This window comes from Hymenobacter sp. UV11, from assembly GCF_004684095.1.
GTDB lineage: Bacteria > Bacteroidota > Bacteroidia > Cytophagales > Hymenobacteraceae > Hymenobacter.
The window spans coordinates 1-115,343 of sequence record NZ_SRII01000005.1 but is presented as its reverse complement, the minus strand read 5'-3'; the positions used below and the strand labels follow the sequence as shown (position 1 = coordinate 115,343).

Sequence of the window (115,343 nt, the reverse complement as noted above, 5' to 3'; positions counted from 1 at the left end):
ACCCGAAAAATGCTCAAGGCCTGCGTTTTAATGTCCATCTCGCCGCCGGTGTGCGTTTTCTCCACGCTTAGCAGGCGCATCTCGGTGCCCAGCTCCTGCACCGCGTTGTCGAGGTAGGGGGTAATGCCGAAGGTCAGGCCCTCGGTAAAGCAATCGCGCACCAGCTCACGGTAGCGGGGCTCGAAAATGTGCAGGTTTAGTTTCTCACCCGGAAAAGCCACCAGGTTGAGCGGAAACAAGGGAAGTAGGCGCATAGTAGCGCAAGAATAAGCCCGTGGGCCAAATGTTTTGCGATAGGCGCTTTGCCTTGGGCCGCTCAACCGGCTAACTCTTAAATTACCCTTAATTTTGGGGAATTCGCGGCTTCTAAAAAAACCTTCCCTACCCCCCGCCGTTTGGGAAATGAAGATATGAAAGCGGTGGTATCCCTTTTTCTGGCCTGCCTGATGCTGGTCGGCAGCCTCATTCCGCAGAACGACCTGTCGGAAATGGGTAAGCTGCCGCAGCTGCTGGAGCACTACCGCTTCCACCACTCGGTGGCGGGCGGCGGCTTGTCGGTGGGCGAATTTTTGGTTGAGCACTACGGCTCGGGCACCAAAGAGCACTTTGGCTGCACGTTCTCGCCCCGGCATCAGCAAGACCACCAGGGCCTGCCGCTGCACGGCCGCCACGCGTGCAGCAGCCACGTAGCCTTCTTGCTGCTGGCGCCTACCCCCCTGCGCGGGCGGCAAGCCGCCGCCCCGCTGGCCCGCGCCTACCGGCCGGCCACCCACGCCCTTTATCAGGATGAGCTGGCCCCGGCGCTGCTCCAGCCGCCCCGAGCCTAAGTTGCGCGCTGCCCCAGGGGGTGGTGTGCGTGGTTGCTACCATTGGTAGCGCCACCCGCCAGACCAGCCAGGAGTTTGGTTGGCAATAAGTTATCAGTATGGTTTTGAGGAAATTATCCTTGCTTGCGCCTAGGCGTCGGCAAGGGGGTAGGCGAGTTACGCTGCTCCAGTCTTCAGGCCCCATTCTTTTGTGTTATGCTTGAAAAAATTATTGCGGCCAGCGTTCGCAACAAGCTCTTGGTGGGCTTGCTGCTGCTGGCGCTGATAGCCTGGGGCGGCTTTTCGGCGGTGAATATTCCGCTCGACGCCATCCCCGACGTCACCAACAACCAAGTGCAGGTCATTACCCAAAGCGATGCGCTGGCGGCCCAGGAGGTCGAGCAGCTCATCACCATTCCGCTCGAATTGCAGCTGCGCACGGTGCCCGGCGTCACGGAAATCCGGTCTATCTCGCGCTTCGGACTCTCGGTGATTACCGTCGTTTTTCCCGACGACATGACCACCTACCAGACCCGGCAGCTGGTGTCGGAAAAGCTGAAAGCCGCCGGGGCCGACCTGGCCGCCGGGGCCGGCACGCCCAGCATGGCGCCCATTACCACCGGCCTGGGCGAAATTTACCAGTACAGCATTCGGGTGCTGCCGGGCTACGAAAAGCAGTTTTCGCTGGCCAAGCTGCGCGACGTGCAAGACTGGATAGTGAAGCGCCGCCTGGCCGGCGTGGAGGGCATCGTGGACGTGAGCAGCTTTGGCGGCTACCTGCGCCAGTACGAGGTGGCCGTGGACCCCGCCCGCCTGGCCTCCAACGGCGTGACGATGGCCGAGCTCTACCAGGCTCTGCAGGACAACAATGCCAATACCGGCGGCGCCTACATTGAGCGCGGCCCCAACGCCTACTTCATCCGGGGCGAGGGTAGGGCTAGCTCGCTCGACGACCTCGGGGCCACCGTTATCAAGCAAGCCGCTACCGGCGTGCCGCTGCTGGTGCGCGACGTGGCTACCCCCCGCATGGGCCACGCCGTGCGCTACGGCGCCATGACCCGCAACGGGGAAGGCGAAACCGTGGGCGCCGTGGTGCTGATGCTAAAGGGCGCCAGCTCGGAGCAAACCATCAAAAACGTAAAAACGCGGGTGGCTGAAATCCAGAAAACGCTTCCCAAGGGCCTGGTCATTACGCCGTTTCTAGACCGCACCAAGCTCATCGACAAGGCCATTGCCACCGTGGAGCACAACCTCATCGAAGGCGGCGTGATTGTGCTGGCGGTGCTGCTGCTGCTGCTCGGCAACTGGCGCGCCGCCATGGTGGTCGCCTTCATGATACCACTGTGCATGCTCTTTGCGCTGGGCATGATGAGCATCTTCGGCGTGTCGGCTAACCTGATGAGCCTCGGGGCGTTGGACTTTGGATTGATTGTGGACGGGGCCGTGATTATCGTGGAGGCCGTCATCTTCCACATCGTGCATCAGCGCGACCAGGCCGCCCACGAAACCATGGACGACATGACCGAAAGCGCCGCCACGCGCCTCATGTCGTCGGCCCTGTTTGGGCAGCTCATCATCCTCATCGTGTACCTTCCCATCCTGTCGCTGACTGGCATCGAGGGCAAGATGTTCCGGCCCATGGCCCTCACGGTGAGCTTCGCCATCATCGGGGCCATGATTATGTGCCTCACGTTTGTGCCGGCCGCCACGGCCTGGGCGCTCAAGAAGGATATTAAGGAGGAAGGCACTATTGCCTACCGCATCATGAAGTTTCTGCACCGCGGCTACGACCCCATCATTCGGGCGGCGCTCAACCTGCGGTGGGTAGTGGTGGGCACGGCGGTGGCGCTGCTGGTGCTGGCCGGCTTCATATTCTCCAAGATGGGCGGCGAGTTTATTCCGCAGCTCGACGAGGGCGACATTGCCCTGAACGTGACGCTCTCGCCCGGCTCGTCGCTGAGCCAGACCATTGCCACCAACCTGCGCATTCAAAAGATTTTGAAGGCGAAGTTTCCTGAAATCGAGCAGATTGTGGGCAAAAGCGGCACCTCCGAAATCCCGACCGACCCGATGTCGCTGGAAGACAGCGACGAGATGGTCATTCTCAAAGACCACAGTGAGTGGACTTCGGCCGACACCCGCGAGGAGCTGGCCAACAAGATGCAGGCCGCGCTGGCTGGCATTCCGGGCGTGAGCATGGAGTTTCAGCAGCCCATTCAGATGCGGTTTAACGAGCTGATTTCGGGCGTGAAATCGGACGTGAGCATCAAGATTTACGGCGACGACTTGGAGGTGCTCTACGAGAAGGCCAACGACGCCGCCGCGCTTATCCGCCCGCTGGCGGGGGTAGGCGACCTCAAGGTGGAGCAAATCGCGGCCCTGCCGCAGATGCGCGTGACCTACAATCGCCAGAAGCTGGCCCAGTACGGCCTCAAGGTGAGCGACTTGAATACCATTCTGCGTACGTCCTTCGCCGGTGAGGTGGCCGGGCAGGTGTACGAAGGCGAGCGCCGCTACGACCTCGTGATGCGCCTCGACAGCACCCACCGGGCGGGCCTCACCAACCTGCAAGACCTGTACGTGGACACGCCCGGCGGCCAGAAAATTCCGCTCGATGAGGTGGCCACGGTGGCGTATAAAAACGCGCCCATCCAGATTTCCAGGGATGATGCCCGCCGCCGCATCAACATCGGCATCAACGTGCGCGGGCGCGACGTGCAGAGCCTGGTGCAGGAAATTCAGGGCAAGCTCAACAATGGTCTTAAGCTGCCGCCCGGCTACACCATTACGTATGGCGGGCAGTTTGAGAACCTGAACCACGCCATTGAGCGCCTGAAAGTGGCCGTGCCGGTGTCGCTGCTGCTGATTTTCCTGCTGCTCTACCTCTCGTTCCGGTCGGTGAAGCAGGCGCTGCTCATTTTCACGGGCGTGCCGCTGGCTACCATCGGCGGCATTATTGCGCTGTGGGCGCGCGGCATGCCGTTCAGCATTTCGGCGGGGGTAGGGTTTATCGCGCTCTTCGGCGTGGCGGTGCTGAATGGCATCGTGCTGCTGGCCAGCCTCAACGAGCTGGCCGCCGAGGGCGTGAAGTCGGTGCGCGACCGCGTGCTGCGCGCCACGGAGGAGCGTTTCCGGCCGGTTATTCTCACGGCCAGCGTGGCCTCGCTGGGCTTCCTGCCGATGGCTTTGAGCACGTCGGCCGGCGCGGAGGTGCAGAAGCCGCTGGCCACGGTCGTGATTGGTGGCCTGATTTCGGCCACGCTGCTCACGCTGGTGGTGCTGCCGGTGCTCTACCTGCTCTTCACCAAAGACGGTGAGCCCAACCCCCGCGATGCCGCCAAGGCCCAGGAAGATGCCAAGCACGCCGCTGAGAAAGGGGAGCAGCCCGGCCAAAACCAGGACGCTAAGCCGGCCGAAAATGCGGACCAGCCCAAAGACCAGGACCCCGCCAAAAGGCCCGCGCCCGCCGTGGCTACGGCCGTGCTGCTGCTGGCGCTGCTGGGGGGGGTAGGGCGCCCGGCGCTGGCCCAGAACACGCTCAACTCCACGGCCGGCCAATCGATGAATCTAAGCCAGTCACTGCAAGCGGCGGGCCTCCAGAACCAGTCGCTCCAAAATGCCGGCCTGCAAACCCAGCAGCAGCGGGCGCTCATCCGCACCGGCCTGGAGCCGCCGCGCACGGTGGTGGACTTTCAGCTGGGCCAGATATCGAGTAACCTAACCGACCACACGTTCAACATCATTCAGCAAACTGCTTTTCCGGGGGTGTATATCGCGCAGCGCAAGCTATTGCAAGGCCAGAGCGTGACGGCCGAGCAGCAGGCGGCCGTGAGCCGGCGCAATCTGGTGCAGACTATCCGCTCGGGCTACTATGGCCTGCTCGTGACCTACCGCCGGGTGGCGCTGCTGCGCCGACAAGACAGCCTGTATCGCCGCGCCGCCCACGCCGCCCTCATCCGCTACAAAGTGGGCGAAACCAACCGCCTGGAGCAGGTAGCTGCCGAGGCCCGCGCCCGCGAGCTCGAAAACCGCCTGCTCACCACGCTCTCCGACCTGGAGGTGCAGCGCGAGCAGCTGGGCCAGCTGCTGGGCCGCCCTACCCCCGCCGCCATCGACACTACCGACGCGCTCATTGCCCCGCTCGCGGCCGCCGACACGGCCGCCCTCTCGCCCGAGAGCAACCCCACTTTGGGTCTGCTGCGCCAGCAAATTGCCGTGAGCCAGCTGCAAGTGCGCGTGGAGCAGCTGCGCCGCCTGCCCGACCTGCGCGCCGGCTACTTCCAGCAAACGCTGCGGCCCGAGTTTAGCGCCCTGCACGTGGGACAGCTGGGGCTAGCCATTCCGCTACTGGGCCAGGCCGGGCGGGCGCGAGTGACGGCCGCCCGCCTCGGCGAGCAAGTGGCCCAGGGCCAGCTGAGCTACGCTACCAGCCAGCTCAGTACCCAGCTTAGCACGCTGCGCCGCCAGCTGCGGCGGGCGGCGGCCTCGCTTGCTTATTACCAGAAAACGGCCCTGCCCCAGGCCCGCCTCATCCTCGACACGGCCGAAAAAAGCTTCCGCGCCGGCGACATCGACTACGTGACCTACGTGGTGAATACCGACCCGGCCTGGCAAATCCAAAGCAACTACCTCGACCAGGCCCAGCGCTACAACGATTTGGTGGTGAGTATTCAGGCACTTATCGGCACGGATATGCCGCAGGGCCCGGCCAAGTAAACGGCCCGTGCGCGCGGCCCGCGCTGGCCCCTCTTTTCTTTCGATTCGACTTTCTCTTCTAATGTCTTTCAACCTCAATTTATACGCTATTGCGGGCGCCCTGGCCCTACTCACCGCCTGCGGCTCGAAAGGCGGCGATGACGCCAAAAAAGACGATTCTGCCGGTGGCAAGGAAGGCCAGGCCGCCGCGCCTACCCCCCCCGCCAACCCCGACCAGGTGATGGTGAGCCCCGCCCAGGAAAAAGCCGCCGGCATCACCCTCGGCACCTTCGAGCGGCAAAACATGACCACCGAAGTGCAGGCCAACGGCTCGGTGGAGGTGCCGCCCCAAAACCGCGTGTCCGTGACGGCCGTGCTGGGTGGCTACGTGCAAACCGTGCTGGTGCTGCCCGGCGAGCACGTGCGGGCCGGCGCTACGCTGGCTACCCTGCGCTCGCCCGAGTACCTGACCTTGCAGCAGAGCTACCTCCAAAGCAAGGCCAAAGTACGCTTTCTGGCCGAGGACCTGGAGCGCCAGCGCATCCTGGATGTGGAGGACGTGGGCGCCAAGCGCAAGCTACAAATGGCCCGCGCCGACTACGCCACCGAGCAAGCCGCCCTGCGCGCCACCGCCGCCCAGCTGCGGCTGCTCGGCATTTCGGTGGCTCACCTCGACGCCACGGGCCAGATTGTGAGCAGCGTGCCGCTTACTACCCCCATCGCGGGCTACGTGAAGGTCGTCAACATCAATCCCGGCCAGTACGTGAACCCCCAGGACGTGCTGGTGGAAGTGCTCAACCGCGACGATTTGCACCTGGAATTGAAGGTGTTTGAAAAGGACGTGGCCCAGGTGAAGGTGGGCCAGAAAATCCTGTTTAAGATACAAAACGCCGGCCGCGACGAGGAGCTGACGGCCCGCGTATTCTTAGTAGGCAAGGCCTTCGACGACGACGCCCGCACCGTGCGGGTGCACGCCCACCTCGAGCCCGAGCGCACCGACCTGCTACCCGGCCAGTATGTGGCCGCCCGCATCCAGACGGCTGGCGCGCGGGTGCGCACCCTGCCCGAGGCTGCCCTCATTCAGGCAGGCGAGCTCAGCTATATCTTCCAGCGCGTGGGCCAGGATTCGGGCCGCTCCATATTTCGGCGGGTGAAGGTGCACGCCAGCCAGCCCCAGCACGGCGACGTGGCCGTGACCGTGCTCGGCCAGTTGCCCGACACTACCAGGCTGGTGCGCCGGGGCGCCTACTTTCTCGATGCCGAGCTGCGCAAAGGCGAAGGCGGCGACTAGGGCCAAAACGCGGGGGTAGGGCCAGCCTGCACAGCAGCGGCTCGCCCTTATACCCCAGCCGAAGAGCCGCCTTAAGCAAACTTTAAGGCAAAAACCGGGCTCTCATGCAATTACATTGGCCAGTATTCTCGTTTAATTCCTGGCCCCCCAACTAGTCGGCCGCTCCTGCACTGGCTACTGGCCGGCTAAGCAGTAAAAATAGAGATGGCTCGGCGTAGGGGTAACGGCCCCTGTTTGTATCTTCTCACTAGCCGGCCTTGCGCTGGCTGCCTCGCTCCCTTTTCTATGCGTTATCTATTGCTGGCCGGCCTGGCCTTTTCTTCCGCCTCGGTTGCGGCCCAAACTGCCCCTGCCTGGACTAATTCGCTGCCCGCCGCTCTGCAGCAGGCTAAAACCAGCCAAAAGCCGGTACTGGCCGTGTTTTCGGGTTCCGACTGGTGCAAGCCCTGCATGATGCTCAAGCAGGAAGTATTTGACCAGCCCGAGTTTGCGCAGTACGCCAAGGACAAGTTTGTGCTGGCGCGCTTCGACTTTCCGCGCAACAAGAAAAACCGCCTCGACCCCGCCCAGACCAAGCTCAACGAAGATGCCGCCGCCAAGCTCAACCAGGAGGGCGCGTTTCCGGCCGTGGTGTTGCTCTCGCCCGAGGGCAAAATCCTGGCGCGCACCGGCTACCGCCCCGGCGGTGCCACCGCCTACGATACCTATTTGGAGCAATTGCTCGCTAAGAAATAACGCCCATGCCCAGTCTGCCGACGTTGTGGAGTAGGAGGGGGGTAGGGCGGCTGGCCGCCGGCTTGCTGGTGTGCGCCCGCCTGCTGGCCCACGGCCAGGCGCCCACCGTGGCCACGGCCCACAAGGCCCGCGCCTACACCCGCGAGGCCCACCTGATGGGCTCGCACTTCACCTTCACGGCCGTGTCAAGCGATGACTCGCTGGCCTGGCGGGCCGTGCGCGCCGGCCTGCGCGAAACCCAGCGCATCGACCACCTGTTTTCCTACTGGGATTCGACTTCGCAAGTAGTGAAAGTCAACCGCCTGGCGGGCATCCGGCCGGTAGTAGTAGACAAGGAAGTGTACGACCTTATCGAGCGCACGCTTCGGATTTCGCAGCTCAGCGGCGGCGCGTTTGATATCACGTTTGCCAGCAGCGACAAGATTTATCACTTCGATAAAACGGCCCACGCCCGCCTGCCCGACTCGGCCACGGTGCGCAATTCCATCCGGCGCATTGGCTGGCAGAAGGTGAAGCTCGACCCGGCCACGCACTCCGTCTATCTGCCTGAGAAAGGCATGCGCATCAACCTGGCCGGCATTCTGCAAGGCTACGGCGTGCGGCGGGCCCAGGAAATCATGAAAAAGATGGGCATCGCGGGCGGCCTTATTAATGGCTCGGGCGACGTGTATTGCTGGGGCAAGCAGCCCGACGGCGCGGCCTGGCGCATTGCCATCGGCGACCCGGCCCGGCCGCACACCGTGTCGTCGTGGCTGACGGTCAGCGATATGGCCGTGGTCACGGCTGGCAACTACGAGCAGTACTTCACGGTGGCCGGCAAATACTACGGCCACATCATCAACCCGCACACCGGCTACCCGGCCACCGGGCTGCGCTCGGTCACCATCATTTGCCCCGATGTGGAGCTGGCCGATGCCCTCGACGACGCCGTATTCGTGCTGGGCGCCGAGCAGGGCCTGGCCCTGATAAACCGCCTCAAAGGTGTGGATGCCACCGTGATAACTGACGAAGGCCAGACCTTAGTGTCGCGCGGCATGCAGCTCAACGCCTACTACAGCGCCGCGCAAGCGGGCCCTACCCCCGCCGCGGCGACTCAAAACAAAACGTCCTCCCAACCCAAGCCATGAAGAATTTTCCTTTCCGCCCGGCCCTGTTGGGCCTGCTGCTGGCGGGCAGCGCCCTGCTGCCGAGCTGCGTATCGGTGGCCGCCTACCAAAAAGCCTATATCAACGACGAGGATATGAAGCTGGCCGCCCGCAAAGTCGAGACTTCGGAAGTCAACTTCGAGAGCTACCGCGAAGGCGCGGGCGGCGCCAACGGCGGCAAAGTAGGCGGTGGCTGCGGCTGCAATTGAATTGTGTTATCAGTGCGCCGCTTGTCATTGCGAGCGTAACGAAGTGGAGCGCGGCAATCTTTCCTTGGTCGTTCGCATCATTGGATTACTAAACCTACTGCGAAGGAAAGATTGCCGCGCTCCACTTCGTTGCGCTCGCAATGACAAACGATTTTATTTCTTTTTTGTGCTAAAATCTCTCCTCTTTTGCCTGGCCCTCGCGGCACCGCTCGGTGCGCTGGCGCAGGGCACGCCTACCCCCAATCGCCTCGACGGCTCGGGCGTTTCACCCAATGCGGCGCAGCTGCCAGTGCCCAGTCGCTACGGCGAAACGGAGGTGGATATATTGGGTAGCTACTACCAGCAGAATGGCAACCACTCTGCCGTGGAAGGTGGCATCGGCGACCAGCACCTCACCGATGTGGCCCCGACTATCCTGCTCAACGTGCCGCTCGACTCGACCACCCGCCTGGCCGCCAACGTGGGCATCGACTACTACGCCTCGGCCTCGTCGGACAAGATTGACCAGGTGATGTCGTCGCCCTCGGCCTCCGACGTGCGCTACCACGCCGATTTTGGCTTGTCGCACGTGCTGGCCAATAAGCTCTCCACGGTGGGGGTAGGGGCCGGCGTGTCGAAAGAGTATGACTACCTGTCGTTTAACCTGGTGGGCTCCTGGGTGCAGGCCTCGGCCGACGGCAACCGGCAGTTCAGCGCCAGCGAGCAGGTTTTCCTGGACCGCATCACGCTCATCACGCCGGCCGAGCTGCGGCCCGGCGGCACCCGCGACCGCCGGTACGGCTCCGATAACCGCCAGAGCGCCACGCTTTCCCTGGTGTACGCGCAGGTGCTCAGCAAGCGCCTGCAAGCCTCCGTGAGCATCGAGCCGGTGGTGCAGAGCGGGCTGTTGAGCACGCCGTTTCAGCGGGTGTATTTCTACGATTACGCACCCGGGGGGCTGGCGCCCGGCACGCTGGGTACCGCCAAGGCCGAGGTGCTGCCGCGCCTGCGCTACAAGTATCCCGCCAGCCTGCGCCTCACGTACTACGCCACCGACCTGGTGCAGCTGCGCGGCTTCTACCGCTTTTATAACGACAATTTTGGCATTCGGGCGCACACCTTTGAGCTGGAAGCGCCGGTGAAAGTGACGCCCTTTTTCACGCTCTACCCTTTTTACCGCTACCACACCCAGACGGCCGCCGACTACTTCGCGCCCTACCTCGCCCACTCGGTTACGGATGAGTACTATACCTCCGACTATGACCTGTCGGCCTTCTCGGCTAATAAAGTAGGCCTGGGCTTTCGCTACGCGCCGCTCTACGGCCTGGGGCGCTTCAAAACACCGCTAGGCCACGGCATCACCAAGTTTAAATCGCTTGATTTGCGCTACGGCTACTACCGCCAAAGCACCGGCCTCACGGCCAATGTCGTCAGCTTCGCGCTGTCGTTCGTGATGCCGTAGAGTGGGTTGATAACTAAAGTGCTACGTGCAATCGTTGTCATTGCGAGCGTAGCGCGGCAATCGCCCCAGCACGATACCCGAACGACTCGTTCCGGTGCGATTGCCGCGCTGCGCTCGCAATGACAGATATAACTCCTAATTACCCTATAATGAACCCCATTGCCACTGCCCCGGCCGAAAACCACCTCACCAGCTCGGCCATGCTGCAAGATATTGTTATTGGCTTGTCCGACGGCCTCACGGTGCCGTTTGCGCTGGCCGCGGGCCTCAGCGGCGCGGTGCAGTCGTCGGGCCTTGTTATCACGGCGGGCCTGGCCGAAATCGTGGCTGGCTCCATAGCCATGGGCCTGGGCGGCTACCTGGCCGGCCGCACCGAGGTCGACCACTACGCCGCCGAGCTCACCCGCGAGCACGAGGAGGTGCGCACCGTGCCCGACACCGAGCGCCAGGAAGTGCAGGAGCTGTTCGTAGAAATGGGCCTCTCCGAAACCACCGCTACCCAGGCCACCAGCGAGCTGGTGAAGGACCCCGAGCAGTGGGTCAGGTTCATGATGAAGTACGAGCTGGGCCTCGAAGAGCCCGACCCCAAGCAGGCCTTCAAGAGCGCCTTCACCATTGCCGGAGCCTACGCCGTGGGCGGCCTCATTCCGCTCAGCGCCTACTTCCTCACGGCCACGCCGCACGAGGGCCTGCTGTGGTCGGGCGTTATCACGCTGCTATGCCTGCTGGTATTTGGCTACTTCAAAAGCCGCATGACGGGCCAGGCCCCGGTAGCCGGCGCCCTGAAGATGGCCGCCACTGGCGCAGCGGCCGCCGCCGCCGCCTTTTACGTGGCGCGGCTGGTGCAGGGCCACGGCGTGTAGTTTTGTAGGGCGCGGGGCTGGCCCCGCGCCCTACCCCCTTATGAAAATATTACTGGTTGAAGACGAGCCCAAGCTTAGCTCCTTCGTGCGCAAGGGCCTGGAGGGCGAAGGCTACTGGGTCGAGGCGGCCTTCGATGGCCAGCTGGGCCTGAGCATGGGGCTGAACGGCGATTACGACCTGGTAATTCTCGACGTGAACCTACCCCAGCTCAACGGCTTCGAGGTGAGCCGCCGCCTGCGCGCCGAGCGGCCTCAACTTGCCATTCTGCTGCTCACAGCCCTGGGCAGCATCGCCCACAAAACGGAGGGCTACGACGCCGGGGCCGACGACTACCTCGTTAAGCCCTTCGAGTTTCAGGAGCTGCTGCTGCGGGTGCGCGCCCTGTACCGGCGCTACCACGACGCCGGCCCCGGCCGCGTGCTGCGCGTGGCCGACCTCACGCTGCACCTGGCCACCAAAAAAGTGGCGCGCGCCGGCCAGGCCATCACCCTCACTGCCCGCGAGTATGCGCTGCTCGAATACCTGCTGCTCAACCAGGGCCAGGTGGTGTCCAGGGTCGATATTGCGGAAAAAGTATGGGACCTGAACTTCGATACCAATACCAATATTATTGACGTGTATATCAATTACTTGCGGCGCAAGATTGACAAGGATTTCTCACCCAAGCTGATACACACGGTGGTGGGCATGGGCTATGTGTTGAAGGAAAAGTGAGGGAGTGGGTACTGAGGTACGAAAGCACGTCATGCTGAGCTTGCCGAAGCATCTCTATCGCGCCACTAATTCCGAATGTTGAGATTACTCACGTGGTAGAGATGCTTCGGCAAGCTCAGCATGACGTGCTTTCGTACCCCACTATCCCCTTAAGCATGACCATCCGTACCCGCCTCACGCTCTTCTTTGCCGGCCTGATGCTGGCGCTGGTGGTGGCCGTGTCGTGCGGGGTGTATTTTTTTGAGCGCAATACCCAGCGCAGCATTTTTGAGCAGCGCCTGCTGCGCAAGGCCGAGGCTACGGCGCAGGTATACGTGCGCAAGCACGACCGCCTAGAGCCCACCGATGCCATCCTGCTGCTGACCCAGCAAAACCAGTACGAGGCCATTTACAACGAGGCCAATGAGCTGGCCTACACCAGCCGCGCTAACCCCGGCCTCATCATTACCTCGCGCTTTCTGGTGCAGGTGCGCACGGCGGGCCGGGTGTTTTTCAGCCACGGGGCGGCCCAGGGCGTGGCCATCTACGCCCGCGAGGGGCCCGAGCGCTTCGTGATAGTTGTGACGGCGGAAGACCAGTTCAGGCAGGAAAATCTGGCGCGCCTGCGCAACAACCTGCTGGTAACCGATTTGCTTGGTATGGTGCTGGTAGTATTGCTGGCCAACCTCTTTGCCGGGCGCGCCCTGGAGCCGGTGCAGCAGCTGAGCCGCCAGATTCAGGGGCTGTCGTCGCGCACGCTGAGCCAGCGCCTCAGCACCGGCAACGGCCGCGACGAGCTGGCCCGGCTGGCCGCCCAGTTCAACGCCCTGCTGGCCCGCCTGGCCGATACGGTGGCCCAAAACCGCAGCTTCGTGCACCACGCCTCGCACGAGCTGCGCACGCCGCTGGCCAACCTACTGGGCACGCTCGACATTTCGCGCGCCTACGACGAGCGGCCCCAGGAGCTGCGCGCTACCCTCACCTCGGCCACCGAAGAGGTGCGCCGCCTCATCTCCCTCACCAACGACCTGCTGCTGCTGGCCGAGCTCAGCCAGGAAAAGCCCGCCTCCGACCTGCCCCTGGCGCCCGTGCTGCTCATCGAGCCCCTGCTCGACGCCGTGCAGGCCGTGCAGCGCCGCTACCCCGGCACGCCTATCGAGCTGCACCTGCCCGAGGCGGTAGAAGACTGCCAGGCCCGCGCCCACGCCGAGCTGCTGACCCTGGCCTTGGTCAACCTCCTCGATAATGCCTGTAAATACTCGCCCGCGGGCTCGGCCGTGCACGCCAGCCTCACCACCGGGCCGCGGGGCTGCGAGTACAGCGTGCGCGACGCGGGCCGGGGCATTGCGCCCGAGGCCCTACCCCACATTTTTGAGCCCTTGTACCGGGCCGAGGCCGTGCGGGGCCACGTGCCGGGCAACGGCGTAGGCCTGAGCCTGGTGCAGCGCGTGGCCGAGCTGCACGGCGGCGGCGTGGCCGTGCAGTCGGGGGTAGGCGAGGGCACCGAGTTTCGGCTGTGGCTGTGAGCGGCGGGCGGCGGTTTTAGCGCCCCGGTAAACCTGGGGCGAATGGTCTGGTTGTCACTGAATAAACTCATTGGCTGGGAATTTGTCCAGCTGGTCTTCATCCAAAACCCTGGGGTAGGGGCCTACCTTCGTAGCCGATGCGCGGTTGCCTTTAGAGGCGGCCCGCTGCCGACGGCGCTCCCTACCCGGCGTTTAGTAGGTAAAAAGCCGGCCGCGACGCGGGCTGGTGTGGGCAGCGGGCTTTTGCCGGCTACTGCCTGGTAGTGCGGTGGCTGGCGCCGCGCCCCTAGCGTGCTTTTGTATGTCCGATTCCAAACTTACCACCCGATACGAGCAGGCGCTGGCCTGGCTCGACCACTTCCTCATTCGGCCGCTGTATACGGCGCGGGTGCGGCGGCTCATTCTGCAAAGCTTCCCGTTCTGGATTGCCTCGCTGCTAACCGGCGTGATGGCCGTGGGCTACGAAAAGGTGTTTGGCTGGGCCGAGCAGGTCAGCTTTACCTGGCTGAGCCGGATGCCGTTGCAGGCGTTTGGGTTCACGCCGGTGGCGTTTCTGGTGTCTTGGGCGCTGGTGTACTACCTGGCGCCGGCGGCGCGGGGTAGCGGCATTCCGCAGGTGATGGCCGGCATCGACCTCTCCAACCCCAGCCAGCATCGCCACACCGAGTACCTGCTGAGCCTGCGCGTGGCTGCCGTAAAGGTGCTGAGCAGCGTGGTACTGCTGTTGGGCGGCGGCGTCATCGGTCGCGAGGGGCCCACCATTCAGGTATCGGCGGCTATCTTTCGGGCTATCAACCGCTTGCAGCCAGCGGGTTGGCCCCAGCTTTCTCGCCAGATTGCCCTGGTCACGGGCGGCGCGGCCGGCCTGGCCGCCGCCTTCAACACCCCGCTCGGCGGCATCGTGTTCGTGGTGGAGGAGCTGACCCAGATTCACTTGTCGCGCTTTCGCATGGCCGTGTTTGCGGCCGTTATCATTGCCGGGCTCACGGCCCAGCAGTTTCTGGGCCCCTATCTCTATTTGGGTTTTCCGAAGGTGACCTCGCCGGGCGGCTGGTATCAGGTGCTGGCCATGGCCTGCGCGCTGGTATGCGGCCTGGCCGGGGCGCTGTTTGCCAAGGCGCTGCTGGCCATTGGCCAGTACCGCAAGCGGTTCGTGACCCTGCGGGCGCAGGTGGGCTGGGTCATGGGCTGCGGCTTCGCGCTGGCTACTTTGGCGTACTTCGTCGGCATTGAGGGGGTAGGGACGGGCAAGCCGATTATCAACCGCCTGCTGTTTCAAAACAGCGGCGTAACGCCCGGCTACCTCTTTCCGGCGCGCTTCATTGGCATGGTGCTCAGCTACAGCGGCGGCGGGGCCGGGGGCGTGTTTGCCACCTCGCTGAGCGCGGGCGCGCTGCTCGGCGATGGCCTGGCCCGCCTGGCCGGCGTACCCGTCATGGACCGCAACCTGCTGATACTGGTGAGTATGGTGGGCTTCCTCACCGGCGTGGTGCGCTCGCCCTTCACAGCCGCCATCCTGGTTTTGGAGATGACGGACCGCCACTCGGCCATCTTTCAGCTGCTGCTGGGGGCGCTGCTGGCCCAGGCCATCGCGGCGCTCGTCGACCCGCACTCGCTCTACGAACACCTCAAGCAGGGTTTCATCCGCGAGTCGTTAAACCATGAGCCCAGCGCCCACGCCGTCGCCCAGCCCGATAACGACCGCGACCACGAGCAGGAAAACCAAAAACCCAAAAAGCAGCCGCCGACTGAGGAGTAGCGCGAACTTTCCACTTCGTGCGCGAGCGCAGCGAGCAGGGTTGTTCGCGCCGTGTGGTTCCGCCTGCTCGCTGGCGCTCGCACACAAAGTGGAAAGTTCGCGCTACTTGCGCAAAAAGCCGCCCCGACTGCCCTCACCAGGAGGCAGCCGGGGCGGCTTTTTAATCAAAATGCTAGCCGCTTACTTTTTGAGCTGCTTAAGCATTTCTTCGGCGGCGGGCTCCGACGAGGCGGGGTTTTGGCCCGTGATGAGGTTGCCGGTCGTCACCACGTAGGGCTGCCAGTCGGCGCCTTTCGAGTAGGTGCCACCGTTCTCCTTCAGCATGTCCTCCACCAGGAAAGGCACTACGTTGGTGAGCTGCACCGCCTCTTCCTCGGTGTTGGTGAAGCCTGTGACGGGCTTGCCTTTCACCAGCGGCTCGCCGTTGGCGGCCTTCACGTGGCGCAGCACGCCGGGGGCGTGGCACACCACGGCTACCGGCTTGCCGGCAGCGTAGGCTGTTTCGATAAGGGCGATGGAGTGCTTGTCCTCGGCCAAATCCCAGAGCGGGCCGTGGCCGCCGGGGTAGAAAACGGCGTCGAAATCCTCGGACTTAATCGTGTCGAGCTTCACGGTGTGAGCCAGCGCCTGCTGGGCCTCCGGGTCTTGCTTGAAGCGCTTGGTGGCGTCGGTCTGGGCGCCGGGCTCGTCGCTTTTGGGGTCGAGCGGCGGTTGGCCACCCAGCGGCGAGGCCAGCGTGAGGGTAGCGCCGGCATCCTTAAATACGTAGTAGGGCGCGGCAAATTCTTCCAGCCAGAAACCGGTTTTGTGACCTGTATTGCCGAGCTGGTCGTGCGAAGTCAAAATGAGGGCAATTTTCATGATTCTGCGAAATGGGGTAAAAAGGACGAGCTGCCGCGAAAGCGGGCCCGGAAACAGCTGTTGGGCGTTGGCTGGCCTAGCTCATCAGCTGATAAAAGGTGATGGTGCGGTCCGTGAGCAGCGGCACTATCTGCTTCACCACAATGTCTTGGTAGTGAGCCGAGTCGCGGTGTGCTTCGAGGGCTTGCTGGTCGGCGTACTGCTCGTAGAAGAGGAAGTGCGTAGCGTCGGCCGGGTCTTGGTGGCCGATGTAGAGCAGGTTGCCGGGCTCGTGCTGACGCACGGCCGCGGCGGCTTGCAGCATCAGTTGGCGCACGGTTTCTTCCTGGCCGGGCTGCACGCGCCACTCGGCGGCAACGGCAATGATAGCGGAGGGGGTAGGGGACATAATACTATTGGTTTTTTTTAGGGGTTCCTGGCTCCTGGTTCCGAATAGCGCTATGCTTCTAACTTAAAAACTAGAAACTAGGAACCAGGAACCTGAAAGAACCAGGAACGCTAGGCTACTTTCACCACCGCCTTGCCCGTGTTATCGCCCGAAAACAGGCCCAGGAAAGCGGCCGGAATCTGGTCGAAGCCTTCGGTGATGGTTTCCTCGCCTTTCAGTTTGCCGGCGGCGTACCACTCGGTGAGCTGCTGCACGCCCTCGGGCCAGCGGCTGAGGTAGTCGCTCACGATGAATCCTTGCAGCTTGGTGCTGGTTTTGAGGAGCTTGCCTTCAGGGCGCGGGCCCATGGGCGTTTCGGTGGCGTTGTAGGTCGAAATCTGACCGCAGAGCGCGATGCGGGCGTGCTTGTTCAGCAGGTCATACACGGCATCGGTGATGGCGCCGCCCACGTTGTCGAAGTAGCAGTCCACACCGTTGGGCGCGGCGGCGGCCAGCGCCTGGGCGATGTCGGGCGTAGTCTTATAGTTGATGGCCTCATCAAAGCCCAGCTCCTTCAAGTACGCCACCTTCTCATCGGAGCCAGCGGTGCCCACCACGCGGCAGCCCTGAATTTTGGCTAGCTGGCCCACGATGAGGCCTACCGCGCCGGCCGCACCCGACACTACCACCGTTTCGCCGGCCTTAGGCTGGCAGATGTCGAGCAGCCCGAAGTAAGCCGTGAGGCCGGGCATACCCAGCAAACCCAGGAAGTAGCTGGCCGGCGCCCTATCGGCCGGCACGCGGTTCAGGGTCTGGGCATCGGCCACGCTAAACTCCTGCCAGGGCAGGTTGCCGACTACCACACTGCCCACCGGCAGCGCCTCGCTGTGGCTGGCCACCACCTCTGCCACCACGCCGCCCGCAATGGGCTGGCCCACCTCGAAGGGCGCCACGTACGACTTCGCCGCGCTCATGCGGCCCCGCATGTAGGGGTCTACCGAAACGTACCGCGTTTTGAGGAGCACCTGCCCGGCGCCGGGTGCCGGTACCTCGCGGGTTTCGAATTGGAACTGCGCAGCCGTGGGTACGCCCTGGGGGCGGCTGGCCAGCAAGATGGTGTTGGTAGTCATAAGTAGCTAGTTAATAGATTATTGCTGCGGAAGCAGGGAAATAAAAACGCCCAGGCCCAGCCTGAGCGTTTACGTTGCCGAAGCCGGTAGCCTGGCTTTAGGCGTTGGTCGTGGTAGTGAGGCTTACCTCAATGTTGCCCCGCGTGGCGCGCGAGTAGGGGCAGATGCCGTGAGCGGCTTCGACCAGCTTCTCGGCCTGCGCCTGCTCGAAGCCGGGGAGGTTGATGTGCAGGTCGGCCGAGATGCCGTAGCCACCATCTTCGGCCTGGCCGAAGCCGATGAAGGCCTCAATGGTAACCGTGCCCAGCTTCACCTGGGCCTGGCGAGCGGCTACGCCCAGGGCGCCCTCAAAGCAGGAAGCGTAGGCGGCGGCAAACAGCTGCTCGGGGTTGGTAGCGCCGGCTTTGCCGGGGCCGCCCATCTCCTTGGGCGTGCTCAGGGTGAGGTCGAGCACGTTGTTGTCGGAGCTGATGTGGCCGTCGCGGCCACCCACGGCCTTGGCCTGCGCGGTAAATACTTTGTTGATTTTCATCGGGTTATTAAAAAAGCCTGTTTAAGTCAGGCGGGTAAGAATATGCGTAAGCTGCGTGCGCAGGGCATCCAGCTCGGTGAGCGTGAGGCCCACCTTGGCCAGCATCTGGGCCGGAATGTGGCAGGCCTGCGCTTCGAGCGCCCTACCCCCCGGCAGCAGGCTGATAACGACCGAGCGCTCGTCGCGCGGGTCGCGGCGGCGGCTCAGCCACTGCTGCTGCTCCATGCGCTTGAGCAGCGGCGTGAGCGTGCCCGAGTCGAGCAGTAGCCGCTCGCCCAACTCCTTCACTGTCAGCCGCTCGTGCTCCCAGAGCAGCAGCAGCACCAGGTACTGCGGATAGGTGAGGCCCAGTGCTTGCAAGTAGGGCTGGTAGGCCTTGGTGAGCTGCCGCGACACGGCATAGAAGGGAAAGCAAAGCTGGTTGCCCAGCTTCAGCAGGTCGTCCGGCGCAGGGGGGGTAGGGGAGTTTGCCATGGTGTTCGGGTAGTAAACGGGATTCGGTTGTATAATGTTTAATTGTGCGCAATTTATTTTTTAACAACTCTTCCATTAGAAACTTCTAATTTCCTTCCAATCCCACACTAATACCTCTGCCGCACCTTTGGGTCATTCCCTGGCGAATAATCCACTGGTATGGCCCCTTTTCTGCGTTTCTTCGGGTTGCTGGCAACGCCGGCGGTGGCGTGGGCCACTGCTACGGGCCCGACCGCGCCGGCGCGGGTGCTGACCCTACCCGAGGCGCTGGCCCTCAACCAGGCGAGCGACCCGGTTATCAAGGCCCAGCAGGCGCAGCTGCAGGGCATCACGTTTCGCACGGCCGAGGCCAGGCTCACGGCGGTGCCCAAGGTTATTGCCCAGGCCCAAGCCTTTTACGCCACCAGCAACCAGATTCGGGGCGCGTTTTTCCCCAATGGCGGCTCGGTGCCGGCCATCGAGGGCGGCTACCGGCCCAACGGCGCCAACCAGCAGCAGGCCAATGGCAGCCCGCTCACGTGGTCGAGCTTCGGTACGCTGCTGGCCGACGGGCCCATCGCCACCTTTGGCAAAACCCGCGCCGCCGTAGGCGTGGCCCACAGCGCCCAAAACCGCCAGCAGGCGGTGGTCGATAATACTATTTTCCGGCAGCAGGTCGAAACCGCCAGCGCCTACGTGGCCGTGCTCGATGCTGCCGCCGAGGCCCGCGTGTGGGCCGGGCAGGCGCGCCGCCTGGCGGCCCTGCGCCAGGTGGTGCTGGCGCGCACCCGCAGCGGCCTGCGGCCGGGCGCCGACTCGTCCCTGGTCAATGCCGACTATGCCCGCGTGCACCTGCGTGCCCAGCAGGCCCAGCTGCGCGCCCAAACCGAGCGCCTGCGCCTGGCCGAGCGGGTAGGGCTGCCCGCCAGCGAGTTTGTGGTGGATACCGTGGCCTTTGCGCGCGCCGCGCCGGGCCAGCTGCCCGGCGCGCCCGTGGCCGACAGCCTGCTGCTGGCCGCCCACCCCGCCGCCCGCCTGCGCCAGGCCGACCTCGACCTGACCCTGGCCGGGGCCGAGGTGCTGCACCGCGCCCGCTGGCCCAGCCTGCGCGGCATCGCGGCCCTCTGGACGCGCGGCTCGGGCATCGGGCAGGGCGAGTATAATGACCTGACGTACACTACCAATATCTGGGCTGGCCTGCAGCCGCGCGTGTTCAACGGCTTGGTGGGGGTAGTGCTGACCTGGGACTTCACCGAGGCCTGGCACCTGCACCACGCCGAGCAGGAAACCCGCCTCATAGCCAGCGCTCGCCGCTACGACGCCCAGACTACTACCCTGGCCCTGCGCCGCGCCTTCGCTACTGCTGACCTCGACGCCCGCACCAGCCAACATCTTCAGCAGCAAGCTGCTACCCAAACGGTAGCCGCCCGCGCCGCCTACGCCGCCCTGCTGGCCCGCTACGACAACGGCCTCGCCAACGCCGCCGACCTCAACCAGGCCCTCGACGTGCTGCAAACCGCCGAGCTGCGCGGCCAGCAAGCCCGCTACCAGGGCTGGCAAAGCCTGCTCAACCAGGCCGCCGCTGCCGGCCGGCTACCCGATTTTTTAACTGCTTTGCAAGGGTGAAAACGACTGTAGGTGAGTCCTGGACGAAAAAAAGAATTACTGAATTCTATGAAACTGCTTCTAACCTTCCTTCTTACCCTAAGCGTGCCGCTGGCGCTACGGGCCCAGCCCGCGGCCGGGCCGCCGCTGCCCCTGGCGCGGGTGCTGGCCCTCACGGCCGCGCACTACCCCAGCATCAAGGGGCGGCAGGCGGAGCTGGACGCCGCCCGCTACGCCGTGAAGGAGCGCCGCGACGACTATCTGCCCAAAACTGTGTTTCAGGCCCAGGCGCTGTACTCGACCAGCAACCAGGTGCAGGGCACGTTTTACCCTAATGAGGGCTCGGCCATCCCGGTGGTGGGCTCGATTAAGCCGAACACCAACACGTCCGATATGACCTGGACCAGCGGCTCCACGCTGTACACCGACTGGTCGTTTTTCAATTTTGGTCGGGTGAAGGCGGGCGTGCAAGTAGCCCAGGATGAGCTGGCTACCCGCCAGGCGGCGCTCGACAACGAAGTATTTCAGCAGCAGGTGCAGGCGGCCGATGCCTACCTGCTCGTGCTGGTGAATGAGGAGATTGCCCAGCGCCAGGCCGCCAACGTGCGCCGGGCCGAGGTGTTTCGGCGCGTCACGGCGGCGCGGGCGTCGTCGGGCCTGCGGCCGGGCGTCGATTCGTCGTTGGCCGATGCCGAGGTGGCCCGCGCCAAGCTGCTGCTGACCCAGGCGCAGCAGCAGGCCCAGACTCAGCGCCTGCGCCTGGCCGAGCTCACGGGCCTACCCGCCGCCGGCATCGACGTCGATTCGGCGGGCTTCTACCACCAACTCCCTACCCCCGCCGGCACGCCCAATGCCGGCGGCGTGCTCGACGCGCACCCCCTTTTGCGCCAGGCGCTGGCCGAGGTGCGCCGTAGCCAGGATGCCGTGCGCCTGGCCCGGCTCTCGTGGCTGCCGGGTATCCGGCTGTTTGCGGCCGGCTTCAGCCGGGGCTCGGGCATCGATAATGCCAAGGCGGCCGACGGTGGCCTCATTTACCACAAGGGCCTGTGGGACGGCGTGAAATTCCGGGCCTACGACTTCATGGTGGGCCCCATTACCTACTGGAATCTCACCGATAGCTTTCGGGCGCACAACCGCGCGCAGCAGGCCAACTTCCTGAGCCATAGTCTGCAATTTGACCTGGAGGAGCAGCGCCTGGGCCTGGAGCGTGAAAACGAGGTAGCCGACCTCACCATCGCCTACGCCACCGAAAACGTGGCCGCAGCCGACCAGCAGCTCGCCGCCGCCCGCGCCTCCTACGGCCAAAGCCTGGCCCGCTATCAGGCCGGCCTCGCCAACGCCGTGGAGCTGACCCAGGCCGTGACCATCCTTAACCGCGCCGAAATAGACCACGCCGTGGCCGTGGCCGGCACCTGGCAGGGCTTATTGAAAAAAGCAGCTGCTACGGGCGATATCGCGGTGTTTATGAGCAAAGTAGGGGGGTAGGAGCATCGTTAAACGGTGCGCCTCACCCCCCGGCCCCCTCTCCAAAAAGGAGAGGGGGAGCCTAACAAAAGTTTTTTAGAATAAGAAGCTACTAACTATATCGCAAAAGCCGTCTTGGCTCCCCCTCTCCTTTTCGGAGAGGGGGCCGGGGGGTGAGGCGCACGATAGAACGATATGAATAAACTAATCGCCGCGGCCCTTACCCGGCCCGTTACGCTGGTGGTGGCCGTGCTCGGGCTGCTGGTATTCTCGCTGATGGCCGTGCTGAGCATTCCGGTCGATATCTTCCCCAAGCTCAACGCGCCCACCATCTACATCGCGCAGAGCTACGGCGGCATGCTGCCCTCGCAGATGGAGGGCTTCATGGCCACGCGCTACCAGAATCAGATGCTGTATGTGTCTGGCATTAAGAACGTAGAGGTGAAGAACGTGCAGGGGCTGACCCTGGTGAAGTGTTCTTTCTACGAAGATACCAACATGGCCCAGGCGGCCGGCGAGGTAGCCAACCAGGTCACGCGGGTGCAGTCGTACCTGCCGCCGGGGTCGCAGCCGCCGGTGGTGGTGCGCTTCGACGCCTCCACGCTGCCGGTGGGCCAGCTTGTGTTTAGCAGCGCCTCGCGCTCGTTGAGCGAGATTCAGGATTTAGCTTCTACCAAGATTCGGCCGCTGCTGGCCCAGATTCCGGGCGCGTCGTCGCCGCCGCCGTTTGGGGGCAACGAGCGCACGGTGGTCATCAAAGTGGACCCGGCCAAAATGCAGAGCTACGGCTTCACGCCCGACCAGATTGTGCAGGCCATTGTGAAGGAAAACCAGATTTCGCCGGCCGGCGTGGTGCGCTCGGGCGACATTGCCTACCTGGCCCCCAACAACTCGACGGTAGATAAGGTGGCTGATTTCGGCCAGATTCCGCTGCGCCTCGGGGCCGGCCCCACGGTGCTCGTAAACGACCTGGCCACGGTGAGCGACGCCGCCGACCAAACCGTAGGCTACGCCCTCGTGAACGGCAAGCGGGCGGTGTACATTCCCGTCACCAAGGCCGGCGATGCCTCGACTATGTCGGTGGTAAAAGCGCTGAAGGCCAAGCTGCCCGAAATGCAGAGCCTCCTACCCCCCGACGTGCGCCTGAGCTACGAGTTCGACCAGTCGGTGTACGTGTCGAACGCCGTGAGCGGGCTGGTGAGCGAGGGCCTGATTGGCGCCATCCTCACAGGCCTGGTGGTGCTGCTGTTTCTGCGCGACTGGCGCTCGTCGCTCATCGTGGTGCTCACCATTCCGGTGGCGATTCTGGCCTCGGTCATGCTGCTTAATATGACGGGTAGCACTATCAATATCATGACGCTGAGCGGTCTGGCGCTGGCTATCGGTATTCTGGTAGACGAGGCTACGGTCACGATTGAGAACATTCACCAGCACCTCGAAATGGGCAAAACTAAGGCCCGCGCTATCCTCGACGGCTGCCTGGAAGTGGCCTTTCCCGAATTCCTGATTCTGATTTGTATCCTGGCCGTGTTCGCGCCCTCGTTCCTGATGACAGGCATTCCGAAGGCCATGTTCCTACCCCTGTCGCTGGCCATCGGCTTCGCCATGATAGTGGCCTTTTTGATGGCCCTCACGCTGGTGCCGGTGCTCGCCAACTGGTGGATGAAAAACCACGGCGGCGAGCACTACCACGCCGCCGAAGTGCTGGACCAGCGCGAGCTGCAGGAGGTGGACCGCCACCTGCAGTTTGAGCACCGCCAGCAGCAGCAGCACCTTAAAAAGCCGCGCGAGCGCATCTCGGGCTTCGTCAAGCTGAAGCTCACCTACCAGTCCATTTTGCGCCGCTTGATGCCGTACCGCGGCTGGGTGGTGGGCGGCTACCTGCTCGTGACCTTCGGCCTGGCCGGGTTGCTGTTCGTGAATATCGGCCAGGACATGCTGCCCCACAGCAACGTGCACCAGTTTCAGGTGCGCCTGGTGGGGCCCACCGGCCTGCGCATCGAGCGCACCGAGGAGCGCGTGCGGCAGGTGCTGGCCATTATCGACAAGCTGGTGGGCCACCAGAACGTGGAGATTTCTTCCGCTTTCGTGGGCCTCACGCCCAGCAGCTACGGCACCAGCAATTTGTACGTCTTCAACGCCGGCCCGCACGAAGCTACCCTGCAAGTGGCGCTGAATGAGGACCTGAAGGTGAATATGGACGACTTCAAGGACCGGCTGCGGGCGGCCGTGACCAAGGCGATTCCGGGCGAAAGCCTGAGCTTCGAGCCTATTGAGCTGACCGAGAAAATCATGAGCCAGGGCGCCAGCACGCCCATTGAGGTACAGGTAGGGGGTAAGAGCCTGGGCGACGGCAAAGCCTTCGCCGACAAGCTGTTGGCCAAGATGAAAAGCGTGCCCTACCTGCGCGACCTGCGCATCAAGCAGCCGCTCGACTACCCGGCCCTCCACATCAACATCGACCGCCAGAAGGCCGCCCAGTTTGGCCTCACTGCCGAAGACGTGTCGAAGTCGCTGGTGGCGGCTACGTCATCCAGCCGCTTCACGGCCAAGAACTTATGGCTCGATAAGAAATCGGGCTACGCCTACCAGGTGCAGGTGCAGCTGCCGGAGTACGACATGGCCTCCATTGCCGACCTCGAAACCCTACCCCTGGTGCGCGGCCAGCAGCGCCCCACGCTGGGCGATGTGGCCACGGTGACGCGCGAAACCATTGCCGGCGAGTACGACCGCAGCGGCCCGCGCCGCCTGGTCACGGTGTCGGCCAACGTGTCGGGCAAGGACCTGGGCACGGCCTCGCGCGAGGTGCAAAAGCTCCTCGACAGCCTGGGCGCGCCGCCCGCCGGCACCACCGTGGAGCTACAGGGCCAGGCCCAGCTGCTGACCGAAACCCTGAGCAGCCTCCAGACCGGCCTGGGCCTGGCCATCGTGGTTATCTTCCTGGTGCTCACCGCCAACTTTCAGTCGTTCCGCATTTCGGTGGTGGTGCTTTCCACCATTCCGGCGGTGCTGGCCGGCTCGCTGGGCCTGCTCTGGCTCACGGGCTCAACCCTGAATCTGCAGTCCTACATGGGCATTATCATGTCGGTGGGCGTGTCGGTAGCCAACGCCATCCTGATGATTACCAACTCCGAAACCCTGCGCCTGCAGTACCGCGACTCGGCGCGGGCGGCCGTCACGGCCGGCGGCATGCGCCTGCGCCCCATCCTGATGACCTCCATCGCCATGATTGCCGGCATGCTACCAATGGCCTCGGGCCTGGGCGAAACCGGCGACCAGTCGGCCCCGCTGGGCCGGGCCGTTATCGGCGGCCTGTTTTTCTCAGCCATCGCGGCGCTGCTCATCCTACCCCTTGTTTTCGCGCTGGTGATGCGCAAGTCGTCCGTCGATTCGGTATCGCTGAACCCCGATGACACCGACAGCCTGGTGTACGACGCGCCGGAAGTGACGCTGAAGAAGGTGGCGTAGGTGGCGCGTTCAACGAGCGCCTCACCCCCCGGCCCCCTCTCCGAAAAGGAGAGGGGGAGCCAGTCGTCAGTTAAATGGCTAAGTCTTGCCTGCTAAATCTTCGCTTTTAACTTAATCGTCCGGTGTCCCCTCTCCTTTTCGGAGAGGGGGTCAGGGGGTGAGGCGAATGCCAGAACGATTAATCTTTTGCATATAAAATTTCTTCCATAATGACAACCCGCTACCTCCTCCTCGCCGCCTTCGCCGCCAGCCTCTCCGCCTGCTCATCTAATAAAGCTAAAGCCGACTCGGCCCAGGCCACCGAGGCCGCTACCCCCACCGAGCCCACCTACGCCACCACCCAGGTGGCGCGGCACACCAGCCGCCAGGAGTTGCGGCTGCCCGGCGAGCTGCTACCCCACTTCGAGGTGGCGCTCTACGCCAAGGTGACGGGCTTTGTGAAAAGCATTTCGGCCGATGTGGGCGACCGCGTGCGCAAGGGCCAGGTGCTGGCCCGCATGGAAGCCCCCGAGATGGCCGCCGACCTCAGCCGCGCCCAGGCCGAGGTGCAGGCCGCCAGGGGCAAGCTGAAAATCAGCCAGCTAACCTACAAGCGCCTGCGGCAGACGGCCCGCACCGCCGGCGCCGTGGCCCCGCAGGAGCTGGACCTGGCCCACGCCAACGTGCAGGCCGACAGCATCGCGCTGCTCGGCAAGTACCAGCTGGCCACCGGCTCGCGCCAGATGGCTAGCTACCTCACCCTCACCGCGCCTTTCGACGGCATCGTGACCGAGCGCCTGCTGAGCCCCGGCGCGCTCGTGGGCCCCGCCGAAAAGGATGCCCAGCCTATTATCAAGCTCAAGGAAGTGGACCTGCTGCGCCTGCAGGTGGTGGTGCCCGAGGCCTACGCCGGCCAGCTGCACGAGAATGCGCCCATTACGTTCACGGTCAACGCGTTTCCGGGCCAGCAGTTCGCGGGTAAAATCAACCGCGTGTCGCACAACGTGGAGCGGGCCGTGCGCGGCGAGATGGTTGAAATCGAGGTCAAAAACCCCGGCCTCAAGCTGGCGCCCGGCATGTACGCCAGCGTGGAGCTGCCGGTGCACCGCGACGAAAAGTCGCTCTTCGTGCCCAAAACGGCCCTCGTGGTGAGCATGGAAGACAGCTACGTAGTGGCCGTGCGCGCCGGCAAAACCCACCGCGTGCCCGTGCAGGCCGGCGCCGTTGCCGGCAACGAAATCGAAGTGACCGGCGCCGACCTGCAGCCCACCGACCAGGTTATCGCCAAAGCCAGCGACGACATCGCCGACGGCCTCGCCGTGCACACCACGGCCGCCAAGCCGGAGGCGAGCGTAGCGGTGCAGTAACGGACCACGCTGACGCTCATGTTTGTTCGTTCCTAAACGAGGGGAACGGGTGCACACCGTCGAAGTAGGAGAAACTGTTTCTGGCCCGCAAATGCGCCAGTCATATCCCAACTGGCTGATTCTTGGCGCAATACTTCCAGGCCAGCGGGCCACGGCTCGTTATTCAAAAGACAATCGCTCACAAAATCCCCGTTGGGCATTCGGCTTACATAAATCTTTAGCCAATAAAAAGGCAGGTCTTTTACCAATGACTTTAAAAGTGGCTGAAATATTTGAAAAAAATAGTCTGCCTGCAATTCCTCAACTCGGGCTTGTCATGCTCCCTGCACTTGCAGGAGGCCTAAAATAGGGTGCCATTTTTTGCCCGTTTGTGAGTCTTCAAAGTCAAGCTCGGCAGCATGGCTAGCGGAGAGCGCTTGGATGATAGTGAGCAAAACGCCGTCTACATGATTCACCGCACCTTTGGCAATGGCGGTAGCATCATCTTCGCCAATTCCGGCTAAGCAATCGACGATACCGCCTGGAAAATAATGTTCGTTGAAAATGCGAACTTCCAGCCCAAATATTACTGCATGAGGGTGTTGGTTCCGCTCGCCAACCAGGCAGTTAATCTCCAGGTTTAATGAGTTGATGTGTAAGTGATTGTAGCTAGTTTGGATAAGTAGGCTAGGGTAGTGATTTTGGAGGGCTGAAGTGATTTCCTGCGCAAAGGTGTCTTGAATCGTTGAGGGGGTAGGCGGTGGAAGCGTGAGCTTTGGGACAGGTGGTAGCGAGTTGGTAAATAGCTGGCGTAACTGGTGGATGAGTTTCATAGGCGATGTAGGCTGGCTTACAAAGGTTTCTGTTGAATTGGCTAAAACACGTCGCCCAAGTTGAAAAATACGCCCTGCGAACCCTGAATGCCGAAGGCATAATCCACGGCCAGATAAGTACTCGATTTCTTGCTCAAACACAGCCGGATGCCGGTGCCCGCGGCTGGCGCCACGCGCCCGTAGCCGGTGTCGGGGTTACGGGCCGACTGGCCATTCAGAAACACTACCCCCCCCAACACCCGCGAGGGCGTGAGGTTGAAGCGGTACTCGGCCTCGCCATACACGAGGCTGGTGCCCCGGAAGCGCCCCTGGATGTAGCCCCGGCCGGTGACGCTGTAGGTGTCCCAGCCCGTGGAAGGCAGGTCGAGGTAGGGCGCGGCCTGGCCCAGGGCAAAATCGCCGTAGAGCCAGAAGGCCAGTACGTTGCCACGCCGCCCGGCGCGCAGGTAGCGCCGGGTGTCGAACTGCGCGAAGCGGTAGCTGGCATCCGAGCCCAAGGCCTGCATATTGGCCCGCAAAGAGAGCAGCAGGTAGCTTTCGCCGGCGGCGGGGCGCAGTTGGTTGTCGCGGGTGTCGCGCAGGACCGACGCCACCAGGCCCGACGACGTGGAGCGCCCCGCTACCCCCGGCCGGTAGCCCGAAATCTCGTACACCTGCCGGCCGTTGCCATCTACGGTTTCGATGTCCCAGCGCGAATCGAGGAAGTAGCCGCCGCCCACGTAGAGGCTGCCCGTGGGGCCGATGCGGTGGTAGTAGCTCTGGTGCACGCGCAGGAAGTTGTAGTTCATGCCCATCGCGTCCTCCATACTGGAGCTGCTGCCCAGGCCGTAGGTCTGCTGCGGGTAGTGTAGCAGGCGGTAGTCGGCCACCCACAGGCTGCGGTTGTGGGTGGTCCAGAGCGGCCCATTAAAGGCCAGAATCAGCTGCTGATTCTGGGTGTAAGTGAGCGTGGCCGAGAGCGCCGACAGGTTGGCCTCGGGCCGCTGAAAGGTGTAGCTGGTGGTGAGGGTGGCCAGAAACCGGGCCTCCAGGGTGTAGGCCACGGCCGGCAGCGGCACCAGCGAGTGCGTTTTGGGCGGGCGCACGTGGGCCGAATCGGGGGGGGTAGGGCGCGGGTGTCGCCGCGGAAACACCTGGCGCACCAGGTCGCCAAGGTCCTTGGTGGGGTGGGGCAGCGAGTCGGGGCGCGTCGGGCTGAGCGTTTGGGCCCGCGCCGTAAAGGCGGCTAATACCAGTACTATAAAGCGTAATCTTTCAGCAATCATTAGTTCTTAATCCGCCATTCAACCAGCAGACGCGGCTAATGATTTGATATTTTAGCCGAAGTGTTTTCCGGCAGCAGCGGCAGTAGCGCGGACTTTGTAGTCCGCGACCCGGAACGACAAGCTTTGGACCGGCGCAGTAGCGCGAACTACAAAGTTCGCGCTACTGCGCCCTACAGCTCGCCTAGCCGCTGCCCGGCCTGCCGGGCCAGCAGCGGGTGCTTGGCCTGGCCCACCACCTGCGCGCCATAAATGCCGCCGTGGCCCGAAAACAAATACGCCACCACGCAGGCCAGCCCCAGGTAGATACCCGCGTGCACCCCGAACAATTCGAGCCCCATCAGCAGGCAGGCCAGCGGCGTGTTGGCTGCCCCCGCAAACACGCCCACGAAGCCCATGCCCGCCAGTAGCGCCACCGGCAGCGGCAGCACGCCCGCCAGCGCCGAGCCCAGCGCAGCCCCGATGAAAAACAGCGGCGTCACCTCGCCCCCCTTAAAGCTGGCGCCCAGCGTGAGGGCCGTCAGCAGCAGCTTGAGGGCAAAATCCTGCGCCCCCAGCTGGTGCTGAAACGCCTCCACAATGACTGGCACACCCAGCCCGGCGTAGCGCATAGTGCCCAGGCCCCACATGGCCGCCACCACCAGCGCGCCGCCCACCACCGGCCGCAGCGGGGGGTAGGCGATAGTTTTAGCAAAAACCTTCGAAATGGCGTGCGTGAGCGTGGCAAACGCCCGCGCCGCCAGCCCAAACAGCGCCCCCGCCAGCAGCGTGGTGCCCAGCCCACCGGCCGTGAGCGGCAGCGCCGCCAGGGTGGGGTAGGCGGTGTGGCCCACGCCCCAGGCCCGCGTGACAGCATCGGCTACCACGGCGGCCAAAAAGCTGGGCAAAATGGCCTCGTAGCGCACCTGGCCCAGCAAAAACACCTCCAGCCCAAACACTGCGCCCGCCAGCGGCGTCCCGAATACCGAGGCAAAACCGGCGCTCATACCCGCAATGAGCAGCAGCCGGCGCTCGCGGCGCGGCAGCCAGCGCGCCAGCTGGTCGGCCAAGGCCGCGCCCATCTGCACGGCCGTGCCCTCGCGCCCCGCCGAGCCGCCAAATATGTGTGTGAGCAGCGTGCCGCCCAGCACCAGCGGCACCAGCCGCAGCGGAATCGTCGTGCTGGGCGCGTGGATTTCGTCCAGAATCAGGTTGTTGCCCCGCACTACCCGGTCGCCGAAATAGTGGTAGGCCAGGCCCACCACCAGGCCGCCCGCCGGCAGCAGCGCCAGCGCCCAGGGGTGGGCCGTGCGCCAGTTGGTTACCCATTCCAGGCTCACCAGAAAGCCCGCCGAAGCGGTGCCGGCCAGCGCGCCCACCAGCGCCGCCAGCAGCAGCCAGCGCAGCGTAAATACGGTGGTATAAGTAGTAGAAGCCGCCCGAAAGGAGCGCAGCGCAGAAAAGGAAGAAACGGTAGCCACGGCGCGAAGTAACAAGATGATGCAGCCACCGCGGCCTGCGTGGCCAGGCGGCTCACTTCACCGGTTGCAAATACAGCAGGGTGGTTTGGTAGGGCCGGCTGGGCGTGTACTTGTCGTTGATAACGAAATAGCCGCCTTTGTAGGCGGCAATGCCTTCCCAATTGTAGCCCCGGTACTTCTCCGGAAATTCCCACAGCGGCTGCCAGGTCAACTTGTTATCGCTGAGCTCAATAGTAAGCAGCCGGGAATAATTTTTGTAGCCCTGCCCGTCCCGGATGAGCTGCGCATTGGGCAAGTCGCCGGCCGGCGTGCGGTAAATGGCATCCCCGCCCTCGCCCTTGAAGAAAAAATTCAGGGCCGTAAAGCGGTTTTTGCTGGCCGCCGTGATGTCGGTGATGCGGAAAGGCAGCTGGGTGATGGGCAGCTTGCCCGGCGCGCTGGCGCTAGATAAATTCTTGTTATCCAAGTAATAAGTATAGTTTCGGGCCGGAAAGCTGTTGTATTCGAAAAAGGCCAGCAGGTGGTCGTTAGCCTCGGCTAGCGCCTCGAAGCCGGCGTTGTAGATGTGGCTGTCATCGGCTGCCAGGGGCTTGGCTAGGGGTAGCAGAAAGGTGGTGTCGAGCACCACGGCGTCGGCGCGCAGCTGGCCCTTGAGCAGGTAGCAGGTGGACGAGGGGGTATCGGTTTCGACCGACAAATACACCACATCCTGCACGAGCAGCATGGCCTCCAGGCCCTCATAGCGCTGCCCGGCGGCGGCCATTTTGGTGCGTAGCGCGGGCAGGCCCGTGATGGGCAGCTTCTGGTAGGGCAGCACGTAGGTAGTATCGGCTAGCTGGCGGTCGAGGTCGGCGAGGCGCACGGTATAGAGCTTGGCTTCGGCCTGGTCCTGGAGCCGGCTCTCCGACAGCAGGTAGAGCTTGTCGGCGCTGGCGGCGAGCCCGGAGAACTGGTTGTCGTAATAGGCTACTTCCTTCGGTAGCCGCAGGTTGTGCACCGTGAATTGCGGTTGCTGCGCCTGTGCTGGCAGCAGGCTCCCCCACCAAAGCAGGGTTAATAAGTATTTCATTAATAAGAAGTTAAAAAATATAATCCCACCCTCAGCAAATACTCGTGCCGCCTGTAAGTAGCGCGAACTACAAAGTTCGCGCTACAGCCCTTGCACCCGCCCGGCGCGCTCTAAACGGCTGCATCTAACTGGGATTGCGCCCGCTTTTCTTCTTGATTACGGGTACGTCCGGCTCCGCCGCCACCAGCAGGCCCTCGCGGCGCAGCACATCGCGCAGCCCGTGCAGGGTAGGAAACTCCGTGCGCAGCTCCTGGGCCAGGCGCAGCACCGGCTCGGTGAGGCGGGGCGCCGTGCCGCGCATGCTCACCAGCCAGCGGCCAATGCGCTCGTAGAGGAACGCCCCGCGCTTGGCCCCGGCGCGGCCGTTGAGGTAGGCGGGCAGGCGGGTTTCCAGCTCCAGCATCAGGGGCGTGGGGTCTACGGCGGCCAGGCACATCAAGGCAATTTCGGAGTGGTAGGGCGGGCTCACGTGCAGCCACTCCAGGCCCAGCACGAAGGTGCGCAGGCCGGCCACATCGGCGGTGCGGGCCAGCAGCTCGGCGGCAAAGGCCACGCTGCCGCGCCGGGCGGCGGCGGCGGCCACGGCTTCGCGCACCAGGGCGGTGGTTTCGGCCTCGCTCAGCAGCGGGTGCAGGGCGGCGAAGTCGTCGAGGCTGTGGTTGGCCAGGGTGCGGTAGCGCAGGGCGGCGGGGTAGAGGGTAGGGGCCTGGTCCACGGCGAAGCTGCTGAGCACGTAGCCGGCAAACTGGTCGGGCCAGGTGGCGAAGGCGGTGGTAGCGGTGCGCAGCCGAGCGGGCAGGTCGCCCTGGTTGGCGTAGTAGCTGAGCAGCTGCCGGGCCACCTGGGCATCGTCGGCCACCAGGGTTTCGGCGGTGGCGAGCCAGGCCGCGTCGTCGGCCAGGGTGCGGGCCAGGCGCCGGCGCAGGTGGGCCAGGGTGGCGGGCGCCAGTTGAGCCGCGTTCAGCAGCGCCGGAAACAGCGGCGCGGCCGTGGGGTCGGCGGCCAGCGCTTCGAGCAGCGGCTGCCAGGTAGCGTCGAAGTCGGGCCAGCGGGCTGGCGGGTTGGCCAGGTGCTTGGTAAGCCAGGTAATGGCGCTTTTCACTTCGCGGGCGGGCAGCACGGCGGTGGTCAGCAGCAGCGGCCAGTCCTCGGTGGCCAGCACCTCCTGCCACTGGTCCAGCGCTTCCTGGCCGTAGTCGCCAAAGGCGCCGTAGTCGTCGCTGGCCGGCTCTTCCACCTGAAAAATGGCCCCGCAGGCCGTGGCCCAGTAGCGCAGCGCCTCCTTCAGCTGCCCGCCCCGCGCCAGAGCCAGCAGCTCGGCGGCGAAGGGGTGCAGCTCTTCGCGCACTAGCTCATAGGCGCCCTCCACCAGCGCGTCGCCCTCGTCGTAGCCGTAGTCCGGATTGCTCTCAAAAAACTCGTCGCCAAATTCCAGCGCTTCCAGGGTGTCGCGCAGGCGCTCGGCCAGGTGCTTGGTGGGGTCGGGGGCCTTGGCCTTTTTTTCGGGCGCCGCCGGCTCGCCGAAGGCCAGAAACTGCCGGGCCAGGTCGTCGCTCTTGCGCAGGGCCAGTTCCAGAAAGCGCAGGCGCTCGGCCTCGGGGCGGGCGGCCCAGGCGCGGGCCACCTGCGCGGGCAGGTCGGCGGCGTTGGCGTTGGCGGAGGGGGTAGGGGCGGCAGTTTCGGCCGGCAGCTGGCCCAGGCTGTTGCCGTAGGTAGCCAGCACAGCCAGGCCCAGCGCCACGCTGTGCTTGCAGATGCCGTCCCAGTCGTAGGCGCAGTCGCAGCTAAACTCGGCCGCGCCGCTGGCCAGCCACAGCTGCACGCTGTAGCGGTAGGTGCCCTGCACGCGGGCGCTGAAACGGGTAGGGGCCGCGCGGGCCAGCTTGTGCACCGCGCCGGCGTCGTACAGCGCCTGGCCGCGGGCAAATACTTTAGCCTCGGCCAGGCGGCGCAGGGTTTGCTGAGTAATCATGGTAGGCTAAGACAAGTAGGACCGAGGCAAAAATAACGAAGTGCTTCCTACCCCCCTGCCTGCCTGTAATGCCCGCAGCCCTACGGCGATATAGTAGCGCAGCTGGCAAATAATGCTAACTTGCCGCTGTTCAACTCCCTTTCCCTTATCACCTTCTCCGGCGCCCGGCGCTCTTGCCCATGGCATTCTCATTAGTCCTCTTAGGCTTTGTGCTGCTGACCTTGTTTCTGAGCTACGTCATTGTGCCGCAGGGCACGGTGGCGGTGGTCACCGTCTTTGGTAAATACCGGCGCGTCATGATGCCGGGCCTGAATTTCAAGCTGCCTTTTATCGAGAATGTCTTCAAGCGTATCTCCATCCAAAACCGCTCATTAGAGCTAGAATTTCAGGCGATTACTATCGACCAGGCCAACGTAAACTTTAAGGCCATGCTGGTGTACTCGGTACTCAATCAGGCCGACGAAACCATCAAGAACGTGGCCTTCAAGTTCGTGGACGAGCGCAGCCTTATGCAAGCGCTCATCCGCACCGTGGAGGGCAGCATCCGGGCCTTCGTGGCCACCCAGCGGCAGGCGGCGGTGCTGAGCCTGCGCGGCGAAATCGTGCTGCACGTGAAGGACCAGCTCGACGAAACCCTCGAAAGCTGGGGCTACCATTTGATTGATTTGCAGCTCAACGACATCGCCTTCGACGAGGAAATTATGCGCTCGATGGCCAAAGTCGTGGCCAGCAACAACCTCAAGGCCGCCGCCGAAAACGAGGGCCAGGCCCTGCTCATTACCAAAACCAAGGCCGCCGAAGCCGAGGGCAACGCCATCAAGATTTCGGCCGAAGCTGAGAAAATCGCCGCCCAGCTGCGCGGTCAGGGCGTGGCGCTGTTCCGCGAGGAAGTGACCAAGGGTATGGCCCACGCCGTGCAGGAGCTGGCCGACAATAACCTGGACCCCAGCCTGGTGTATTTTTCGATGTGGACCGAGGCCATCAAGCACTTTGCCGAGCAGGGCAAGGGCAACGTCATCTTCCTTGATGCCTCCAACGAAGGCCTCGAAAAAAACCTCAAGCAGATGGCCGCCTTGCAGCACCTCGACCGCCCCGCCACCCTGCGCTAGGCGCGGTTTCGGCCCCGCTACCCCCACCGCTCTCCGTCCACAAGCTTAGCCATGCGTTACCTCTACGTTACGATTTTGGGGCTGGCGGCGCGCGTGGCTCAGGCCCAGCTGCCGGCCGATAGCCTCGCCTCGCGGCCCGATTCGAGCCACTACGAAGTGGCCCTCGACAAGCGCCGCGTTGGCTCCTACACCGACCCGACGGGCGCCTGCACCGAAGAAATGCAGTGGGGCGAGCCCGGCGGCCTGGTGCGCGCGTACTACCCTTCGGGCCATTTGAAAGAGTACGTGCCCTACGCCGACTTGGCGCGGGGCTACCGGTGGGGGGTAGCCACCTCGTGGTACGACAACGGCCAGCTCGGCGCCTGGCAGGCCTACCAAGACGGCCAGCGCCACGGCCCGCTGGTGCTCTACTACGAGTCGGGAATGCTGAAGCGCCGTACCGAGTACGTGGCCGGCAACGAGCTACCTGGTAATTGCTACGATGCAGATGGCCAGGCGATTGCCTATTTTCTCTATGAGCAATTACCGCTCTACCCCGGTGGCCACACCCAGCTCACCAAGGAGATAAATCAGACCCTGCGCCTGCCCCGGCTGCTGCCGGTTTTTTACTACGGCCAGCATTACCTGGTTGAGGTAGCCATTCAGGTAGCCGAGGACGGGAGTATTCAGAATCCGCATGTGGCGGTATCGTCGCGGGTGCCTGAGCTCGACCGGGCGGTTCTGGCAGCGGTGACCAAGCTTTCCAAGCGCTTCAACCCCGGCAAGCGTGATGGCCTGCTGGTGCGGTGCGTATATCATTTGCCTGTCGAGTTTGCCGCGCCCAGCCAGCCAGCCAGGCGAGCCGATAGTCTCTGAGCCTTGCAAAAGCACAACTTAAACTAAGATAAGCCAGTAACTGTGCCCTGTGGCTACCTTTGTGGCGTCACAAGCGTGCCCCTTTGTCCAGTTTGGGTGGGGTAGGCAGGCTAGCTTTGCGGCGCCAATGTGCCCTACGCTCCTCGTTCTCAGTCATCTTTTTTCACCTTTCCCTTTCTTCTTTAATGAAGCACCCACTATTCACCACGGCTCTCCTTGGGCTGGGGATGCTGGCGGCAGTGCCGCGCAGCCACGCGCAGACGGTCGACCGTAAATTCGGCGTCAGCGGCTACGTGACGACCCTACAATACCGGGGCGACCTGGGTAGCAGCTTCTGGGACCTCCGCAACGCCACCTACGGCGGCGGCCTCACCCTGAGCCGCTACCTTACCAAAGGCTTGGACATCAACCTGTCGGCTAACCAGTCGCTGCTCCGCTTTCCGGGCCAGGAGAACACGTTTACGTCTCCCACCACGCCTGGCAACTATGCCACGGCCCGCCGTTTCTCGGCTAACATCACTACGTTTGGCCTGGGCTTCAAGCTGAAGCTGCTCCCCAACTCGCCCGTAGTACCTTACATCCTGCTCCAGCCGGGCCTGGCAGTGGTCTACTCTGACCGCTACATCGCTTCGGCGCCCACCGTGAGCAACCACACCAGCTTTGGCTCTTTCGATGGCCAGGCAGCTTTGGGTCTGGACTTTCACCTGACGCCCGGCTTCGGCATTTTCGTGCAGGCTGGCCAGCACTACCTCGACCGCGACGACGACCGCCTCGATGGGGTGGGCAGCGGCGCTACCACGTTCTGGGACAAGTACGACCGCTACATGCAGTTCTCGGCCGGCCTCACCGCTAACCTTGGCAAAGCCAAGGATACGGACGGCGACGGTGTGCCCGACCGCAAAGACAAGTGCCCCGATACCCCATCGGGCGTGAAGGTGGACGTGAACGGCTGCCCGCTTGACACCGATGGCGACGGCGTTCCCGACTACCAGGACAAGTGCCCCGACGTGAAAGGCCTAGCTGCCCTGCAAGGCTGCCCCGACGCCGACGGCGACGGTGTAACCGATGCCGACGACAAGTGCCCCAACACCCCGGCCGGCGTGCGCGTCGATGCCTCAGGTTGCCCGCTCGATGCCGATGGCGACGGCGTAGCCGACTACCTCGACAAGTGCCCTGACACCCCGGCTGGCGTGAAAGTGGATGCCACTGGCTGCCCGCTCGACCGCGACGGCGACGGTGTGCCCGACTTCCAGGACCGCTGCCCCGACCGTGCCGGCCCCGCCAGCAACAAAGGCTGCCCCGAGATTCCGGCTGAGACGAAGAAAATCCTGAATGAGGCCACGAAGTACATCAACTTCGACTTCAACAAGGCTACGCTGAAGGCGTCTTCGTACCCCAAGCTGCAGCAGATGGTGCAGATTATGAACGACTACCCGGACTACTCGCTCAGCATTGCCGGCCACACCGACAGCAAGGGCGCCGACGACTACAACCTGCGCCTGAGCTACGAGCGCGCCGCCTCGGCCCGTAAGTACATGCTCGACAAAGGCATCCCGGCCGACCGCATTGAGGCCCGCGGCTATGGCGAAACCAAGCCCATTGCCAGCAACACCACGGCTGCCGGCCAGGCCCTGAACCGCCGCGTAGACTTCGACCCCTACCTGACAGGCGAAACCAACGCCGCCGAAGCCAAATACGGCGCGGCCCCGACGGTTTCGGAAGTTAAGGCGGCTGGCGAGAAGCTACCCGGCAAGAAGACGACCGGCACCGGTGCCCCCCGCAGCCGCAAGGCTCCGATGAAAAAGGCCCCGGTGCGCAAAAAGTAAGCGCATCCCAGCCCTTCGGCTACGTTGAAAAGCAGCCCGTTCCACCTTGGAGCGGGCTGCTTTTTTTGCTAGATAAGGGGGAAGTAGGGGGTAGGGGCCTTGCTGCCGTAACCCGAGGCCCCGGAATCGGCTTTAACTTGCGGCCGCGTTGCGACGGTAATGGTCGCAACCAGCTCACTTCTGCTTATATGGACGACGCTCTGCTTGCCAACTACCAGCCCGTGATAGGCTTGGAAGTACACGCCCAATTGCTGACGCACAGCAAGATGTACTCTTCGGATGAGAACGAGTACGGCTCTTTACCTAACACTAACCTCTCGGTGATTACCCTCGGCCACCCCGGCACGCTACCCCGCGTGAACCGCACGGCCGTGGATTTTGCCATCAAAATGGGCCTGGCCACCAATTGCCAGATACAGCGCGAGAACGTGTTTGCCCGCAAAAACTACTTTTATCCCGACCTGCCCAAGGGCTACCAGATTACCCAAGATAAAACCCCGATTTGCCACAGTGGCCACCTCGATATCCGGCTGGCCGACGGCAGCACCCGGCGCATCGGTATCACGCGCATTCACATGGAGGAAGACGCGGGCAAATCGATGCACCTGGCCGGCGAAACCGAAACCCTGGTAGACCTGAACCGCGCCGGCGTGCCGCTCATCGAGATTGTGAGCGAGCCCGACATCCGCACCGAGGAAGAAGCCTACGCCTACCTGGCCGAAATCAAGAAGCTGGTGCAGTACCTGGGCGTGTGCGATGGCAACATGGAAGAAGGCTCGCTGCGCTGCGACGCCAACGTGAGCGTGATGAAAAAAGACGCCACCGAGTTCGGTACGAAGGTGGAGGTCAAGAACATGAACTCCTTCCGCAACGTGCAGCGGGCCATCGAGCACGAGGTGCGGCGCCAGGTCGAAATCCTGGAAAATGGGGGGGTAGTAGATTCCGAAACGCGCGGTTTTGATGCCACCACCGGCACCACCAACGGCCAGCGCTCGAAGGAAACACTAAACGACTACCGCTACTTCCCCGAGCCCGACCTACCCCCCCTCATCATCGACGACGCCTGGCTGCACCGCGTGCAGGCCGAGTTACCGGCCCTGCCGCAGCAGCTCTACGCCCGCTTCACCGGCGAGCTGGGCCTGAACGACTACGACGCCAACGTGCTCATTGACCAGAAGGAAGTGGCCCAGTTCTTCGACGAGCTGGCCCGCCTCACGCCCAATGCCAAGGCCGCCGCCAACTGGGTGATGGGCCCCGTGAAGTCGTACCTCAACGAGCGCGCCCTAGACCTGGCCGACTTCCCCCTTGACCCCGGCCAGCTGGCGGGCATCATCGAGCTGATTGACGCTGGCAAGATTAACTATTCGGTGGCCAGCAAGCAGCTGTTTCCCTACCTGCTCGAACACCCCACGGCCAACGCCACCGGCGCGGCCGAAACGCTGGGCCTGCTCACCAAAGCCGACGCGGGCGAGCTGGAAACTCTTGTGCAGCAAGTATTAGCCGCCAACCCGGCCAAAGTGGCCGAGTATCGCGCCGGCAAAAAGTCGCTCACCGGCATGTTTATGGGCGAGCTGATGAAGCTGACCGGCGGCAAAGCCGACCCCAAGCTAGCCAACCAATTGCTCCGCAAAGGCCTCGACGGGTAAGGAATCGCGACCGCAGGCGTCTACCTAAGTGCCTGCGCCGGAACCAGCCGGCCCGTTTGCGTGTCCGCAGGGTAGCCGCGTTGCGCTATCCGTGCTAGCCCGTCTTTAATCAGTAGTAAATGACTCATCTTATGAAACCTGCTCTCGTTGCCGTGGCGCTGCTCGGCCTTACCAATGCCTGCCAGAATGCCAGCGCCGCCGAGGGTTACCAGATAACCGGCCAGCTGCGCAACGTGCCGGCCGGCACCACTTTGCACCTGTCGGAGCTCACCAGCAGCCAGTTTGTGGAGCGCGGCACGGCCAAAACCGATGCCCAGGGCAAGTTCACGTTCAAAGGCACGCTGCCGGTTACGGCGGCTGTGTACCAGCTCAAGGTTGATGAGCCCAACCAGATATTGCTCGTGCTCGACAACAACACGCACCTCACGCTCTCGGGCGATGCCAAAAGCCTACCCACCAGCTACTCGGTGAAGGGCTCGAAAGACTCGGAAGTGATTCAGCAGCTGACGCGCACCATGAACGCCAGCCGCGACCAGATGCAGCGCCTGGGCCAGCGCTACAACGCTGCCGGCCAGGCCGGTCACACCGATTCGCTGGCTGCTATCGAGCAGAAGTACAACACGTTGCAGCGCGCCACGGCCAACCGTGCCAAGGCGGTGATTCGTCGCAACGCCACATCCGTAGCCGCCGGCTTTGCCACGCTCAGCTTCGTAAACCCCGACGACGACTTCGCGTTTGCCGACTCCATCGCCACGGTGCAGCGCAAGGCCCAGCCGGCCTCGCCCTTTACTCAGGCCCTCTCCGAGCGCCTGGAGCCAATGCGCGCTACGGCCATTGGGGCCGCCGCGCCCGAGATTAACCTGGCTACGCCCGAAGGTAAATCCCTATCGCTCAAGAGCCTGCGCGGCAAGTACGTGCTGGTCGATTTCTGGGCCAGCTGGTGCGGCCCCTGCCGCCAGGAAAACCCGAACGTAGTGAAGGCCTACAACCAGTTCAAGGATAAGGGCCAGGGCTTCACCATCTACAGCGTGTCGCTGGACGATGACAAGGACCGCTGGACCAAAGCCATCGCCGCCGACGGCCTGGCCTGGCCCAACCACGTCTCGGACCTTAAGAAGTGGAGTAACGCCGGTGCCGCCGCCTACGGCGTGCAGGCCATCCCCGCCTCCTTTCTACTTGACCCCAACGGCAAAATCATCGGCAAAAACCTGCGCGGCCCGGCCCTGGAAGCTAAGCTGGCTGAGGTGCTGAAATAAGCGCCTCTTGTCATTGCGAGCGCAACGAAGTGGAGCGCGGCAATCGCCCCAGAACGACTCTTTCGGGTATCGTTCTGGGGCGATTGCCGCGCTCCACTTCGTTGCGCTCGCAATGACAAGAGGCTCAGGCCCTACTTTGGAAACATCCGCTGCAAGCCGGCCCACAGGCGCTTTTTGAGGCTCACATCGTACTCCACCATCTCGACCTCGGCGCCGGCCAGGTAGGAGAGGCCCACCGCCGGAAACTGCACTGGCTCGTAAATCTGGGTGGTGCGCACGGCCACGTCGAGCAGGTTTCTGCCGAAAGCCAGGATGGTAGTGGCGGCAATTTCCTTGCGCAGGTTGGCCAACGCCACCGGGTAGGGGCCGTCTACATTCACCAGTACCACATCGGCCATCACCAGGCCAATGGCTTGCAGCAGTTTGTTGAGAAACACGTTGCGCGGTAGCTTCACGAACTGCGCGGGGGGTAGGCGCACCAGGAGCACCACGCCCGCCGCATTGGCGCCCAGCGTGTCAAACGTCGTGAGCAGGTAGGGCGCCACGGCCGGCGCATCGGCCGGGCCAGCGAATACGGCTGGCGGCTGCACTGGTGCGCTGACTGGCGCTGGCCTGGGAGCTGCTGCGGCCACCGGCGGCGCGGGCGGGGGTAGGGGCACGCTGGCGCTGGCAGGCAGCCTGGCCGGCGCGGCGGGGGGTAGGGGCACTATCGGCAAGACTACGGTGGGCGGCGGAGCCACGGCTACCGGGGCCGGCGTGGGCGGCGGCAACGCAGCTAGCGCGGGTGCAGGCGCGGCCGCTGCTGGCTCATTTGTCACCAGCGGCTCTGCAGCCACGGCAGGCATGTAGAGCGTCACGCCGGTATAGAAGTTTTGCAGGAAGGCCAGGGTGCCGCTTTGCTCGTCCTCAGTCATGTATGAAGAATGATTAGGTTAGCTCAAACAACGCTTTTAGCTCGGCGGCATCGCTGGGCTTCATGCGGCCGGCCAGCACCAGGCGCAGCTGGCGGCGGCGCAGGGCACCTTCGTAGAGGGCGATTTCGTCGGTAGTTTCGGGCACCGCTTCGGGCACGTCGATGGGGCGGCCCGACTGGTCTACGGCTACGAAGGTGAAGAAGGCTTCGTTGGTTTTGAGCTTGGTGCCGCTCGGAATATCCTCGGCCCACACATCAATGTGCACCTCCATGCTGGAGCTGAACGCGCGCGTGACCTGCGCCTCCAGCGTCACCACGTTGCCCAGCCGAATAGGGTCGCGGAACGACACGTTATCGACCGAGGCCGTAACCACGATGCGGTTGGAGTGCTTCTGGGCGGCAATGGCGGCGGCAATGTCCATAAGGTGCATCATGCGGCCCCCCATCAGGTTATTGAGCGTGTTGGTATCGTTGGGCAGCACCAGCTCGGTCATGATGACGAACGAATCGGAGACGGGACGTTGCTTTTTCAAGTAGAAATTGAAAATGATAAAGTAGAAATAGACAGCGGGTGGGATAAAAGATAGCGGGGCAAGAAAAGTCGTGCAAAGGTAAAGCCTGCGCCTACCCCTCCGCTTGGCAGGCAGAACCCTCCATTTCTACTTCATACCTGCTGTTGCACCGTGTTTGTCGCCCGGTAGTAGCGCGAACTTTGTAGTTCGCGCCCCCGCGCCGTTAGCATCAACCAAATGGCGCGGGGCCGCGAACTACAAAGTTCGCGCTACTCCCTTTGCCAATTCAACTCGCCCAGCCCGCCGCGCCCAGCAGGGGCACGAAGCGGCAGTCGCCAAACGCCTCGCGGGCGAAGGTTTCGGGGCCCTCGCGGGTGATGCGTAGCAGCTGTTGCTGGCCCAGGTCGGCGGCGCCCACCGGCACTACCAGCCGCCCCCCAATGCGCAGCTGCCGCAGCAAAGCGGGGGGTAGGGCCGGCGCGCCGGCCGTGACCAGGATGCCATCGTAGGGCGCCAGCGCGGGCAGGCCCAGCGAGCCATCGCCCAGGTGCAGGCCCGCCGTGGGCAGGCCCAGCGCCGCCAGCCGCTGCCGGCCCCGCTCGTAGAGCACGGGGTTGAACTCGATACTTTGCACCTGCTCAGTGAGTTGGCACAACACGGCAAACTGGTAGCCTGAGCCGGTACCAATCTCCAGAATGCGCTGGCCGGGGCGCACATCCAGCAGCTCGGTCTGGTAAGCCACGGTACTGGGCTGCGAAATCGTTTGGCCCTCGCCAATGGGAAAGGCCTTGTCCTGGTAGGCGTGGGCCTCAAACGCCGAGGCAAAAAACAGGTGGCGCGGCACTGCGCCAATGGCCGCCAGCACCCGCTCGTCGCGGATGCCGCGCTGCTCGCGCAGCAGCGTAACCAGGCTGCGGCGCTGGCCGCGGTGGCGGTAGGTATCGGGTAGAGAAGGCGTGATGGGGTAGGGGGTTAAGAGTTAAAGGTTAAGAAGCGGGAATCAAGGCTCAGCTATAGGAAGGGGGTAGGGTTTTTAACTCCCGACTCCTATTTCTTACCTCTTAACTCCCAACTCTCCCACTTGGCCGACCTATTTTTGCGCAGCCCCCACAAAAATACACCCTACCCCTTCCCCACCTTGCTGCTCCGCCGAATTCAGTATCTTAAGCTTGTGGCGGCCGATTTTGGGGCGGCGCTGCTGGCCTGGGTGGCGTTCTTTCTGGTGCGCAAGTACCTGTTGAGCGAGCTGACGGGCTATCATTTTAGCGAGGGGGTGCTGTTTTACCTGTCGGGGGCGGCCGTAATGATTGCCCTGTTCTGGACTACGCTCTACGGCCTGCTGGGCGAGTACCGCGATATTTTCCGCAAGTCGCGCCTCAGCGAGCTGATTCGGCTGGCGCGGGCCTCCCTGCTGGGCACGGTCGTTATCTTTTTCGCCCTGCTGCTCGACGACCAGGGCGTGAACAACTACCACGCTTATTACAAGACTTTTACGGCCTATTACCTGCTGCACTTCACCATTACGGCGGTGCTGCGCATCTGGGCCGTGAGCAGCGTGCAGGGCTTGGTGCGAGGCGGAGTTATCTCGTTTCCTACCCTCCTGATTGGCTCCAATCGCCTGGCCCTGAGTACCTATCGCGAGCTGGCGCGCACCGGCCGGCACCTGGGCCTGCGGCTGGTGGGCTTTGCGCCCATTGGCGCGGCCATCGACCCCGAACTGGCCCAGGCGCTACCCGAAGTGGGCTCGTACCAGCAGGTGCCCGACCTCATCCAGAGCCTGGCCATTGAGCAGATTATCATCGCCATCGAGCCCAGTGAGCACCTGCGTATTCAGGAAATCCTGACCCTACTGGAGGGCTTGCCGGTAGGTATCAGCGTGCTGCCCGACCTGTACCAGATGCTGCTGGGCTCGGTGAAAGTCAATCACTTATTTGGCACGCCGCTCATCGAAATCAAGCAGGATTTGCTGCCCATCTGGCAGCAGGTGTTCAAGCGTGCGCTCGACGTGGGCGCCTCGGGGCTGTTTTTGCTGCTGGCCTGGCCGGTGTACCTGTTCACGGCAAGCATGGTGCGCTCGTCGTCGCCGGGGCCTATTTTCTACCGCCAGCAGCGCGTGGGTAAGAATGGTGTGCCGTTCAATATTATTAAGTTTCGCTCGATGTACGTCGATGCCGAGCGGCTGGGCCCGTCCCTAAGCTCCGACTACGACCCGCGCATCACGCCCTGGGGCCGCTTTATGCGCCGGGTGCGGCTCGATGAGTTTCCGCAGTTCTGGAACGTGCTCAAGGGTGATATGAGCCTGGTGGGCCCGCGCCCCGAGCGCCAGTTTTTCATCGACCAGATTGTGAAAATCGCCCCCCACTACCGCCACCTGCACCGCGTGCGCCCCGGCATTACCAGCCTCGGCCAGGTTAAGTACGGCTACGCCGAAACCGTGCCCCAGATGGTCGAGCGCCTCAAGTTTGACATCCTTTATATCGAAAACATGAGCCTGGCTATGGATTTTCGGGTGCTGCTTTATACACTGAAAATCATTGTAGAAGGGCGGGGCAAATAGACCGCAGATTTAACGGATTTCGTGGATACGCTGCTTCGCAGTTGGCTGCGTGGGGGGCTTGGGGTAGCTTGCGGGCAGGCATCAACTTCTACCTGCTTACCCGGTTTATGAGTTATTGTTTGCGTCTGCATGGCCCTAGGTCAGCCTGCCGGCGTCAAGCCGCACCCGCGGCCCACATGCGTAGTCAGCTGCGAAGCAGCGTATCCACGAAATCCGTTAAATTAGTTAAATCTGCGGTCTATGTTCACCGGAATTATTGAAGCCGTCGGCACCGTCGTCGGCATTGCCGAAGAAGGCACCAACCGCCACTTTACCATCCAGTCGCCCTTCGCCAGCGAGCTGAAAATCGACCAGAGTGTGGCCCACGACGGCGTATGCCTCACGGTAGTAGCCCTCGATGCGGCGGCCGGCACGCACGTGGTTACCGCCATCGACGAGACGCTGCGCAAAACCAACCTGGGCCAGTGGCAGCCCGGCCGGCACCTCAACCTGGAGCGCTGCCTGGCCGCCGGCGGGCGCTTCGACGGCCACATCGTGCAGGGCCACGTCGATGCTACTGCCGAGTGCCTCAGCGTGCAGGACCAGGATGGCTCCTGGCTCTTCCGCTTCCGCCACGAAGCCGGCCCGCAGCGCCTCACGGTAGAGAAAGGCTCCATCACCATCAACGGCGTGAGCCTCACCTGCTTCGACTCCACGCCGACCGAGTTTTCGGTGGCCATTATCCCGTATACCTACGAGCACACGGGCTTCCACCAGCTGCAAGCCGGCGACCGCGTCAACCTGGAGTTCGACATCGTGGGCAAGTACGTGGCCAAGCTGCTGGCCAGCCAGGGCCTCATCGCCAGTGCCGAGGCTTAACTAGTTGGTCTTGGGCGCGTAAAGCAGGGGTAGGCGGCCCGTCACATCCCGGCCACCTACCCCCCTCATGGCCCACAAACGCGAAGAAATCGAACCCAACCCCGGCGACAAGCGCTACATCCGCCGCGACGACGACGGCCAGATTGACACCTCGGTAGACCTCAACCGCTCCCTCTCGCAAGACGACCGCCACAACGCCAAGGAAACCAGCAAGCCCGGCCAGGGCGACCACGGCGACGGCCACACCGGCAACCGCGAGCCAGCGGAGTAATCAAGTGCTATTTACCTTGCAGATGAATGATTGGTCTGCAATGATAAGCAACTATGGCTTTTAAGTTTTTGCCAGTTGAAAAGCACGTTGGCGTCTGGCGCGTAAAATGGGTATCGCTCGTTATCTGGGTTTTTGCAATAAACACGTTTATGATGCTATCAATCTACTTGGTAGGGCATAAGCTGCCATTAATTGCTCAACATCCAGTGAAGGTGATAGGACAAAACGTTATGCTGTACACAGAGGCTAATACAGGAGCTACCTCTCACGTCGTTACTTCTGTCGAAATGGGTGATATGGTAGACTTAACTGCTATTCAACCCTCCGGTTGGTGCTGCGTAACCCAACTCTCTTCTGGTTTTTCGGGCTACGTGCCACAAGCTTCTTTGCTAATCCCAGATTCAACTCGTGAAGTGGTACCAGCAGGTAAATCGGTTAGATAGCCAGAGCTAAGCTATTTATCGGTTAATAATCCCCCATCCCAGCGCCGGAAGGCCCACGCCGCGCCCGCGCCCAGCGTAGCGCCCACCAGCCAGCCGCCCAGCACGTCGATGGGGTAGTGCGCCGCCAGGTACACGCGGCTGTACGAAATGAGCAGCGCCCACAGAAATACGCCGATTTTGAGGGCGCGAAAGCGGCCGGCGGGCAGCGTTAGGAGCAGAAAAACGGCCAGCCCCATCGAGTTGGCGGCGTGGGACGACATAAAGCCGTATTGCCCGCCGCAGCCATCGGGCAGGTAGAGCTGCGCGGCCAGGTCGGCGGCGTGGCAGGGGCGGGGGCGGGCCGCCCAGGGCTTGAAAATGCGGCTCGTGATGCTGTCGGCCAAGGCCACGGTGGCGGCCAGCAGCGGCACCAGCAGCGCGGCCCGGCGCCGAAAATGGTAGATGAGCCAGCCCAGCAGCACCGCGTAAAACGGAAACCACACCTTAATCTGCGACGCAAACGTCATCACCGCATCCAGGGCTGGGGTGCGCGCGTGGTTGACGGCCAGCAGTACGAGGTGGTCAAAGTCGGTGATTTGGTGTAAGAAGGGGGATAGGGGCATGAAAGTATGGTTGTCATTGCGAGCCTGCGAAGCAATCTTTCCTGGTCGTTGATTTCCGTTTGGCGAATCTGTGCGCCCGGAAGGAAAGATTGCTTCGTCGTTCCTCCTCGCAATGACAACCGACTTTTACGTTCTACACCCACTCCACGCCCTTGCGCAGCCAATTGAGCGTGGTGGCCTCGGGCGAGCCGGCCTCGGGCGGGGCGGGGTTGTAGCTCCAGCCGCAGCGGGGGGGGAGGCTCATGAGAATGCTCTCGGTGCGGCCGCCGGTTTCGAGGCCGAAACGGGTACCGCGGTCGAAGGCCAGGTTGAATTCGGCGTAGCGGTTGCGGCGCAGCGTCTGCCAGGCTTCCTCGCGCTCGGTGAAGGGCAGGGCGTGGTTTTCGGCCATCAGCTCGGCGTAGTAGGGCCCGAAAACCTCGGCCACGTCCTGCACGAAGGCGAATAATTCTTCCACGGTACCGTCCTGGCCCACGGTGAGGCGGTCGAAGAAAATACCGCCTACCCCCCTGGTTTCGTGGCGGTGAGGCAGGTAGAAGTAGTCATCGGCCCAGCGCGTGTACTTGGGATAGTAAGCGGGGTTGTGCTTGTCGCAGGCCGCCTTGAGGCGCTCGTGGAAGCGCCGGGCCTGGGCTTCGTCCACGTAAATGGGCGTCAGGTCGATGCCGCCGCCAAACCACGCCTCGCCGTTGCCGGCCTCAAAATACCGCACATTCATGTGGATGATGGGCACGCGCGGGCTACGCGGGTGCAACACCACGCTCACGCCGGTGGCGAAAAAATGCGGGTCGGGTAGGTGCAGCTGGGCGGCGGCGGCGGCGCTTAATTCGCCCTGCACTTCGGAAAACCCTACCCCCCCTTTTTCGAGGATAGCGCCGCCTTCGAGCACCCGCGAGTGGCCGCCGCCGCCACCGGGCCGCTGCCAGTCGTCTTGCCCAAAGCGGGCGCTGCCGCCGTCGGCGGCTTCGAGCTGGGTGCAGAGGCGGGTTTGAAAATCCTGGAGCCGGGCGGCAATATCGTGGCGGGACATAGGGGGTAGGGGGTGATGGGCAGTGGGTAATCGGTTGTCATTGCGAGCGCAGCGCGGCAATCGCACCAGAACGAGTCGTTCGGATTTCGTGCGGGTGCGATTGCCACGCTGCGCTCGCAATGACAACCGATTAGCGTTTCTCACTTACAAAGGTCGGGCTAAGGCGTAATTTTACCATTCCCACTGGCTCTCCCTACCCTGCCCATGCCCGCTGACGCCTCCGCCGCCCCCCCCGCGGCTACTCCGGCCGTACCCGAAACCAACCTGCTCGCCCGCGCCTACCTGCTCATGCACACGGCCGCCGAAATGGCTGCCCTCTACGAAGCCCAGAAAACCGTGGCCTCCCGCTACGTGCACGCCACCGCCCGCGGCCACGAGGCCGTGCAGCTGGCGGCGGCTTTCCTGCTCACCGAGCACGACTACGCTACCCCCTACTACCGCGACGATGCCCTGCTGCTGGGCCTGGGCCTGCGCCCCTACGAGCTGATGCTCCAGCTCTTAGCCAAGCGCGACGACCCCTTCAGCGGCGGCCGCACCTACTACAGCCACCCCAGCCTGCGGCGGCCGGGCATGCCCATTATTCCGCACCAAAGCTCGGCTACCGGCATGCAAGCCATTCCGGCCACCGGCATGGCGCAGGCTATTAAGTACTTGGAAGGGCAGAAGCTGAAAATCAACCGCGAAGCCCCGGCCAGCGAGCTAGTGCCCGCGGAGGTGGCCAGCCCCACGAGCGCCAAACCCCTGGTGCTCTGCTCTATCGGCGATGGGGCCATGACGGAGGGCGAAGTGAGCGAAGCCCTGCAAATGGCTGTGCTACACCAGCTGCCCATCGTGTACCTGGTGCAGGACAACGACTGGGGTATCTCGGCCACCGGCAAGGAAATGCGGGCAATGGATGCCTACGAGTTTGCCGCCGGCTTTCCCGGCCTGCACCGGGTGCGGGTGGATGGGGCCGACATGGTATCGTCGTACATCGGCCTGCGCGAAGCGTTTTCGCACGTGCGCCAGCGGCGCGGGCCGGCGCTGGTGCACGCCAAGTGCCCGCTGCTGGGCCACCACACCAGCGGCGTGCGCCGCGAGTGGTACCGCGGCGACAACCTCACCGAGCACCAGCTCAACGACCCGCTGCCGCGCCTGCACCGCCGCCTGCGCCACACCGGCGCCAGCGAAGCCGACCTGGTCGCCCTAGTTGAGCAGGCCCGCGCCACCGTGGCCGCCGACTGGGCCGCCGCCCTCGCCGCGCCCGACCCCGACCCCGCCACCTTCGCCGACCACGAGTTTGCGCCGCCCGCCGTGCTGGAAGAAGCCGGCGAGCGCGCCCCCGCCGGCGCCCCCAAAGCGCTGATGGTGGACGCCGCCCTGCACGCCGTGGACGATATTCTGCGGGAGTTTCCCGAGGCCCTATTCTACGGCCAGGACGTGGGCGGCGAGCTGGGCGGGGTATTCCGCGAGGCGGCGCTGCTGGCCAAAAAGTACGGCGACCGGCGCGTATTCAACACGCCCATTCAGGAGGCCTACATTGTGGGCAGCACGGCGGGCATGGCGGCCGTGGGCGTGCGGCCCATCGTCGAGATTCAGTTTGCCGACTACATCTGGCCGGCGCTCAACCAACTGGTCGAAGAGCTGTCGAAGTCGTGCTATCTGAGCCTGGGCAAGTTTCCGGTGCCGGCGCTCATTCGGGTGCCGGTGGGCGCCTATGGAGGGGGCGGGCCCTACCACTCGGGCTCCATCGAAAGCACGCTGCTCACTATCCGCGGCATCAAGGTGGTGTACCCGAGCAATGCCGCTGATATGAAGGGCCTGCTGCGTGCAGCTTTTCTTGACCCTAACCCGGTGGTATTGCTGGAGCACAAGGGCTTATACTGGAGTAAAGTGCCCGGCACCGAAGATGCCAAAACCGTGGAGCCGGCCGCTGGCTACGTCATTCCGCTGGGCCGCGCCGCCGTGGCCCAGGCCGCCGACGCCGACGCCCTGCGCCGGGGTAGCACCTGCGTGGTCATCACCTACGGCATGGGCGTGCACTGGGCCCGCACCGCCAGCCGCGCCTACCCTGGCCGCGTGGAGGTACTCGACCTGCGCACCCTCAACCCCCTCGACTGGGACGGCGTGCGGGCCGCCGTGCGCCGCCACGGCAAAATCCTGGTGCTTACCGAAGAGCCGCTGCTCAACTCCTTCGCCGAAAGCCTGGCCGGCCGCATCCAAACCCACTGCTTCCTGGAGCTCGACGCGCCCGTGCGCACCCTCGGCGCCGCCAACCTGCCCGCTATTCCGCTCAACGTGGAGCTGGAAAAGCAGATGCTGCCCAGCGCCGAAAAAGTGGGGGTAGTGCTGGGCGAGCTGCTGGCTTATTAGAGGCAATACAATACTCGCCTGTCATTGCGAGCAACGCGAAGCAATCGCACCAGAACGACTTGTGCGGGTATCGTTCTGGTGCGATTGCTTCGCGTTGCTCGCAATGACAGACGTTTTTACGTAACCCCTACCCCCTTAAAAAGGATAGCCAAGGCCCACATTGATAACCGTCTGGTTCTTCGTTGCACGCAGCGCATTGCTAATGCGCCAGGGGTCGGGGTCGGTGGGGTCGTAGACCTTGGTGGCGACGTCGAAGCGCAGGATGAGGAAGGTAAAATCCATGCGGATGCCAAAGCCCGAGCCCACTGCAAACTGCTTGTAGAAACGGTCAACCAAAAACTCGGCCCCCGGCCGCTTGGTATCGGATTGCAAGGTCCAGACGTTGCCAAAATCGGTAAAGAGCGCGCCTTTAACGAATGAGTACACGGGGAAGCGATATTCCAGCGAGCCTTCGAGCAGCAGCTCGCCGGGTTGCTCCGTATAGTAGTCGCGGTCGCCCTTGGCAAAGCGCGTGGCGTAGGAGCCGGTGCCCAGGCGGCGGGCCGTCCAGGCGCGTACGCTGTTGGCCCCGCCCGCAAACAGGTACTTGTCGTAGGGCAGAATATAGGGATTGTTAGCCTGTTCGGGCGTGGTGGTGAGGGCGTGCACTACCCCCCCGTTTAGCCGCCAGGCCAGGTAAGTGGTGGGCGATAGCTTGTAGTAGCGGCGGTAGTCGGCCGTGATTTTAGCGAAGTTGTAGACCGAGAGGTCGGTATTCTTAAACCAGCCCGCCTCGCGGTAGAGGCCGCGCGTGAGGCCACCCAGCTCCACAAACAGCCGCAGGTAGTGGGCGTTGCGGGTTTGGGTGAGGTCGTTAGAGTTGTAGAGCGAGGTGAAGCTAAAGCTCGGCTCGTAGATGGGCTGAAACGAGCGGTAGAGCGGGCTGCCCAGCGAGTCGCGCAGGTAGTTGAGGCGCTCTTGGTAAAAAGCGCTGATATTGCGGGTGCGCACCAGGCCCAGGTCGACCGGCGTAAACGTATATTGCTGATAAGCCGACGTGTTCCAGAGATAATCGAAGGTAAGCTCCGTGTTGCTGCGCGTGTAGTAGGTGCTGGAGGTATACGTCGTGGACAGGGCCAGGCGGGTGTGCGGGTTGTAGTTGCGCAGCAGGTCGCCCAGGTGAAAAGGAGCCAGCACCTGGGGTACCAACAGGGCGGCCGTGGTTCCGAACTGCACCGTGTAGGTGGCGGCGATATTGCTACTGTCGCCCACCTGGGCCAGCTGGCCCTCCAGGCCGGCGCGGGCACTCAGCTCCAGCACTTCGGCCCCGCCAAAGGGATTGCGCCACTTCAGGCGCAGGTTGCCGAAAGGCCCCAGCAGGCCGGCCACGTAGGTGCCGCCCGCCTCAGTGGTTTCGGAAAAGCGCGGGTTGGGCGAAGTCGTAATAATAGCATCGAGGTAGCCCGGCGCGGCGGGGGTAGGGGCCGGGCCAGCGGGCGAAGTCGACGTTAGCTGCTGGCTGCTGTCGGCCTCTGCTTCGGAACTGTTTCTAGCTTCCACCTTGCGGTAGCTCAGGGTATTAAACCGGAACATGTCGAGGCTGGAAAGCTGGCGCTGGGTGCGCTGGGTGCGGGTGAGGTTGTAGAGCTGGTTGGGGCGCACGGCTATCTGCCGGGCCAGAATACTGGGGCTGATGGCCGCCGGGCCCCGGCTCAGAAACAGCACCGAGTCCTGGCGCAGGGTATCGCGCGGCACCAGAGCGCGGCCCGTGCGCCGCAGCCGCCGGGCCGCGAGTGTGTCCGATACGGCGGCCGGCGTCACGCCCGCCGGCATGGCCGCCGTGGAGATGCGGCCGGTGCCGGAAGTAGCCGCGCCGGCCGCTACCTGGCCGGGTAGGGTAGTCGTGTCGGCGGCCGCAGCCTGGCGCAGCCGCCGACGGCCCGGCCGGGTTGTGTCGCCCGAGGCCAGCCGCAGCGCCCGCGCCTGGGTCACATCACTTATTACCACCACGTCGCGCAGCCGGTAGGCCCGGTGGCCGCCGGGCGGACTGGCTATTTGCAGGCTGAGCCTCACCTGGCCTTTCTCGAAGCTCGTGTCAGCTTCCAGCGTGATGTACTGGGACCGGAAATCGTAGTAGCCCGCGTTCTTGAGCAGCGTTTCGAGGCGCTGGCGCTCCTGGCCAATGAGGTCCTCGTTGTAGGCATCGCCCACGTGCAGCAGGGTAGCGGCCTGCGCCCGGCTCACCACCTGGGCCACCCCCGAGTCGGGGATGCTGCGCGTGAGCCGGCTCAGCGTAAACCCGTGGCCTTCGGCCACTTCGTAGGTCACCGTCACGAGCCGGTGCAGGCGCCCGCCAGCCGAGTCGCGCAGCGGCACGGGGCGCACGGGCTTGCGCAGGCCCACCGTGCGCAGGGCACTGGCAATGAGGCTGGGCTTGGAGCGGGCCGAGTCGGTGAAGCCCACGTGGGCCCGGAAGTAGCCCTGCGCGCGCAGGTAGGTGGTGAGCTGGTCCACGGTGCGCTGGCTCAGGGTAGGGTCGTAGATGACGGGCGGCTCGCCCAGGCGCATGATGGAGTTGCCCTTTTCCAAGGCCGTGCGCTTGCGGGTCAGGAGGCGGTCGCGGCGGGCCAGCAGCTTGCCGGTGCGCGCCGAGTCGCCCTGGGCATTGGCCAGCTGGTCGGCATACTTGCTCTTGATGCCCGAAATCTTGCGCTCAATGCGCGCCGAATCGTAGAAAGAGTGCCCGAACTGGTAGATGGCCAGCTTCGGAATGGGAATAGTGCGGTTGGGCTTTTGCTGCACCAGCGTCAGCATACGCTCCTGCTGGGCCGTGCTCAGGCCCTCGCTTTCCACCGCTATTTTGGTGAGCAGGCGCTGCTTGGGCCCCAGCAGGCGCAGCGGCGAGCAGCCCACGGCCAGCAGCAGGGCGGCCAGGCCCAGCAGCAGCCAGGCCCCCAGGTGGCCCGGACCGAAGCGCGCCCGGTCGTTACTTTGTCTATCTAATGGTTTCAAAAGCTCTCGCCAAATACGTTCGGTCGCTGCATCAGCGCAAATATCGGCAGCGGCACGCCGCCTTTCTGGTCGAAGGTGCCAAAAGCGTGCTAGAACTGCTCGCCTCGGGCCTCGAAGTCGAGCACCTGCTCGCTACTGCCGCTTTCGCCGCGCACCTGCCCGCCAGTCCCGCCTTCCCGTTGCACCTGGCCACCGAAGACGAGCTGACCCAGCTCGGCACCCTCCAGACTAACGCCGCCGCGCTGGCCGTAGTACGTCGGCCGCCCGCGCCAGCCCTACCCCCCCAGCTGCCCGCCACCCGCCTCGTGCTGGCCCTCGACAACGTGGCCGACCCCGGCAACCTCGGCACCCTCTGGCGCCTGGCCGACTGGTACGGCCTGCCCGGCCTGGTCTTGTCCGAAAACTGCGCCGACCCCTTCAACCCCAAAGCCGTGGCCGCCAGCATGGGCGCCTTCGGCCGGGTGCCCGTGTGGGCCGACGTGGACCTGCCCGCCTGGCTTCAAGCCTTACCCGAAGGGGTAGGGATATTTGGCGCTGACCTCGAAGGCGATAACGTGCACAAGCTGCACCTACAACCAGCCGGCGTGCTGGTGATGGGCAGCGAGAGCCATGGCCTCAGCCCGGCCGTGGCTGCGCAGCTTACCAGCCGGCTGCACATTCCGCACGGGCCGGGGGGTAGGGCCGAAAGTCTGAACGTAGCCGTGTCGGCCGCCATCCTGCTGGATAACTTTTTTCGGAATATGTAGCGTAAGCTTTAGCTTGCGAGCGAGCGTCAGCGAGCAGGCAGAACTGCGCGGTTCCGCTCTGCTCGCTGGCGCTCGCGCACGAAATGAAACTTCGCGCTACTGGAGCAGGCGCAGGCCGAAGCTCAGCGTTTGGGCCTGAATTCCCTGGCCATCGCGGAAGAGGGGGTTGAGATTATACTTAGCGAAGAAAGTCAGCGACTTGATACCAATTATGCCTTGTAGGCCATACTGCCAGTCGTTGAGGTTGTACGAGCCGTAGTCTTTATCCTTATAGGTCGTGTTTTCCTCGAAATACTTAAGCTTAGTCCAGCTGGCTAGGCGGTAGCCCACAAAGCCCCCCGCGCCCAGGTGAAAGTGGCTGTTGCCGTGGGTGTTGAGCTGAAGCATCAGGGGCACAGTGAGGGTAGAAGTTGCTAGCTTGGTTTTTTGGTACTGCCGGCCGCTAGTTTCGAGCGCCACGCTGGTCAAGCCATTCTGGTTCACCCACTTGTGATTGCCTTCGAGCATGTAGTTATTAAACGCAAATTCGGGGCCGACCATCAGGTAGAGCGGGCTGCGCCGGGCGCCTAGCCGCTGCTTGAAATTAAAGCCGAGATTGACGTAGCGCGAGCCACCGGTACGCAGGTCGAGCGGGCTGGTAGGTATCTGCCCGGCCGGCGTTGCGCGGTCGATATGGTTATTAACGAGTGCGTTAAGGCCTAGGTCAAATATAAAGTCTGTCGAAGAAGACTTGCGGTCGTTGCGCGCCTCGCGCATCGAGTCGCGCTCGGCTTGGCGGTCGGCCCGTCTGGCGGCGGCGCGGGGCTGGTCGTTGGTTTTACCATCGATATTAACTACCACGCCAAATTTCTTTTCCAGCAGCACTTCCACCCGGTTGCTGGGACCGTAGGCGCCAGCCGCGGCCTTGTGGGTCGTGATGCGGATTTCCTCGGGCAGGCTCTGGCCAGGCTGGTCCTCGTTGGGGTGAAACACGCTGGTCAGGCGCTCGGTACCAGCCACTTTGGCGGCCGCATCGGCCCGCTCGATGTAGCCGCCCAGCCGCGCCACCAGCGAGTCGAGGTGGTACTGCGGCAGTTGGCGCAGCTGCTGGGCATCGCGCACCACCAGCGTCATCACGGCCTTGTTGGGCAGGCGTAATACAATGGTATCGGTGGGGGTAGGGGCCAGCACGCGGGCCTGGGCCACCACGGTAGAAATTGCAAACAAGACGCCGCAAGCAGCAAAAAAAACAGCAGGTTTCATGGGTGAAAATCGGTTAGAATAGACAAGATGAGGGTAGGCAGCCTCGGGTGAGGCCACAAAAAAGGCAAACTAACGGCGCTGGCTGGCGCCCTACAATTGAATGGTTCTGCTCACGGTGCGGCCGCCGAGGCGGGCCTGCACAGTCAGGCTTTCGGGCAAGCCGGTGGCCTCGGCCAGGCTCACTGGCTCGCCGTGCACCAGGTGGTCGGCCTGGCGCAGCAGCCCGCCGAGGCGGAGCCGCCGCCGGGGCTGGTCGGCCGCCGGGCTGGGCGCGGTGGCCACTACCGCTTGGGCGGCCGGGCGGGCCGGCGCGGGGCCGCGCCGCACATCTACCTCAATAATATCGGGCGGGGCCATCATGGCAATCAGCGCGGGTAGTTGGCGGGAGGCCGGTAATTCCGGCGCTTCGGGGGGGGTAGGCGGTTGCGGCTGGCCTGCCGGGATGGTCCGCTTCCCGGTGGTGGCCAGCACCCCGGCGGCCGCGTCCGGCCGCCGGGTCTTAGCTTGAATGCTGCTAGCTGCATGGGGCACCGTGGCGGGGCGGCGCGGCCGGGTAGTAGTGGCTATCGGGATGCTAGATGGTGCAAGGCGGCTGGCCGTTGCCTGGCTGGTTGATTTTTCCTGAACTTTATTTTCTGATTGAGCTATAGTGTTAGTAGGTAAGCTATTGCTTATCAATTGGCCCGAAGCTGTCGTAGCTGCCGCCCCCGCGCTAGTAGCTACGGCCACCGCCGAAGAGCCGGCCGCCGGCCGCACCGCCGGCTTGCTTACGGCCAGGGCGGGGCGCTGGCCCAGGTAGCCGCCGCGCCACAGGCCGCCGGCCAGCAGCGCCAGCAGCAGCATGGCCGCAGCCGAGAGCTGCCACCAAGCCACTACCCCCCGCCGGCGGCGCGGCTCGGGGTGCAGGTGCTCGTCTTCGAGGCGCTCCCACAGCTCGCGGCGGGGCTGGGAAGCATGGCTCCCCAGCCCCGTCCGGAACAGGTTGTCCAGGCGCTCGGCCTCGGCCAGCTCGGCCAGGCGGCGCTGCAGGTCAGCGCCCGGCGGCGTGGCGTGCTGTCCCAGCTGCTGCCGGAAAAGGTCATCGAGATTATCAGAAGGCATATACTAATGGGCTAAAAAGACGTGGTTTGCGGCGCTAGCCGGCGTTGCAGCATGGCCCGCGCCTTGCTGAGCTGCGACTTGCTGGTGCCCTCCGAAATACCCAGCGCCTCCGCAATTTCGAGGTGCGAGTAGCCTTCCAACGCATAGAGGTTGAACACGGCCCGGTAGCCGGGGGGTAGGGTTTGCAGCAGGGCCAGCAGCTCGTCGGCCTGCAGCTGGGTGTCGGCGGTGGCGGGGGTGCTGGCCAGGTTTTCGGGCTGGGCAAAGTCCTCAAACGAGAGGTGCAGCGGCTCGCGGCGGCGCAGCTCCATCAGGGCCTGGTTGACCATAATGCGCCTAATCCAGCCCTCGAACGAGCCCTCCTGCCGAAACGTGGGCAGTGCCTGAAACACCTTGGCAAAGCCCAGCAGCAGCGCCTCCTCGGCGTCTTCGGGGCGCTTGAGGTAGCGGCGGCACACTGTCAGCATCAGCCCCGCAAACTGGTTGTAGAGGTGGCGCTGGGCGCGGGGCTCGCCCCGCAGGCAGGCGGCGATGAGGTCGGGCTCAGTCACGATAAAGAGTAGGGGTAGGGCAGCGGCGAAAGGTTGTTTGGGGCGTTAGATGCGGCGCGGGGGGTAGGGGTTGCCTGGCAAGGTAGAAAAGTAGCATCCAGACGCAAAAAAGGCTTCGATGGGTCATCGAAGCCGTTGGGTAGGGCGTGCCACGGCGCAGGCATTCTTATGGCCGCCAGCGAAACGACTGGCCATCAAGGGCCCGCATGGTACACAAAATGCCGTCGAGGTGGTCGCACTCGTGCTGCAGCAGCTCGGCTACGGCGCCCTGCACGGGCCAGCGCTGCGGCTGCCACTGGGCGTCGCGATAGGTCACGGTCAGGGCCTCGTGGCGCCGCACCCGCACCAGCAGGTTCGGAAAGCACATGCAGTCGTCCCACATGTCAAACGTTTCTGCGCTCAACTCGCCCAGCTCGGGGTTGAGCAGCACGTGGGGCTGGCCATCGAGGTGCAGATACACCAGCCGCTTCATGATGCCGAGCTGCGGAGCCGCGATGCCGCGCCCAAAGTGGTATTTGGCGCGCACTTCCTGCATCACGTTATGCAAATCGGCTACCCAGCCGGCTACCAGCGGCAGGTCGGCTTCGGTCACGGGCGCGCATACTTCATAGAGGCGCGGGTCGCCGAGCAGCAGCAGGTCAGCCAGGGTTTTCATAGAAAAAACAGGGGGTAGTGGCGGTAAATAGTAGCGCGGACTTTGTAGTTCGCGGCCCCGCGCCAGTCTGGTCGTTCTGGGCCGCGAACTACAAAGTCCGCGCTACTGCTTATGGTCCTAATTCGACCCCGTGCGCGGCACTTCGGCGCGGCCGCCGGGCTGCAAATACGTGTCCATCCAGTCGAGCCAGTAACGGTTGCGCTCGCGCTGGCGCACGGGGTCGCTGGCGTTGTGCGCGGCCACCGGCCAGGCGATAAATTTGGTCGTTACGCCGTTGTCTTTCAGCGCGTGAAACAGCTTGTACGACTGCGTGATGGGTACCCGTGGGTCGGCCGTATTGGCCAGAATGAGGGTGGGCGTGCGGATGCGACTGGCCAGCGTGATGGGCGACTGCTCGCGGTAGTTCAGGGCGTTGGCTTCGCTCAGCCAGGGCGACTCGCCCACGGCGGCGGCCCGCTGGATGTTGCTGTCGCCCAGGTTGTACTGGTCGAGCCAGTCGGTAACGGCCGCGCCGGCCACGGCCGCCTTCCACTGCGCGGGGTAGTGGCCAATGAGCCAGGTGGTCATGTAGCCGCCGTAGCTCCAGCCGCTCACCCCAATGCGGGTGGTATCTACCAGGCCGCTGCGCTTTAGCTGGGCCAGGCCGGCCATCACGTCGCGGCCGGGGCCGGCGCCCGCATCCTTATAAATGGCGGCCTTATAGGCGTTGCCCAGGTTGTCGCTACCCCGGTAGTTGGGCTCAAACACGAAGTAGCCCCGGCCCGCAAACAATTGCGAAAGCGAAGAAAACGTGGCCGTAGAAGCCGCCGTGGGCCCGCCGTGAATAACGAGCACCAGCGGGTAGGTCTTGCCCGCCACGTAGTTGGCCGGGTAAGTCAGCTCACCGTCGCTGGTCAGGCCGTCGCACTGCCAGGTCAGGGTTTGGGCCTTGCCCAATTGCAAGTCCTTCACAGCGTGGTTGAAGTCGGTGAGGCGCTTGGGCTTGGCCGTGGTTGAGGCCAGGTAAAACAGCTCGGCCGGTTGGCCGGGGTCGGTGCCGATGAAGGCAATACTGCCCGTGCGGCTCACGTCCGCATCGACCCAAAACGACCAGTTCGGGCTCACCGAGCCCAGGTTGAGCTTGCGGGCCGCGCCACCCTTCAGCGGTTGCACCCACAGCGAGGTGTGGGCGCCATCAAGGCCGCCCAGCAGCACCGACTTGCCATCGGGCAGCCAGATGCTGCGAAACACGTCGCGGTCCAGCGTTGGCGTCAGGCTCTTACCCTCGCCGCCGGCTGTCGGCGATACCCATATTTCGTTGATGTTCATAGTATTGCCCTGGCGCGGATACCAATAGGAAATCTGCGAGCCATCGGGCGAAAACGCGGGGTAGCCCTCCAGCAGCTTGCGCGTAGTGAGCGGGTGCACCGTGCCCTCAGCCACGTTCAGCACCTGAACAGTGCGCTGGTTGCCATTGCCCGAGTGGGGGGTAGGCACCTGCACGAAGGCCAGCGACTTGCCATCGGGGCTCCACGTAAGCGGCGACGACGGCGCCCCCGGCGGAATCGTCACCGGCAGGCTCCACGCGCCCGAGGTCAGGCGCTTGGGCTCGCCGCCGGCCGCCGGCAGCAGCCAAATGTGCGAGGCCGTGGGCGCCGCGCTCAGAAACAAGTCGTTATTACCCACCTCAAACGCGTCGTAGCCCTTGTCTACCGGCCCGGCCGCGTTGGTCGGCTCGTCGGCCGTCACGAAGGCCAGCGCGCTGCCGTCGGGCCGCCAGGCGTAGTGCTGCACAGATTTCTTGAGGTGCGTGAGCTGGCGCGCCTCGCCGCCCGCCAGCGGCTGCACAAATAGCTGCAACGCTGCCTCCTTGCCCGTTCCGGTTTTGGCCAAGTAAGCCAACTCCTGGCCGCTGGGCGACCACCGGGGCTGGGTCAGCCCATTCTTATTGGCCGCCAGCACGCGCTGCTCGCCGGTAGGCACGGCCACCAGCACCACGCCCGTCAGGTAGCGGTCCTCGGCGTAGTCGGGCGTCGAGGTCACCACCGCAATGCGCTTGCCATCGGGCGAAAACTGCGGGTCGGAGAGGCCCGTCAGCTTGGCCAGGTCGGCCAGCTCGAAGGGATGCTGCTGGGCGCGCAGGCCGGGGGCAGCCAGCAGGGCCAGGGCCAGCGCGAGCGCCCGCCAGGGGTAAGCGTTTGTCATAGGGGTAGGGGGAAAGGGAGGAGGGGAAAGCGTTACTGGATGGTGTGCCTGCTGCAAAAAGGAAAAAAGAACGTCATGCTGAACGCAGTGAAGCATCTCTACCGCTTCCTCCGCGCAGTTCAACGAAGCGGTAGAGATGCTTCACTGCGTTCAGCATGACGGCCTGACTGGCGGGGCTCTCAGTTTCCTGCCCAGCCATTAATCCCGATAATTCAGCGCTGGCTTGCGGTTGCCCAGCAGCGGCTTGTACACGTAGCTGCCCACTTTCTGCTTAAGCTCTTCTTTGGCTTTGGCCACCAGCTCGGGGGTAGTAAAAAGGTCGATAGCCGTGAGGGTCATGGTCTTGGCCGCCACCATCATGCCCTTGCTGCCGATATCCTTGCCGCTGCACGCCACGGCCTGCCAGCTGTGGGCGGGCGTGCCGGGTATCCAGGTGGCGGCTTGCAGGCCCACGGTGGGCACCACGTAGCTCACGTCGCCCACGTCGCTGCTGCCGCCCAGGTCGTGCGGCGTGTAGGGCTCCACGGCGGCGGCCTGCGCCACGGGCGGCGCGGGGGCACCCAGCGACTGCTGAATCTGCTGGCCGAAGGCGGCTTCTTCGGGCGTGTAGGTCACGCCGCCCACCTGCTCCAGGTTGGCTTGCAGGGCGTGGGCCAGGGTTTCGTTGATGAGCAGGTCGTGGGTGCCGCCCACTATCTCGTAGTCCATGGTGGTGCCGGTGCCCAGCGCGGCGCCCTCGGCGGCCTTCACCACCCGCTCGAAGATGGCCTGCACGTCGGCCCGGTTGGGGTGGCGCACGTAGTAGTACACCTCCGCAAAGTCGGGCACCACGTTGGGGGCCTTGCCGCCGCTCGTGATGACGTAGTGAATGCGCGTTTCCTGGGGCACGTGCTCGCGCATCATGTTCACCATATTGTCCATCGCCTCCACGCCGTCGAGGGCGCTGCGGCCGCGCTCGGGGGCCGCCGCTGCGTGCGCCGCAATGCCGTGAAACCTGAATTTGGCCGACGAGTTGGCGATGTACTTGCCCACCATCGTGGCGTTTTCGCTGCTCGGGTGCCAGTGAATCACCGCATCTACGCCCTGAAACAGGCCCTCGCGCACCATGTACACCTTGCCGCTGCCGCCTTCCTCGGCCGGGCAGCCATACACCTTCACGGTGCCGTGCAGCTTGCCTTCCTTGAGTAGCTTCTTGATTTCGAGGCCCGTGGCCACGCTGGCGGTGCCAAACAGGTTGTGGCCGCAGCCGTGGCCCGCGTTCTGGCCGGCAATGGGCGTTTTCTCCGCCACCGCCTGCTGGGCCAGGCCGGGCAGCGCGTCAAACTCGGCCAGCACCCCAATCACCGGCTGCCCGCTGCCGTAGGTGGCCACGAAGGCCGTGGGGATGCCCGCTACCCCCGCCTGCACCGCGAAGCCGTTGTCGCGCAGCGTCTTCTGCAGCAAGGCCGAGCTCTGGGTTTCCTTGTAGCCCACCTCGGCAAAGCCCCAGATGCGCTGGGCCAGCTGCCGGTAGTCGGCGTAGTGCGCCTGCAAGTCCTGGGTGGCTTCGGCTTTGAGCGCTGCCGGGGGGGTAGGAGCCGCCGGCCGGAACGCCAATAGTCCGGCACCCAGCAGCCCGAGTAAGTAGGGGTATTTCATTGAATGAGAAGGTAAGAAGTCGCTAAAAGTAAGCAGGCCGGTGTTTTTTTTGCCCGTTTTAGGCTAATAATTTAGTGGGATATTGCTAAGCTGTTCTTTTATGTAAAAGCTTGTATGCATGCCTATTAACCACTAGCAATATGGACTTGGCTTCAAGCCAGCGGGATGCAGGATAAAGGAAAAACAAGGGTGGTTTTATGAGTTTGCAGTGAGTGAGTAGGTTTTATTTTAGTAGATTTGGCCACAGTGCCACTTACCTGCTCGTTGAGTCCGGTATTCTCAACAACCTCTTTTCCACAACCACAATCACAACCCATGCGTCAAACTTTTTCCCCGCGCACGTTTCTCCCCTTACTTGGCCTTGGCCTGCTGGGCACCTTCGGGTGCAGCAAAGAGAACCCTACCCCCACGGCCAGCCTCAGCGCCGACACTACCCAGCAAGATGCCCAGGCCACACCCGGCTTTGTGCTACGCGCCAAGCAGTACGTTATCATCGCCTCCGGCGACCAGCTGCCGGCCGATATCAGCGCCAAAACGGCGGCCGCCAATGGCAAGCTCACCGCCTTGCTCCAGGAAGTAGGGGTAGCCATTGCCACTTCCGACGACCCCAACTTCGCGGCCAAAGCAGGTAAAATCGCGGGCGTACGCTCGGTGGTGCACGACTTCACCTACCAGGGCTTCGAGCCCCAGCCCGACCGCGCCGCCCAAACCCTGCCCGACAACGTGAACCCGCCGAGCACCGGCGACAGCAACCCGCTCTTCCCGCTGCAGTGGGGCGCCACCGCCATTGAGGCCCCCGAAGCCTGGAACACCGGCAACCAGGGCCAGGGCGTGCTGGTGGCCGACCTCGACGGAGGCTTCGAGCTAAACCACCCCGACTTGAAGGATAACATCGTGGGTAGTAAGTCGTTTGTGCCCGGCGAGCCGGCCCAGTTCGTGGGCACGGGCTTCAGCCACGGCACGCACACGGCCGGCACCATCGCGGCCGTAGACAACAATATCGGCGTTATCGGCATTGCTCCCAAAGCCAAGCTCTTGCTGGTGAAGGTGCTGGGCGATAGCGGCTCGGGCTCGTTTTCCTGGCTCATCCAGGGCATCGTGTACGCCACGCAGCAGCACGCCGACGTCATCAACATGAGCCTGGGCGCGGCCCTTCCGCACCACGACAAGTATATCGACGACCAGGGCAACGTGGTGAACGACACCAAAGCCATTCAGGAGCTGCTCGTGGCCCTGAGCAAAGCCACCAGCTACGCCACTAAAAACGGCGTAACCCTCATTGCCGCAGCCGGCAACGATGCCAATAATGGCAACAAGGACCAGTCGCTGGTCAACATTCCGGCCGATGCTACGGGCGTTATCTCCATCTCGGCCACGGCCCCGATTGGCTGGGCCCTGGCCCCGCTGACCGCTAATCTGGACCGCTTCGCCTCGTACTCTAACTATGGGACCCCGGCCATCAGCTTCGCCGCTCCCGGCGGCGACTTTGCCTACCCCGGCAACGAGATAGTGGTCTTCCGCGGCGTGCGCCAGTACGTGTGGGCACTGGATATGGTGCTGAGCACGGGCCGCGTCACGACGGTAAACGGCGTGCCCAGCGGTAGCTACACCTGGTCGGCCGGCACCAGCATGGCCGCCCCGCACGCCACGGGCGTAGCCGCCCTCATTATCGGCAAAAACGGCGGCGACATGGACCCCGCCAAAGTGGAGGCCGCCCTGCGCGCCTCGGCCGACGACCTGGGCAAGCCCGGCCGCGACCCCTACTACGGCTACGGCCGCGTGAACGCCTACCGCGCCGTGGCCCTGCCCAACTAAGCAGGGGTAGGCACTTCGCCAAAAAAAGAGGACCTGCCGCAGCCACTCAACTGAGTGGCTGCGGCAGGTCCTCTTTTGATTTGCCTGGGAGCCATTACGTAATCGGTCAGCAGCAACTGCACATTGACTGCTAAGCTCTTGACAGCCAATAATAAGCTAGTTAAAATGGCTCTTTAAAGTAGCATACAGAAAGCTAGTTGCTTCTGCGTCTTCTGCGCAAACCTCTGCGGCTTCTGCAGGCTGAAAACTCCTGGTACTGCATGCCAATTTAACTTGTCAGTTCAGCCAGTAGCTTACTACCTACTTCTCATACTGCCCCACGCTCAGCATCACCAGCGTGCAGGCTTCCTCGGTTTGAATGCCGGCGGCCTGGGCCTTTTGCTCTAGCTCGGGGTTTTCGGTGCCGGGGTTGAAGATGATGCGGCGCGGCTTGAGGCTCAGGATGTAGTCATACCAGCCGGGCTGATTTTGCGGGCCCACGTAGAGCGTTACGGTGTCGATGCCGGCTTCCTGGGGCCGGTCGGTGTGAATAGGTACGCCGGCCACCTGGCCTTTGCGAATGCCGACGGGCACCACCTCGTGGCCGTGGCGCTTGAGCGCGTGCACGGCCTTGTAGGCGTAGCGGTCGGGGTTATCGGTAGCTCCTAAAACTAAAGTCTTCATGGTTTTTTAAGTTAATAATCGTTGTCATGCAGAGCGCAGCGAAGCATCTCGCCCGTGCCGTTGAATTGGTAACCCGTTTACGTTAGACTCGTTGTCATGCAGAGCGCAGCGAAGCATGACAACGAGTCTAACGTAAACGGGTTTTACCGCCCCACGGATACAGCCAGCGCTTCCGCCACGCGCTCGCCGTCCATTGCCGCGCTCACGATGCCGCCCGCGTAGCCCGCGCCCTCGCCGCAGGGGTAGAGGCCCGCCACCACTGGGTGGCGCAGGGTGTCATTGTCGCGCGGGATGCGGACGGGCGACGAGGTGCGGCTCTCGACGCCCACAATCTGCGCCTCGTTGGTGGCGAAGCCGGGGATTTTGCGGCCGAAGGCGCGGAAGCCCTGCCGCAGCCGCTCGCTGAGGGCGGGGCCGAGCACGGCGTCCATCTCCACGCTCACCAGGCCGGGCTGGTAGCTGGTTTCGAGCAGGGTAGGGGACAGCTTTTGTTGGAGAAAGTCACCCAGGCGCTGGGCGGGGGCCAGCTGGGTGTTGCCGGCGAGCTGGCAGGCGCGCTGCTCTATTTCCTGCTGCAAGCGCAGGCCGGCCAGCACGCCGTGGCGGGCCACGTCCATGTCGGCCAGCTCCACGGCCGCCACGATGCCCGAGTTGGCAAAGCGCGAGTCGCGGCGGCTGGGGCTCATGCCATTCACCACCACCTCGCCGGGCGCGGTGGCCGCCGGCACGATGAAGCCGCCGGGGCACATGCAAAACGAAAACACGCCGCGCTGGGCGTCGCGCACCTTGGTTTGCTCCACCAGCGCGTAGCTGGCGGCGGGCAGCAGGCCGCGCTCGGGCCGCCCGTACTGCGCCGCGTCGATGAGGCTTTGCGGGTGCTCCACGCGCACGCCCAGCGCAAAGGGCTTGGCCTCGATGGCCACCCCGCGCCGGTGCAGCAGCTCGTAGATGTCGCGGGCCGAGTGGCCGGTGGCCAGCACGGTGGCCTCGGCCTCCAGCGCCTCGCCGGTGTGCGTGACTACGCCGCGCAAGTGGTTGTTTTTCAAGATTAAATCTTCGACCCGCGTCTCAAACCGCACCTCGCCGCCGGCCTCGATGATGGCATCGCGCAGGCTCTGCACCACGGCGGGCAGCTTGTTGGTGCCGATGTGGGGGTGGGCATCGACCAGGATATCGGGGGTAGCGCCGTGCTGCACCAGCCGCCGCAGGATGCGGCCCACGTCGCCGCGCTTGGTGGCGCGGGTGTAGAGCTTGCCATCGGAGTAGGTGCCCGCGCCGCCCTCGCCAAAGCAGTAGTTCGAGTCGGGGTTCACGAGGTGCTCTTTGTTGAGGGCGGCCAGGTCGCGGCGGCGGGTGCGCACGTCCTTGCCGCGCTCCAGCACGATGGGCCGGATGCCCAGCTCGATGCAGCGCAGCGCCGCAAACAGCCCCGCCGGCCCCGCGCCCACGATGAGCACTCGCCGCCGCGCATGCCGCACGTCGGGGTATTCAAACCACGGCCCCAGCAGCTCGCGGGCGGGGGCGGGCGTGGCGCGGTCGTACACGTCGGCCCGCAGGCGGATGAGCGGCCGGCGGCCCCGCGCATCGAGCGAGCGCTTGCGAATGTGCACGAAGTCGGCTTCGCCGGGGCGCAGGCCGGCGGCGGCCAGAATGGCCGCGTAGCGGGCCAGCTCGTCGTAGGCCACCTCGGGGGGTAGGGCCAGGTCTAGTTCTTGTTTCATACAGCAGGCGAACGGGAGTTAGCCGTTAAGCAAGCGCAAATTTACGATGGGGGGCGGGATGGGTGGGGTAGTGGGGTTGGGCTAGTTCTGGCTTATACTTGCGGGTGTCAGGCCAATACTAGGTTGATAATCGCTAAAAATATTCAGTGCAATAGCGATAATAAGTGTGTTGCAATTAGTTAAACTCAATAAGCATGAAGAACATTGATAAATACAAGAGCGACTTGAAGCTCCTAATTGAAAAAGGTGACAAATTGGATACTTCCATAAAATATAGTTTATATCCAGAAGAGGTTAAAAAGCAAATTAAGGCAGTCATTAAAGATGATAAAGAAGTAAAAGAATACATAAGTAACATTCTTCCTTTTGGTAGAGAATACCAAAGTTGGTATTCAGAATCATTAGTTATTATTAAACAGCTATTGCCAGATAGGTTAACTGATTTTACAAAGCTTTTTGAAAAACCTAAAACAAGGAAATCAATCGAGTATGGTAATTACGTAATAGAAGATTATCTTCAAAATTTAACTGTTACCTCTTATGGAAATAAAAAAGTCGGTCCGGATGCTGCTGTAAGTCAGTTTGAGCAGCAGCTCAACATTTTGAAATCAGTTGAACGAAGGTTTGAGAGTTCGCTTTTTGATATCAGGCAACTGGTGCAAGCGGACTTATTTGATAGCGAACTCGAAGCGGCAAAAGAGCTTAATAAAAATAAGTTTACCAGAGGCGCTGGTGCAATTGCGGGTGTTGTTCTCGAAAAGCATTTAGCACAAGTAATGATAAATCATAGTCTCAAGATTGCTAAGAGTCATCCCTCAATATCAGACCTGAATAATGCATTGAAATCTTCTGAAGTATATGATACCCCAACCTGGAGAAAGATTCAATATCTAGGAGATATTAGAAATTTATGTGACCATAATAAGGATAAAGAGCCTAAAAAAGAGGAGGTTGAAGAATTAATATCCGGAGTTGGCGCAATTATTAAAACAGTGTACTAAATACGATTATGACTTGCCCGCCTGCCCCGCTTCCTCCGCCACCTGGCGGCCCTAGCTGCTACGGGCAGCCTGGGGTTGTGAGCGGGCGGCGGGCTAGCGGCCGGGCGGCGGCATTTTGGCTAAGACAAAGGGCATTTTGCGTAAACCTGCTTTTCGGGGGGTGATGACCTTTGTATCGTCATCAACCAGAAAAAAAGCTCGTATGAAAGCAGTAACAATCAAGGCCTTTGGCGGCCCGGAAGTGCTCCAGCTAGTAGATGCCCCGCGCCCCGTGCCGGCGGCCGATGAGCTCCTGATTAGCGTGTATGCCAGCGGCGTAAACCCGGTCGATTGGGTAATTCGGGACGGCAGCAACGAGATGATGCGGTCGTTTTTTCAGCTGCCCCTGACCCTGGGCTGGGATGCGGCCGGCGTGGTGGCCGAAGTCGGGAGCGCGGTCACCGGCTTTCAGCCCGGCGATGCCGTGTACGGGGTGCCCAATTTCCCCGGCAACGGCAGCTACGCCGAGTATTGCGCGGCCAAGGCCAGCCAGTTTGCCTGCAAGCCCCAGCGCCTGAGCTTCAACGAGGCGGCGGGCGTGCCGCTGGCCGGCCTCACGGCCTGGACGGGCCTCTTCGGCCACGGCCAGGTGCGGGCCGGCCAGCGCGTGCTCATTCAGGGCGCGTCGGGGGGGGTAGGGGGCTTCGCGGTGCAGTTTGCCAAGGCCAAAGGGGCCTACGTTATCGGCCTCGCCTCGGCCGGCAACCTCGAATACGTCAAGCAGTTGGGGGCCGATGAGGCGCTCGACTACCGGGGCCAACCGTTTGAGGAGCTGGTGCGCGACATGGACGTGGTGCTGGAAGCCTCGCCCCAGCGCGACAACCGCGAGCGCCTCAAGGCGGTGGCCGTGCTCAAGCCCGGCGGCATCTTCGTGAGCGTCAACGTCGATGCGCCGTTTGACGAAACCGTGCTGGCCGCCCTGGCCCAGAAGCAGGCCACCGGCGAAATGGCCCCCAACCAGCCCCGGCAAGACTGGCTAACCGAAATCGCCGCGCTCATCGACGCCGGCCAGGTGCGGGTGGTGGTCAGCCAGGTGTATCCGCTGGCGGAGGTGGCCGCCGCCCACCGCGAAAGCCAAACCTGGCACGTGCGCGGTAAATTGGTGCTGGAAATCAGAAAAGAGGACGAGCCCGCATGAGGCATTTCAAAACAATAAGCGAATTCCACGAATTCGTGCGCTTGCCCAAGCCCCAGCATCCACTGCTCAGCGTGGTGGATGTTGGGGCCGTACCGCCCCGCGAGGAGGAGGCGGAGCCACTTACCATGCTGCTGGATTTTTACGCCATTTCCGTAAAAAGAATGCACAACATTAATTTCAAATACGGGCAGCATCCGTTTGATTTCAACGAGGGTATTTTGTCGTTTATGGCGCCCAGCCAGGTGTTTAGCTCCGCTGTTGCCAACAAAGCCGAAGCCGTGAAAAAATCGGGCTGGGTCATTTATATCCACCCCGATTTTATTTGGAATACGCCGCTGGCCAAAACCATCAAGCACTACGATTTCTGGGATTATTCGCTCCACGAGGGCTTGTTTCTATCGGCCAAGGAAGAGGCAACTATTACCAATATTATTCTGGCCATTGAGCAGGAATGCAGCGGTAATATTGACCGGTTCAGCAAGGGTATTATTATATCGCAAGTAGAAGGCTTGCTGAACTACGCCGACCGGTTTTATAACCGCCAGTTCATCACCCGCGAAAAAGCCAACCACCAGGTTTTGGAACGGCTGGAAACCCTGCTGAATGACTATTTCAACAGCGATAACCTGGCGGAAAGAGGCCTGCCCACCGTGCAGTACGTGGCCGACTGCCTGCACCTGTCGCCCAAGTACTTGAGTAATATCCTGCGCCTGGTAACCGGGCAAAATACCCAGCAGCACATTCACGCCCAGCTGATTGCGAAGGCTAAGGAAAAATTATCGACTACTAGCTTAACCGTTAGTGAAATAGCGTACGAGTTGGGTTTTGAGCACGTGCCCTCGTTTAGCAAGCTGTTCAAGACAAAAACGCAATTATCACCCTTGGAATTTAGGGCTTCGTTTACTTGACTAAGAGGGGGCTAGGGGGGAGGTGCCCCAGGCGGCAAGCACCAGCACCCGGAGGAGGAGCTAGCCATGGTGCGGGAGGGTACGGTGGAGGTGCTGGTGCACGGCGAGCTCCAACGGGCCGGCCCCGGCTTCGTTGTTTTTCAGGCGCCCAACCAGCTGCACAGCCTGCAAAATGTGGGTACTACGCGCGTCGTGTGCCACGTAATGAAGTGGCGCTCTGCCAAAACCGGCCCGCCCGGCCAAGCCCTGAGCCTGGGCGGGGGGTAGGCGCTGAAAGTTATTTCACCGTGTCATACAAGCGGGCCATCGCGAGGAGCGGGTTGTGGCCCAGGTAATCGCGGCATGGCACGTTGTACTTGCTGGTGGGCTTGCGCTGTACATCTTCGGGGTGGCCGCCCAGCGGGTGGTAAAACTCCCAGATGGTGCCAGTCCGGGCAAATTGCCGGGCCGAATCATCCAGCGCTTTTTCCAGGATGAGCCGGGCCGCGTCTTTGCGACCGTAGGTCAGGCAGGCGCGGGCGGCCCAGTAGGCCATGCTGTTCCAGGCCGGGCCGCGCCACATGCGCAGCTCAAATTTGGGGTCCCGGCGGCCCACCGTGGCAATGGGATGGGCAGTTAAAAAAACCGACTTGTTTAGTAAGTAGCTATCAATGTAGCGGTTGGCCTGCTCCGGGGTGGCCGCCCCGGTTACCAGGGGCCACATGCTTTCGAAGGGCAGGTTGCGCAGGGTCGCATCTTTCACGGCCCAGCTGTCATAAAACATGCCGGTGGCAGGCACATACAGCTGGGTTTGAATAAAGACCTGCAAGTCGTGGGCCCGCCGGTCGTAGTACGTCGCGTCCATTCCGAGCTGGCGCGCCCATTGCGCGGCCACCCGGTACAGGGCGTACACGTGGCTGGTGGCATCGACGCACGCGAGGGGCCCCTTGGCTACGTCGTCGAAGCGAATACCCTCATCGACGCCGCTTTCCCATTTCTTCAACAAGATATCGTTGTAGAAAAAGCCTTCGCCCTCGGCCTTCCGGGTGTTCTCAAACCACGTTATCTGGCGGATTAAGGGCGTGTAAAACTGCCGGATAACCGCGCTGTCGTGGGTCACGCGCACGTATTCCTGCACGGCCAGAGGCCAGAGCGGCGGGTGGCCCTGGGTGGTTTTGTTCCAGCGCACCGAATCGTGCTGGGCCAGGCCGCCGGGCATGTAGATAGAGCCCGGAATCAGCCCGCTGGGCTCCTGGTTTTTGACGTCGTTCAGCAGCTGGTGCAGCGCGTGCTCGGGGTAGGCGGGCAGCACATCGAGGCTTTCGTGCACAATATCCCAGTGCCCGAAGGCATTGCCGTAGACGTAGCCGGGGCCCAGGTCTTCCCACTCGTAGTCGAAAGGCCAGGCCGCCGGATGCGTCGCCCGCTGGTGCAGGCGAGCCACGTAGGCCAGCATCGGTCGCCACGTTGGCTTGCCGACGCGCAACGCCTCCGCGGCCAGCTGCTCCCAGCTGCCCGCATTGGTCTGCGAGTGGGCAAGCGGCGCGCTAGCCTGGGCCGCTACCTCAGAAAGGGGGCTAGTAGCTAGGCAGATAAGGGTTAGTCGTGGTAGCCAATGCATAGGGCGTCCTGTTTTCTTGCTAATTTGCTCACCCTAACCCGCCCGGCCTGGGCACGGCCGGCCGACCCGCATCGCCGCCTGACGGACGCGTAGCCCCTCCCTACCCCCCCTGGCCGAAGCCGTGCTGGTGCGGGCATTAAAGACCAGCTCACGGCGCGTCATTGATTTCAACCCAATAGCCGTCCGGGTCCTGAATGTAAATCTGCTTTACCCCGTCTAGGCGGGCGGTAGGTACTTTGCTGTCGCCCTTCAGATTGGTGTAGGCCACGCCAAGCGCGTCGAGGTGGTCCATAAATGCGCTTAGCGAAGGTACGCTGAAACACAGGTGAGCGTCTTTGCTGGCGCCGACCGGGCACCCGCGCTGAATGACGTGCAGCTGAAGATTCGGCCCAATCCTGAACCACATATGCAGCCCATCGTGGAAGGGATTGGGTATTTCCTGCAGCCCAATGGCAGTGTGGTAGAAAGCTGTGCTCCGCTTCAAGTCGTGCACGCACACGGCGGCATGGTTGAAAACGGGCGTGGCGGCAGGTCGCGATTGCCCGCGTGCCACGGGCATTCCGACAAAGCCAGCCAGCAAAACAAACAACACAGCTAACTTCATGAGGAGCAGGCGCGAGGATAGAAAAGGCAGTTGCCCGCCAGCAGGGGGGTAGGGCTGGCTACTTGAGGGTAGCCATGCTCTTTTTCTTGGCAAAATCAGCGGCGGCCTCGTTCAGCTGCTTGGCCGAGAGGGTTTTGGCACCTTCGTCAATCAGCACGCGGTAGCGAAAGGTTGCCGATTCGCCCTTTTTGAGCTGCAGGTTTTTAGCCGAGGCTCCGTTGGTAAATATCTTCTCGCCCAGCGGGTTGGCCGCAAACAGGCCGTAGCCCCGCGCGTGCCAGAAGGTGGGGTAGTTCGGGTTTTGGGGGTAGTCCAGGATGGCCACCGTAACGGAGTCGGTGCCCATTTTGCCGTACACTTTGCACCAGTTGCCGCGGGTGCTCCAGGCATCGTTGCCGCGCTTGCCGGCGCTGGTCAGGTAGTTGCCGTTGGGCACGTGGTCGGTGCCGGCTTTCACCACCGTCACGATGCCTTTGCTGTCCGTAAACTTCTCGTCTTTGTCGCTGGGCATTTGCAGCTCGTGGGCCAGGCGCAGGCCCAGCAGGCCATCTTTGGCATCGGTAAAGGTGACGTCCTGCACCGCTTTGAGCGTCGTGACGCGGTCGATGGTGCGGGCCCGCGCCGTGCCGCTAAACTCAAAGCGGGTGGTTTCTTCCAGCAGCACCTGGTTTTGCTGGTTGGTCCAGTTGGCGTGGTAGGCCAGCGCGCCGGTGGGCCCGCTGCTGGTAGTCAGAATCTTATCGGTTTTAATCCAGCCGTAGTCCTTTTTCTTCTCCTGCGGAATGGCGTAGGAGTTGTTCCAAAAGTCCAGCCCGTTCACGTTCTCAAAATTGAACCACAGGCCAATGTGGTGCGGGTGGTCGGTGGGGTCGCCGGGCCGGGGGTTGAGCGGAAACCCGCGGGTGACGACGGTGCCGTTGGCGGCGCGCAGCGGATACAGCACCGGCTTCTCCAGCGAGTCGGGGTATAAGAAGCTGGTGAATAGCTTATTGCCTATAAATACGTCAATCTTCTTGGCCTTAGCGTCTTTGGTTACGCGTACCGGCTCGGCTGGCTGGGCCGCAGCCTCCGCAAAGCACGCGAGGGTGAGCAGCAAGGCGCTGCCGCTGGAAAGGGCGAATCTGGTCATCGGGTGGGGGGTAGGGAAGCGTTAGTATTTGAACACCTTGCCGCCCACCATCACTTCCTGGGTCTTCTCGTCAAACGTAGCCTTCTGGCCCGAGTGCACGGCGGCGTTGGTCATGATGGTGGCAATCGAATGGCTGTAGCCGGCCTCGACCGGGGCGTGGGGCGTTTGGCGGCTGCGCACGCACTCCATCCAGTTGCGGATGTGGTTGGACGTCAGCTTATCACCGCCCGTGTTGGCCGATGCGATAACCGGCTCTACCTCCGACAAGCTCGACTCGGGCAGCAGGAAGGGCTGCATTTTCATGTCGGCAGCGAATTTCTGCGTCAGGCCGCCGCGCGGCGTCACGGCGTTGGTATTCAGGTTCAGCTCGCCGCCGTTGGAGTAGTAAATTTCGGTCGGGTGCTCGTCGCCGTTGTCCATGCGCGAGCCAAACGTGACCTGGAAGCCCTCGGCCAGGTTGTTGAGGGGGCCGTAGTCGAACACCGCCGTGATGGTATCCCAGTTCTTGCGGCCGTCCTTCCACATATAAATGCCGCCGTTGGCCACCACGCTGCGCGGGTGGGGTAGGCCCGTAAACCAGTGCACGGTATCAATCTGGTGGCTCATCCACTGCCCCGCCAGGCCTGAGGAGTAGGGCCAGAACAGCCGAAACTCCAGGTACTTGCGGGCGTCGAAGGCCTCGGCGGGGCGGTTCATCAGGTAGCGCTTCCAGTCGGTGTCGGCCTCCTGGAGCTGGGGCACCAGGTCGGGGCGGCGCCAGCGGCCGGGCTGGTTCACGTTCCAGGTCAGCTCCACCATCTTGAGGGGGCCAAACTTGCCCGACTTGATGAAGGCCTCGGCGGCGTGGTAGTTGGCCCCGCTGCGGCGCTGCGAGCCGATTTGCACAATCTGCTTCGACGCCTTGATGGCCTTGAGGGCGGCGCGGTTGTCGGCCATCGTTTCGGCAAAGGGCTTTTCGCAGTACACGTCGCAGCCCGCTTGCACGGCCTCAATGGCGTGTAGCGCGTGCTGAAAGTCGGCGGTGCTCACAAACACCGCGTCCACGACCTTCTTATCGTACATCTCCTCGTTGTTGCGGTAGGCCGCAACGTCGTGCCCCAGCTTTTCTTTCCAGGTGGCGGCGCCCTCTTCGCGGCGCTTTTTCCAGATGTCGGACACGCCCACCACGTCGAAGTTGAGCTCCTTATAATGGTTCAGAAAGGAGGGAATGTGCGAGCTGCGGTGGCGGTCCGAAAAGCCGACCACGCCCACGCGCACCCGGTCATTGGCGCCGATAATGCGTTTGTAGCTGCTGGCCGACCACGCGGTGCGCGCCAGCAGCACGCCCGCGCCGGCCAGGGCCGTTTGCTTAAGAAAAAGACGCCGGGGATTCGTTTCAGTAGACATGGGTGGAGAAGAGGGGGGTAGGGATGAAGGTTACTTTAACTGCTTGATTTTAAGGCTGCGAAACGACACCTGGTTGCCGTGGTCCTGCAGCAGAATGCGGCCCTGCGGAGCCATGCCGAAATTTGGCCAGATGTGGTACTTGCTCAGGGCCACCAGCTCCAGAAACTCTTTCGAGCCGCGGGTGTATTCCAATACTTTAGCGCCGTTCAGGTAGTGCTCCACGCGGTTATCAGGGTGCACTACCACGCGGCCCACGTTCCACTCGCCAATGGGGTGAATGAAGCGCGGCGGCTTGTCGGCCCGCTTCAGGTCGTAGAGGGAGGCCAGCGTGCGGTCGCCGTCGCGGCCCAGCTTGGCATCGGGGTGCAGCGCATCGTCGAGCACCTGATACTCCAGGCCGATGGCCGAACCCTCGGTTTTTTCGTCCAGCGTCACGAAGTATTTCACGCCGCTGTTGGCGCCGGGCGTCAGCTTAAACTCAAACGACAGGTCGAAGGCCCGGTACTGGTCGTTGGTTACGATGTCGCCACCGTTGGCCGCCTCCTTGCCGGCCGATGGCTGCACGGTCAGGGTGCCGTTGGCTACTTCCCAGCCTTTGGCCGGGAAGGCCGTGCCCTTGGCGCTGCGCCAGCCCGCCGAGCTTTTGCCATCAAACAGCAGCTTCCAGCCGTGCTGCTTCTCGTAGGTGCTCAGGTAGTTGGGTACGAAGTTGACGACGTAGATATCGGCCGGAAAGGCACTGGGCTGCAAGTTGGTCGTCTTGATTTTGATGTTCTTAAAGTAGACCTTCTTTCCCTCCTGCTCCTTGGTCGTGATGCCGTGCACCTGCAAGCCAATGAAGCCTTTGGGGTCGATGGGGTCCACCACGTAGGCCACCGGCACGTTGTTAACCCACGTCTTCATCTCGTTGCCGATGCACTCCACTTTCACGTGGTTGTACTGGCCCACTTTGAAGGCCGTTTTGGCTTCGGGGTGCAAATCGAGGGGGTAGAGCCACTGGCGGCCGTCGTAGATGCCGCCCGACCAGCTCCGGTCCGAGGGGTCGAATTCGACCTGTCGGCCATACACCTTGCCCGGCGCCTCCGGCGAGTCGAAATGGCTGCGCGTTTGCACGCCCGAGTTGCTCACCGGGCTCTCCACCATGGCATCCAGCTCCAGCACAAAGTCGCCGTATTCCTTTTCGGTGACCAGAAACGTGTTGCCCGAATTCATCACGGACGTGCCCACGATAGCGCCATTCTCGACCTTGTAGTCGGCCGTGCCCGCCAGGCGCTTCCAGCCCGTCAGGGTTTTGCCGTCAAACAGGTTTTGCCAGCCGTCAGCGCGTTGCACCAGGGTAGGGCGCGGGTTACTGAAGGCCATCGAGGCCGCTACCGTTACAGTGGCCAATGCTTGGATTTTTTTCAATTGGGTGGGGATAAAGAGAAGGTAGAAGAAGTCAAATCTGGGCGGTAATGTAGTCTAAAATTTGCTATGCACCGACCTGCAATTACCTGGTATCTATTGCTTATTACAGCAGGCTCTAAGTGAATCGTTGTCCTGCTCATCTTGCGTCCGCTTGTCGAAGCATCTCTACCGCTTCATTGAACCGATTGGGTTTACTCTCGTGGTAGAGATGCTTCGACAAGCGGACGCCAGATGAGCATGACAACGATTTACTTAAATCTCAATTTCACAGACACTTAGTACCCCGGATTCTGCGGGAAGGCCGTGATGCCGCCGGCCGTGCGGTCAATCTGGTCCTGCGGAATGGGGCGCAGCTCGTGCTTGCTGGCCTTGATGTTGGGGGCCGCGTCGGGGTTGTAGAGTTTAACGCGCTCAATGAGAATGCCCCAGCGCTTCAGGTCAAACCAGCGGAACATCTCGCCGAGCAGCTCGCGGGCCCGCTCCTGCATAATCAGGTCCATGGTGAGCAGGCCAACCACGCCATCTACAACCACACCATCGAAAAGTGGCGAACGGAATATAACCTCACTTAAGCTGCTGAAAGAGGGTGGGGGTGGTCGGGCCTAACCAGGGAGAGGCCTCATGAATAATGCCAGGGGTAGGCGTGGTGTATGGTCCACCTCCCGTGCGACCCTTAAAAACAACCGCTTTGCCCGCCTCTTTACCCCTGCACCAGGGCCGCTACGGCCGTTTCGAAGCTGGCCCGCTCGGCAGTTTGCTGCACCTGAGTAGGCGGCGCGGCGCGCACCTCACAATCGGCTAGCGGGCAGCGCTCACAGGTTTCATTTACCACTTTTACCGGCAGGGCAGGGTCAGTAAGAAAAGCGAGCTGCTGGCGCAGGTTGTCGTCGCAGCGCAGGCCCACGGTCACGCTCATGGCGGGCTCGGTAGCCGCCCCCACGCGCGCCAGCGTCAGGCACAGGTACTCGTCGTCGGTGCCCAGGTATTGTGAGCGCTGCGCACTAATCAGCAGGTGCGGGGCGCCGCCCTTAGGTGGCAAGGCGCGGCCGTCGGCCAGCAGGCGCAGGCTCACCCAGCGGCGGCAATAGTGCTCGCGCAGCTCGTTGCCGTGCGGGTTGTGCAGGCGCGAGAGGTGCAGCTCTTTGGTCAGCTTATAAGGCGCGTCGGCCTGAGGCTGGTCGAAGCGCAGAAAAAACAAGCTATTCAGCCCAAAGTGCTTGGGTAGGAGCGTGGTAAAGCGCTGAAGCAGCATTTCGGGGCTCACGTCGTAGCGCGTGAGTAGCGCCAGCAGCGCGGCCGGCTGCCACTGCCTGGCGGCAAATACCTGGCGCAGGTCGCGCACCAGGCTATCCTCCTCCATCAGCAAGGCACTGGCGAAGTACGAGGCCCGAAAATTATTCAGCACCTCTTCAAACGAGCGTACCTCCAGCGGGTTGGGGCTGGCATAGTGGCGCTCTTTCAGCCGCAGGTAGTTGAAGCCAATCTCCCGGCCCAGCACAAATGCCTGCTGGCCCTGGCTCAGGCCCGGCAGCAGCAGCAGGGTCTTGGTTCTGGGCTGAAATACTGAGCGCAGCCGCCCGGCCACCGCCACCGAGTTGCCGGCCAGCGTGGTCCGGTCGAGGGTGTAGCCGTAGTCCTGGGTCAGAATAGCTTCGAGGGCATCCAGGTCAAATGGGGGGGTAGGCACCTGCCGGTGGCTGGCCACGAAGGCCTGCACATCCTGCTCCAGGTCCTCGAAGTAGTTGTCGTGCATCTCCTGGTACGAGCGCAGCGCCGCCAGGTAGAAATGCTCCTGCCGCAGCTCATAGTTGCGCGCTATCTCGAAGAGCGTGCTGATAAAGGCGTTGATTTTGGCCGGCGCATTGGCAATCAGTTCGAACAGCCGCACCGGTTCCAGGCCGTACATCGCCAGCGGAAAATCCTGCATCACCTTCGAGCTGAGCAGGTCGGCAATGGGCTCCAAGCGGCGCGGCAACACCGTAGATATCAGCTGGTCGTAGCGTACTCCCAGGTGCTTGCTCAAGCTCAGAATCTTGTTGGCTTTCGGGTATTTCTTACCCTTCTCAATTTCATTGAGGTAGCTCACGCTCAGGTCGCAGGCCTCTGCCAGCTCGGCGGGCGATAGGCCACGCTCCTGGCGCAGCTCGCGCAGCTTTAACCCAAAAATGAGACGAACGACCTGGCCGTGATTTAGCATAGGGAAGGAAGGAAGAAGATGACCAGCGCAGCCTGGCAGCCCTGGCTACCACTAGCCAGGCACTTACCCATATTTTTTGCATTTTTTTCACGAGGTGCCAAAACAGCGTCTGCGCCCGGCAAACGACCATTTTGGGTTTGACAAAGTTACTGATTTTTAGCTAATTCTACTTATTTAGCGAATATTCGCTAATTATTAAAATTCGCTACCGTATGTTTGTCTCAGTGCTACCAGCTTCAGCAGGGTGGCCCGCTCCCAACTGAAGTTACCAGTTTTTTTTCACCCTTACTTCCTCTCTATATGCCACTTACCGCCAATGCACCAGTTGCCACGCTGGCCTACCGCACCCCAGAGCGGGTACGGGTCACGGGGGAGTTTCGCACCGAGTTTGCGGAGATTCTAACCTTCGCCGCGCTGAATTTTGTGGCCGAGCTGCACCGGCAGTTCGACCCTACCCGGCGCGACTTACTGGCTCGCCGCGCGGCACGGCAGGTGGAGCTGATGGCCGGCCAGCTGCCCGCTTTTTTGCCCGCCACCCAGCAGCTGCGCGAGCGGGACTGGACCGTGGCCCCGCTGCCCGCCGACCTGCTCGACCGCCGCGTGGAGATAACAGGGCCCGTGGAGCGGAAGATGATTATCAATGCGTTGAACTCGGGGGCGAAGGTCTTTATGGCCGATTTGGAGGACTCCAACTCGCCGACCTGGTCCAACGTTATCGAGGGCCAGCGCAACCTGCGCGATGCCGTGCGCCGCACCATCAGCCTCACTACCCCCACCAAGGAGTACAAGCTCAACGACGAAACGGCCGTGCTCATGGTGCGGCCCCGCGGCTGGCACCTCACCGAAAAGCACATTCTGGTCGATGGCGAGCCTATCAGCGCCTCAATACTTGACTTTGGCCTGTATTATTTTCACAATGCCCACGAGTTGGTACAGCGCGGCACGGGGCCGTACTTCTACCTGCCCAAGCTGGAAAGCCACCTCGAAGCCCGCCTCTGGAACGACGTGTTCACCTTTGCCCAACAGGCTGTTTCCCAGCCTAAAGGCACTATCAAGGCGACGGTGCTGATAGAAACGCTGCCCGCCGCCTTCGAGCTGCACGAGATACTCTGGGAGCTGCGCCGGCACAGCGCCGGCCTCAACTGCGGGCGCTGGGACTATATTTTCAGCTACATCAAGCGCCTGGGGCTGAACCCCGAGTTTCGCCTCCCCGACCGCTCCGAAGTGACGATGACGGTGCCCTTTATGGCCGCGTATTCGCAGCTGGTCATCCAGACCTGCCACCGCCGGGGCGTGCACGCCATGGGCGGCATGGCGGCCCAGATTCCCATCAAAAACGACCCGGCCGCCAATGAAATCGCCCTGGAGAAGGTACGGCTCGACAAGGTGCGCGAGGCCACCAATGGCCACGATGGCACCTGGGTAGCCCACCCCGGCCTGGTGCCGGTAGCGATGGCCGTCTTCAATGAGCTGATGCCCGGCGCCAACCAAATCGACAACGAGCGCCTCGACGTGCACGTGACCGCCGCCGACCTGGTGCGCGCCCCGCAGGGCCACATCACGGAGGCGGGGCTGAAGCTAAATATCGACGTGGCCATTCAGTACCTGGCCTCGTGGCTGGGCGGCAACGGCTGCGTGCCGATTTATAACCTAATGGAGGACGCGGCCACCGCCGAAATCTCCCGGGCCCAGGTGTGGCAGTGGCTGCACACGCCCGGCACGCTCCTGGCCGATGGCCGGCACGTGACCACGGAACTATATAAGTCGCTACTGCCCGGCCAGCTGGCCAAAATTGAGGCGCTGGTAGGCAGTGAAGCCTTTGAAAATGGCCACTTTACGGAAGCCGCCCGCATTTTTAACCGGCTGGTGCTGAGCGAACAGTTTATCGAGTTCCTGACCGTGCCGGCCTACGACGAGCTGGCCTAAAGCCGCCGTCCCGGTCCGCCGGCGCGAGCCGGCCGACCGGTTGTCGTTGAGTCGTTTGACCAGCCGGCCCTGGTCTGCCCTACCCCCCCCCTAGATTTTCTGGTGGACTTAACAGAGTCAACCGGTCGGTCGGCTTGCGCCGACGGACCGGAGCCTACCCCCTTGTCTTTTTTCAAACCCTTTCATTCACCCGTAACATCATGGCTACCAATTCGCAACGCATAACCGACATTGCCCTGAACTGGGCCACGAACCCCCGCTGGGCGGGCATCGAGCGGCCCTACTCGGCCGAAGACGTGGTGAAGCTGCAAGGCTCGGTGCACATCGAGCATTCGTTGGCCCGGCAAGGAGCCGAGCGCCTCTGGAGCTTGCTGCACAGCGAGGAATACGTAGCGGGCCTGGGGGCCCTCACCGGCAACCAGGCGGTGCAGGAAATACAGGCTGGCCTGCAAGCCATCTACCTGAGTGGCTGGCAGGTAGCGGCCGACGCCAACAACGCCGGCCAGATGTACCCCGACCAGAGCCTCTACCCCGTTGACAGCGTGCCGGCCGTGGTGCGGCGCATCAACAACGCCCTCATGCGGGCCGACCAGATTCAGCACCTTGCCGGCAAGAACGATGTGCATTACCTGGCCCCCATTGTGGCCGATGCGGAGGCGGGTTTTGGGGGTAACCTCAACGCGTTTGAGCTGATGAAAATGATGATTGAGGCCGGCGCGGCCGGGGTGCACTTTGAGGACCAGCTGTCCTCAGCCAAAAAGTGCGGACACCTGGGCGGCAAAGTACTGGTACCTACCCAAGAAGCTATCAATAAGCTGGTTGCGGCCCGCCTGGCGGCCGATGTACTGGGCGTGCCCACGTTGATTGTAGCTCGGACGGATGCCGATGCGGCCGACCTGCTCACGGCCGATGTAGACGAGCGCGACCAGCCGTTTGTGCGGCAAGAGGCCGACCGTACGCCGGAGGGCTTTTACCGCATCCGGTGCGGGGTAGAGGCTGCCATTGCGCGGGGCCTGGCCTACGCGCCATATGCCGACCTGATTTGGATGGAAACCTCGGACCCCGACCTGGGCCACGCCCGCCGGTTTGCGGAGGCTATGCACGCGCAGTTTCCGGGTAAGCTGCTGGCTTACAACTGCTCGCCTTCCTTCAACTGGGCCGCCAAGCTGAGCGTCGAGCAAATGGAAACCTTCCGCGAGGAGCTGGCCGCGCTGGGCTACAAGTTTCAGTTTATCACGCTGGCCGGCTTCCACGCCCTCAACACCAGCATGTTTGAGCTGGCCCAGGCCTACCGCAAGCGCGGCATGGCCGGCTACTCCGAATTGCAGGAGCGCGAGTTTGCGCTGCAAAAGGATGGCTACCAGGCCGTGAAGCACCAAACCTTCGTGGGCACTGGCTACTTCGACGCCGTGCAGCAAGTGGTGTCGGCCGGCAAGGCCAGCACGGCAGCCCTGGTGGGCAGCACGGAGGAAGCGCAGTTCTGAAAAGCCGCGCGGTGGGGTTGCTAGTGTGCACCCCGCCGCGCGCTACAGGCAGCAATGCACATTCACCTGCCTGATTGGCAGGATTTTATGTTTTATCAGTTAACATTTCCTTCCTGCTATGACTGCTCCTACCCCCCCCAATGCGCTGAACCGCCTGCGGCCCCTGGGCTTCGCGCGCGCCACCCGCGCCCACCTCAACCTGCCGCCGGCCGAGCTGGTGGAGGCCGCCCTGTGCCGCGAAGAGGGCGTGCTAACCGACACCGGGGCGCTGATGTGCGACACCGGCAAGTTTACCGGCCGCTCGCCCAAGGACCGGTTTATCGTGCGCGACGCCATCACGGAGGACAGCGTGTGGTGGGGCGACATCAACATCCCGTTTGAGCCGGCCAAGTTTGACGAGCTGCACCACAAAATGGTGGCTTACCTCGAAGACAAGGAGCTGTACGTGCGCGAAGCCTACGCCGGGGCCCACCCGGCCGCGCAGCTCAAGCTGCGCGTTGTGACGGAGCTAGCCTGGCACAATCTCTTCTGCTACAATCTTTTCCTGCGGCCAACGGCGACGGCCGACACCAGCTGGGCCGCCGATTTCAGCATTATCTGCGCGCCCGGCTTCGAAGCCGACCCGGCCGTGGACGGCACCCGGCAGGCGAATTTCGCCATCCTCAACTTCACTAAAAAGCTGATTCTGATTGGTGGCACGGCCTACGCGGGCGAGATGAAGAAGGGCATTTTTGGAGTGCTCAACTTCCTGCTGCCGCACACCCAGGACACGCTGCCCATGCACTGCTCGGCCAATATTGGGGCGCGGGGCGACGCGGCGGTATTTTTTGGCCTCTCGGGCACGGGCAAAACTACGCTTTCGACCGACCCCAACCGCCACCTGGTGGGCGACGACGAGCACGGCTGGCTGCCCGGCCAGGGCGGCATTTTCAACTTTGAGGGCGGCTGCTACGCCAAGGTTATCGACCTGGCGGCCGACAAGGAGCCCGAAATCTGGCAGGCTATCCGTTTCGGCAGCATCGTCGAAAACACGCGCTTTGTGCCCGGCACCCACACCGTGAACTACGCCAATAAGTCGGTGACCGAAAACACGCGCACGGCCTACCCCATCGATTTTATTCCCAACATCGCGGTGCCGAGCGTGGGGCCGGTGCCCACCCACATTTTCTTTCTCACGGCCGATGCCACGGGCGTGCTACCCCCCCTGAGCCGGCTCGACAAGAGCCACGCCATGTACCACTTCCTGAGCGGCTACACGGCCAAGGTGGCGGGCACCGAAATGGGTATTACGGAGCCACAAGCCACTTTTTCGGCTTGCTTCGGCGCCGTGTTCCTACCCCTGCACCCCACGCGCTACGCCGAAATGCTGGGCCAGAAAATGGACGAGCACCCCGTAAACGTGTGGCTCGTGAACACCGGCTGGACGGGTGGGGGCTACGGCGTCGGCTCGCGGATGCGGCTGAGCCACACCCGCACCCTCATTACGGCGGCCCTCACCGGCCAGCTCGACGCGGTGAAGTTTCGGCCGCACCCGGTGTTTGGGGTGCAGGTGCCCGCCGCCGTGCCCGGCGTGCCCACCGAGCTGCTCGACCCGCGCCGCACCTGGGCCGATAAGGCGGCCTACGACCAGGCCGCTACTACTTTAGCAACCAAGTTTGTGGCGAATTTTGAGAAGTATGTGGCGGCGGCTAATGCCGAAATTATGGCCGGGGCGCCGCTGGTGGCCGAGCCCGCGCACCAGCTGCTGGCCATTTAACTGCGGTAGATGGTGGGCAGATGCCAGAAAAGGAACCACTGCCCAAGCCTCATTAGAAAGAGGCGGATAGCAAGCGCCAAACTCACTAGCGCATGAGTCGGCGCCTGGCCGCTCAACCGGTCCAGGGCTTACGCAAAAGACGTTTGTCATTGCGTAAGCCCTGGACTGGTTGAACGGCCAGGCGCCTACCCCGTCCGTGAGCACTGCATCCGGCAAGAAATAGGTCGAGCTAAGCCGGACAGTTCGAGGCCCTGGTTGACGTCAGAAAGGCACTTCTTGCTGGCCCTCATCTGCGATTCGTACGAAGCCTTGACACGCCTCGCCAGGCAGACGCCCCCTCATAACCGTTCGCCAGCGGGCCGTTTTTGGGCTGCCAGACCAAGTGTTTAGCTAAGGCCCATAATGTCCTTGTTTGCTTCAACGACCATTGGTTCGCCAACCAGTGCCGACGGACCGGACCCGCAGCTAACCCATGCTACGCCCTGGCGTAGCCAGGCTTGGGTGGCGGCCTCCGGCGAGCCGGGGGCGGGTGTCAGGTTATAGGCCCAGGCGGCGTGCGGTGGCAGGCTCATGAGGATGGACTCGGTGCGGCCGCCGGTTTCGAGGCCAAACTTGGTGCCGCGGTCGAGGGCCAGGTTGAACTCGGCGTAGCGGCCGCGGCGCACGGCCTGCCACTCCTGCTCGGCGGCGGTGTAGGAGCGGGTGCGGTTTTGGCGCATCAGGGCGGTGTAAGTGCGGCCGTAGACCTCGCCCACGTCCTGCACGAAGGCAAACAGCTCATCAAACGAGCCATCGACGCCCACCGTCAGCCGGTCAAAGAAAATGCCGCCCACGCCGCGCGTTTCCTGGCGGTGGGGCAGGTAGAAGTACTCGTCGGCCCACTGCTTGAAGCGGGGGTAGTAAGTCGGGTCGTGGCGGTCGCAGGCGGCGCGCACCTGCGCGTGAAACCAGCGCGCCTGGGTTTCGTCCACGTACACGGGGGTCAAATCGAGGCCGCCGCCAAACCAGGCTTCGCCGTTGCCGGCCTCGAAGTAGCGCACGTTCATGTGCGAAATGGGCACGTGGGGGCTGCGCGGGTGCTGCACCACGCTCACGCCGGTGGCAAAGTAGCGGGCATCGGGCAGCAGCAGCTGGCGGGCGGCGGCCGCGCCCAGCTCGCCCCGCACGGCCGAAAAATTCACGCCGCCTTTTTCCAGCACCGCCCCACCCAGAATGACGCGCGTGCGCCCGCCCCCGCCGCCCGCGTGCGCCCACTGGTCCTCCTGAAAAGTAGCGGCCCCGTCGGCCCGCTCCAGCTGCTGGCACAGCCAGTTTTGAAATTCCCGCATCCAAGCTTCGACGGTGGCACGGGCGGCAGTAGTTGCCAGGGTGGGCTCGCTAGTCATTGGTAGTTATAATGTTAGCATGGAGGGTTGTGCCATGAGCCGGGCTTCGGCGGCCTGGCGCAGGCTGCAGCTGGCGCAGCAGGCCGCCGTGGGCAGCGTGCTGGTGGGCAGCAGCAGCACCGGAATACCGAGGTGGTAGGCGTTGGTTTGGCGGTAGTGGGGGTTGAAAAAGCGCCGCACCAGGCAGCCGTCGGCCGTGCCCAGCACCAGCAGCTGCGCCCCCTGGTGGGCACAGAATTCGCTGAGGCCCTCCAGGGCATCGTCGTCGGGCAGCAGGTGGGTAGTGGCGCCGGGCAGGTGGGTACGCGCAGCCAATAAAGCCTTTTTGAGGGGCGCGAGGCCCGCGCTGGTAGGCGCGTAAAACTGTACCAGGTCGAAGTGCGCCTGGGCCGTGCGGGCCAGGGCGGCCAGGGGCGCGAGCTGCGCGCCGCCGAGGCGGGCAAAATCGCCGGCCACTACCAAGCGGCCGGGTAGTTCGGGGTGGCCGGGCGGCACTACCAGCACCGGGCAGCTCACGCGCTCGGGCAGCAGCAGCAGCGGCGCGCCGGTGGCACTGGCGGCGGCGCAGTCGAGCAGGGCCAGGCCCGTCACCACGAGGTCGGCGCAGTAGCCGGTCACCAGCACTTGCAGGCAGTCGGCCAGTGGCTCGGCGGCCACGTGGCAGAGGTAATTGATGCGGCGACCGCTCTGGCGCGTGAGCTGCTGGTAGCGCAGGCGCTCGGCCAGGGCCTCGAGGCGGCGCAGCAGCGCGGCGCGCTCGGGGGGGGGTAGGGCCAGGCCGGTGCCGGCGTGCACCAGCACGATTTCGGCGGGCAGGCGCACGGCAAGCTTGTTGGCATACACCAGCGCATCTTCCGAGGCGGGGGTGAAGTTAATGGGGACGAGAATGGTTTGCAGGGCCGGGGTCATGGTGGAAAGAGCTTTTGAAAAGATATTGGTAATCAGTAGGGTGTTGATTTTTGTAAGGAGGCTGGTTGCCGGTCCGCCGGCGCGAGCCGGCCGACCGGTTGTCGTTGTTAAGCCTGGCACTGCTCGAACTTCATTGTGTTATAACTTATTGATTATAAGAATTTTGCGCAAAGAAATCGCCCGACCCTCGTTCAATGATAACCGGTCGGCCGGCTCGCGCCGGCCGACCGGGCCGGCCCTCAGTGGCAGTAGTGCACCGTAGCCGGCTGGCGCGTAGCCTTTCCCGAAGTGGCCCCCAGGCCCGCCCCCAGTACCGGGCTGACGTAGGGAATGCCCAGCCCGAGTCCGCGCAAAAGGAACAGCCCCGCCAGCGCCAGCGCCGTCACGGGTACGGCCCGGCGCAGGCGCTGCCGCCAGGCCAGCGGCACCAGCTGCCCGCTCAGTGACAAGGCCAGCATCAGCGGCAGCGTGCCCAGCCCAAACAGGCCCATGTAGGCCGCCGCCCCCCCAATGTCCGGCGCGCTCAGGGCCCCGGCCAAGGCCAGGTACACGAGGCCGCAGGGCAGCAGCCCGTTGAGCAAGCCGGTGGTGTAGAGGGCCCCCAGCCCCGGCCGCTGGTAGTAGTAGGCCAGCTGCGTTTTCACTCGGCCCAGCCCGGCGGCCAGCCCCAGCCCGCCCGCCACGCGGCCCAGCCAGCGCTCGGGCGTGGCGACGAGCAGCACAATCAGCCCGCCCGAGAGCAGCGATAATCCCTGCTGCCAGCCTGCCAGCCGCAGGCCCTGGCCTAGCGCCCCCGCCGCCGCGCCCAGCAGCGCGTAGGTGCTCACGCGGCCCAAGTTATAGAGCACGCGCCCAGCTACATAGCGCGGCCCACCCGTGCCCGGCAGCGCCAGCGCAATGGCCCCGCACATCCCCACGCAGTGGAAGCTACCCAACAGCCCAAATAAGAAACCAGCCCACAGCATAAAAGAAGGAGTATGTGCCGGTCCGCCGGCGCAAGCCGGCCGACCGGTTGTCGTTGAATAGATGGGTTAGCGGGTGGGCCAGCGCCGGTCCGCCGGCGCAAGCCGGCCGACCGGTTATCGTTGGGCAATCGTTGGACGGCGCTAGGTCTGGCAGAGCTAACCTCCGCGCATTATTAATTAGATAGTAAGCTCTTCCTCAATAAAATACACCTGCCCGCCGGCCGTGAAATCCAGCCGCAGCCGCCAGTGGCCGGGCCGCAGCCGGGCCGTGCTGAGCAGCTGCCGGGCCGGCTGGCCGGTGGGTACAAAGGGCAGCGTGAAATCCAGCTTTTGGTCGGAAGGGCGGAAGAAGTGCACCTGCCCCCGCATGCCGGGGCCGGCCAGGGCGGCCGGCAGCTCCAGCGTCAGGTGCTGGGCGGCGGCCTCGTAGCGTATCTGCACCGGGGCGGGCAGGGCGGCCGTGCGCGCCACCGATTCCATGCGCTGCTGGTAGGCCAGCTCCTGCTTGTAGTAATCGGGGCTCACCAGCTCCACGTCGGTGCGCAGGGCCTGCTGCACCATGAAGCCGATGTAGCTGGCAAACAGCACGAACGTGGCAATGATGGCGTAGGGCCACAGGTTGCGTTGCGTAGACATGAGGTAGAAAAATGATGTTCCGGTCCGCCAGCACTAGCCGGCCGACTGGTTATCGTTGCAATCGTATGCAGGGGGTAGGGAGTCGTTGCCCCGGTCCGCCGGCGCGAGCCGGCCGACCGGTTGTCATTGCAGTCGTAAGAGGGGGTAGGAAAACTCGCCCTACCCGGCTCGTTCAACGATAACCGGTCGGCCGGCTCGCGCCGGCGGACCGGGACGGCGCTATTGACTGGGCCCGAGGAATTTGGTAGCAGTTTCCGTAATCAACTGGCCCTTGCTGAAGACGCCAATGCGGATTTTCTGGTTGGTGGTGTGCAGGGCCGAGCGGGGCAGCTCGGCAAAAAAGACGCCCTCCGTGATGCCCTGGGCGGGTAGCAGCAGCCCATCGGTACCGACCAGCGCAATGTGGCCGCCGACGGGCTCCAGCACCCGCAGGGTGAGGGGGTAGGGCTGGTTGGTTTTGTTGAGCAGCGAGATGTTGTAGAGGTTGGTGATGGTGCCGTGGTCGGTTTTCTGAAACAGCTGGCCCGGCGTGCGCAGCACCGTAGCCGCCACGTTGGCCCGCGAGGCCAGCAGGCCCACGAGCACCACCAACAGCACGCCCAGCACGCCCGAAAGGGCTTTTACGCGGCCCGTGAGCCGAAACTTGGTGCCCGTGGCAATGCCACTGACGGAGGCGTGGCGGATGAGGCCCTGGGGCAACTGCACCAGGTCCATGATGCTGTTGCAGGCGTCGATGCAGGCCGTGCAGTTGGTGCATTCGAGCTGGGTGGCGCCGTCGCGGATGTCGATGCCGGTGGGGCACACCTGCACGCACTGGTGGCAGTCGATGCAGTCGCCTGCGGTGCGGACTTCGTTTTTGCGGCGCTTTTCGCGCGGCTCGCCGCGCTGGTAATCATAGGCTACCACCAGGCTGTCCTGGTCGAGCAGCACGCCCTGCAAGCGGCCGTAGGGGCACACAATGGTGCACACCTGCTCGCGAAACCGCGCAAACACGGCGTAGAACACGCCCGTGAATAGCACCATCGCCGCCAGGCCCTCCAGGTGGGCCGTGGGTGCGTCGGTGATGATGCGAAGCAGGGCCTCGGTGCCGATGATGTAGGCCAGGAACGTATTGGCAATCAGGAAGGAAACCCCCGCGAACAGCGCGTGCTTGGTAGTTTTGCGCCAGAGCTTGTCCCAGTCCAGCGCGCGCTTATCGAGGGCTTTTTGCTGGGGTGCGTCGCCTTCCAGCCAGTACTCGATGCGCCGGAATACCATCTCCAAAAAGATGGTTTGCGGGCACACCCAGCCGCAAAACACGCGCCCGTACACGACCGTGAACAGGATGATGAACACCAGAAACGTGAGCGTGGCCAGCAGCAGCACGAAGAAATCCTGGGGCCAGAAAATCTGGCCGAAGATGATAAACCGCCGCGCCGGCAGGTTCAGCAGCAGCACCGGCAGCCCGTGGATGCGCAGCCAGGGCCCCGCAAACAGCACCGCCAAAAATCCGTAGCTCAGCCATTTGCGATAATTATAAAGCCGGCCGCCGGGCTGCTTCGGGTAGAGCCACACCCGCTCGCCCGCCGCATCCACCGTTGGAATGGTGTCGCGGTATGATGCGTCGGGCTTGAATTGGGTAGTGGGCATAGTTAGGGTAAAAGGAATCGTTATCCGCTCCGGTGGTCGTTGTCCCGGTCCGCCGGCGCAAGCCGGCCGACCGGTTGTTGTTGCTGAGGTTGTTAAGCTTGCGCAGTTGCCTTCCTACCGCCCGCAACGAAAACCGGTCGGCCGGCTCGCGCCGGCGAACCGGCGCGGCGCAGCTACAGCTTGGCCACCGGCTTGCCGGCGGCTTCTTTCTCGCCTTGCGGCGCTTTGGGGTTGGCGGGTTTCGAGCCTTGCAGGCTCAGGGTGTAGGAGGCCACTTGCAGCATTTGCTTGCCCGAGAGCTTGCCTTTCCAGGCCACCATGCCCTTGCCGTTGATGCCGAACTTGATGGTTTTGTAGAGGTTGTTCACGCCGCCGCCGTGCAGCCAGAACTCATCCGTGAGGTTGGGGCCCACTTTGCCCTCGGCGTTGGCCCCGTGGCAGGGCGCGCAGTTGGTGGCGAAGATGGATTTACCGCTGCTCAGGTCGGCCGGGGCCGTGAGGGCCGCGTAGGTGGTCACCTGGTTAGGGTCGTCGCCACCCACGGGTACGAAGAGCGCGGCCTGGCGCATTTCGGCGGCGTACTCGGCCCCTTGTAAAAGGCCTTTGCGCATTACGTGGTAATACGTTACGTAGCTGATGGCGAATACCACAGTGAAGGCAAAACCCCACTTCCACCACGGCGGCAGGTCGTTGTCGAACTCGCGGATGCCGTCGTAGTCGTGGTCGAGCACCTCGTCGCGCACGTCGCCCTGCACCAGCCGGGCATCGCCCACCAGCAGGCCCAGCACCTGCCCGCTCCAGGTATCGTGCACCGTGGGCAGGTTGTAGAGCTGGCGCAATTGTGGCTTCATCCAGCTGATTAGCGCCACGAACAACACCAGAAACACCATCCCCATCAGTACCAGCGTGCTTAGGAGGAACCAGACCAGCGCATAAGTCGAGTCGGCCGCCGCGGGGGTACTGGTTGCCGCCGTTTGGGCCAGGACCGGGTGGATGGCCAGCAGCACCGCGCCGGCCGCCAGTAGTGCTTGCCTGGGCCGTATCATGCGTAAACAGCCTCTTCGAGGAGGACTACTTGCGGAGCAGCCGTAGCCGTGACGGCCTGGGCCGCAGCAATTTCCAGCGGTGCCACCGCTGCCAGGACAGCTGCAGATGCGGCCGGTTCCGCTAGCAGGGCCTCGTAGCGACGCTGGGCGGCCGACGTCACCGAACCAGCGGTCATGACGGCCATCAGTAGCACCAAACCGGCCAGAAACCACACCAACCAGCTCAGGAGCGTAGTGGGCGTAGGGCCAGTATTGGGCGTTTGGGCGACGGCCACAAAGCCGGTTAGCAGGCCCAGAAAAGTCAACGAGCAAGAGCGGAGGGTTAGCATAAAATGTCGTGGTTAAGGGTGGTTTTGAGCGTTTCTTCGTCGTCGCTAGCCAGCGGCAACTGGCTCATGGTATGTAGGTGCTGTTTGTTGGCCACCAGCACGTACACCAGCAGGGCCGCGAAAAAGAGGAAGAAAATACCGAAGGAGATGAGCGGGTAAACCGTGATGCCCGCGATGGATTGCAAAACATTCTTTTCCATGATAATGAGTGAGTTAAGGATAGGTAGCGGCCTTTTTACTGCGCCGCCGCCGTGGCCGCCACCTGCGCGGGCTTCACCTTGATGTCGGTGCCCAGGCGCTGGAGGTAGGCGATGAGGGCCACGATTTCGCGGTCCGATTTCACGTCGATGTCCTCCGTTTTGAGGGCGGCGGCCACGCCGCGGGCCTGGGTTTCGGCGTCGGCCACGGCCAGGCGGTCGAAACCGGCGGGGTAGGGCGTACCCAGCTTTTGCAACACCCGGATTTTGGCGGGCAGCGTACTGTTATCCAGTTGATTATCAAATAGCCACGGGTAGGGCGGCATAATGGAGCCCGGCGACATGCTGGTGGGGTCCATCATGTGGTTGTAGTGCCACGAGTTGGGGTATTTGGCCCCCACGCGGTGCAGGTCGGGCCCGGTGCGCTTGCTGCCCCACAGGAAAGGCCGGTCGTACACGAACTCGCCCGCCTTGGAGTACTCGCCGTAGCGCTCGGTTTCGGAGCGGAAGGGGCGCACCATCTGGGTGTGGCAGTTCGAGCAGCCCTCCTTGATGTAGAGGTCGCGGCCCTGCAATTCCAGCGGCCGGTAGGGGTGCACCGCCGCAATGGTGGGCACGTTGCTCTTCACCAGGAAGGTAGGTATCATTTCCACGGCCCCGCCGATGGCAATGGCCACCGTGGCGCCCACGGCCAGCTGAAACGGGCGGCGCTCAATCCAGCGGTGCCAGTGGCCACCGGTGGCGTGCGGGTCCTCGGCGGCGGGCAGCAGCGCGGGAGCATGGGCGGGCTCGTTGGCCAGCAGCGTGCCAGCTTTGGCCGTCTGGTACAAATTGTACATCATCAGGAACACGCCGCTCAGGTACAGCACCCCGCCCATGCCGCGCAAATAGTACATCGGCACGATTTGTAGCACCGTTTCCAGGAAGTTGGGGTATTGCAGCATGCCCTCGGCGTTGAACTGCTTCCACATCAGCCCCTGCGTGAAACCGGCCCAGTAGAGCGGCAGCGCGTAGAACAAAATACCCAGCGTGCCCAGCCAGAAGTGCGTGTTAGCCAGCTTCTTGGAGAAAAGCGGCGTGCGGTAGAGGCGCGGCCACAGCCAGTAGAGCATCCCGAAGGTGAGGAAGCCGTTCCAGCCCAGGGCCCCCACGTGCACGTGGGCCACAATCCAGTCGGTGAAGTGCGCAATGGCGTTCACGTTCTTGAGCGCGAGCATGGGCCCCTCAAAAGTGGCCATGCCGTAGGCCGTGATGGCCACCACAAAAAACTTGAGCACCGGCTCGGTGCGCACCCGGTCCCAGGCGCCGCGCAGCGTCAGCAGGCCGTTTATCATGCCGCCCCAGCTCGGCGCAATCAGCATGATGCTGAAGGCCACGCCCAGGCTCTGGGCCCAGTCGGGCAGCGCGGTGTAGAGCAAATGGTGCGGCCCGGCCCAGATGTAGATGAAAATCAGCGCCCAGAAGTGAATGATACTGAGCCGGTAAGAGTACACCGGCCGCTCGGCCGCCTTGGGCAGGAAGTAGTACATCATGCCCAGGTAGGGCGTGGTGAGGAAAAACGCCACCGCGTTGTGGCCGTACCACCACTGCACCAGCGCGTCCTGCACGCCGGCATACATGGAGTAGCTTTTCATAAAGCTCACCGGCAGCGCCATCGAGTTCACGATGTGCAGCACCGCCACCGTGATAAACGTGGCGATGTAAAACCAGATGGCCACGTACAAGTGCCGCTCGCGCCGCCGGGCAATGGTGCCGAACATATTCCAGCCAAACACCACCCAAACCAGGGTAATGGCGATATCAATCGGCCATTCCAGCTCGGCGTATTCCTTGCTGGTGGTGTAGCCTAAAGGCAGCGAAATCACCGCCGACACAATGATGAGCTGCCAGCCCCAAAAGTGTATTTTGCTAAGTACGTCGGAGAACATCCGGGCCTTGCACAGCCGCTGCAGTGAATAGTACACGCCCGTGAAAATGCCGTTGCCCACAAAGGCAAAAATGACGGCATTGGTGTGCAGCGGCCGCAGGCGCCCAAACGTAGTGTAGCGCGTCACGTTCAGCTCGGGCCGGGCCAGCTCGAAGGCCACAATGACCCCCACCAGCATCCCGATAATGCCCCAGATGACGGTGGCCACGCCAAAGTCGCGGACAATCTTATTGTCGTAGAAAAACGATTCCACGCCCCGTACGGGAGGCGGGAGGGCCGTCGGCCGCGGCTGGGAGGTGGGTAGTTCAAGTTCGGCTTGCATGCCCTGAGAAGTAGGTGATTTACTGCTTCAAAGGTCCCCCAGCCCCCCGTCAGGCCACATGATGCCGCTTAAGCCCCCGCTTGATTCGTATCAACCGCGCCCCGCTCCGCCGGCGCAAGCCGGCCGACCGGTTGTCGTTGCGGGCAGTGGCCAACCACGCAAGCCAAACAACCTCAGCAACGACAACCGGTCGGCCGGCTTGCGCCGGCGGACCGGGGCAACGCCTTATTTGCTACTTTGATAACTATTATTGAGTCCCGCAACTCAGCACTATCCTATGCATTTTGAAGCTGGCCAGCTCTACCACGTGTACAACCGGGGTAACAACGGCCAACAGTTATTCTTTACGCCCAACCACTACCTGCATTTTTTGCACAAGCTGCGTGCCCATATCCGGCCGCATTGCCAGCTGTTAGCTTACTGCCTGATGCCGAACCACTTTCACCTGCTGCTCTACGCCACGCAGGGCGGTACGCAGCCGGGCGACACGCCCAGTAGCGCCAAGCAGCCGCTCACCAGGGGTATTTCGACGGCGCTCAGCTCGTATTCCCAAGGGCTTAATAAGCAGTTGGGCAACTCGGGGGCCGTTTTTGCGCCTAAAACCAAAATGCGCTTGGTGACGGGAACGCACGAGAATTACCCGCGCACGTGCCTGCATTACCTGCATCAAAACCCGTTGCGTGCCGGTCTGGTCACCCAACTAGCCGCGTGGCCTTATTCCTCTTACCGCGACTACGTCGGCCAGCGCGCCGGCTCGCTCTGCAACCAAGACTTGGCCCGCGAGCTACTTGACCTGCCACTCGACCATGCCGCCTTCGAAGCTGAATCGGCCCGTGCCATCGACCCCGAAAACGTAAAAGGCTGGCGTTAGCGCCGGTCCGCCGGAGCCAGCCGGCCGACCGGTTATCGTTGCGGGCCCCTGGTTGTCGTTGCGGGCGGCAGTCAACTATCCAAGCTTCACAACGCCCGCAACGACAACCGGTCGGCCGGCTAGCGCCGGCGGACCGGAGCGGTTGGCTCGGTCGGCGCTTCATCGTCAAACAGCATCCGCACTGAAGGCGTGTAGGCGTCGTCGTATTGCCCGCTGCGCACCGCCCACAGGAAGCCCGCTAGAAACACGAGGGCCACCAGCAGGCTGAGGCCAATCAATAGAAAAATAATAGTCATACAATCAGCTTTATAAATGGTAACGCCGGGCCGCCCAGCGCACGAGCAGCGTGGCCACCACCATCACGCTGAGCGAGCTAAGCGGCATGAGGATGGCCGACGCGATGGGTGTGAAATGCCCCTGCACGGCCAGCGTCAGCCCCACCGCGTTGTAGCATAGCGAGAGCACAAATGTGGCCAGCACCGCCCGCAGGCAGGCCCGCGAGAAGCCCAGGAATGTGGCCAGCCGCCCCAACTCACCGGCCTCCAAAATGGCGTCGCAGGCGGGCGAGAAGTTGGTGAGCGTGTCGGTGAGGGCGATGCCCGCGTCGGCGGCGCGCAGGGCCCCGGCGTCGTTCAGGCCGTCGCCTATCATGACCATGGTGTGGCCCTGGGCGCGCTCGGCGGCGATGTAGGCGAGCTTATCGGCCGGCGACTGGCCGAAGCGCAGCTCCGCCGCCGGGCCGAGCAGGGCGCGCAGCCGGGGCCCCTCGGCGTCGGTATCGCCCGAGAGCACGGCCAGGCGGTAGCGTTTGCCCAAGGCTGCCAGCACGGCTGGCAGGGCCGGGCGGTACACATTGCGGAAGGTGAAATGGCCAGCTGGTTCTCCGTCCAACGCCACGTAAACGCTGGTTTCGGGGGCTAGCGCCGGTCCGCCGGCGCTAGCCCCTACAAATGCGGCCGATCCTAGCCGCAATGCTTGCCCGCTGGCGGCCGTGGCCTTTAGGCCCTGGCCGGAGTACTCCTGGCAGGTAGCCAGGGGTAGGGCTTCGGTAGCCAGCTCGCGGGCCAGGCGCTGGCTGAGTGGGTGCGTAGATTGCGCCGCCGCAGTGGCAATAAGTTGTTTTTCAAGCGGTAACAACGGCCGGCCGTGGTACTGCACGGCCGACTGCGTAGGGTCGGTGAGGGTGCCGGTTTTGTCAAATACCAGCGTGTCGGCCCGGGCCAGGGCTTCGATGACGGCGGCGTTTTTGAGGTAGAGCTTGTGGCGGCCCAGCACCCGCAGCGCTGCGCCCATGGCGAAGGGCGTGGCCAGCGACAGCGCGCACGGGCAGGCAATGACCAGCACCGACGTGAAGGCCCGCCACATGGTGGCCTGGTCGCGGGGGCCCCAGTAGGCCAGCGTGCCGGCGGCCAGCAGCAGCGTGAGGGCCACGAAGTAGCGGCCGGCGCGGTTGGCGTAGGTTTCGAGGGTGGGGCCGGCGGCGTCTTTGGTGAAGGCGGGGTTGTTCCAGAGCTGGGTGAGGTAGCCCTGCGACACGCCGCGCACCACTTCCAGCTCCAGGGCCCCGCCCAGCTGCCGGCCGCCAGCATATACTAGGTCGCCGGCGGCGCGGGCCACCGGGGTGCTCTCGCCCGATACGAACGAGTAGTCGATTTGCCCCGCGCCGCGCAGCAGCACGGCATCGGCCGGAATAACCTCCTGGTGCCGCACCCTGATGCGGTGGCCCACCGCCAGCTCCTGCACCGAAATGGACTGCTCGCCGGCCGGCGTGAGGCGCGTCACGGCCACCGGGAAATAGGCCGTGTAGTCGCGGTCGAAGCGCAGCGCGTCGTAGGTGCGCTGCTGCACCCACTTGCCAATCAGCATGAAAAACACCAGCCCCGTAAACGAGTCAAAGTAGCCCGCCCCGCGCCCCGACAATACCTCAAACGTGCTGACGCTGAACAGCGAAGCCAGCCCCAGGCTAATGGGAAAATCGAGGTTGATGTGGCGCTGCCGCAGCCCTTGCCCGGCCGAGCGGAAAAACCCGCGGGCACTGTATAGCAGCACTGGCAGCGCCAGCGCCAGGCTCAGGTACCCAAAAAAGCGCCCAAACCCGGCCTGCAAGTCCTCCACGAAGGAGAAATACTCGGGCAGGGCCAGCAGCATCACGTTGCCGAAGGCGAAGGCCGCCAGCCCTAGCTGGTAATACAGCGTATGGCTGGCGCGGTGCGGCTGCGCGCCCAGCTCGGCCAGCGTAATCTGCGGCTCGTAGCCCACCGAAGCCAGCAGCTGCACCACTTCGGGCAGGCTAATGTCGGCCAGTAAGTAGGTGATGGTGATTTCCTTACGCAAAAACTGCACCCGCGCCTCCACCACGCCGGCGTGCAGCCGGGGCAGGTGCTCCAGCAGCCAGATGCAGGAGGTGCAGTGCATCTGGGGCACGTGCAGTGTGAGGCGGCCCCGCTCGGCCGAGCGAAACGAGAGCAGCTGCGCCTGCACGGCCTCCGAAGCCAGGTAGTCGAAGCGGCCGGGCAGCTCTACTTCCTTGATTTTCAGCCCTGGCCGCTCGCCCAGGGCGTAGTAGGTGCAGAGCTGGCTGGCATTCAGCAGCTCGTACACGGTGCGGCAGCCGGCGCAGCAAAACGGCAGTTCGGCCAGCCGCAGCGGCTCGGCCGGGCAGGCATCGCCGCAGTGGGCGCAGGCCAGATTGGTGGCAGTTTGTTCGAGGAAGGCAGGCACGGGCGGACACAAGGGGGTAGGGCCGCAAAGCTCCGGCCGCCGCTGCGCGGGAGCCATGACGCGCATCAGGCCCGCGCTTGATTGCGGTTGGGGCGTGGCCGATTAGCATTGACAGAAGCGTTTACCTGATTAAAATCAGGTAAACGCTTGCTTTTAATCACGGCTGCGCGCGCGGGGAAAGCCGAATTTTGTCTTTCGCACCCGCCGGTGCGCGCCCGCCCCGGTCCGCCGGCGCGAGCCGGCCGACCGGTTGTCGTTGCTGACGTTTGACTTGCGTTGGCTGGATTTATGAACATAACTATCAATAAATGAGTTATATACACAAGGGTACTCCAGAATAAGTAACGACAGCTAATATAAGCAACGACAACCGGTCGGCCGGCTTGCGCCGGCGGACCGGACCATGCGCATCCTTTTTAAGCACAATTCATACATTGTCAATACCTTATCCCACACCCGCCGCCGCCAGTAGGCTGGCTACGAGCGCGTCGCTCTCGGGCCAGCCGGGTTGCCGCCACAGCTCGATGCCCTCGCGCACTAGCACGCAGGCGGGCAGCTGGGCCACGGCAAAGCTGCGCACCACGCTGGCGTGGGCGTCGTCGTCGAGGCGTAGCACTCGCACGGCGGGGCCCAGCCGGCGCTGGAGGTCGTCGAGCTGGGCCGGGGTAGGCAACTGGCCGGCCCGGCCGGCCGGCACCAGCACCAGCAGCACGGCAGGCGCCAACAGGTCGGGAGGGGGTAGGGCAAAGGACATGGGTGGCTGAAAATCGGAGTGGGTAGCAAAGGTATTTTGGCCCGCCCTGCCCGGCCATGATGCCTGATAGACCGCCGCTTGATAATCATCAATCCCCACGCCCTACGCCGGCTGGCCCGGTCCGCCGGCGCTAGCCGGCCGACCGGTTGTCGTTGCTTAGGTTGGGTTATTCAGCAACCTATTTATTCAGCGACTCTATGCAACGACAACCGGTCGGCCGGCTAGCGCCGGCGGACCGGCGCAACCAGCTTAATCACGTTTTTTTCTATGCTCAGCGACCCTTTTAGCAGTGCTGCCGCCGAGGTGCTCATCAGCCAGGCCCCCGACTTTGTGGGCATCTACGACGTGGCCGAGGGCTGGTTTATGCGGATTAATCCGGCCGGGGTGCGGCTGCTGGGCTACCCCTCCGAGGAGGCCTTTTTGGCCGACCCCGCGCGGGTGTTGCCTACCCCCACCGTGTCGCCCGCCCGCTGGGCCCACCTGCGCAAGCTGGCCCGGCGCGTGGGGCCCCAGGCCCTGGAGGCCGAGGTGGGCCGGCGCCAGGGCCCGTCGTTCTGGGGGCGCATCGAACTCACGGCTTTTCAGGTGAAAGGCGCTGACTACCTGCTGGTTCGCCTCAGCGAGCAGGGGCGCTTGCAGCAGGCCGAGCGGGAGCTGGCCCAGAGCGTGCGGCGCTTCGAGGCCGTGTTTACGCATGCCACCATCGGCATTGTGGTGTGCGACGAGCGGGGCCGCATCGTGTCGGCCAACCAGCTGGCCCACCAGCTATTTGGCTACGCGGCCGATGCGCTCGAAGGCCAGCTCATTGAGTTGCTGGTGCCCCAGGCGGCCGGCCGCCGCCACGAAAAGCTGCGCGAGTCGTTCACGGCCCGCCCCCAGGTGCGCACCATGGGCGGCCACAGCGGCGAGCTCCACGGCCTGCGCCACGACGGCTCGGTGTTCCCGGTCGAGGTCAGCCTGAGCTACTTCCACCTCGATGAGGAGCTGTACGCCGTGTCGTACATCCTCGACATTACCTACAAGAAAGAGTTTGAGCAGCAGCTCATTGCCGGCAGCCAGCGCGTGGCCGCCCTCAACGCCGACCTGGAGCAGCGCGTGACCGAGCGCACCCATGCGCTCATGAACACCCTGGAGCAGCTCCAGCTGCGCAAAAACGAGCTGGCCAAGGCCCTAGCCGCTGAGCGCGAGCTGGGCGAGCTCAAGTCGCGCTTCGTGAGCATGGCCTCGCACGAGTTTCGCACGCCGCTCACGGCCGTGCTCACCTCGGCCGCGCTCATCGAAGAATACCCGGCCACCGAGCAGCAACCCAAGCGCCTGCGCCACATCGAGCGCATCCGCACGTCGGTGAAGCACCTGAACGATATTCTGGAGGAATTTCTATCGGTGGGCCGCATCGAAGAGGGTAAAATTGAGGCCCACCCGGCCCGTCTCGACCTGCCCGCGCTCCTGCGCGACGTGGTGGCCGACGTGCAGGGCCTGCGCAAGCCCGGCCAGCGCATCGAGCAAACCACCGATTGCCCAGAGCCCATTTGGCTCGACCCCTCGCTGCTGCGTAAAATCCTGGTTAATTTACTGTCCAACGCCCTCAAGTACTCGGGCGAAAACACGGTGGTGGCGGTGGCCGCCGCCTGCCAGGCGGGCGCGCTCACGCTCACCGTGGCCGACCAGGGGGTAGGGATTTCGGAGGAAGACCAAGCCCACCTGTTCGAGCGGTTTTTTCGGGCCCGCAACGTCACCAACGTGCCCGGTACCGGCCTAGGCCTCTACATTATTGCCCGCTACCTGGAGCTGCTGCACGGCCACATTGCCCTGCAAAGCGCATTGGGCCAGGGTACTACCGTCACCATTACTGTTCCGTATGAAAACCATTCTGCTGATTGAGGACAACGACTTCATCCGCGAAAACACCGCCGAGATTCTGGAGCTCACCGGCTACACTGTGCGCACGGCCGCCGACGGCCAGGCCGGCGTGACCCAGGCCCTGGCCGAGCGCCCCGACCTGGTGCTGTGCGACATCATGATGCCCGTGCTCGACGGCTACGGCGTGCTGCACATTTTCAACCAGAACCCGCGCCTGGCCGGCGTGCCGTTCATCTTCCTCACCGCCAAAACCGAGCGCGCTGACCTGCGCCGCGGCATGGAGCTAGGGGCCGATGACTACCTCACCAAGCCCTTCGAAAAGAGCGACTTACTGAGCGCCGTGAGCGGCCGCCTCAGCCGCTTCCAGCACCTGAAACCCGCCTACGACTTGCGCGCCAACGGCTTGCCCGAATTCCTGGCCGATGCCCAGCAAACGGGCAGCCTGGCCAGCCTCTCGGCCGACCGCCGGCCCCACGCCGTGCCCCGCAAGCAGCTTATTTATGCCGAAGGCGACGAGGCCATCCGCCTCTACTTCGTGCAGGCCGGCCGGGTCAAAATCAGCAAAACCACCGCCGCCGGCAAGGAGCTGATAACGGGCATTTGCGCCGCCGGCGAGTTTTTTGGCTACCGCGCCCTGCTGGCCGGCTCGCCCCACCACGACGCGGCCGTGGCCCTCGAAGATGCGACGCTGCTTTATATCCCGGCCGACGACTTTACCCAGCTGCTGCTGCGCAACCCCGAGGTGAGCCAGCAGTTTGTGCGTATGCTGGCCAACCGGGCCGACCAGCAAGATGCGCAGCTGCTTGACCTGGCCTACGGCTCACTGCGCAAGCGCGTGGCCGACAGTCTTTTGCACCTACATGCGCAGCAGCTCCTCTTATCCCCGGCCGACCCGCTCATCCAGCTGGCCCGCGAGGATATGGCTGCTCTCATCGGTACTACGCCCGAGTCGCTGAGCCGTATTTTGAGCGAGTTCCGCCAGGATGAGAGCATTGAGCTAACGCCCAAGTTTATCAAAGTTTTACAACCTAATAAGCTGCGCCGCAGCAACTGGTAACCGGTACGGTAGCTCCGGTCCGACGGCGCAGCCGTCCGACCGGTTGTCGCGTGAACGATGGCTGAACGACCGGCCCACGCGGCACACACGGTAACCGGTCGGACGGCTGCGCCGTCGGACCGGAGCTACCGGACTTGGGGGCCGCGCCAGGTAGCAGAATCCGCTGCTTACCAACAATCAACCGAACGCTTGACGCTCCTCATGCGTTTGGCCGGCTTTTGCGCGGAAATTTGGGGCTGCAAGCGCCTTCCGCCCGGGTTGCTAGCTTCAGGCTCAGCCGGTTACCATGACTCATCCCTTTAAGGCTGTAAGCCTTTCCTATAAAAATGCCCCCCTTGCCATTCGCGAGCAGCTTGCGCTGGATGGGGCTGCCTGCGACCAGCTGTTGCACGTGTTGCAGCACACGTTGGGGCTTACCGACGTACTAGTGCTCGGCACCTGCAACCGCACGGAAGTGTATTACTGCGCCGCGCACGACCAGCGCGCCGCCATTATCACGGCAGTGGGGCAAGCGCGCGGCTTGGGGAGCGCGGCAGATTTTGCGGCCTATTTTACCACGTACGGCTCCGCCACGGCCGCCGCGCGGCATTTGTTTGACGTTGCGCTGGGCCTTGATGCGCAGGTAGTTGGCGACGCGCAGATTGGCAACCAGGTGAAAATCGCCTACCAGCGCTCGGCCGATACTGGTGCCGCCGGACCGTTTTTGCACCGGCTATTGCACACCATTTTTGCGGCCCACAAGCGCGTACAGCAAGAGACGGCCTTCCACGACGGGGCCGCGTCTACCGCTTCGGCCACGCTGGCGCTGGTGGAGGCCCTGACCGCCGCCGTAGCCCGGCCGCGCGTGCTGCTGGTGGGGCTTGGGGAGATGGGGGCCGATGTCGGGCGCTATTTTGCTAAAAGCAAGCGCTTTGCCGACGTCGTGCTCTGCAACCGCACGCCGGGCCCGGCCGAGGCCCTGGCCGCCGAATGCGGCCTGCCGGTATTGCCCTTCGCGGAGCTGGCGCGGGGCTTGCAAACCGCCGATGTCATCATCTCCGCCGTGGCGGCGCCGTGCCCACTTTTCACCCGCGAGCTGCTCGCGGGGCTGGATATTCTGACCCCCAAATTCTTTATCGACCTCTCGGTGCCGCGTAGCGTAGACCCGGCCGCCGAAAGCGTGCCGGGCGTGCTGGTGTACAACCTGGACGCCATTCAGCGCAACGCCGCTACTGCCTTGGCGGGGCGCGAAGCGGCCGTGCCGCAGGTGCAGGCCATCATCGCCGAAGGCCTGGCAGGCTTGCACGAGTGGAGCCGGGAATTGCAGGTGTCGCCCCTCATTCAGAAGCTGAAGAGCACGCTGGAACAAATGCGGCAGCAGGAGGTAGGCCGGTTTCAGAAACAGATGAGCGCTGACGAAGCCCGCCGCATGGATGCCGTGACCAGCGCGCTCACGCAGAAGTTTCTCAAGCTGCCCGTGCTCCAGCTTAAAGCCGCCTGCCAGCGCGGAGAAGCCGACCAACTCGTGGCTATGCTCACGGAGTTGTTTGCCCTGGAAGCTTAGCGAGGCTGCGAGAAGGGTGCTGTGAGCAAAAGGTGGCCGGATGCCGGGCTACGCCACCATCGGGCTGGGCGCGCCGGCGCGGCTGCTGCAGGGCATCAGCGTGAATGGCGAGTACGGCACCTCGGCCATCGTGAAGGCTAAGCTGTTTCCGACGCACAGCCGGGCGCTGGGGGTAGGGTAGGGCTACCCTACGCGCTCACGGCGGCCATTTTTGGCGGTACGGCCGAGTACCTGGCGCTGCTGGCTAAGGAGCAGGGGGTAGCTGAGTGGTTCTACTGGTACGTGACGGGCTGCGCGTTTAGCTCGCTGCTCGTGTACTGACGCATGGGCGAAACCAAGGCGCGCGGGTACCTGTGAGCCAGGTCAGCCGGCGAATCTTTTAAGTTCTACCGCTTTCCAGATGGGCAGCACGTCGCGCAGCTGTTCGGCAAATTCCTGGTTGAGCCGGTGAATCTCCTCGGCCGGAAAATGCGCCTTTATCAGCGTGATAACGGCGGGCACGTAGCAGACCCGGCTCCTGAAATTCTCCCATAGCTCAACGGCCAAAACCAGCTGTATCATCCGCTTGGTTTTGCGGTGCAGGCCCACCACGACAACCCGGTTGCACGTTCCCGGAAACCAGTCGATGATATAGACCTTGGCGCCCGGCGCGAAATGCACGCTGGCCGGGCGCCGGTCGGCGCCGCCGGGGCCAAAGCGCCTTGCCGGCATCACGTTGGCCACGGCCGTCCAGTAAGTAGTTGCTTCTGCCTGCATGGGGGAGCGGGAGGGGAGAAATACGCCGCGAATAACGTGTGCTGCCGGCAGTCGCGAGCTGGCTAGTGGGGTCGGTGGGTCGGTGGAGTGGCCGGCGGCCGAAGCCCCCGGCTGCCTGTGTGGTGAAGAGATGAAAAAACGGTCATTGCACTTTTTAGTAAATGGGTACTACCCGTTGGTACTAAATAAGTATTCTTAGAATAAACATGGTTTTTGGCATGTTGGCCGCTGAATAAGTCCTATCTTTCTGATATAAAAGGTCAGCGCTACATTCCATTAAATTCTTGGCTGGCAATAAACGGAACCCCATTTTCCCACCCTTCAGGCGCACTATGCTACCACCATTATGAAACAACTTTTCCGACTCCTGGGGCAACGCGCCTGGCTGTGGCTATTGCTGCCCAGCTTTGCGGCGCTTGGCCAAACTACCCCTACCCCCGTTCCCACCGCCGATAGCTTTATTCGGCCCTACACCGAAAACTTTCAGTTTGGAACCAACGGTGGCTACTACGGCACAAACTGGACCGACGACGACCTGGCCGGCATAGCGCAAAAAGCCGGCGTGCACACGCTGCGGCCCACGCTGCCCGAGTCGTTTGTGGAGAACTTCGGCTACAACATCCGGGAGGCTACCTTCAGCTCTTATGTCAATAAGCTGGGGATGAAGGAGATAACCTGCTTCATTGGCGGGCCCGCCGCCTGGCACGCCGACTTCACTACCTACCCCGGCTGCACGCAGCCGTCGAAGCTGTTCGGGCACCTCTACGACCCCATCTGGAACGCCGATGGCACCGTGAACCCGAATAACCTCTACGCCATCTACGTCTACAAGCTGCTCCAGATTTATGGCAGCCAGGTGCGGTTCTGGGAAGTGGTGAATGAGCCCGACTTCACCAACGGGGCCGATGCTTCGGCCTGGCTTACGCGGGCGCCTACCCCCGCCGAGCAGCTCAACACGCAGGCGCCTTTTTACCACTACGTGCGGATGCTGCGCATTACCTACGAAATAGTGAAAAAATACCATCCCGAGGCGTACGTTTCGACTGGGGGGGTAGGCAACCCCGAGTACGTAGATGCCCTGCTGCGCTACACCGACGAGCCCACCGCCGGCGCCGTAACCACGGCCTACCCCCGCACCGGGGGCGCGTACTTCGACGTGCTGAGTTTCCATGCCTACCCCAACTACGCCCTGCACTACTGGGACAACAGCCTCGGGGGCTTCCGCTACACCCGCACTTCCGACTACGCAGCTACCCGCGTTATTCAGTATAAGAATGAGATGGGAGCCGTGCTGGCCAAGTATGGCTACGACGGCACCAAGCACCCCGCCAAGCTCTACGTGCTCACCGAATCGAACGTGAGCCGCCGCACCTCCGACGACCGCATTGGCACCGACGAGCAGCAGCGCAACTTCAACATCAAAAACCTGGTGCTGCTGCAGAAAAACGGCGTGACCCAGTTCTACACCTACGCCATTGGGGAGGCGGTAAATGCGCCGGCCGCCACGCAGTCGGTATCGGGCGGCGACGAGCTGGGCCTGATGGGCATCTACCAGAACCTGTACACGGCCACGCCCGCCACCGTGAAGTTTACGATGGCCGGCCAGGCTTTCCTGAGCACCTCCAAGCTGCTCTACGGCTACGCTTATGACCCCGCCCGCACGGCCGCCCTAGCCCTACCCACCGCCGTGGAGGGCGCCGCTTTCAACAAAGCCGGCACCTATATCTACGTGCTGTGGGCCAAGGCCCTGGTGGATAACGTGGAGCAGGCGACGGCCACCTACTCGTTTCCAGCAGCCTTGAGCCTGGCTACCGTGAACCGCTACGAGTGGGACTACTCGCTCACGAATACCAACACCACGCAGGCGGCCCAAAACGTGGTCTTGAGCACGGTGCCTTCGTTCTTCGTGGCCGGTAGCGCGGCCCCGGTAGCCTGCACGGCCACGGGCACCATCCTGCGCGAGCAGTGGGACAACGTGAGCGGCTCCACAGTGGCCAGCGTGCCGGTGGCCACTACCCCCACCAGCACCAGCCAGCTCACCCAGCTGGAGTTCAACACCACCAATGGCTTCAACTACGCGGCGCGGGTGCGCGGCTACCTCTGCGCCCCGCAGAGCGGCGCCTACACTTTCGCCCTGACCGGCGACGACGATGCCGAGCTGTGGCTGAGCCCCGACACCGACCCCACCCACAAGGTGCGCATCGCCACCTGCAGCGGCTGGACGTCGGGCATCCACGACTACACCCGCTACGCCAACCAAAAGTCGGCTGCCATTACGCTGGTAGCCGGCAAGAGCTACTACCTCGAAGTGCTGCACAAGCAAAGCTGGGGCCCCGGCTACGCCTCGGTAGCCCTGACGCTGCCCGGCGGCACCACCGAGGCGCCGCTGGCCGGCAGCCATCTGTCGCCCTTCGTGGGCACTACCCCCCCCGTGGTGGTAGTACCGCCCGTAACGCCGCCCACCGGCGGCTGCTCGGCCACGGGCAGCATCCTGCGCGAGCAGTGGGACAACGTGAACGGCTCGCTGGTAACCAACGTGCCGGTGGCTACTACCCCCACCAGCACCAGCCAGCTCACGCAGTTTGAGGCCACGGGCACGGCCTTCAACTACGGAGCGCGGGTGCGCGGCTACGTGTGCGTGCCGCTAAGTGGCGCCTACACCTTCGCGCTCACCAGCGACGACGACGGCGAGCTGTGGCTGAGCCCCGATGCCGACCCCACCCACAAAGTGCGCATTGCCACCTGCCAGGGTTGGCTGTCGGGTATTCATGACTACACCCGCTACGCCGGCCAGCAGTCGGCCGCCATTACGCTGGTAGCCGGCCAGAAATACTACCTCGAAGCCCTGCACAAGCAGAGCTGGGGCCCCGGCTTCGTGTCGGTGGCCTGGACGCTGCCCAACGGCGTTACTGAGGCGCCGCTTTCCGGTACGCGCCTCTCGCCCTACGTGCCGGTTGCCGCGCCGGCACTGGTTGGCACGCCCCTCACGGCCAGCGCCGTGGGTAGCCTGACCGGCATCGAGGCCACGTCCCGCACGGCCAGCCCCGCTACGCAGCTCGCGGCCTACCCCAACCCCTTCACCCAGCAAACCACGGTGCAGTTTGGGGCTGCCACGGCGGGCCAGCTAAGCCTGGCCGTTTATAATGTAGAAGGCCAACTGGTGCGCCAGCTATTTGTAGGCGAAGGCCAGGCGGGCGCCATCCAGTCCGTTACCCTCGACCGGCAGAACCTCAGCTCGGGCCTCTACCTGCTGCGCCTGGTGACGGGGAGCAGCGTCGTAACCCAGAAGCTGACGCTCAACTAGCGCTCAGTCTTAATTAAAAGGTAAGCGTGGAGAGTTAAGCGTTAAGCAGGTGCCGCCAGGGCCCGTTAACGCTTAACTCTCCACGCTTACCTTTTAGGAGGGGGTAGGGAGCCAAACTTATTGCCGGGCTTACTACTTATCGCCTTGCTTACCGCAACTTACTGCCATTCACCTTCATTTCTTCCCCACCATGCGTTTCCTACCCCTCGCCGCGCTTGCCGGCGCTGCCCTGCTCACCTACGCCGCCCCGGCCCAGGCCCAGGACAAAATGCCCGAAGACAAATCGAAGCGCCCCAGCCCGCCGGCCGTGGTAAAAACTACCGTCGATGGCACCGAGGTCACCATCGACTACAGCCAGCCCTCGCTGAAGGGCCGCGCGGCATTTGGTGACAAGTCACCGCTGGCCCCAAATGGCGAGGTGTGGCGCACCGGTGCCAACGAAGCCACCACTTTCACGGTGAGTAAGGCCGTGAAAATCAACGGCCAGCCGCTGGCGGCCGGCACCTACGCGCTGTTCACCATTCCGGCCCCGGGCGAGTGGACTATCGTGTTCAACAAAACGGCCAAGCAGTGGGGCGCTTTTAAGTACGAGATGAAAGAGGATGCCCTGCGCGTGAAGGTGAAGCCCAAAACGCTGGCCGCGCCCGTCGAGCAGTTCACCATCACGGCCGATAAGTCGGGCAAGGTGGCGCTTATGTGGGCCAAAGCCGAAGCCGACTTTATGGTGAAGTAGCCGGTCTGCTTCACCTTGATTATAGAACGTCATGCTGAGCTTGCCGAAGCATTTCTACCACGCCATTTGGAATGTTCGGTAGAGATGCTTCGGCAAGCTCAGCATGACGTTCTTTTTTAATTTTTGCCTAAAAACCTATGGAGAAGCTCGTGCTTTTACGCCACGGCCAAAGCGTGTGGAACCTCGAAAACCGCTTCACGGGCTGGACCGACGTGGACCTCACCGATGAGGGTAGGCGGCAGGCGGCCCACGCGGGCCAGCTCTTGCAGCAACACGGCTACACCTTTGATATCGGCTTTACGTCGGTGCTTAAGCGGGCCATCAAAACGCTGGATATCACGCTCGAAAACATGGACCAGCTCTGGATTCCGGTGCAGAAGTCGTGGCGCCTCAACGAGCGCTTCTACGGCGCCTTGCAGGGCCTCAACAAGGCCGAAACCGCCGCCAAGTACGGCGAGGAGCAGGTGCAGCAGTGGCGCCGCTCGCCCCATGCCCACCCACCCGCCGTGCAGCCCGAAGACCCCCGCTTTCCGGGCCACGACCTGCGCTACCAGCACCTCACCTACCGCGAGCTGCCCCAAACCGAAAACCTGAGCGAGACGCTGGCGCGGGTAATGCCCTTCTGGACCGAAAAAATAATGCCTGCCCTGCGCCGCAACCAGAAGGTGATAATCGCCGCCCACGGCAACAGCCTGCGCGCCCTGGTACAGTACATCGACCACCTCAGCGACGAGGAAGTGACCCAGCTGGACATCCCAACCGGCGTGCCGCTGGTGTACGAGCTGGATGAGCATTTCAACCGCATCCGGCACTATTACCTCCAATAAAGGGGGGTAGGGGAGGATAGTAGCCGTAATAGATAATAATAACCTAACACATTAGGCAGCCTTGCCGTAAAACGCGTGTTTCTCTTTAACTCGATTTCAAGCAATGAACTCACCCGAATCTATTTCCGATGCCGCCGACAAGGCGAAAGACCTGTACGTTGATGCCAACGGCAAAGTAAAAGACCTCTACCAAGAGGCCGCCGACAAAAGCAAAAGCCTGCTCGATAAAGTGCCTACCCCCGTTAAGGATGCCGGCGCCAAAACGGCAGAGGCTTATAGTAAGCTCACTACCACCCAGAAAGCAGTGGGCGGAGCCCTGCTGGCCGCCGGCCTGGCTTACATTATTGCGCCCAAGAAAAAAGGCAAGGCCAAGCGCGCCCGCGTGGCGCTCGACCGCCTGCTGCTGTTCGTGAATGACCGCATCGAAGGCTACAAGCGTGCCGTGGCCGAAACCAAGGACGCCGAACTCAAAAGCTACTACCAGAAGTTGGTGGGCCAGAGTCAGAAATTTGCCAACAACCTGAACGACTACCTGACCAAAAAAGGGGGCGAGCGCGAAACCGGCACTACCCTCAAAGGCAAGCTCTACCGCAAGCTGATGGATGCGCAGGCCGCCGTGTCGGGCCGCGACGAAAAAGCCATCTTGGCCGCCAACGTATATGGCGAGCGCTGGGCCCTCAAAGCCTACAAAAAAGCCTTGCGCCGCAAAGCCATTAAAGGCAATGCCCGCGAGGCCATCAAGAAGCAGTACGCCGAGTCGAAGCAGACGTATAAGAAGCTCAAAGAGCTGACAGCTGCGCAGAAATAGGCTCACCAGAGGCACGTAGCCCCTCGCAAAAAGCCCCCGGCGTAATCCATACGCCGGGGGCTTTTTGATGAAGTAAAACAGCCTACTGGGGCCGGCTTTTCAGGCGCACGGCCCGGAACTCCGAGCCGGCTTTCCACTGCGGAAAAGTGGTTTCGGAGGCCAGCTTTTGGCCAATGCGGAAGAGCAGGCGGGCGTCCTGGGCGGCGCCGCGCAGGTCCCACTTGGGGTCGAACTGGTCGGAGGGCTGGTGGTAGTTCTTGGCCTCGAAGTCTTCGCGCTGCTTTTCGGCGAAGGCCTTGCCGTGCAGGCGGCTCTCAAACGAGCCGCTGGCGTAGAGCGCAGGCACGCCCACCTTCGCAAAGCTGAAGTGGTCGGAGCGGTAGAAGCTGCCCGTTTCGGGGTGCTGGTAGGGGATAACGTAGCGGTTCTGCTCCTTGGCGGCGGCGCGGGCGTAGTCGTCCAGCTCCGACTGCCCGTAGCCGGTAATCGTCACGTCGCGCATCGGCCCAAAGGCTAGCAGCTCATCCATGTTGATGTCGGCCACCGTGTTTTTGAGCGGAAAAATGGGGTGCTGCGCGTAGTAGTCCGAGCCCAGTAAGCCCTGCTCTTCGCCAGTTACGGCCAGAAATACGATGCTGCGCTGAGGCTGCTCCTTCGCCTGCTTAAAAGCCGTGGCGATGGCCAGCAGGCCCGCGCAGCCGCTGGCGTTGTCGAGCGCGCCGTTGTAGATAGAGTCGCCCGCAATGGCTGGGCCAATGCCGAGGTGGTCCCAATGCGCCGAGTAAATAACGTATTCCTGGGGCCGGGTAGTGCCGGGCAGCACGGCCACCACGTTCTTGGAAGTCTTGTAAGTGATTTTATTGTGCAGCGTCGTAGTCAGGTTCAGGCCCAGGTCTTTGCCCTTAAAGCCCGGCTTGTTGGCGGCGGCATACAAGGCGTCATAGTTCTGGCCGGCGGCCTCAAACATCCGTTTGGCCGCGTCGAGGGTCATCCAGCCTTCAAGGGCTACTTTGCGGGCGCCGTGGTCGGGCGTTTGGGGGTGCAGCTTGGCGCCGCCGTTGCTGCTTTGCACCACCGTCCAGGGGTAGGAGGCCGGCTTGGTGTCATGAATGATGACCAGGCCGGTAGCGCCGTGGCGGGCGGCCTCTTCGTACTTGTACATCCAGCGGCCGTAGTACGTCATTTCCCGGCCCTTAAACAGCGTAGTGTCGGTGCCCGCGTTGCCGGGGTCGTTGATGAGCACCACCACCGTCTTGCCCTTCACGTCGAGGCCGGCGTAGTCGTCCCACTTGTACTCGGGGGCCGTCACGCCGTAGCCGGCGAATACCAGCGGCGAATTCTTGATTTCGACCGTCGGCTTTTCCTGCTCGGTCAGGAACATGAAATCGGTGCGGTACTTCAGGCTGAGCGATTTGCCCTGGCCCGCGATGGTGGCCACCGAATCAGGCCGGCCGGTAATCTCCACCAGCGGCACCGGCTGGAAGTAGCTGCTGCCGTTGCCCGGCTTCAGCCCCAGCTTCTTAAACTCGCTGGCCAGGTAGGTGGTCGCTTTGTCCTCGCCCGCCGTAAACGGCCGCCGGCCCTCAAACTCATCCGAGGCCAGCACCTTGATGTGCTGAGCCAGCAACGCCGATGTGATGCCGTCATTCGGCGTGGGCACGCTGGCCGTGTCGGTGGGCGCAGCCTCGGTGGGCTGGCCAGTGGCGGCAGTATCGGAGGAGGAAGAAGACTGGCCCTGGCAGCTGGCCAGCAGCAGGCCGGCCGCCACCGGCGCCAGCCAGGGGGGTAGGGAAGAAAAACGCATGATGACAGCTTAAGTGAAACGCAACAGGTGCGGCCGCGAAAGTAGGGCGCAAAAGGTGGTGAAAGTCTGAGCCCCGCCGCCGCCTGCCAGAACGAATGTGTTTTGCGTCAGCTGCCGCCGCTTTTCAGCAGCAGGTAAGAAAACGCTGCCCGCCCTACCCCCGTAAAAAGGCCACATTCACCTTTAACCTGATTTCACTCATGAGCGATAACCAACCAAGCGGCACCCTGGGCGGCATGCTAGCCAGCCTGTTCCGCGGCAAAACCAACGACGACGGCACCACCGGCGGCTTCACGTCCAAGCACAAAGTGCTGAGCGGCGCGCTGCTAGCGGCCGGCGCCGCCTACCTCTACAAGCGCAATAAAAATAAGCAAGCTGCATTTGGTAGCTAAGTAACGCAGGCTGTCCGAGCTATAAGCCCTGTTGCGGTTGGTTGTCATACCAGCTACAACAGGGCTTTGCTAATGTCAGGTAGTATTAGCGTATTTGTCGCTAATTAATAGGGTTTCATGGTACAAACGAGGGGACTTTTTATCGATTGTAAAGTCCGATGAAATAAAAAGTTAGTTTTTAACTCCGTGAGGTGACCTCCTACTTTTGACCCATACTTCACGCCTCATCAACCATGTCACCTGCTCCCGTTACTGCCGCCCGCCCTTCCGCCGCCTTCATTGCCGCCTCCTGGTTTGCCCTGCTTGCGGGCATGGGCGGCTTTCTGATAGGCCTCTGGAACGCCACGATGGCGCTCAATGAAAAAGGCTACTACTTTACCGTGCTGATGTTCGGCCTGTTTGCCGTTATCTCGCTCCAAAAAACCGTGCGCGACCAGCTGGAGAAAATCCCCGTTACGGGGCTCTACTACGGCCTGGCCTGGTTTGCCACGCTGCTGACCATTCTGCTGCTACTAGTGGGGCTTTGGAACGCTACCCTCACGCTCAGCGAAAAAGGCTTCTATGCCATGTCCTTCCTACTGAGTCTGTTCGGCGCCATTGCCGTGCAGAAAAACACGCGCGATATGCGTCTGGTGCCAGGCGGTGCGGCTATGCCTGGTGATAGCGAGTAGAACGAACGCTCACTAGCCCTGCTCCAGCAGAAAAAGCCATGGTTTTACATCGTGGCTTTTTTGGTTTTTACTCTTTCGGCTTGTAGTAATAAGGCGGGTTAGGATTAATTAACTCGGTGGTTTCCCAACCCATTTTATCACGTATATCTGCGGGTAGATAATCCCAGAGCATGTGATAGTTCATTCTATGTATCAAGGAATAAGCGCCACTATTGATGTTGCCAATATATTGCTCCACGTCTGCTAAAGAAGGATAGTGCATAGGCTGATGAAAGAATTGATTTAACTCGGATATCGATTTGGTTATAAAAACTAAATCTCGTAAGCTAATTTCGACTTTTTGGTCTGGGTCAATACTGTCCAAGCCGTAAAAAACTTGGTCTTCTACTGAAGTGTACTCTTGCATAATGATTGAGAATAGAAGTTGAAGTACCTGCATTTGAAATAGTAGATAGTGGCACCAACGTAGCTCACTTCCGTGCCGGCCTACCCCCCATCACAAACTCCAGCGTGCCGCCCTGGCGCACCTCATTCACCGGCAAAAACGGCCGCGTCAGTAGCTTGCCGTTGAGGCGGGCCGACTGCACGTACACGTTTTTATCATTCTGGTTTTTAACGCTGACGGTGAAGGTTTTGCCGTTGCCCACTTGTAGCACGGCGCCGTGCACGGCGGGGCTACCGAGCGCGTACTCGCCCGAGGTGGGGGCGACGGGGTAGAAGCCCAGCGCCGAGAAGATGTACCAGGCCGACATCTGGCCGCAGTCGTCGTTGCCGCCGAGGCCGTCGGGGCCCTGGTGATACATCTTATTCAGTATCATGCGGATGCGGGGCTGGGTTTTCCAGGGCTGGTCGGTCCAGTTGTAGAGGTAGGCGGCGTGGTGGGCGGGCTCGTTGCCGTGCACGTAGTTGCCGATGATGCCGTCGCGGGTGATGTCCTCGGTTTCGGCGAAAAACTTGTCGGGCAAGGTCATCGTGAAGAGTGAGTCGAGGTGGGGCACGAAGCGTTTGCTACCCCCCATTTTGGCGATGAGGCCGGCCGGGTCGTGGGGTACGTAGAGGCTGTAGTTCCAGGCGTTGCCCTCGATGTAGGCGGGGTCGGAGGTGGTCAGCACGTCGAATTTCTCGCGAAACGCGCCGCTGCTCAGGCGCGGGCGCATGAAGCCGATGCGGGCATCGTACACATTCTGCCAGTTGGTGGCGCGCTTACAAAACTCCTGCTCAATGTCCTTGCGGCCCAGCTTCTGGGCGGCCTGCGCAATGCAATAGTCGTCGAAAGCGTATTCCAGCGTTTTCGATACGGAGGCGCCGCTTTTGTCCTCGGGCACGTAGCCCTTGTCGATATACAGCCCCAGGCCGTCGTACCAGCGCTGGCGGGCGGTGGTGATGCAGGCGTCGAGGGCGTGGTTTTGGTCGAAAGGTGCGTTGCCGAGCACGATAGCATCGCAGAGTACGGGCACCGCGTGGTAGCCAATCATGCACCAGTTTTCGTTGGCGTAGTGGCTCCACACGGGCAGCATGTGCTCGGCGCTTTGGTCGAAGTGGGCCAGCATGCTCTGCGCCATGTCGGCGTTGCGCCGGGGCTGCACCAGGTTGTAGAGCGGGTGCAGCGCCCGGTAAGTATCCCAGAGTGAGAAGGTGGTGTAGTTGGTGAAGTCCTTAGCGGTGTGCGTATTCTGGTCAAGGCCGCGGTACTGGCCGTCCACGTCCTGGTAAATGGTAGTGCCGATGAAGGCGTGGTACATGGCCGTGTAGAAGTTCTCCTTATCGACCCGGCGCGGCGAGCTGATGGTGATTTTACTCAGCTCCTGCTGCCACTGGCCCTGGCCCTGGCGCTTGTAGGCGGCGAAATCCCAGCCGGGTGCCTCGGCGCGCAGGTTGGCCAGCGCGCCGGCCGTGCTCATGGGCGAGAGGGCCAGTTTCAGCTTCACCTGCTCGCCGGCCGTGGTGGGGCCAAAGTCGAAGTGCAGGCGCAGCTGGTGGGCGGCGAGGTCGGGCCAGTTATGCTGCTGGTCGAAGCGACCCCAGAAACCCCGGTAGGCCTCTTTTTTATCGTAGTTGCGGCTGCCGTAGGTGTTGAACGGCCGCGAAAAGCTGAGTGCAAAGTACACCGTGCGGGTGCGGCCCCAGCCGTTGGTTTGGCGGTAGCCGGTTACGAGCGAGTCGTTTTCAACCCGCACGAAGGTCCACACGTTCTTGTCGGGATAGTTGTAAATCCCGGCCATCAAGTCGAGGATGATGTGCGACTCGGCGGCCTGTGGAAACGTGTACTGGTGGATGCCCACGCGGGTCGTGGCCGTGAGTTCGGCCAAAATATCGTGGTCGGCCAGCCGCACTTTGTAGTAGGCCGGCTCGGCTACTTCCGTGGCGTGCGAGTAGGCCGAGCGGTAGCCGCTGCGCGGCCGGTCGGCGGTGCCAGGGTTGAGCTGGAGCGGCCCGGTGGTGGGCATCACCAGAAAATCGCCCAGGTCGGAGTGGCCCGTGCCGCTGAAGTGCGTGTGGCTGAAGCCCACGATGGTGGGGTCTTGGTACCGATAGCCGGCGCAATACGAATAAATCTCGGGGTTATACTTGCCGTTTTGCTCGTAGCTGATGGTGTCGGTATCGGGCGAGAGCTGCACCGCCCCGAAGGGCACCGTGGCGCCGGGGTACGTATGGCCCATCTTAGCCGTGCCCACCAGCGGGTGGGCGTATGGCACCAGGTTTTCGGAGGGGGTAGGGGCCGGGCGCTGGCCCAGCGCCGCGAGAGGGAGCGTGACTAGTACGGCCAACAAGAATTGCTTCATGCGGGCAAAGTAAAGGCACTGGGCTTGCCCAGTGCCTTTACTTTACTCCATACCCCTTCAGTGCAAAACCGGGGGTAGGCGGCCTAAGGATAAAAAAGCGACTCAGTCGCGCTGCACTTTGTAGAACTTGGCGCCATACAGAAACACCATCGCGTAGCAGATAATGGGTAGGTAGTAGGCATGCGCCACGCTGGTATTGGCCACCGGCCCCATCACAAAGCGCGGAAACAGGGCCGCGCCCACCACGCCCATCACGATAAAAGACGAGGCCAGCTGCTTGTGCCGACCCAGGTCTTTCAGCCCCAGGCTGTAGATGGTGGGAAACATGATGCTGAAGAAGAAATTGAGCCCGATAAGCGCCCCAAACGATACCCAGCCCCAGTGCTGCGCCACAATAAGGCACATGCCGATATTGGCCAGCGCGGCGAAGGCCAGTAGCCGGTTGGGGGCAATAAACTGCATGAGGTAGGTGCCCAGAAAGCGGCCCAGCATCATGCCTACCAGGCTCAAGGAGAAGAAGTAAGCCGCTACGTCGTTGGCGAGGTGGGGTAGCCCCGGCACCAGGCCCACAGTGCGGCTCAGGAGCGTGCCCACCTGCCAGAAGCCCTGGATGGCCGGGCCCGGCTGCAAGGCCATGTAGTCGGTGCCGTAATTGATGAAATAGGCCCAGGTGCCCCCCTGGGCCGCCGTGTTGAAGAGCTGGGCCACGCAGGCCCACACAAAATGCTTGTGCTGAAACAGGCTTTTGTCGGCCGCCAGGTCGGTGGGCGTTTCGTTGGGGGCGCCCAGGCGCGTTTCGGGGGTGTGCTCGGCGTTGAGCTGCGGTACTTTCACGAAGGCGAAGGCCAGCCCAATGCTGCCGACCACCGTGCCGATAATGGTATAGAGTACCTTTATCGAGGATAAGTCGCCGGCCGCGTGGGTGCCCCGCAGAATGAAATACCCGCCAATGAGCGGCCCCGACACCGCCCCAATGCCGTTGATGGCGTGCGAAAAAGTGATGCGCCGGTCCGAGCTGGCGGGGTCGCCCAGGCCATCCAGAAACGGGTGCGCCACGGCTTCGAGCGTGCCCAGGCCGCAGGCCAGCACAAACAAAGCCGCGAGCAGGAGCGCAAATGAAGCCGCGTTGGCGGCCGGTATCATCAGAAACGCCCCGGTGGCATACAGGCCCAAGCCCAGGATAACGCCTTTCTGGTAGCCGAAGCGCTTCATAAACCAGCCAGCGGGCAGGCCCATTATAAAGTACGCCCCAAACGTGGCGGCCTGCACGTAGGCCGAGTTAGCCTTGCTAATATGCAGCACTTCCTGAAAGTGCTTGTTGAGCACGTCGGCCATCGTTACGCCCAGGCCCCAGAGCATAAACAGCGACACTACGAAGCAAAAAGTGAGCAGGTAACGTCGTTCGGTAAAGGGGGGGGGGGTAGGGGCTAAGGGTCGGGGAGTAGCAGTTTGCATACAGTAGGACGTGGAAAAGAAAAAAAAGGGCGGATTCAAGAATTTGTGCAAAAAAACGGAATAAGTAAAATCAAAGCGGAATTTATAGCACAAATCCTTTATTCCTGGCACCACACTTGTAGCTCTGCTAAGATGAGGATTTAGTAAAATGTTTAAAACCCGCACTTAACCCCCTAAAATCTGAAAATGGACTTAAACGAGAAGGTAGGCCTGTTGGCCAAAATATTCGTAATTGCAGTCAGGTCAGTGTGTCAACCACAATCCTTTTTGGCAACTTCGTACTAAAGAAGCATTATGTCTGACCTATACCTATTTAATCTCGAGCTTCTTAGCCAGCTAATAAGAGGATTTATGTATGCAGCACAGGCGTATGTGCTGTTATTCTGCGCCTATGTTTTTGCACCTATGCTGCTTTACCTGCTTTTTTCCCGGCGTATAAATCAGCTTTTTCGTAATCAGCCACCCGCCGCTGCCCAAACAGACTTTATTCTACTTATACCCGCTCACAACGAAGAAGTCCTATTGCCGGCACTTCTGTCCAGCATTCACCGGCTTAGCTACCCAGCCGATAGATTTCGGACGGTAGTAGTGGCCGATAACTGCACAGACCGCACGGCGCAGCTAGCCCGCCAGGCCGGCGCCGAGTGCCTGGAGCGCCATACTGCCTACCCCTCCGATAAGTCGCAGGCGCTGCACTACGCGGCCGAGCAGCTTGGGCTAGTGGCCCCGTTTTCGGCCGCCGTTGTGTGCGTGCTCGATGCCGATTGCCAGCTCGACCCGCACTTTTTAACCGAGCTCGACCGGCAGTTTGCCCAGCCGGGCGCGGCCCCGGTGCTGCAGGCCAGCCGCCGGGTCGGCAACGCGTTCGAGTCGGACGTGACGGTGCTTGACGCCGCCGCCGAGGCGATGCGCCAGCAAGTGATGTCGGGCACGCGCCGCCTGCTCAATCTGGAAGCCTTCATTTGCGGGCTGGGGTGCTGCATGCGCGAGGAGCTATTTGCCCAGCTGATGGCCCTGCCCGTATCGTCGCTGGCCGAGGACAAGGAGTGGAAGGCCTACTTTGCCAAGCACCAAGTACCGGTTATGTACTGCCCGGCCGCCAGCCTAAGTTACCAGACGGTGGGCGACGGAGCCGCGTTTCGCAAGCAGCGGCGACGCTGGATTTCGGGCCACCTTGCCTCGGCACGGGCCCACGGCCTCCCCACGCTGTGGCAGGCCCTACGGCGCGGTAACCTCTCGCAGCTCGATTTCGCTTTTGACCTGCTGCAGCCGCCCCGCTCGGTACTATTGCTGGCAACCGTGCTGTTTGGAGTAATGGCCTGGGCATCAGATGCGTGGTCGCTGGTAGGCGCCTGGCTCTGGGCGGCCTTAGCGGTGGCCTTGCTGAGCTACGGAGCCCTGGGCCTGCGCCTGATTGGCGCCGCGCCCCGGCACTTCTGGGCCATGCTATCGGGCGCGCGCTTGGTAGTGGGGGTAGCTAAATCGGTTGCCTTGGTTTTGACTGGTCATAAAGAAAAAGAGTGGAAGGCTACGCGCTAGCTCGCCCGCGCTATTCCCGTAGCTTGCACCCATGCCGCATCCGCAAGTCCATGTTTTAATGTACCACGCGCTGGTTGGGCGGCACGAGCCGTATATGGCCGATGTGCACGTGGAGGCAGCCCGCTTTGCCGAGCAAATGGCTTGGCTGGCGGCCTCCGGGCACCGGGTGGTGGCGCTGGCGGAGGTGCCGGCCATGCTGGCTGGTACCTCTGCCAGCGGTGCGCTGCCCGCCGTGGCAATTACCTTCGACGACGGGTATTACTCGCTATACGACCAGGCCCGGCCCATCTTGCAGCGCTACGGCTTTCCCGCTACCCTCTTCCTGACGACCGACGCGGTGGGCGAGCCCAGCTACGCCAGCCAGGGCGAGTTTGCCCAGTCGGCCCCGGCCGGCGACCGCCCCCTGAACTGGCCCGAGCTGCGGGAAATGCAAGCCGCGAGCTGGGCCATTGAGGCGCACGGCGCCAGCCACCGGGCGCTGGCCGGCCTACCCCCCGCCGCGCTCGCCAAAGAGCTGCGGAGCAGCCGGGCCGCCATCGCGCAGCACCTGGGGTATGAGCCGCGCTACGTGGCGTTTCCCTACGGCAGCTACGACCGCCACACGCTGCGCGCGCTGGCCCCGACGGGTTATGAGGCGGGCTATTCGGTGCACGGTGGCCCCGCTACCCCGGCCAGCGACCCGCGCCGCCTACCCCGGCTGGAGCTCACGGCTGCCTGCCAGCTGGAGGAGTTTCGGCGGCTCGTGGCAACGGGCTACCCCTCTGGAGGGGCGCGGGTGCGCGCCGAGCTGCGCAACTGGGCCTACCGGGCGCCGCTGGTGAAGGATGTGCTACTGGGCCTGGGCCGTTGGCGGCCCTAGCGCAGCCTGGAGGCTGAATAGCATCGGGATGGCGCTCTGCTAAATAGGGTGCTTAGGGGCTACTTGCCAAGCTCGCGCTCGTTACTGCAGGGCAAAAGCACCAAAAGGTTAGTTAGCGTCTGGGGACTGAGGAGCTAATTGGCAGAGCAGTTGTCGGAGATAGTCATCATCACGCGCCGCTTTC

At 62.9% G+C, this 115,343-nt stretch carries 93 protein-coding genes and 3 pseudogenes (1 of these 96 running past the window's edge); 47 read left to right on the top strand and 49 right to left on the bottom strand.

Going from position 1 to position 115,343, the window contains the following annotated elements:
- Positions 1-254: the start of an LON peptidase substrate-binding domain-containing protein gene (locus tag E4631_RS10225; RefSeq protein WP_133655507.1), read on the bottom strand. The gene continues 379 nt to the left of window position 1, outside the view; the window shows 254 of its 633 coding nt (coding positions 1-254); it begins with the start codon at positions 252-254; its stop codon lies beyond the left edge, outside the window.
- A gap of 141 nt (positions 255-395) precedes the next feature.
- Between E4631_RS10225 and E4631_RS10220 the strand changes: the two genes are divergently transcribed.
- From E4631_RS10220 to E4631_RS10170, 11 genes are all read left to right on the top strand, one after another.
- Positions 396-827: a hypothetical protein gene (locus tag E4631_RS10220; protein WP_133655508.1), complete on the top strand. Its 432-nt coding sequence runs from the start codon at positions 396-398 to the stop codon at positions 825-827.
- 195 nt (positions 828-1,022) lie between these two features.
- Complete coding sequence (locus E4631_RS10215) at positions 1,023-5,522, top strand: CusA/CzcA family heavy metal efflux RND transporter (RefSeq protein WP_133655509.1); 4,500 nt, start codon at positions 1,023-1,025, stop codon at positions 5,520-5,522.
- Between the two features lie 61 nt (positions 5,523-5,583).
- Positions 5,584-6,792 carry an efflux RND transporter periplasmic adaptor subunit gene (locus tag E4631_RS10210; RefSeq protein WP_133655510.1) on the top strand — a complete coding sequence of 403 codons (1,209 nt, stop codon included), beginning with the start codon at positions 5,584-5,586 and terminating at the stop codon, positions 6,790-6,792.
- A gap of 285 nt (positions 6,793-7,077) precedes the next feature.
- A complete protein-coding gene (locus E4631_RS10205) occupies positions 7,078-7,527 on the top strand; it encodes a thioredoxin family protein (RefSeq protein ID WP_166647919.1) in 450 nt (149 codons plus the stop codon).
- A 5-nt stretch (positions 7,528-7,532) separates the two neighbouring features.
- A complete protein-coding gene (locus E4631_RS10200; protein WP_133655512.1) occupies positions 7,533-8,654 on the top strand; it encodes an FAD:protein FMN transferase in 1,122 nt (373 codons plus the stop codon).
- Complete coding sequence (locus E4631_RS10195) at positions 8,651-8,881, top strand: DUF4266 domain-containing protein (protein WP_133655513.1); 231 nt, start codon at positions 8,651-8,653, stop codon at positions 8,879-8,881. Before E4631_RS10200 ends, E4631_RS10195 begins: the two co-directional genes overlap by 4 nt.
- A gap of 166 nt (positions 8,882-9,047) precedes the next feature.
- On the top strand, positions 9,048-10,322 hold the full coding sequence (locus E4631_RS10190; RefSeq protein WP_133655514.1) for a DUF3570 domain-containing protein: 1,275 nt from the start codon (positions 9,048-9,050) through the stop codon (positions 10,320-10,322).
- Between the two features lie 149 nt (positions 10,323-10,471).
- Positions 10,472-11,185, top strand: a complete 714-nt coding sequence (locus tag E4631_RS10185; protein WP_174805424.1) for a VIT1/CCC1 transporter family protein — start codon at positions 10,472-10,474, stop codon at positions 11,183-11,185.
- Between the two features lie 40 nt (positions 11,186-11,225).
- Positions 11,226-11,900: a winged helix-turn-helix domain-containing protein gene (locus E4631_RS10180; protein WP_133655515.1), complete on the top strand. Its 675-nt coding sequence runs from the start codon at positions 11,226-11,228 to the stop codon at positions 11,898-11,900.
- A 155-nt stretch (positions 11,901-12,055) separates the two neighbouring features.
- Positions 12,056-13,405: a cell wall metabolism sensor histidine kinase WalK gene (locus E4631_RS10175; RefSeq protein WP_133655516.1), complete on the top strand. Its 1,350-nt coding sequence runs from the start codon at positions 12,056-12,058 to the stop codon at positions 13,403-13,405.
- Between the two features lie 301 nt (positions 13,406-13,706).
- Positions 13,707-15,164 (top strand): chloride channel protein, encoded by a 1,458-nt coding sequence (locus E4631_RS10170; protein ID WP_133655517.1) that lies wholly within the window; start codon positions 13,707-13,709, stop codon positions 15,162-15,164.
- 180 nt (positions 15,165-15,344) lie between these two features.
- On the opposite strand, the gene E4631_RS10165 is transcribed toward E4631_RS10170, so the two are convergent.
- The 5 genes from E4631_RS10165 to E4631_RS10145 all read right to left on the bottom strand — a co-directional run bounded on the left by E4631_RS10165 (position 15,345) and on the right by E4631_RS10145 (position 18,528).
- Entirely contained in the window at positions 15,345-16,025 is a 681-nt protein-coding gene (locus E4631_RS10165) for a type 1 glutamine amidotransferase domain-containing protein (protein WP_133655518.1), read from the bottom strand.
- Positions 16,026-16,101: 76 nt separating this feature from the next.
- Positions 16,102-16,413 (bottom strand): putative quinol monooxygenase, encoded by a 312-nt coding sequence (locus E4631_RS10160; RefSeq protein WP_133655519.1) that lies wholly within the window; start codon positions 16,411-16,413, stop codon positions 16,102-16,104.
- A gap of 110 nt (positions 16,414-16,523) precedes the next feature.
- Positions 16,524-17,522, bottom strand: a complete 999-nt coding sequence (locus E4631_RS10155) for an NADP-dependent oxidoreductase (protein ID WP_133655520.1) — start codon at positions 17,520-17,522, stop codon at positions 16,524-16,526.
- Between the two features lie 97 nt (positions 17,523-17,619).
- Entirely contained in the window at positions 17,620-18,054 is a 435-nt protein-coding gene (locus tag E4631_RS10150) for an organic hydroperoxide resistance protein (RefSeq protein WP_133655521.1), read from the bottom strand.
- A 21-nt stretch (positions 18,055-18,075) separates the two neighbouring features.
- Positions 18,076-18,528 carry a MarR family winged helix-turn-helix transcriptional regulator gene (locus tag E4631_RS10145; protein WP_133655522.1) on the bottom strand — a complete coding sequence of 151 codons (453 nt, stop codon included), beginning with the start codon at positions 18,526-18,528 and terminating at the stop codon, positions 18,076-18,078.
- Positions 18,529-18,687: 159 nt separating this feature from the next.
- Between E4631_RS10145 and E4631_RS10140 the strand changes: the two genes are divergently transcribed.
- From E4631_RS10140 to E4631_RS10125, 4 genes are all read left to right on the top strand, one after another.
- Positions 18,688-20,133, top strand: coding sequence for a TolC family protein (locus E4631_RS10140; RefSeq protein WP_133655523.1), 1,446 nt, complete (start codon positions 18,688-18,690; stop codon positions 20,131-20,133).
- Positions 20,134-20,181: 48 nt separating this feature from the next.
- Positions 20,182-21,597: a TolC family protein gene (locus E4631_RS10135; RefSeq protein ID WP_133655524.1), complete on the top strand. Its 1,416-nt coding sequence runs from the start codon at positions 20,182-20,184 to the stop codon at positions 21,595-21,597.
- A 174-nt stretch (positions 21,598-21,771) separates the two neighbouring features.
- Positions 21,772-25,044, top strand: a complete 3,273-nt coding sequence (locus E4631_RS10130) for an efflux RND transporter permease subunit (RefSeq protein ID WP_133655525.1) — start codon at positions 21,772-21,774, stop codon at positions 25,042-25,044.
- 209 nt (positions 25,045-25,253) lie between these two features.
- Positions 25,254-26,390 carry an efflux RND transporter periplasmic adaptor subunit gene (locus E4631_RS10125; protein WP_133655526.1) on the top strand — a complete coding sequence of 379 codons (1,137 nt, stop codon included), beginning with the start codon at positions 25,254-25,256 and terminating at the stop codon, positions 26,388-26,390.
- A gap of 32 nt (positions 26,391-26,422) precedes the next feature.
- Here E4631_RS10125 and E4631_RS26510 read toward each other — a convergent pair.
- From E4631_RS26510 to E4631_RS10095, 5 genes and pseudogenes are all read right to left on the bottom strand, one after another.
- Positions 26,423-27,202 (bottom strand): annotated as a pseudogene (locus E4631_RS26510) (DUF6348 family protein).
- Positions 27,203-27,243: 41 nt separating this feature from the next.
- The gene (locus tag E4631_RS10110; protein ID WP_133655529.1) at positions 27,244-28,467 is read right to left on the bottom strand and encodes a hypothetical protein; all 1,224 of its coding nucleotides are present in this window, start codon (positions 28,465-28,467) and stop codon (positions 27,244-27,246) included.
- Positions 28,468-28,637: 170 nt separating this feature from the next.
- The gene (locus tag E4631_RS10105; protein ID WP_240734817.1) at positions 28,638-29,924 is read right to left on the bottom strand and encodes a chloride channel protein; all 1,287 of its coding nucleotides are present in this window, start codon (positions 29,922-29,924) and stop codon (positions 28,638-28,640) included.
- Positions 29,925-29,976: 52 nt separating this feature from the next.
- Complete coding sequence (locus tag E4631_RS10100; protein ID WP_133655530.1) at positions 29,977-30,993, bottom strand: hypothetical protein; 1,017 nt, start codon at positions 30,991-30,993, stop codon at positions 29,977-29,979.
- Between the two features lie 124 nt (positions 30,994-31,117).
- Positions 31,118-32,965, bottom strand: a complete 1,848-nt coding sequence (locus E4631_RS10095) for an SWIM zinc finger domain-containing protein (RefSeq protein ID WP_133655531.1) — start codon at positions 32,963-32,965, stop codon at positions 31,118-31,120.
- Between the two features lie 179 nt (positions 32,966-33,144).
- On the opposite strand from E4631_RS10095, the gene E4631_RS10090 reads away from it, so the two are divergent.
- From E4631_RS10090 to E4631_RS10070, 5 genes are all read left to right on the top strand, one after another.
- A complete protein-coding gene (locus E4631_RS10090) occupies positions 33,145-34,074 on the top strand; it encodes an SPFH domain-containing protein (protein WP_133655532.1) in 930 nt (309 codons plus the stop codon).
- Positions 34,075-34,125: 51 nt separating this feature from the next.
- The gene (locus E4631_RS10085; RefSeq protein ID WP_133655533.1) at positions 34,126-34,929 is read left to right on the top strand and encodes an energy transducer TonB; all 804 of its coding nucleotides are present in this window, start codon (positions 34,126-34,128) and stop codon (positions 34,927-34,929) included.
- A gap of 185 nt (positions 34,930-35,114) precedes the next feature.
- On the top strand, positions 35,115-36,755 hold the full coding sequence (locus E4631_RS26935; RefSeq protein ID WP_135318603.1) for an OmpA family protein: 1,641 nt from the start codon (positions 35,115-35,117) through the stop codon (positions 36,753-36,755).
- Between the two features lie 188 nt (positions 36,756-36,943).
- A complete protein-coding gene (gatB, locus tag E4631_RS10075) occupies positions 36,944-38,401 on the top strand; it encodes an Asp-tRNA(Asn)/Glu-tRNA(Gln) amidotransferase subunit GatB (RefSeq protein WP_133657291.1) in 1,458 nt (485 codons plus the stop codon).
- A 131-nt stretch (positions 38,402-38,532) separates the two neighbouring features.
- Positions 38,533-39,657 (top strand): TlpA disulfide reductase family protein, encoded by a 1,125-nt coding sequence (locus tag E4631_RS10070; RefSeq protein WP_166648061.1) that lies wholly within the window; start codon positions 38,533-38,535, stop codon positions 39,655-39,657.
- Between the two features lie 131 nt (positions 39,658-39,788).
- Here the strand turns inward: E4631_RS10070 and E4631_RS10065 are convergent, their stop codons facing one another.
- The 3 genes from E4631_RS10065 to E4631_RS10055 form a co-directional block, all read right to left on the bottom strand.
- Positions 39,789-40,571 (bottom strand): hypothetical protein, encoded by a 783-nt coding sequence (locus tag E4631_RS10065; protein ID WP_133658993.1) that lies wholly within the window; start codon positions 40,569-40,571, stop codon positions 39,789-39,791.
- 13 nt (positions 40,572-40,584) lie between these two features.
- Positions 40,585-41,064 carry an acyl-CoA thioesterase gene (locus E4631_RS10060; protein WP_133659053.1) on the bottom strand — a complete coding sequence of 160 codons (480 nt, stop codon included), beginning with the start codon at positions 41,062-41,064 and terminating at the stop codon, positions 40,585-40,587.
- Positions 41,065-41,368: 304 nt separating this feature from the next.
- Positions 41,369-42,043, bottom strand: a complete 675-nt coding sequence (locus tag E4631_RS10055) for a protein-L-isoaspartate(D-aspartate) O-methyltransferase (protein WP_133658994.1) — start codon at positions 42,041-42,043, stop codon at positions 41,369-41,371.
- Positions 42,044-42,220: 177 nt separating this feature from the next.
- Between E4631_RS10055 and E4631_RS10050 the strand changes: the two genes are divergently transcribed.
- From E4631_RS10050 to E4631_RS10035, 4 genes are all read left to right on the top strand, one after another.
- Positions 42,221-43,639 (top strand): sugar transferase, encoded by a 1,419-nt coding sequence (locus E4631_RS10050; RefSeq protein WP_240734815.1) that lies wholly within the window; start codon positions 42,221-42,223, stop codon positions 43,637-43,639.
- 240 nt (positions 43,640-43,879) lie between these two features.
- Positions 43,880-44,497: a riboflavin synthase gene (locus E4631_RS10045; RefSeq protein ID WP_133658995.1), complete on the top strand. Its 618-nt coding sequence runs from the start codon at positions 43,880-43,882 to the stop codon at positions 44,495-44,497.
- Positions 44,498-44,564: 67 nt separating this feature from the next.
- Positions 44,565-44,768, top strand: coding sequence for a hypothetical protein (locus E4631_RS10040; protein ID WP_133658996.1), 204 nt, complete (start codon positions 44,565-44,567; stop codon positions 44,766-44,768).
- A 53-nt stretch (positions 44,769-44,821) separates the two neighbouring features.
- Positions 44,822-45,211 (top strand): hypothetical protein, encoded by a 390-nt coding sequence (locus E4631_RS10035; protein ID WP_133658997.1) that lies wholly within the window; start codon positions 44,822-44,824, stop codon positions 45,209-45,211.
- Between the two features lie 11 nt (positions 45,212-45,222).
- On the opposite strand, the gene E4631_RS10030 is transcribed toward E4631_RS10035, so the two are convergent.
- Positions 45,223-45,813 carry a phosphatase PAP2 family protein gene (locus E4631_RS10030; protein WP_133658998.1) on the bottom strand — a complete coding sequence of 197 codons (591 nt, stop codon included), beginning with the start codon at positions 45,811-45,813 and terminating at the stop codon, positions 45,223-45,225.
- Between the two features lie 133 nt (positions 45,814-45,946).
- Positions 45,947-46,843: an oxygen-dependent coproporphyrinogen oxidase gene (hemF, locus tag E4631_RS10025; RefSeq protein ID WP_133658999.1), complete on the bottom strand. Its 897-nt coding sequence runs from the start codon at positions 46,841-46,843 to the stop codon at positions 45,947-45,949.
- Between the two features lie 204 nt (positions 46,844-47,047).
- Between hemF (E4631_RS10025) and E4631_RS10020 the strand changes: the two genes are divergently transcribed.
- The gene (locus E4631_RS10020; protein WP_133659000.1) at positions 47,048-49,195 is read left to right on the top strand and encodes a thiamine pyrophosphate-dependent enzyme; all 2,148 of its coding nucleotides are present in this window, start codon (positions 47,048-47,050) and stop codon (positions 49,193-49,195) included.
- Between the two features lie 135 nt (positions 49,196-49,330).
- Here E4631_RS10020 and E4631_RS10015 read toward each other — a convergent pair whose 3' ends face one another.
- Positions 49,331-52,186: a BamA/TamA family outer membrane protein gene (locus E4631_RS10015; RefSeq protein ID WP_133659001.1), complete on the bottom strand. Its 2,856-nt coding sequence runs from the start codon at positions 52,184-52,186 to the stop codon at positions 49,331-49,333.
- Between E4631_RS10015 and E4631_RS10010 the strand changes: the two genes are divergently transcribed.
- Complete coding sequence (locus E4631_RS10010) at positions 52,177-52,932, top strand: RNA methyltransferase (protein ID WP_133659002.1); 756 nt, start codon at positions 52,177-52,179, stop codon at positions 52,930-52,932. The genes E4631_RS10015 and E4631_RS10010 overlap by 10 nt on opposite strands.
- A 96-nt stretch (positions 52,933-53,028) precedes the next feature.
- On the opposite strand, the gene E4631_RS10005 is transcribed toward E4631_RS10010, so the two are convergent.
- The 6 genes from E4631_RS10005 to E4631_RS09980 form a co-directional block, all read right to left on the bottom strand.
- A complete protein-coding gene (locus E4631_RS10005; RefSeq protein WP_133659003.1) occupies positions 53,029-54,174 on the bottom strand; it encodes a porin family protein in 1,146 nt (381 codons plus the stop codon).
- Between the two features lie 90 nt (positions 54,175-54,264).
- Positions 54,265-55,275, bottom strand: coding sequence for a hypothetical protein (locus tag E4631_RS10000; RefSeq protein WP_133659004.1), 1,011 nt, complete (start codon positions 55,273-55,275; stop codon positions 54,265-54,267).
- Positions 55,276-55,286: 11 nt separating this feature from the next.
- Complete coding sequence (locus tag E4631_RS09995; protein WP_133659005.1) at positions 55,287-55,826, bottom strand: RNA polymerase sigma factor; 540 nt, start codon at positions 55,824-55,826, stop codon at positions 55,287-55,289.
- A 166-nt stretch (positions 55,827-55,992) separates the two neighbouring features.
- Positions 55,993-56,481 (bottom strand): peptide deformylase, encoded by a 489-nt coding sequence (locus E4631_RS09990; protein WP_133659006.1) that lies wholly within the window; start codon positions 56,479-56,481, stop codon positions 55,993-55,995.
- A 117-nt stretch (positions 56,482-56,598) separates the two neighbouring features.
- Positions 56,599-58,665 carry a S9 family peptidase gene (locus E4631_RS09985; RefSeq protein ID WP_166648199.1) on the bottom strand — a complete coding sequence of 689 codons (2,067 nt, stop codon included), beginning with the start codon at positions 58,663-58,665 and terminating at the stop codon, positions 56,599-56,601.
- Positions 58,666-58,863: 198 nt separating this feature from the next.
- The gene (locus E4631_RS09980; protein ID WP_133659008.1) at positions 58,864-60,303 is read right to left on the bottom strand and encodes an amidohydrolase; all 1,440 of its coding nucleotides are present in this window, start codon (positions 60,301-60,303) and stop codon (positions 58,864-58,866) included.
- Between the two features lie 315 nt (positions 60,304-60,618).
- On the opposite strand from E4631_RS09980, the gene E4631_RS09975 reads away from it, so the two are divergent.
- Complete coding sequence (locus E4631_RS09975) at positions 60,619-62,118, top strand: S8 family serine peptidase (RefSeq protein WP_133659009.1); 1,500 nt, start codon at positions 60,619-60,621, stop codon at positions 62,116-62,118.
- Positions 62,119-62,418: 300 nt separating this feature from the next.
- On the opposite strand, the gene E4631_RS09970 is transcribed toward E4631_RS09975, so the two are convergent.
- A complete protein-coding gene (locus E4631_RS09970) occupies positions 62,419-62,781 on the bottom strand; it encodes a CoA-binding protein (RefSeq protein ID WP_133659010.1) in 363 nt (120 codons plus the stop codon).
- Positions 62,782-62,924: 143 nt separating this feature from the next.
- Positions 62,925-64,502, bottom strand: a complete 1,578-nt coding sequence (locus tag E4631_RS09965) for an NAD(P)/FAD-dependent oxidoreductase (protein ID WP_133659011.1) — start codon at positions 64,500-64,502, stop codon at positions 62,925-62,927.
- A 194-nt stretch (positions 64,503-64,696) separates the two neighbouring features.
- On the opposite strand from E4631_RS09965, the gene E4631_RS09960 reads away from it, so the two are divergent.
- The 4 genes and pseudogenes from E4631_RS09960 to E4631_RS09945 form a co-directional block, all read left to right on the top strand.
- Positions 64,697-65,503 carry a hypothetical protein gene (locus tag E4631_RS09960; RefSeq protein WP_133659012.1) on the top strand — a complete coding sequence of 269 codons (807 nt, stop codon included), beginning with the start codon at positions 64,697-64,699 and terminating at the stop codon, positions 65,501-65,503.
- Positions 65,504-65,705: 202 nt separating this feature from the next.
- Positions 65,706-66,680, top strand: coding sequence for an NADP-dependent oxidoreductase (locus tag E4631_RS09955; RefSeq protein WP_133659013.1), 975 nt, complete (start codon positions 65,706-65,708; stop codon positions 66,678-66,680).
- A 35-nt stretch (positions 66,681-66,715) separates the two neighbouring features.
- Positions 66,716-67,588, top strand: coding sequence for a helix-turn-helix domain-containing protein (locus E4631_RS09950; RefSeq protein ID WP_317129128.1), 873 nt, complete (start codon positions 66,716-66,718; stop codon positions 67,586-67,588).
- A 33-nt stretch (positions 67,589-67,621) separates the two neighbouring features.
- A pseudogene (locus tag E4631_RS09945) lies at positions 67,622-67,855 on the top strand (cupin domain-containing protein); the annotation flags it as partial.
- 10 nt (positions 67,856-67,865) lie between these two features.
- On the opposite strand, the gene E4631_RS09940 reads toward E4631_RS09945, so the two are convergent.
- From E4631_RS09940 to E4631_RS09910, 7 genes and pseudogenes are all read right to left on the bottom strand, one after another.
- Positions 67,866-69,188, bottom strand: a complete 1,323-nt coding sequence (locus E4631_RS09940; protein ID WP_133659016.1) for a trehalase family glycosidase — start codon at positions 69,186-69,188, stop codon at positions 67,866-67,868.
- A 148-nt stretch (positions 69,189-69,336) separates the two neighbouring features.
- On the bottom strand, positions 69,337-69,792 hold the full coding sequence (locus tag E4631_RS09935; protein WP_133659017.1) for a VOC family protein: 456 nt from the start codon (positions 69,790-69,792) through the stop codon (positions 69,337-69,339).
- A 58-nt stretch (positions 69,793-69,850) separates the two neighbouring features.
- Positions 69,851-70,921, bottom strand: coding sequence for a PmoA family protein (locus tag E4631_RS09930; protein ID WP_133659018.1), 1,071 nt, complete (start codon positions 70,919-70,921; stop codon positions 69,851-69,853).
- A gap of 21 nt (positions 70,922-70,942) precedes the next feature.
- Positions 70,943-72,307 (bottom strand): Gfo/Idh/MocA family protein, encoded by a 1,365-nt coding sequence (locus E4631_RS09925; RefSeq protein ID WP_133659019.1) that lies wholly within the window; start codon positions 72,305-72,307, stop codon positions 70,943-70,945.
- 30 nt (positions 72,308-72,337) lie between these two features.
- Positions 72,338-73,714 carry a DUF1080 domain-containing protein gene (locus E4631_RS09920; protein ID WP_240734813.1) on the bottom strand — a complete coding sequence of 459 codons (1,377 nt, stop codon included), beginning with the start codon at positions 73,712-73,714 and terminating at the stop codon, positions 72,338-72,340.
- A gap of 275 nt (positions 73,715-73,989) precedes the next feature.
- Positions 73,990-74,220, bottom strand: a pseudogene (locus E4631_RS09915) (RagB/SusD family nutrient uptake outer membrane protein); the annotation flags it as partial.
- A gap of 194 nt (positions 74,221-74,414) precedes the next feature.
- A complete protein-coding gene (locus tag E4631_RS09910; protein WP_133659020.1) occupies positions 74,415-75,911 on the bottom strand; it encodes a helix-turn-helix domain-containing protein in 1,497 nt (498 codons plus the stop codon).
- A gap of 300 nt (positions 75,912-76,211) precedes the next feature.
- Here E4631_RS09910 and aceB point away from each other — a divergent pair, with 300 nt between their 5' ends.
- From aceB to pckA, 3 genes are all read left to right on the top strand, one after another.
- Positions 76,212-77,837, top strand: coding sequence for a malate synthase A (aceB, locus tag E4631_RS09905; protein ID WP_133659021.1), 1,626 nt, complete (start codon positions 76,212-76,214; stop codon positions 77,835-77,837).
- Positions 77,838-78,037: 200 nt separating this feature from the next.
- Complete coding sequence (aceA, locus tag E4631_RS09900) at positions 78,038-79,321, top strand: isocitrate lyase (RefSeq protein ID WP_133659022.1); 1,284 nt, start codon at positions 78,038-78,040, stop codon at positions 79,319-79,321.
- A 118-nt stretch (positions 79,322-79,439) separates the two neighbouring features.
- Positions 79,440-81,077 (top strand): phosphoenolpyruvate carboxykinase (ATP), encoded by a 1,638-nt coding sequence (pckA, locus tag E4631_RS09895; protein WP_133659023.1) that lies wholly within the window; start codon positions 79,440-79,442, stop codon positions 81,075-81,077.
- 386 nt (positions 81,078-81,463) lie between these two features.
- Here pckA and hemF (E4631_RS09890) read toward each other — a convergent pair whose 3' ends face one another.
- From hemF (E4631_RS09890) to ccoN, 9 genes are all read right to left on the bottom strand, one after another.
- Positions 81,464-82,462 carry an oxygen-dependent coproporphyrinogen oxidase gene (gene hemF, locus E4631_RS09890; RefSeq protein ID WP_133659024.1) on the bottom strand — a complete coding sequence of 333 codons (999 nt, stop codon included), beginning with the start codon at positions 82,460-82,462 and terminating at the stop codon, positions 81,464-81,466.
- 6 nt (positions 82,463-82,468) lie between these two features.
- Complete coding sequence (locus E4631_RS09885; protein WP_133659025.1) at positions 82,469-83,371, bottom strand: universal stress protein; 903 nt, start codon at positions 83,369-83,371, stop codon at positions 82,469-82,471.
- A gap of 239 nt (positions 83,372-83,610) precedes the next feature.
- Entirely contained in the window at positions 83,611-84,336 is a 726-nt protein-coding gene (locus E4631_RS09880) for a sulfite exporter TauE/SafE family protein (RefSeq protein ID WP_133659026.1), read from the bottom strand.
- Positions 84,337-84,513: 177 nt separating this feature from the next.
- Positions 84,514-84,972 (bottom strand): FixH family protein, encoded by a 459-nt coding sequence (locus E4631_RS09875; protein WP_133659027.1) that lies wholly within the window; start codon positions 84,970-84,972, stop codon positions 84,514-84,516.
- Between the two features lie 219 nt (positions 84,973-85,191).
- The gene (gene ccoG / locus E4631_RS09870; RefSeq protein ID WP_133659028.1) at positions 85,192-86,601 is read right to left on the bottom strand and encodes a cytochrome c oxidase accessory protein CcoG; all 1,410 of its coding nucleotides are present in this window, start codon (positions 86,599-86,601) and stop codon (positions 85,192-85,194) included.
- A 173-nt stretch (positions 86,602-86,774) separates the two neighbouring features.
- Positions 86,775-87,647, bottom strand: a complete 873-nt coding sequence (locus E4631_RS09865; protein WP_133659029.1) for a cbb3-type cytochrome c oxidase N-terminal domain-containing protein — start codon at positions 87,645-87,647, stop codon at positions 86,775-86,777.
- A complete protein-coding gene (locus tag E4631_RS09860) occupies positions 87,644-87,976 on the bottom strand; it encodes a hypothetical protein (RefSeq protein ID WP_133659030.1) in 333 nt (110 codons plus the stop codon). Before E4631_RS09860 ends, E4631_RS09865 begins: the two co-directional genes overlap by 4 nt.
- Positions 87,970-88,176 carry a hypothetical protein gene (locus tag E4631_RS09855; RefSeq protein WP_133659031.1) on the bottom strand — a complete coding sequence of 69 codons (207 nt, stop codon included), beginning with the start codon at positions 88,174-88,176 and terminating at the stop codon, positions 87,970-87,972. The genes E4631_RS09860 and E4631_RS09855 overlap by 7 nt, the downstream gene beginning before the upstream one ends.
- A 35-nt stretch (positions 88,177-88,211) precedes the next feature.
- A complete protein-coding gene (gene ccoN, locus E4631_RS09850; RefSeq protein WP_133659032.1) occupies positions 88,212-90,422 on the bottom strand; it encodes a cytochrome-c oxidase, cbb3-type subunit I in 2,211 nt (736 codons plus the stop codon).
- 277 nt (positions 90,423-90,699) lie between these two features.
- Between ccoN and E4631_RS09845 the strand changes: the two genes are divergently transcribed.
- A complete protein-coding gene (locus E4631_RS09845) occupies positions 90,700-91,293 on the top strand; it encodes a transposase (RefSeq protein ID WP_133659033.1) in 594 nt (197 codons plus the stop codon).
- 119 nt (positions 91,294-91,412) lie between these two features.
- Here E4631_RS09845 and ccoS read toward each other — a convergent pair whose 3' ends face one another.
- The 3 genes from ccoS to E4631_RS09830 all read right to left on the bottom strand — a co-directional run bounded on the left by ccoS (position 91,413) and on the right by E4631_RS09830 (position 94,768).
- Complete coding sequence (gene ccoS, locus E4631_RS09840) at positions 91,413-91,589, bottom strand: cbb3-type cytochrome oxidase assembly protein CcoS (RefSeq protein WP_133659034.1); 177 nt, start codon at positions 91,587-91,589, stop codon at positions 91,413-91,415.
- A 10-nt stretch (positions 91,590-91,599) separates the two neighbouring features.
- The gene (locus tag E4631_RS09835) at positions 91,600-94,014 is read right to left on the bottom strand and encodes a heavy metal translocating P-type ATPase metal-binding domain-containing protein (protein ID WP_133659035.1); all 2,415 of its coding nucleotides are present in this window, start codon (positions 94,012-94,014) and stop codon (positions 91,600-91,602) included.
- Between the two features lie 445 nt (positions 94,015-94,459).
- A complete protein-coding gene (locus E4631_RS09830) occupies positions 94,460-94,768 on the bottom strand; it encodes a thioredoxin (RefSeq protein WP_133659036.1) in 309 nt (102 codons plus the stop codon).
- Positions 94,769-95,035: 267 nt separating this feature from the next.
- Between E4631_RS09830 and E4631_RS09825 the strand changes: the two genes are divergently transcribed.
- The 4 genes from E4631_RS09825 (at position 95,036) to E4631_RS26255 (ending at position 99,409) form a co-directional block, all read left to right on the top strand.
- Positions 95,036-96,649 (top strand): PAS domain-containing sensor histidine kinase, encoded by a 1,614-nt coding sequence (locus E4631_RS09825; protein WP_133659037.1) that lies wholly within the window; start codon positions 95,036-95,038, stop codon positions 96,647-96,649.
- Positions 96,627-97,685, top strand: a complete 1,059-nt coding sequence (locus tag E4631_RS09820) for a response regulator (protein WP_133659038.1) — start codon at positions 96,627-96,629, stop codon at positions 97,683-97,685. Before E4631_RS09825 ends, E4631_RS09820 begins: the two co-directional genes overlap by 23 nt.
- A 286-nt stretch (positions 97,686-97,971) precedes the next feature.
- On the top strand, positions 97,972-99,228 hold the full coding sequence (gene hemA, locus E4631_RS09815; protein ID WP_133659039.1) for a glutamyl-tRNA reductase: 1,257 nt from the start codon (positions 97,972-97,974) through the stop codon (positions 99,226-99,228).
- Positions 99,229-99,268: 40 nt separating this feature from the next.
- Complete coding sequence (locus E4631_RS26255; RefSeq protein WP_174805471.1) at positions 99,269-99,409, top strand: hypothetical protein; 141 nt, start codon at positions 99,269-99,271, stop codon at positions 99,407-99,409.
- A gap of 182 nt (positions 99,410-99,591) precedes the next feature.
- On the opposite strand, the gene E4631_RS09805 is transcribed toward E4631_RS26255, so the two are convergent.
- Complete coding sequence (locus E4631_RS09805; protein ID WP_133659040.1) at positions 99,592-99,984, bottom strand: hypothetical protein; 393 nt, start codon at positions 99,982-99,984, stop codon at positions 99,592-99,594.
- 346 nt (positions 99,985-100,330) lie between these two features.
- Here E4631_RS09805 and E4631_RS09800 point away from each other — a divergent pair, with 346 nt between their 5' ends.
- The 4 genes from E4631_RS09800 (at position 100,331) to E4631_RS09785 (ending at position 105,656) form a co-directional block, all read left to right on the top strand.
- Positions 100,331-103,288 (top strand): PA14 domain-containing protein, encoded by a 2,958-nt coding sequence (locus E4631_RS09800; RefSeq protein ID WP_133659041.1) that lies wholly within the window; start codon positions 100,331-100,333, stop codon positions 103,286-103,288.
- Between the two features lie 190 nt (positions 103,289-103,478).
- On the top strand, positions 103,479-104,021 hold the full coding sequence (locus tag E4631_RS09795; protein ID WP_133659042.1) for a DUF2911 domain-containing protein: 543 nt from the start codon (positions 103,479-103,481) through the stop codon (positions 104,019-104,021).
- Between the two features lie 137 nt (positions 104,022-104,158).
- Positions 104,159-104,848, top strand: coding sequence for a 2,3-diphosphoglycerate-dependent phosphoglycerate mutase (gene gpmA, locus E4631_RS09790; RefSeq protein WP_133659043.1), 690 nt, complete (start codon positions 104,159-104,161; stop codon positions 104,846-104,848).
- 103 nt (positions 104,849-104,951) lie between these two features.
- Positions 104,952-105,656, top strand: coding sequence for a PA2169 family four-helix-bundle protein (locus E4631_RS09785; RefSeq protein ID WP_133659044.1), 705 nt, complete (start codon positions 104,952-104,954; stop codon positions 105,654-105,656).
- A gap of 82 nt (positions 105,657-105,738) precedes the next feature.
- Here the strand turns inward: E4631_RS09785 and E4631_RS09780 are convergent, their stop codons facing one another.
- Positions 105,739-107,460 (bottom strand): M28 family metallopeptidase, encoded by a 1,722-nt coding sequence (locus E4631_RS09780; protein WP_133659045.1) that lies wholly within the window; start codon positions 107,458-107,460, stop codon positions 105,739-105,741.
- Positions 107,461-107,660: 200 nt separating this feature from the next.
- On the opposite strand from E4631_RS09780, the gene E4631_RS09775 reads away from it, so the two are divergent.
- Positions 107,661-107,852: an LPXTG cell wall anchor domain-containing protein gene (locus E4631_RS09775; protein ID WP_133659046.1), complete on the top strand. Its 192-nt coding sequence runs from the start codon at positions 107,661-107,663 to the stop codon at positions 107,850-107,852.
- 233 nt (positions 107,853-108,085) lie between these two features.
- The gene (gene yiaA / locus E4631_RS09770) at positions 108,086-108,523 is read left to right on the top strand and encodes an inner membrane protein YiaA (protein WP_133659047.1); all 438 of its coding nucleotides are present in this window, start codon (positions 108,086-108,088) and stop codon (positions 108,521-108,523) included.
- A gap of 67 nt (positions 108,524-108,590) precedes the next feature.
- Here the strand turns inward: yiaA and E4631_RS09765 are convergent, their stop codons facing one another.
- The 3 genes from E4631_RS09765 to E4631_RS09755 form a co-directional block, all read right to left on the bottom strand.
- On the bottom strand, positions 108,591-108,929 hold the full coding sequence (locus tag E4631_RS09765; protein WP_133659048.1) for a hypothetical protein: 339 nt from the start codon (positions 108,927-108,929) through the stop codon (positions 108,591-108,593).
- A 64-nt stretch (positions 108,930-108,993) separates the two neighbouring features.
- Positions 108,994-111,306 carry a GH92 family glycosyl hydrolase gene (locus E4631_RS09760; RefSeq protein ID WP_133659049.1) on the bottom strand — a complete coding sequence of 771 codons (2,313 nt, stop codon included), beginning with the start codon at positions 111,304-111,306 and terminating at the stop codon, positions 108,994-108,996.
- A gap of 102 nt (positions 111,307-111,408) precedes the next feature.
- Entirely contained in the window at positions 111,409-112,761 is a 1,353-nt protein-coding gene (locus E4631_RS09755) for an MFS transporter (RefSeq protein WP_133659050.1), read from the bottom strand.
- 294 nt (positions 112,762-113,055) lie between these two features.
- On the opposite strand from E4631_RS09755, the gene E4631_RS09750 reads away from it, so the two are divergent.
- Both E4631_RS09750 and E4631_RS09745 read left to right on the top strand, forming a co-directional pair.
- Entirely contained in the window at positions 113,056-114,300 is a 1,245-nt protein-coding gene (locus E4631_RS09750) for a glycosyltransferase family 2 protein (protein WP_133659051.1), read from the top strand.
- 31 nt (positions 114,301-114,331) lie between these two features.
- Positions 114,332-115,159: a polysaccharide deacetylase family protein gene (locus E4631_RS09745; protein ID WP_133659052.1), complete on the top strand. Its 828-nt coding sequence runs from the start codon at positions 114,332-114,334 to the stop codon at positions 115,157-115,159.
- Positions 115,160-115,343 lie beyond the last annotated feature (184 nt).

Coding starts and splice junctions, on each gene's coding strand:
- E4631_RS10215 (WP_133655509.1), top strand. CDS start 1,023: ATGCTTGAAAAAATTATTGCGGCCAGCGTTCGCAACAAGCTCTTGGTG.
- E4631_RS10210 (WP_133655510.1), top strand. CDS start 5,584: ATGTCTTTCAACCTCAATTTATACGCTATTGCGGGCGCCCTGGCCCTA.
- E4631_RS10205 (WP_166647919.1), top strand. CDS start 7,078: ATGCGTTATCTATTGCTGGCCGGCCTGGCCTTTTCTTCCGCCTCGGTT.
- E4631_RS10200 (WP_133655512.1), top strand. CDS start 7,533: ATGCCCAGTCTGCCGACGTTGTGGAGTAGGAGGGGGGTAGGGCGGCTG.
- E4631_RS10195 (WP_133655513.1), top strand. CDS start 8,651: ATGAAGAATTTTCCTTTCCGCCCGGCCCTGTTGGGCCTGCTGCTGGCG.
- E4631_RS10185 (WP_174805424.1), top strand. CDS start 10,472: ATGAACCCCATTGCCACTGCCCCGGCCGAAAACCACCTCACCAGCTCG.
- E4631_RS10180 (WP_133655515.1), top strand. CDS start 11,226: ATGAAAATATTACTGGTTGAAGACGAGCCCAAGCTTAGCTCCTTCGTG.
- E4631_RS10175 (WP_133655516.1), top strand. CDS start 12,056: ATGACCATCCGTACCCGCCTCACGCTCTTCTTTGCCGGCCTGATGCTG.
- E4631_RS10170 (WP_133655517.1), top strand. CDS start 13,707: ATGTCCGATTCCAAACTTACCACCCGATACGAGCAGGCGCTGGCCTGG.
- E4631_RS10165 (WP_133655518.1), bottom strand. CDS start 16,025: ATGAAAATTGCCCTCATTTTGACTTCGCACGACCAGCTCGGCAATACA.
- E4631_RS10160 (WP_133655519.1), bottom strand. CDS start 16,413: ATGTCCCCTACCCCCTCCGCTATCATTGCCGTTGCCGCCGAGTGGCGC.
- E4631_RS10155 (WP_133655520.1), bottom strand. CDS start 17,522: ATGACTACCAACACCATCTTGCTGGCCAGCCGCCCCCAGGGCGTACCC.
- E4631_RS10150 (WP_133655521.1), bottom strand. CDS start 18,054: ATGAAAATCAACAAAGTATTTACCGCGCAGGCCAAGGCCGTGGGTGGC.
- E4631_RS10145 (WP_133655522.1), bottom strand. CDS start 18,528: ATGGCAAACTCCCCTACCCCCCCTGCGCCGGACGACCTGCTGAAGCTG.
- E4631_RS10140 (WP_133655523.1), top strand. CDS start 18,688: ATGGCCCCTTTTCTGCGTTTCTTCGGGTTGCTGGCAACGCCGGCGGTG.
- E4631_RS10135 (WP_133655524.1), top strand. CDS start 20,182: ATGAAACTGCTTCTAACCTTCCTTCTTACCCTAAGCGTGCCGCTGGCG.
- E4631_RS10130 (WP_133655525.1), top strand. CDS start 21,772: ATGAATAAACTAATCGCCGCGGCCCTTACCCGGCCCGTTACGCTGGTG.
- E4631_RS10125 (WP_133655526.1), top strand. CDS start 25,254: ATGACAACCCGCTACCTCCTCCTCGCCGCCTTCGCCGCCAGCCTCTCC.
- E4631_RS10110 (WP_133655529.1), bottom strand. CDS start 28,467: ATGATTGCTGAAAGATTACGCTTTATAGTACTGGTATTAGCCGCCTTT.
- E4631_RS10100 (WP_133655530.1), bottom strand. CDS start 30,993: ATGAAATACTTATTAACCCTGCTTTGGTGGGGGAGCCTGCTGCCAGCA.
- E4631_RS10095 (WP_133655531.1), bottom strand. CDS start 32,965: ATGATTACTCAGCAAACCCTGCGCCGCCTGGCCGAGGCTAAAGTATTT.
- E4631_RS10090 (WP_133655532.1), top strand. CDS start 33,145: ATGGCATTCTCATTAGTCCTCTTAGGCTTTGTGCTGCTGACCTTGTTT.
- E4631_RS10085 (WP_133655533.1), top strand. CDS start 34,126: ATGCGTTACCTCTACGTTACGATTTTGGGGCTGGCGGCGCGCGTGGCT.
- E4631_RS26935 (WP_135318603.1), top strand. CDS start 35,115: ATGAAGCACCCACTATTCACCACGGCTCTCCTTGGGCTGGGGATGCTG.
- gatB (WP_133657291.1), top strand. CDS start 36,944: ATGGACGACGCTCTGCTTGCCAACTACCAGCCCGTGATAGGCTTGGAA.
- E4631_RS10070 (WP_166648061.1), top strand. CDS start 38,533: ATGAAACCTGCTCTCGTTGCCGTGGCGCTGCTCGGCCTTACCAATGCC.
- E4631_RS10065 (WP_133658993.1), bottom strand. CDS start 40,571: ATGACTGAGGACGAGCAAAGCGGCACCCTGGCCTTCCTGCAAAACTTC.
- E4631_RS10060 (WP_133659053.1), bottom strand. CDS start 41,064: ATGACCGAGCTGGTGCTGCCCAACGATACCAACACGCTCAATAACCTG.
- E4631_RS10045 (WP_133658995.1), top strand. CDS start 43,880: ATGTTCACCGGAATTATTGAAGCCGTCGGCACCGTCGTCGGCATTGCC.
- E4631_RS10040 (WP_133658996.1), top strand. CDS start 44,565: ATGGCCCACAAACGCGAAGAAATCGAACCCAACCCCGGCGACAAGCGC.
- E4631_RS10035 (WP_133658997.1), top strand. CDS start 44,822: ATGGCTTTTAAGTTTTTGCCAGTTGAAAAGCACGTTGGCGTCTGGCGC.
- E4631_RS10030 (WP_133658998.1), bottom strand. CDS start 45,813: ATGCCCCTATCCCCCTTCTTACACCAAATCACCGACTTTGACCACCTC.
- hemF (WP_133658999.1), bottom strand. CDS start 46,843: ATGTCCCGCCACGATATTGCCGCCCGGCTCCAGGATTTTCAAACCCGC.
- E4631_RS10020 (WP_133659000.1), top strand. CDS start 47,048: ATGCCCGCTGACGCCTCCGCCGCCCCCCCCGCGGCTACTCCGGCCGTA.
- E4631_RS10010 (WP_133659002.1), top strand. CDS start 52,177: ATGGTTTCAAAAGCTCTCGCCAAATACGTTCGGTCGCTGCATCAGCGC.
- E4631_RS10005 (WP_133659003.1), bottom strand. CDS start 54,174: ATGAAACCTGCTGTTTTTTTTGCTGCTTGCGGCGTCTTGTTTGCAATT.
- E4631_RS10000 (WP_133659004.1), bottom strand. CDS start 55,275: ATGCCTTCTGATAATCTCGATGACCTTTTCCGGCAGCAGCTGGGACAG.
- E4631_RS09990 (WP_133659006.1), bottom strand. CDS start 56,481: ATGAAAACCCTGGCTGACCTGCTGCTGCTCGGCGACCCGCGCCTCTAT.
- E4631_RS09985 (WP_166648199.1), bottom strand. CDS start 58,665: ATGACAAACGCTTACCCCTGGCGGGCGCTCGCGCTGGCCCTGGCCCTG.
- E4631_RS09980 (WP_133659008.1), bottom strand. CDS start 60,303: ATGAAATACCCCTACTTACTCGGGCTGCTGGGTGCCGGACTATTGGCG.
- E4631_RS09975 (WP_133659009.1), top strand. CDS start 60,619: ATGCGTCAAACTTTTTCCCCGCGCACGTTTCTCCCCTTACTTGGCCTT.
- E4631_RS09970 (WP_133659010.1), bottom strand. CDS start 62,781: ATGAAGACTTTAGTTTTAGGAGCTACCGATAACCCCGACCGCTACGCC.
- E4631_RS09965 (WP_133659011.1), bottom strand. CDS start 64,502: ATGAAACAAGAACTAGACCTGGCCCTACCCCCCGAGGTGGCCTACGAC.
- E4631_RS09960 (WP_133659012.1), top strand. CDS start 64,697: ATGAAGAACATTGATAAATACAAGAGCGACTTGAAGCTCCTAATTGAA.
- E4631_RS09955 (WP_133659013.1), top strand. CDS start 65,706: ATGAAAGCAGTAACAATCAAGGCCTTTGGCGGCCCGGAAGTGCTCCAG.
- E4631_RS09940 (WP_133659016.1), bottom strand. CDS start 69,188: ATGCATTGGCTACCACGACTAACCCTTATCTGCCTAGCTACTAGCCCC.
- E4631_RS09935 (WP_133659017.1), bottom strand. CDS start 69,792: ATGAAGTTAGCTGTGTTGTTTGTTTTGCTGGCTGGCTTTGTCGGAATG.
- E4631_RS09930 (WP_133659018.1), bottom strand. CDS start 70,921: ATGACCAGATTCGCCCTTTCCAGCGGCAGCGCCTTGCTGCTCACCCTC.
- E4631_RS09925 (WP_133659019.1), bottom strand. CDS start 72,307: ATGTCTACTGAAACGAATCCCCGGCGTCTTTTTCTTAAGCAAACGGCC.
- E4631_RS09910 (WP_133659020.1), bottom strand. CDS start 75,911: ATGCTAAATCACGGCCAGGTCGTTCGTCTCATTTTTGGGTTAAAGCTG.
- aceB (WP_133659021.1), top strand. CDS start 76,212: ATGCCACTTACCGCCAATGCACCAGTTGCCACGCTGGCCTACCGCACC.
- aceA (WP_133659022.1), top strand. CDS start 78,038: ATGGCTACCAATTCGCAACGCATAACCGACATTGCCCTGAACTGGGCC.
- pckA (WP_133659023.1), top strand. CDS start 79,440: ATGACTGCTCCTACCCCCCCCAATGCGCTGAACCGCCTGCGGCCCCTG.
- hemF (WP_133659024.1), bottom strand. CDS start 82,462: ATGACTAGCGAGCCCACCCTGGCAACTACTGCCGCCCGTGCCACCGTC.
- E4631_RS09885 (WP_133659025.1), bottom strand. CDS start 83,371: ATGACCCCGGCCCTGCAAACCATTCTCGTCCCCATTAACTTCACCCCC.
- E4631_RS09880 (WP_133659026.1), bottom strand. CDS start 84,336: ATGCTGTGGGCTGGTTTCTTATTTGGGCTGTTGGGTAGCTTCCACTGC.
- E4631_RS09875 (WP_133659027.1), bottom strand. CDS start 84,972: ATGTCTACGCAACGCAACCTGTGGCCCTACGCCATCATTGCCACGTTC.
- ccoG (WP_133659028.1), bottom strand. CDS start 86,601: ATGCCCACTACCCAATTCAAGCCCGACGCATCATACCGCGACACCATT.
- E4631_RS09865 (WP_133659029.1), bottom strand. CDS start 87,647: ATGATACGGCCCAGGCAAGCACTACTGGCGGCCGGCGCGGTGCTGCTG.
- E4631_RS09860 (WP_133659030.1), bottom strand. CDS start 87,976: ATGCTAACCCTCCGCTCTTGCTCGTTGACTTTTCTGGGCCTGCTAACC.
- E4631_RS09855 (WP_133659031.1), bottom strand. CDS start 88,176: ATGGAAAAGAATGTTTTGCAATCCATCGCGGGCATCACGGTTTACCCG.
- ccoN (WP_133659032.1), bottom strand. CDS start 90,422: ATGCAAGCCGAACTTGAACTACCCACCTCCCAGCCGCGGCCGACGGCC.
- E4631_RS09845 (WP_133659033.1), top strand. CDS start 90,700: ATGCATTTTGAAGCTGGCCAGCTCTACCACGTGTACAACCGGGGTAAC.
- ccoS (WP_133659034.1), bottom strand. CDS start 91,589: ATGACTATTATTTTTCTATTGATTGGCCTCAGCCTGCTGGTGGCCCTC.
- E4631_RS09830 (WP_133659036.1), bottom strand. CDS start 94,768: ATGTCCTTTGCCCTACCCCCTCCCGACCTGTTGGCGCCTGCCGTGCTG.
- E4631_RS09825 (WP_133659037.1), top strand. CDS start 95,036: ATGCTCAGCGACCCTTTTAGCAGTGCTGCCGCCGAGGTGCTCATCAGC.
- E4631_RS09820 (WP_133659038.1), top strand. CDS start 96,627: ATGAAAACCATTCTGCTGATTGAGGACAACGACTTCATCCGCGAAAAC.
- hemA (WP_133659039.1), top strand. CDS start 97,972: ATGACTCATCCCTTTAAGGCTGTAAGCCTTTCCTATAAAAATGCCCCC.
- E4631_RS26255 (WP_174805471.1), top strand. CDS start 99,269: ATGCCGGGCTACGCCACCATCGGGCTGGGCGCGCCGGCGCGGCTGCTG.
- E4631_RS09805 (WP_133659040.1), bottom strand. CDS start 99,984: ATGCAGGCAGAAGCAACTACTTACTGGACGGCCGTGGCCAACGTGATG.
- E4631_RS09800 (WP_133659041.1), top strand. CDS start 100,331: ATGAAACAACTTTTCCGACTCCTGGGGCAACGCGCCTGGCTGTGGCTA.
- E4631_RS09795 (WP_133659042.1), top strand. CDS start 103,479: ATGCGTTTCCTACCCCTCGCCGCGCTTGCCGGCGCTGCCCTGCTCACC.
- gpmA (WP_133659043.1), top strand. CDS start 104,159: ATGGAGAAGCTCGTGCTTTTACGCCACGGCCAAAGCGTGTGGAACCTC.
- E4631_RS09785 (WP_133659044.1), top strand. CDS start 104,952: ATGAACTCACCCGAATCTATTTCCGATGCCGCCGACAAGGCGAAAGAC.
- E4631_RS09780 (WP_133659045.1), bottom strand. CDS start 107,460: ATGCGTTTTTCTTCCCTACCCCCCTGGCTGGCGCCGGTGGCGGCCGGC.
- E4631_RS09775 (WP_133659046.1), top strand. CDS start 107,661: ATGAGCGATAACCAACCAAGCGGCACCCTGGGCGGCATGCTAGCCAGC.
- yiaA (WP_133659047.1), top strand. CDS start 108,086: ATGTCACCTGCTCCCGTTACTGCCGCCCGCCCTTCCGCCGCCTTCATT.
- E4631_RS09765 (WP_133659048.1), bottom strand. CDS start 108,929: ATGCAAGAGTACACTTCAGTAGAAGACCAAGTTTTTTACGGCTTGGAC.
- E4631_RS09760 (WP_133659049.1), bottom strand. CDS start 111,306: ATGAAGCAATTCTTGTTGGCCGTACTAGTCACGCTCCCTCTCGCGGCG.
- E4631_RS09755 (WP_133659050.1), bottom strand. CDS start 112,761: ATGCAAACTGCTACTCCCCGACCCTTAGCCCCTACCCCCCCCCCCTTT.
- E4631_RS09750 (WP_133659051.1), top strand. CDS start 113,056: ATGTCTGACCTATACCTATTTAATCTCGAGCTTCTTAGCCAGCTAATA.
- E4631_RS09745 (WP_133659052.1), top strand. CDS start 114,332: ATGCCGCATCCGCAAGTCCATGTTTTAATGTACCACGCGCTGGTTGGG.